Annotated in this window: 80 protein-coding genes, 2 pseudogenes and 2 riboswitches; of the genes and pseudogenes, 53 read left to right on the top strand and 29 right to left on the bottom strand. The window is 73.9% G+C overall.

What is annotated here, in order from left to right; translation table 11 throughout:
* Positions 1–756, top strand: a 756-nt coding sequence (locus ABZ951_RS11620; protein ID WP_361279711.1) for an alpha/beta hydrolase-fold protein, incomplete at its 5' end; no start/stop codon positions are given.
* Positions 757–798: 42 nt separating this feature from the next.
* Positions 799–1,635, top strand: coding sequence for a hypothetical protein (locus tag ABZ951_RS11615; RefSeq protein ID WP_344092116.1), 837 nt, complete (start codon positions 799–801; stop codon positions 1,633–1,635).
* A 69-nt stretch (positions 1,636–1,704) separates the two neighbouring features.
* Here the strand turns inward: ABZ951_RS11615 and ABZ951_RS11610 are convergent, their stop codons facing one another.
* Complete coding sequence (locus ABZ951_RS11610) at positions 1,705–2,670, bottom strand: helix-turn-helix transcriptional regulator (RefSeq protein ID WP_344092119.1); 966 nt, start codon at positions 2,668–2,670, stop codon at positions 1,705–1,707.
* 392 nt (positions 2,671–3,062) lie between these two features.
* Between ABZ951_RS11610 and ABZ951_RS11605 the strand changes: the two genes are divergently transcribed.
* The 10 genes from ABZ951_RS11605 (at position 3,063) to ABZ951_RS11560 (ending at position 27,397) form a co-directional block, all read left to right on the top strand.
* Positions 3,063–3,344, top strand: coding sequence for a hypothetical protein (locus ABZ951_RS11605; RefSeq protein WP_344092121.1), 282 nt, complete (start codon positions 3,063–3,065; stop codon positions 3,342–3,344).
* A gap of 104 nt (positions 3,345–3,448) precedes the next feature.
* A complete protein-coding gene (locus ABZ951_RS11600; protein ID WP_344092123.1) occupies positions 3,449–3,676 on the top strand; it encodes an MbtH family protein in 228 nt (75 codons plus the stop codon).
* A 19-nt stretch (positions 3,677–3,695) separates the two neighbouring features.
* Positions 3,696–3,938, top strand: a complete 243-nt coding sequence (locus ABZ951_RS11595; RefSeq protein WP_344092180.1) for a hypothetical protein — start codon at positions 3,696–3,698, stop codon at positions 3,936–3,938.
* On the top strand, positions 3,935–4,963 hold the full coding sequence (locus tag ABZ951_RS11590) for a TauD/TfdA family dioxygenase (protein ID WP_344092125.1): 1,029 nt from the start codon (positions 3,935–3,937) through the stop codon (positions 4,961–4,963). Before ABZ951_RS11595 ends, ABZ951_RS11590 begins: the two co-directional genes overlap by 4 nt.
* Positions 4,956–6,740 carry a non-ribosomal peptide synthetase gene (locus ABZ951_RS11585; protein WP_344092128.1) on the top strand — a complete coding sequence of 595 codons (1,785 nt, stop codon included), beginning with the start codon at positions 4,956–4,958 and terminating at the stop codon, positions 6,738–6,740. The genes ABZ951_RS11590 and ABZ951_RS11585 overlap by 8 nt, the downstream gene beginning before the upstream one ends.
* On the top strand, positions 6,737–7,558 hold the full coding sequence (locus ABZ951_RS11580) for an alpha/beta fold hydrolase (protein ID WP_344092130.1): 822 nt from the start codon (positions 6,737–6,739) through the stop codon (positions 7,556–7,558). The genes ABZ951_RS11585 and ABZ951_RS11580 overlap by 4 nt, the downstream gene beginning before the upstream one ends.
* Before the next feature lie 270 nt (positions 7,559–7,828).
* Positions 7,829–11,011, top strand: a complete 3,183-nt coding sequence (locus ABZ951_RS11575; protein ID WP_344092132.1) for an amino acid adenylation domain-containing protein — start codon at positions 7,829–7,831, stop codon at positions 11,009–11,011.
* Complete coding sequence (locus ABZ951_RS11570) at positions 11,008–19,047, top strand: amino acid adenylation domain-containing protein (RefSeq protein WP_344092134.1); 8,040 nt, start codon at positions 11,008–11,010, stop codon at positions 19,045–19,047. Before ABZ951_RS11575 ends, ABZ951_RS11570 begins: the two co-directional genes overlap by 4 nt.
* Before the next feature lie 32 nt (positions 19,048–19,079).
* Positions 19,080–26,171 (top strand): amino acid adenylation domain-containing protein, encoded by a 7,092-nt coding sequence (locus ABZ951_RS11565; RefSeq protein WP_344092136.1) that lies wholly within the window; start codon positions 19,080–19,082, stop codon positions 26,169–26,171.
* Complete coding sequence (locus ABZ951_RS11560; RefSeq protein ID WP_344092138.1) at positions 26,168–27,397, top strand: MFS transporter; 1,230 nt, start codon at positions 26,168–26,170, stop codon at positions 27,395–27,397. The genes ABZ951_RS11565 and ABZ951_RS11560 overlap by 4 nt, the downstream gene beginning before the upstream one ends.
* 24 nt (positions 27,398–27,421) lie before the next feature.
* Here the strand turns inward: ABZ951_RS11560 and ABZ951_RS11555 are convergent, their stop codons facing one another.
* The 5 genes from ABZ951_RS11555 to ABZ951_RS11535 form a co-directional block, all read right to left on the bottom strand.
* Positions 27,422–30,439: a BTAD domain-containing putative transcriptional regulator gene (locus tag ABZ951_RS11555; RefSeq protein WP_344092140.1), complete on the bottom strand. Its 3,018-nt coding sequence runs from the start codon at positions 30,437–30,439 to the stop codon at positions 27,422–27,424.
* Positions 30,440–30,578: 139 nt separating this feature from the next.
* Positions 30,579–31,223, bottom strand: a complete 645-nt coding sequence (locus ABZ951_RS11550) for a phosphatase PAP2 family protein (RefSeq protein WP_344092143.1) — start codon at positions 31,221–31,223, stop codon at positions 30,579–30,581.
* Between the two features lie 138 nt (positions 31,224–31,361).
* Entirely contained in the window at positions 31,362–32,300 is a 939-nt protein-coding gene (locus ABZ951_RS11545; protein WP_344092145.1) for a M56 family metallopeptidase, read from the bottom strand.
* A 97-nt stretch (positions 32,301–32,397) separates the two neighbouring features.
* Positions 32,398–32,967 (bottom strand): DUF5134 domain-containing protein, encoded by a 570-nt coding sequence (locus ABZ951_RS11540; RefSeq protein ID WP_344092147.1) that lies wholly within the window; start codon positions 32,965–32,967, stop codon positions 32,398–32,400.
* A gap of 213 nt (positions 32,968–33,180) precedes the next feature.
* Positions 33,181–33,573, bottom strand: coding sequence for a VOC family protein (locus tag ABZ951_RS11535; protein WP_344092149.1), 393 nt, complete (start codon positions 33,571–33,573; stop codon positions 33,181–33,183).
* Positions 33,574–33,677: 104 nt separating this feature from the next.
* Here ABZ951_RS11535 and ABZ951_RS11530 point away from each other — a divergent pair, with 104 nt between their 5' ends.
* Positions 33,678–34,229: a GNAT family N-acetyltransferase gene (locus ABZ951_RS11530; RefSeq protein WP_344092151.1), complete on the top strand. Its 552-nt coding sequence runs from the start codon at positions 33,678–33,680 to the stop codon at positions 34,227–34,229.
* A 70-nt stretch (positions 34,230–34,299) separates the two neighbouring features.
* Here ABZ951_RS11530 and ABZ951_RS11525 read toward each other — a convergent pair whose 3' ends face one another.
* The 3 genes from ABZ951_RS11525 to ABZ951_RS11515 form a co-directional block, all read right to left on the bottom strand.
* Positions 34,300–35,094: an amino acid ABC transporter ATP-binding protein gene (locus tag ABZ951_RS11525; RefSeq protein WP_344092153.1), complete on the bottom strand. Its 795-nt coding sequence runs from the start codon at positions 35,092–35,094 to the stop codon at positions 34,300–34,302.
* Entirely contained in the window at positions 35,091–35,912 is an 822-nt protein-coding gene (locus ABZ951_RS11520) for an amino acid ABC transporter permease (RefSeq protein ID WP_344092177.1), read from the bottom strand. Before ABZ951_RS11520 ends, ABZ951_RS11525 begins: the two co-directional genes overlap by 4 nt.
* Positions 35,913–35,998: 86 nt before the next feature.
* Complete coding sequence (locus ABZ951_RS11515) at positions 35,999–36,997, bottom strand: ABC transporter substrate-binding protein (protein WP_344092155.1); 999 nt, start codon at positions 36,995–36,997, stop codon at positions 35,999–36,001.
* A 354-nt stretch (positions 36,998–37,351) separates the two neighbouring features.
* On the opposite strand from ABZ951_RS11515, the gene ABZ951_RS11510 reads away from it, so the two are divergent.
* From ABZ951_RS11510 to ABZ951_RS11500, 3 genes are read left to right on the top strand one after another with little or no spacing between them, the layout of a single operon-like run.
* Positions 37,352–38,749, top strand: a complete 1,398-nt coding sequence (locus ABZ951_RS11510) for a DUF6421 family protein (RefSeq protein WP_344092157.1) — start codon at positions 37,352–37,354, stop codon at positions 38,747–38,749.
* Positions 38,750–38,775: 26 nt separating this feature from the next.
* A complete protein-coding gene (locus tag ABZ951_RS11505; protein ID WP_344092159.1) occupies positions 38,776–39,537 on the top strand; it encodes an SDR family NAD(P)-dependent oxidoreductase in 762 nt (253 codons plus the stop codon).
* Positions 39,516–40,619: a low specificity L-threonine aldolase gene (locus ABZ951_RS11500; RefSeq protein WP_344092161.1), complete on the top strand. Its 1,104-nt coding sequence runs from the start codon at positions 39,516–39,518 to the stop codon at positions 40,617–40,619. Before ABZ951_RS11505 ends, ABZ951_RS11500 begins: the two co-directional genes overlap by 22 nt.
* A 212-nt stretch (positions 40,620–40,831) precedes the next feature.
* Here ABZ951_RS11500 and ABZ951_RS11495 read toward each other — a convergent pair whose 3' ends face one another.
* Positions 40,832–41,560 carry a lysophospholipid acyltransferase family protein gene (locus ABZ951_RS11495; protein ID WP_344092163.1) on the bottom strand — a complete coding sequence of 243 codons (729 nt, stop codon included), beginning with the start codon at positions 41,558–41,560 and terminating at the stop codon, positions 40,832–40,834.
* 353 nt (positions 41,561–41,913) lie between these two features.
* Here ABZ951_RS11495 and ABZ951_RS11490 point away from each other — a divergent pair, with 353 nt between their 5' ends.
* From ABZ951_RS11490 to ABZ951_RS11470, 5 genes are all read left to right on the top strand, one after another.
* Positions 41,914–42,240, top strand: coding sequence for a thioredoxin family protein (locus ABZ951_RS11490; RefSeq protein ID WP_344092165.1), 327 nt, complete (start codon positions 41,914–41,916; stop codon positions 42,238–42,240).
* Between the two features lie 209 nt (positions 42,241–42,449).
* Positions 42,450–42,956 carry a flavin reductase family protein gene (locus tag ABZ951_RS11485; protein ID WP_344092167.1) on the top strand — a complete coding sequence of 169 codons (507 nt, stop codon included), beginning with the start codon at positions 42,450–42,452 and terminating at the stop codon, positions 42,954–42,956.
* 189 nt (positions 42,957–43,145) lie between these two features.
* A complete protein-coding gene (locus ABZ951_RS11480) occupies positions 43,146–43,931 on the top strand; it encodes an electron transfer flavoprotein subunit beta/FixA family protein (protein ID WP_344092169.1) in 786 nt (261 codons plus the stop codon).
* Positions 43,932–44,048: 117 nt separating this feature from the next.
* On the top strand, positions 44,049–45,011 hold the full coding sequence (locus ABZ951_RS11475) for an electron transfer flavoprotein subunit alpha/FixB family protein (RefSeq protein ID WP_344092171.1): 963 nt from the start codon (positions 44,049–44,051) through the stop codon (positions 45,009–45,011).
* A 153-nt stretch (positions 45,012–45,164) separates the two neighbouring features.
* Positions 45,165–46,439 carry an aldolase gene (locus ABZ951_RS11470; RefSeq protein ID WP_344092173.1) on the top strand — a complete coding sequence of 425 codons (1,275 nt, stop codon included), beginning with the start codon at positions 45,165–45,167 and terminating at the stop codon, positions 46,437–46,439.
* 348 nt (positions 46,440–46,787) lie between these two features.
* On the opposite strand, the gene ABZ951_RS11465 is transcribed toward ABZ951_RS11470, so the two are convergent.
* Complete coding sequence (locus ABZ951_RS11465; RefSeq protein ID WP_344092178.1) at positions 46,788–47,774, bottom strand: LacI family DNA-binding transcriptional regulator; 987 nt, start codon at positions 47,772–47,774, stop codon at positions 46,788–46,790.
* 225 nt (positions 47,775–47,999) lie between these two features.
* Between ABZ951_RS11465 and ABZ951_RS11460 the strand changes: the two genes are divergently transcribed.
* Both ABZ951_RS11460 and ABZ951_RS11455 read left to right on the top strand, forming a co-directional pair.
* Entirely contained in the window at positions 48,000–48,974 is a 975-nt protein-coding gene (locus ABZ951_RS11460) for an ROK family protein (RefSeq protein WP_361279702.1), read from the top strand.
* A 244-nt stretch (positions 48,975–49,218) separates the two neighbouring features.
* Entirely contained in the window at positions 49,219–50,256 is a 1,038-nt protein-coding gene (locus ABZ951_RS11455; RefSeq protein WP_344093807.1) for an NUDIX domain-containing protein, read from the top strand.
* Positions 50,257–50,268: 12 nt separating this feature from the next.
* Here the strand turns inward: ABZ951_RS11455 and ABZ951_RS11450 are convergent, their stop codons facing one another.
* Positions 50,269–51,660, bottom strand: coding sequence for a dipeptidase (locus ABZ951_RS11450; protein WP_344093804.1), 1,392 nt, complete (start codon positions 51,658–51,660; stop codon positions 50,269–50,271).
* A 179-nt stretch (positions 51,661–51,839) separates the two neighbouring features.
* Here ABZ951_RS11450 and ABZ951_RS11445 point away from each other — a divergent pair, with 179 nt between their 5' ends.
* Together ABZ951_RS11445 and ABZ951_RS11440 are read left to right on the top strand one after the other, a co-directional pair.
* Positions 51,840–53,069 (top strand): geranylgeranyl reductase family protein, encoded by a 1,230-nt coding sequence (locus ABZ951_RS11445; protein WP_344093802.1) that lies wholly within the window; start codon positions 51,840–51,842, stop codon positions 53,067–53,069.
* Positions 53,070–53,452: 383 nt separating this feature from the next.
* Positions 53,453–53,992 (top strand): hypothetical protein, encoded by a 540-nt coding sequence (locus tag ABZ951_RS11440; RefSeq protein WP_344093800.1) that lies wholly within the window; start codon positions 53,453–53,455, stop codon positions 53,990–53,992.
* 172 nt (positions 53,993–54,164) lie between these two features.
* Here the strand turns inward: ABZ951_RS11440 and ABZ951_RS11435 are convergent, their stop codons facing one another.
* Positions 54,165–54,689, bottom strand: coding sequence for a DM13 domain-containing protein (locus tag ABZ951_RS11435; RefSeq protein ID WP_344093798.1), 525 nt, complete (start codon positions 54,687–54,689; stop codon positions 54,165–54,167).
* Between the two features lie 345 nt (positions 54,690–55,034).
* On the opposite strand from ABZ951_RS11435, the gene ABZ951_RS11430 reads away from it, so the two are divergent.
* The 5 genes from ABZ951_RS11430 to ABZ951_RS11410 all read left to right on the top strand — a co-directional run bounded on the left by ABZ951_RS11430 (position 55,035) and on the right by ABZ951_RS11410 (position 61,603).
* Positions 55,035–57,098, top strand: a complete 2,064-nt coding sequence (locus ABZ951_RS11430) for a BTAD domain-containing putative transcriptional regulator (RefSeq protein WP_344093796.1) — start codon at positions 55,035–55,037, stop codon at positions 57,096–57,098.
* Positions 57,099–57,310: 212 nt separating this feature from the next.
* Positions 57,311–58,687, top strand: coding sequence for an aspartate aminotransferase family protein (locus ABZ951_RS11425; protein ID WP_344093794.1), 1,377 nt, complete (start codon positions 57,311–57,313; stop codon positions 58,685–58,687).
* Between the two features lie 27 nt (positions 58,688–58,714).
* Positions 58,715–59,359, top strand: coding sequence for a nitroreductase family protein (locus ABZ951_RS11420; RefSeq protein WP_344093792.1), 645 nt, complete (start codon positions 58,715–58,717; stop codon positions 59,357–59,359).
* Between the two features lie 61 nt (positions 59,360–59,420).
* Complete coding sequence (locus ABZ951_RS11415; RefSeq protein ID WP_344093789.1) at positions 59,421–60,425, top strand: aldo/keto reductase; 1,005 nt, start codon at positions 59,421–59,423, stop codon at positions 60,423–60,425.
* A gap of 38 nt (positions 60,426–60,463) precedes the next feature.
* Positions 60,464–61,603 (top strand): acyl-CoA dehydrogenase family protein, encoded by a 1,140-nt coding sequence (locus ABZ951_RS11410; RefSeq protein ID WP_344093787.1) that lies wholly within the window; start codon positions 60,464–60,466, stop codon positions 61,601–61,603.
* A gap of 21 nt (positions 61,604–61,624) precedes the next feature.
* Here ABZ951_RS11410 and argJ read toward each other — a convergent pair whose 3' ends face one another.
* The 5 genes from argJ to ABZ951_RS11385 all read right to left on the bottom strand — a co-directional run bounded on the left by argJ (position 61,625) and on the right by ABZ951_RS11385 (position 68,125).
* Complete coding sequence (gene argJ, locus ABZ951_RS11405; protein ID WP_344093784.1) at positions 61,625–62,806, bottom strand: bifunctional glutamate N-acetyltransferase/amino-acid acetyltransferase ArgJ; 1,182 nt, start codon at positions 62,804–62,806, stop codon at positions 61,625–61,627.
* A 112-nt stretch (positions 62,807–62,918) separates the two neighbouring features.
* A complete protein-coding gene (gene cs1, locus ABZ951_RS11400; RefSeq protein ID WP_344093782.1) occupies positions 62,919–63,893 on the bottom strand; it encodes a clavaminate synthase Cs1 in 975 nt (324 codons plus the stop codon).
* Positions 63,890–64,840 carry an agmatinase gene (gene speB / locus ABZ951_RS11395; RefSeq protein ID WP_344093779.1) on the bottom strand — a complete coding sequence of 317 codons (951 nt, stop codon included), beginning with the start codon at positions 64,838–64,840 and terminating at the stop codon, positions 63,890–63,892. Before speB ends, cs1 begins: the two co-directional genes overlap by 4 nt.
* A gap of 31 nt (positions 64,841–64,871) precedes the next feature.
* Positions 64,872–66,407, bottom strand: a complete 1,536-nt coding sequence (locus tag ABZ951_RS11390; RefSeq protein WP_344093777.1) for an asparagine synthase-related protein — start codon at positions 66,405–66,407, stop codon at positions 64,872–64,874.
* Between the two features lie 2 nt (positions 66,408–66,409).
* On the bottom strand, positions 66,410–68,125 hold the full coding sequence (locus ABZ951_RS11385; RefSeq protein ID WP_344093775.1) for a thiamine pyrophosphate-binding protein: 1,716 nt from the start codon (positions 68,123–68,125) through the stop codon (positions 66,410–66,412).
* A gap of 251 nt (positions 68,126–68,376) precedes the next feature.
* Here ABZ951_RS11385 and ABZ951_RS11380 point away from each other — a divergent pair, with 251 nt between their 5' ends.
* Positions 68,377–68,748, top strand: coding sequence for a MerR family transcriptional regulator (locus ABZ951_RS11380; protein WP_344093773.1), 372 nt, complete (start codon positions 68,377–68,379; stop codon positions 68,746–68,748).
* A 44-nt stretch (positions 68,749–68,792) separates the two neighbouring features.
* On the opposite strand, the gene ABZ951_RS11375 is transcribed toward ABZ951_RS11380, so the two are convergent.
* Entirely contained in the window at positions 68,793–70,628 is a 1,836-nt protein-coding gene (locus tag ABZ951_RS11375) for an ABC transporter ATP-binding protein (protein WP_344093813.1), read from the bottom strand.
* Positions 70,629–71,218: 590 nt separating this feature from the next.
* Between ABZ951_RS11375 and ABZ951_RS11370 the strand changes: the two genes are divergently transcribed.
* The gene (locus ABZ951_RS11370) at positions 71,219–72,619 is read left to right on the top strand and encodes a condensation domain-containing protein (RefSeq protein WP_344093771.1); all 1,401 of its coding nucleotides are present in this window, start codon (positions 71,219–71,221) and stop codon (positions 72,617–72,619) included.
* 29 nt (positions 72,620–72,648) lie between these two features.
* Here ABZ951_RS11370 and ABZ951_RS11365 read toward each other — a convergent pair whose 3' ends face one another.
* The gene (locus tag ABZ951_RS11365; protein WP_344093769.1) at positions 72,649–72,843 is read right to left on the bottom strand and encodes a hypothetical protein; all 195 of its coding nucleotides are present in this window, start codon (positions 72,841–72,843) and stop codon (positions 72,649–72,651) included.
* Positions 72,844–73,845: 1,002 nt separating this feature from the next.
* On the opposite strand from ABZ951_RS11365, the gene ABZ951_RS11360 reads away from it, so the two are divergent.
* Positions 73,846–74,388: a DoxX family protein gene (locus ABZ951_RS11360; protein ID WP_344093811.1), complete on the top strand. Its 543-nt coding sequence runs from the start codon at positions 73,846–73,848 to the stop codon at positions 74,386–74,388.
* A gap of 533 nt (positions 74,389–74,921) precedes the next feature.
* On the opposite strand, the gene ABZ951_RS11355 is transcribed toward ABZ951_RS11360, so the two are convergent.
* Positions 74,922–75,665 (bottom strand): AAA family ATPase, encoded by a 744-nt coding sequence (locus ABZ951_RS11355; protein ID WP_361279694.1) that lies wholly within the window; start codon positions 75,663–75,665, stop codon positions 74,922–74,924.
* 145 nt (positions 75,666–75,810) lie between these two features.
* The gene (locus ABZ951_RS11350) at positions 75,811–77,028 is read right to left on the bottom strand and encodes a hypothetical protein (protein WP_344093765.1); all 1,218 of its coding nucleotides are present in this window, start codon (positions 77,026–77,028) and stop codon (positions 75,811–75,813) included.
* Between the two features lie 538 nt (positions 77,029–77,566).
* Here ABZ951_RS11350 and ABZ951_RS11345 point away from each other — a divergent pair.
* The 4 genes from ABZ951_RS11345 (at position 77,567) to ABZ951_RS11330 (ending at position 79,745) form a co-directional block, all read left to right on the top strand.
* Positions 77,567–77,950, top strand: coding sequence for a hypothetical protein (locus ABZ951_RS11345; RefSeq protein ID WP_344093763.1), 384 nt, complete (start codon positions 77,567–77,569; stop codon positions 77,948–77,950).
* Positions 77,947–78,780, top strand: a complete 834-nt coding sequence (locus tag ABZ951_RS11340; protein WP_344093761.1) for a transcriptional regulator — start codon at positions 77,947–77,949, stop codon at positions 78,778–78,780. The genes ABZ951_RS11345 and ABZ951_RS11340 overlap by 4 nt, the downstream gene beginning before the upstream one ends.
* Positions 78,781–78,874: 94 nt before the next feature.
* A complete protein-coding gene (locus ABZ951_RS11335; protein WP_344093759.1) occupies positions 78,875–79,267 on the top strand; it encodes a roadblock/LC7 domain-containing protein in 393 nt (130 codons plus the stop codon).
* 103 nt (positions 79,268–79,370) lie between these two features.
* Positions 79,371–79,745, top strand: a complete 375-nt coding sequence (locus ABZ951_RS11330; RefSeq protein ID WP_344093757.1) for a hypothetical protein — start codon at positions 79,371–79,373, stop codon at positions 79,743–79,745.
* A 3-nt stretch (positions 79,746–79,748) separates the two neighbouring features.
* On the opposite strand, the gene ABZ951_RS11325 is transcribed toward ABZ951_RS11330, so the two are convergent.
* On the bottom strand, positions 79,749–81,116 hold the full coding sequence (locus ABZ951_RS11325) for a PLP-dependent aminotransferase family protein (RefSeq protein ID WP_361279713.1): 1,368 nt from the start codon (positions 81,114–81,116) through the stop codon (positions 79,749–79,751).
* 137 nt (positions 81,117–81,253) lie between these two features.
* Between ABZ951_RS11325 and ABZ951_RS11320 the strand changes: the two genes are divergently transcribed.
* Together ABZ951_RS11320 and ABZ951_RS11315 are read left to right on the top strand one after the other, a co-directional pair.
* Positions 81,254–81,706: a carboxymuconolactone decarboxylase family protein gene (locus ABZ951_RS11320; RefSeq protein WP_344093755.1), complete on the top strand. Its 453-nt coding sequence runs from the start codon at positions 81,254–81,256 to the stop codon at positions 81,704–81,706.
* A gap of 129 nt (positions 81,707–81,835) precedes the next feature.
* A complete protein-coding gene (locus tag ABZ951_RS11315; RefSeq protein WP_344093753.1) occupies positions 81,836–82,495 on the top strand; it encodes an NAD(P)H-dependent oxidoreductase in 660 nt (219 codons plus the stop codon).
* A 13-nt stretch (positions 82,496–82,508) separates the two neighbouring features.
* Here the strand turns inward: ABZ951_RS11315 and ABZ951_RS11310 are convergent, their stop codons facing one another.
* On the bottom strand, positions 82,509–83,570 hold the full coding sequence (locus ABZ951_RS11310; protein WP_344093750.1) for an ATP-dependent DNA ligase: 1,062 nt from the start codon (positions 83,568–83,570) through the stop codon (positions 82,509–82,511).
* A gap of 84 nt (positions 83,571–83,654) precedes the next feature.
* Between ABZ951_RS11310 and ligD the strand changes: the two genes are divergently transcribed.
* The 10 genes from ligD (at position 83,655) to ABZ951_RS11260 (ending at position 93,665) form a co-directional block, all read left to right on the top strand.
* Complete coding sequence (gene ligD, locus ABZ951_RS11305; protein ID WP_344093748.1) at positions 83,655–84,701, top strand: non-homologous end-joining DNA ligase; 1,047 nt, start codon at positions 83,655–83,657, stop codon at positions 84,699–84,701.
* A 127-nt stretch (positions 84,702–84,828) separates the two neighbouring features.
* Positions 84,829–85,218, top strand: a complete 390-nt coding sequence (locus ABZ951_RS11300) for an SH3 domain-containing protein (protein WP_344093746.1) — start codon at positions 84,829–84,831, stop codon at positions 85,216–85,218.
* A gap of 326 nt (positions 85,219–85,544) precedes the next feature.
* Positions 85,545–86,774 (top strand): hypothetical protein, encoded by a 1,230-nt coding sequence (locus ABZ951_RS11295; RefSeq protein ID WP_361279689.1) that lies wholly within the window; start codon positions 85,545–85,547, stop codon positions 86,772–86,774.
* 114 nt (positions 86,775–86,888) lie between these two features.
* Positions 86,889–87,707, top strand: a complete 819-nt coding sequence (locus tag ABZ951_RS11290) for a DUF1206 domain-containing protein (protein ID WP_344093741.1) — start codon at positions 86,889–86,891, stop codon at positions 87,705–87,707.
* A 287-nt stretch (positions 87,708–87,994) separates the two neighbouring features.
* Positions 87,995–88,246 carry an SCO4226 family nickel-binding protein gene (locus ABZ951_RS11285; RefSeq protein ID WP_344097527.1) on the top strand — a complete coding sequence of 84 codons (252 nt, stop codon included), beginning with the start codon at positions 87,995–87,997 and terminating at the stop codon, positions 88,244–88,246.
* Between the two features lie 415 nt (positions 88,247–88,661).
* The gene (locus ABZ951_RS11280) at positions 88,662–88,817 is read left to right on the top strand and encodes a hypothetical protein (RefSeq protein ID WP_344097525.1); all 156 of its coding nucleotides are present in this window, start codon (positions 88,662–88,664) and stop codon (positions 88,815–88,817) included.
* A gap of 122 nt (positions 88,818–88,939) precedes the next feature.
* Entirely contained in the window at positions 88,940–90,178 is a 1,239-nt protein-coding gene (locus ABZ951_RS11275) for a hypothetical protein (protein ID WP_344097523.1), read from the top strand.
* 17 nt (positions 90,179–90,195) lie between these two features.
* On the top strand, positions 90,196–90,717 hold the full coding sequence (locus ABZ951_RS11270) for a hypothetical protein (RefSeq protein ID WP_344097520.1): 522 nt from the start codon (positions 90,196–90,198) through the stop codon (positions 90,715–90,717).
* A 58-nt stretch (positions 90,718–90,775) separates the two neighbouring features.
* On the top strand, positions 90,776–92,113 hold the full coding sequence (locus ABZ951_RS11265; RefSeq protein WP_344097517.1) for an MFS transporter: 1,338 nt from the start codon (positions 90,776–90,778) through the stop codon (positions 92,111–92,113).
* 244 nt (positions 92,114–92,357) lie between these two features.
* Positions 92,358–93,665: a vanadium-dependent haloperoxidase gene (locus ABZ951_RS11260; protein WP_344097515.1), complete on the top strand. Its 1,308-nt coding sequence runs from the start codon at positions 92,358–92,360 to the stop codon at positions 93,663–93,665.
* Between the two features lie 50 nt (positions 93,666–93,715).
* Here the strand turns inward: ABZ951_RS11260 and ABZ951_RS11255 are convergent, their stop codons facing one another.
* Genes ABZ951_RS11255 through ABZ951_RS11235 form a run of 5 tightly spaced genes read right to left on the bottom strand, consistent with a single transcriptional unit; the run spans position 93,716 to position 99,162 of the window.
* Complete coding sequence (locus ABZ951_RS11255; RefSeq protein ID WP_344097512.1) at positions 93,716–94,507, bottom strand: enoyl-CoA hydratase; 792 nt, start codon at positions 94,505–94,507, stop codon at positions 93,716–93,718.
* The gene (gene mmsB / locus ABZ951_RS11250; RefSeq protein WP_344097510.1) at positions 94,504–95,436 is read right to left on the bottom strand and encodes a 3-hydroxyisobutyrate dehydrogenase; all 933 of its coding nucleotides are present in this window, start codon (positions 95,434–95,436) and stop codon (positions 94,504–94,506) included. Before mmsB ends, ABZ951_RS11255 begins: the two co-directional genes overlap by 4 nt.
* Positions 95,433–96,515, bottom strand: a complete 1,083-nt coding sequence (locus ABZ951_RS11245; protein ID WP_344097507.1) for an enoyl-CoA hydratase/isomerase family protein — start codon at positions 96,513–96,515, stop codon at positions 95,433–95,435. Before ABZ951_RS11245 ends, mmsB begins: the two co-directional genes overlap by 4 nt.
* On the bottom strand, positions 96,512–97,657 hold the full coding sequence (locus ABZ951_RS11240) for an acyl-CoA dehydrogenase family protein (protein WP_344097505.1): 1,146 nt from the start codon (positions 97,655–97,657) through the stop codon (positions 96,512–96,514). Before ABZ951_RS11240 ends, ABZ951_RS11245 begins: the two co-directional genes overlap by 4 nt.
* A gap of 5 nt (positions 97,658–97,662) precedes the next feature.
* Positions 97,663–99,162, bottom strand: a complete 1,500-nt coding sequence (locus ABZ951_RS11235) for a CoA-acylating methylmalonate-semialdehyde dehydrogenase (protein WP_344097503.1) — start codon at positions 99,160–99,162, stop codon at positions 97,663–97,665.
* A gap of 216 nt (positions 99,163–99,378) precedes the next feature.
* Positions 99,379–99,507: riboswitch (cobalamin riboswitch) on the bottom strand.
* A gap of 450 nt (positions 99,508–99,957) precedes the next feature.
* Between ABZ951_RS11235 and aceA the strand changes: the two genes are divergently transcribed.
* From aceA to metE, 4 genes and pseudogenes are all read left to right on the top strand, one after another.
* On the top strand, positions 99,958–101,238 hold the full coding sequence (aceA, locus tag ABZ951_RS11230) for an isocitrate lyase (RefSeq protein ID WP_344097502.1): 1,281 nt from the start codon (positions 99,958–99,960) through the stop codon (positions 101,236–101,238).
* A 375-nt stretch (positions 101,239–101,613) separates the two neighbouring features.
* Positions 101,614–101,769, top strand: a pseudogene (locus ABZ951_RS11225) (hypothetical protein); the annotation flags it as partial.
* A 95-nt stretch (positions 101,770–101,864) separates the two neighbouring features.
* Positions 101,865–102,733: pseudogene (locus ABZ951_RS11220) on the top strand (3-hydroxybutyryl-CoA dehydrogenase).
* A 138-nt stretch (positions 102,734–102,871) separates the two neighbouring features.
* Positions 102,872–103,088: riboswitch (cobalamin riboswitch) on the top strand.
* A gap of 160 nt (positions 103,089–103,248) precedes the next feature.
* Entirely contained in the window at positions 103,249–105,573 is a 2,325-nt protein-coding gene (gene metE, locus ABZ951_RS11215; RefSeq protein WP_344096763.1) for a 5-methyltetrahydropteroyltriglutamate--homocysteine S-methyltransferase, read from the top strand.
* The last annotated feature ends 118 nt before the right edge of the window (positions 105,574–105,691 follow it).

Below are 105,691 nucleotides of genomic sequence, written 5' to 3'. Positions count from 1 at the left end.
CCCGCGCTCACCGCCGCCCAGTCGATGATCACCGTCATCCCGGACGGCGGCCGGAGGGGCTGGTACACCAACTGGCTCGACCAGAAGACCGCCGCAGGCGCGCAGAACTGGGAGAACTTCCACGTCAACCAGGTGATCCCGTTCATCGACGCCAACCTCCGCACCAGGGCGGCCAAGGAGGGGCGGGCCGTCGGCGGCCTCTCGATGGGCGGCTTCGGCGCCCTGCACTACGCCCAGCGCCACCCCGGCCTGTTCAGCCAGGTCGCCTCGCTCTCCGGTGCCAACGAGCTCTCGGTGCGCCACGCCGTCATGCGCGGGGCCGTCGTCGCCACGCTGACGAACGTCGGTGCCCCGCTCTGCGGCACCTCCGGCCCCGCCTGCTCGCTCAACTTCGGCCCCACGGTGTCCAGCGACGCGATCTTCGGCACGCCGTACCCGATCCTGGGCGCAGACCGGCGCTGGAACGAGGCGGACCCCGCCTCCCACATGGATGTCCTGGCCCGGGCCGGCATGGGCGTCACGATCTACACCGGGAACGGCAACGGCAACGCCGCGGAGCCGGAGTTCTGGGTCCAGTCGGCCTCCCTGCACGCCAAGGAAAGCCTGGACGCTCTCGGATACCCCTCCCACTACGTGGACTACGGCGACGGCTCCGGCTGGGGCAGCGCCTGCAAGGGCGGCCACAGCTCCGGCTGCTGGGCCCAGGACCTCGTGGACTTCGTTCCGCGCCTCGAAGCGGCATTCGCCGCCGCCTGACCCTCGTTCCCCGGCAGATCCTCACAGACAGGGTTTCCGTACATGATCAAGCGACTGTGCACGCTGCTGCTGACCCTCGCGGTCGTCTGGACCGTGGGAGCCGGTGCCGCCCGGGCGGAGGAAGGCAAGCGCGTCCACAACGGGATGCAGATCATCTTCAGTCCGTCGCTGCCCGACGCCTTCTGCACCCTCGGGGCGGTAGGGACGGACAAGTACCGCCACTCCATAGCCATTTCGGCAGGTCACTGTCTCAACGACCCGCCCTATGCCGACCGTGAGCTCCCCGACGACATCGCACCCGTCTACGACCGGGCGGACACCGCTTTCGGCCCGATCGGCCACGTGCGCTACTTCAAGGACCCCGAGGGCTCGCAGACGGGTCACGTGACCAAGGACTACATGGTCATTGAGCTGGTCCCGCAGGTGACGCTCTCCTCGCAGGGGCCGTACCTGAAGCAGACGGGAGAGGTGAAGGTCCCCGGCGGCACCGTCAGCCCGAACGCCCCGGAACCCGCACTCGACAACGAGCGGCTGCTCGCCGCCGGGAGCACCGAGCTCATCACGTCGGGTCAGACGGGGGCGTGGTACGGGACGATCATGGAGAACACCGCCGGCATCTACCGCTCGGCGGCCGTCAACATGCGGGGCGACTCGGGCGGACCGGCGATCGCGCGCGTACCCGGCACCCCTCTTCCCTCCCAGGAGAACGGCTTCCAGGCCGAGGGACCTTGGGCCGGCATCACCAAGGGCATCACTCTGGCACTGCCGCCCTTCCTGTACACCAGCTCGGCGAACATCCTGGCCGACCTGCGCGCCCGTGACGCCGCCGCACCCGCGGGCGTCTTCGGAGCGGGCTTCAAGGTGACCGCCAACCCGTAAGGCCGGCCCCGACCCCCATCGGCGGCCCCGGGCCGAGGCGCAGTTTGTGGGGGGCCGCCGGTGCCGTTCTCACAGCCAGCCCAGCCGGGCGGCCTTCAGGCCCGCCTCGAAGCGGCTGCGGGCACCGAGGCGATCCATGAGGGAGGCCATCATGCGGCGCGCGGTGCGCGGTGAGATGTGGAGTTGTTTGGCGGCGGATTCGTCCGTGTGCCCTTGGGCGATGCAGGCGAGCAGGGCGCCTTCGTGGCCCGACAGGGCGGGGCGGGCGCTGCCGAGCGGAGTAGACCGCTCCCAGGTCTGCTCGAAGAGCGCCAGCAGGGGGGCCAGCAGAGCCGGTTCGGACAGGCACAGGGCCCCTCTGCGCGTGTCGTCCGGATCGATGGGGAGCAGCGCCGACGCCCCGTCGACGAGGATCATCCGTGGCGGCAGGCTCGCCGCGGTGCGGAACTCGCCGCGCTGTTCGGTCAGCCACCGCGCGTAGTCCAGGGTCGCGGCGTCCTCGCGGACCCCGTCCAGGCCGATCGTGCGGATCCTCACCCCGCGCCCCAGGACGTGGCCGTCGTTGCGCCGCGCCGCCCGGAGGGCCGCCGCCGACTGGGGTCCTCCGGGCATGAACGTCAGCACCTCGCGGACCGCGTCACGGGCCAATTCCTGGAGCCGTCGCTGCACCGCGTCCATGCCCTCCAGCCGCTCGATGCCACCACCGCGGGAGGAGCGGGCCCCCGTGCCGGCGAGCATGCGGAGGAACGAGGCGTGGCTGTCGGCTATCTGCCGCTGCCGCTCGATCAGTTCGTCGTGCTGCCGCACCAGCAACTGCTGGAGCCCCACGGCCGGCTCCACCGCCAGGAAGCGGCCGGGCGCCTCGAAGGACTCCTGGATCAGCTGGAGCTCGAACAGTTTGTCCAGGCACGCGCGGACGCGGTCCGGGCAGGTCGCCAGGCGGGCCGCGATCTCCTCGACTCCCAGGGCGGGGGACTCCAGCATCTCCCGGTAGACCGCCTCGTCCGTCGTCTCCAGGCCGAGTGCCGTGAACATGAGTTTCCCTTTCCGCGTGGCAGGTGCCCCCGTGCCGGACAGTCTGGGCGTAGGCGGTCAACAGCGGATCAACACGCGTTGACGGCGGTTTCCGCTGCCCGTGGCACAAACCGGCCTGGACGGTTTAGACCCGCCTGAACCGGTTCCCCGGCCGATGGCGGCGGACCAGGATGGTGCCCACCGGGACGGCGTGGAAGAACCGGCCGCCCGATCAGCTCGGGGCAGTGCCACCGAGCCCGATCAGCCCGGTCAGCCCGATCAGAAAAGGTCGTTTCCATGGCAGCCCGTACCCGCGTTCCCGGCCGTCCGGCCAGCCCGGCCACCGCCGCCCGGCCGGCCCCGACCTGTTCAGTGGTGCGGCCGCTGTGATCTGGGACTGATGTACCCCGACCATGCGACTGACCGTCATCACCCTGGCCCCCACCGGCACCAGCGGCCGTCACCTCCTTGACGGAGCCCAGGTAGCCGCCGTGCTGTGGGTCGCGGCGACCCCCGAGGACCGCCTGGAGCACATCAGCACCCGCAGCGCTCCCGGCCGCCTCCACCTGGGGATCTTCACCACGGCACGCTCCGAGGCCGCCGCCGAGGCCGCAGCCCTCGGCATCTGCCGGCGCGCCCTGGCCATGTCCCCGATCCTGCGCGACTGGAGCGTCCGCGCCGTCCGCCCCGCATAGGCCGGCAGCCGCCCGCCCGTCACACCCGCCGGTCACCGGCGCGCCCACCGCGCCGCCGTACCCGAAACCCCCGGCAGCCCCGTCCACGCGAGAGGAACCTCCCCATGACCAACCCCTTCGAAGGCGACGACGGCGAGTACCTGGTCCTGACCAACGAGGAGAACCAGCACTCGCTGTGGCCCGCGGGCCTCGACGTGCCCGCCGGATGGTCCGTCACCCACGGCAAGGACACCAGGGCCGCCTGCCTCGATCACATCGAGCGGACCTGGACCGACATGCGCCCGGCCTCCCTGGCCGCCCTCACCACCCGCGAGTCCCGGCCCCACGCCTAGCCCCACCCGGAGAGCCTCCATGCCCGATCAGCAGCGCTCCACCCGCGCCGCCCGCCCCCGCCACTCCCTCATGTGCCGTCCCCCGCACTTCACCGTCGACTACTCCATCACCCCCTGGACGGCCCCCGCCCTCGCCGGCAAGCTCGCCGACCGCGGCTGCCGGCCCGTCGGGGTGGGCCTGTCCGAAGAACTCAAAGGCGGCGGCAGCGTCAAGTGCAGCACCCTGGAGATCAGCCACCGCACCACCGGCGGCCGGCGATGACCGCCCACTGGACCGTCGAGCCCGGCAGACCCGCCACCCTCCACGCCCCCCGGTCGGCCGGAACCGAGGAGGCGCTCGCCTGGCTGGCGTCCGCGCACACCGAACTGCGCGCCGGACTGCGGGAGCACGGGGCCGTGTACGTACGCGGCCTGCCCGTGCACAGCGTGGACACCTTCGCGCGCGTCCGCGACCTGCTCATCCCCCAGGGCACCCCGTACCGCGAGAAGGCCACGCCCCGCAGCGACTTCGGCGGCGGTGTCTACTCCTCCACGGACCTGCCGGCCGCCCAGGCGATCCGGATGCACAACGAGAACAGCTACACCCTCACCTTTCCCGGGCTGCTGCTCTTCGGCTGCCTCACCGCACCCGAGCAGGGCGGCGCCACCCCCGTCGCCGACTGCCGCAGCGTTCTGCGCGCCCTCCCCGCACACCTGGTGGAGCGGATGCGGACGCACGGCTGGCTGCTCAAGCGCACCTACTCCGACCACCTCTCGGTGGACTGGCGGTCCGCGTTCGCCACCGACTCCCCGGCCGAGGTCGAACGCTACTGCGCCGAGAACCTCATCTCCTGCGACTGGCGCCCGGACGGCAACCTCCGCACCCGCCAGCTGCGCCCCGGCATCATCCGCCACCCGGAGAGCGGCGAGGAGGTGTGGTTCAACCACCTGGCGTTCTGGAACGAGTGGTCGCTGGACGAGGAGGTCCGCGAGACCCTCGTGGACGAGCTCGGCCACGACGCCCTGCCCTTCAACACGGCCTTCGGCGACGGCCCGCCGCCGACCCGCGACGAGCTCGACACCCTCAACGGCGCCTACGAGGCGGCCACCGTCCGCCGGCCGTGGGAGGCGGGCGACCTGCTCCTCGTCGACAACATCCGCAGCGCGCACGGCCGCGACCCCTTCCGCGGCGACCGCCGGATCGTCGTCGCCCTGGGCGCCCCCGTGGCGCTCGCCGACTGCCGGCCCACCACCCCGCCCGCCGCCGACGCGCCGCACGCGACCGAAGTGGTGACCTTCCATGGCTGAGCCCCGCGCGTCCCGCCCCTCTCCCGACCCGGTGGACCGGTTCGCCCGGACCGTACGGGCCCACCCGGACCGTACCGCTGTCATCGGCCCGGACGTCACCCTCACCTTCGCCGAACTGGACGCCCGCACCGCGGACCTCGCCGGCCGCCTCCACGGCCTGGGCATCGGCCCGGGCGACCGGGTCGGCATCGGCCTGGCCCGGGGCGCGGACTGGGTCGTGGCACCGCTCGCCGTGTGGCGCGCGGGCGCCGCGTACGTCCCCCTCGACCCCGCCCACCCCGAAAGCCGGCTCGCCCGCGTCGCCGCCGACGCCGGGCCGCGCGCGCTGGTCACCGACACCGCCGCACCCTCCTGGCTCCCCGGCGTGCCCATCCTCGCCCCCGGTCCCACGGGCGCCACCGCCCCGCCCCGCCCGGCACCGGCCGCCCTCGACCCGGCGTACGTCCTCCACACCTCCGGCTCCACCGGCACCCCCAAGGGCGTCGAAGCCTGCCGCGGCGGCGTCGCCGCCCTCATCGACGCACTGGAGCGGACAGGCGTGTACGCGGACGGCCACCGGGTCGTCGCCTGGAACGCGAGCATCTCCTTCGACGCCTCCGTCCAGCAGTGGGTCCGCGTGTGCCGCGGCGACACCCTCGTCGTCCTCGCCGACGCGGACCGCACCGACCCCCACCGGCTGGCCGCCCTCCTCGCCGAGCACCGGGTGACCGACCTCGACCTCACCCCCTCCCACTGGGCGGCCCTCGCCCCCCACCTGCTGCCGCCGGCACCCCCCGAGCGGGTGCTGCGGCTCCTCATCGGCGGCGAGCCGGTGCCGCCGCGCATGTGGCGCGAGCTCGCGGACGCGTCCGCCGGGCGGCGGATCGAGGCGTTCAACCTCTACGGGCCCACCGAGACCACCGTCGACGCCACCGCCTGCCGCATCGAAGGCCCCGGCCCGCACCTGGGCAGCCCCCTGCCGCGGGTACGGGCGTACATCCTCGACGGCGCCCTGCGCCCCGCCCCGGCCGGCACCGCCGGTGAGCTCTACCTCGCGGGGCCCGGCCTGGCCCACGGCTACACCGGCCGGCCCGCGCTGACCGCCGAACGATTCGTCGCCGACCCCTTCGCCGCGGACGGCACCCGCATGTACCGCACCGGCGACGAGGTCCGCGAACGCGGCGACGGCACGCTGGAGTTCCTCGGCCGCACCGACCGGCAGGTCAAGGTCCGCGGCCACCGGGTGGAGCTCGGCGAGGTCGAGGCCGCGCTGTGCTCGCACCCCGGCGTCACCGCCGCGGTGGCGACCCTGCGCCGGGGCACCGAGCTCCTCGCCCACTACGTGCCGGCCGGCAGCACCGGACCCGCTCCCGAGGAGCTGCGGGCGCACACCGCGGCCGCCCTGCCCGGCTACATGGTCCCGGCCGCGTTCGTCGCCCTGGACGCCCTGCCGACGACCGTCAGCGGCAAGGTCGACGTACACGCCCTGCCGGCGCCCGGACCCGGGACGCGACGCCTCGGGACGCAACTCCCCGGGCACGACGGCCCCGACGGCCTCGACGGTGAGATCGAGGAACTGATCGCCGCCGTGTGGTCGGAGGTCCTCGGCCGCGACGGCATCCGCCCCGACGACGACTTCTTCGCCCTCGGCGGCCACTCCCTCGTGGCGCTGCGCGTCGTCTCCCGGCTCAAGAAACGGATCGGTGTGGTCATGCCGACGAAGGACATCTACCGCCACCCGCGCCTGCGCGACCTCGCCGGGCACGCCGAGTCGCTGCGCACGGGGAGCACGTCATGAGCACCGCACCGGCCACCACGGTGGTCGCCCTGAAGCGGACCGCGGGGGCGGAGCGGACCCTGGTGTGCCTCGGCTTCTGCGGCGGCGGCACCGCGGCCTACCACGAGTGGGCCGCCGCGATGCCGGCCGGCACCGACCTCCTCGCCGTCTGCTACCCCGGCCGCGAGGGCCGCTTCGCCGAGGAATACGCCGACACCTGGGACGCCCTCGCCCAGGACGCCACCGCCGCCGTCCGCGCGGCCACCTCCTCCGGCGGCCCGTACGTCCTGTTCGGGCACAGCATGGGCGGCTGGATGGCGTTCGACGTCACCACCCGGCTCGCCGCGGCGGGCGACCCCCTGCCGGACACCCTCGTCGTGTCCTCGTGCAACGCCCCCGACCGGGGCCTGACCGCGCGCGACCGCTTCCCGGCCCGAGGCGACGCGGACGGCGAGCTCCTGACGTGGATGAGCGTCCACGGGCTGCTGCCCGCGCACGTCCTCGACGACGAGGACCTGACGGAGATGGCCGTCGAACTGATGCGTGCCGACATCCGGGTCCGCGACACCTTCACCTACACCGGGGCCAGGATCACCGTCCCCCTCCAGGTCCTCTCCGGCGCCGAGGATGCGGTCGTCGGGGACGACGCCGGGGACCGCTGGGGCGGCCTCACGACCGCCGCCCACCGGCACGACGTGCTGCCCGGCGGCCACTTCTACACCCCCGGGGTCTGGCGGACCCTCCCGGACCGCATCCCGGCCCTCACGGCCGCGGACGGACAGCCGACCGCCCCGGCCACCGGATGCACCGGCCAGGGGACAGGCGGCCTGAGCGGATGACCGGCGACACCTCCCCGACCCAGGCACTCGTCGTCGCCGCCGTCGCCGCCCTCGGCGCCGCTCCGGCGGAGATCGCCGGTGGGCGCACCGTACACGGCACCGGCCGCGCCCCGGTCCCGCGCACCCCCGCCCTGCCACCCGCCGGCCGCGGAGGAGACCGGCGAAGGCGCCCACCGGCCGGCCGCCCCGGCCGGCCGGCCCGTCGAGCGGCCCGGCGATCCCCGCACCCCCGGCCGACCGGCCGGCTCCAGAAAGTGATGTGACACGCCGATGGACCAGCACGCCGGCACCGACCGCCCCGCACACCACGAGCCCGGCCGCGACCGGGCCGCGACCGGCATCCGCCTCGTCGAGGCGTTCCAGCGTCAGGCCGCCCGCACCCCCCGCGCCACCGCGGTCGTGGCCGGGGACGTCGAGCTGACCTACGCGGACCTCAACGCCCGGGCCAACCGGCTGGCCCATCTGCTCCTCATGCACGGCGCCGCACCGGAACACCTCGTGGCCCTGGCCCTCCCGCGCTCCGCGGACCTGGTGGTGGCGCTGCTGGCCGTGCGGAAGACCGGAGCGGCCTACATGCCGGTCGACCCGGAGTACCCGGCCGCCCGGATCGCCGGCACGCTGGCCGACGCCCGCCCGCACCTGGTGCTGACCACCCGTGCGGCGGCGGACTCCCTCCCGGCCCCCGAGGACGGGTTCCGCAGGATCGTCCTGGACGGGCCGGGGTGCCGGCTCCTGCTCGCGGACTGCCCGGCCTCCGACCCGGCCGAGGCGGATCTCGCGGAGCCGTGCGACCCCCGCCACCCCGCGTACGTCATCCACACCTCGGGCTCCACCGGCCTGCCCAAGGGCGTCGTCGTCCCCGGCTCGGCGCTGGACGCCTTCCTCACCGACATGTCCACCCGCTTCCCCCTGACCTCCGAGGACCGGCTGGTCGCGGTGACGACCCTGTCGTTCGACATCGCGGCCCTGGAGATCTTCCTGCCGCTGGTCTCCGGCGCCACCGTGGTGCTGGCCGACCGGGACACCGTGCGCGACCCGGCGGCGCTCGCCGGCCTGGTGACCTCGGCCGGAGGCACCGTCCTCCAGGCGACCCCGTCGCTGTGGCGGCTCCTGCTCACCCACGCCCCGCAGGCGCTGCGCGGGCTCCGGATGCTCGTCGGCGGCGAGGCACTGCCGCCCGGCCTGGCCGGGATGATGACCGCGACCGGCAGCGAGGTGACCAACCTCTACGGCCCGACCGAGACGACGATCTGGTCCACCGCGGCGCGCCTCGGCGAGCGGCCCGGAACCCCGCCCATCGGCCGTCCGCTGCGCGGCACCCGCGTCCACGTCCTGGACGAGGCCCTGCGCCCGGTCGCCCCCGGGGTCCCCGGCGAGCTCTACATCTCCGGAGCCGGCCTGGCCCGCGGCTATCTGGGCCGGCCGGGGACGACGGCCGAGCGCTTCGTCGCCGACCCGTTCGGCGCGCCCGGCAGCCGGATGTACCGGACCGGCGACCTCGCCCGCCGGGGGACGGACGGTGAACTGGAGTACGTGGGGCGCGTCGACCAGCAGGTGAAGGTGCGCGGTCACCGGATCGAGACCGGGGAGATCGAGGCCGTCCTGGCCGAGCACGACCAGGTCGCCCAAGCCGCCGTGGTGGCCCGCGAGGACACCCCCGGCGAGCCGCGCCTGGTCGCCTACGTCGTGCCCACCGGACGGGCCGGGCGCGACGAGGCCGGTGAACTCCGCCAGGTCGAGGAGTGGTTGAGCGCCTACGAGGACGTCTACCGCGAAGCGGCCGCGGGCGAGTTCGGCGAGGACTTCGCCGTATGGACCAGCGTCTACGACGGCACCCCCATTGCGCTGGAGCAGATGCGCGACTGGCGGGACCACTTCCTGGACCGCGTCCGTTCGCTCGGCCCGCGCCGGGTGCTGGAGCTCGGCGCAGGCAACGGCCTCGTCCTGGCCCATCTGGCGCCGCACTGCGAGGCGTACTGGGCCACCGACTTCTCCGCGGAGGCCGTCGACGGACTCCGCGAGGCACTCGCCGGACAGCCGCACCTGGCAGGGAAGGTCACCCTGCGGGCCCAGGCCGCCCATGTGGTCGACGGTCTGCCGCGGGACTACTTCGACACCGTCGTCCTCAACTCGGTTCTCCAGTACTTCCCGAACGCCGACTACCTCGTGGAGGTCGTCGAGCGGGCGATCGGACTGCTCGTCCCCGGGGGCCGGCTCGTCGTCGGCGACGTCCGCAACCTGCGCCTGCACCGCTGTCTCCTGACCGCCGTCGAGCTGCACCGGCGTGGCGCTGACGCGGATCCGGACGCGGTGCGCCGGGCGGTCGAACAGGCCCTGGTCATGGAGAGGGAACTGCTCGTCGACCCCGACTTCTTCGCGGCGTTCGGCGAGGACTCCCACGAGGTGGCGGCCGTCGACATCCAGCTCAAGCGGGGCCGCTACCACAACGAGCTCTCCCGCCACCGCTACGACGTGGTCCTGCACAAGCACCCCCGGGCGCTGCCCGCCCCGGCCGAGGAGACCGAGCTGCGCTGGGGCGGCGAGCTCGCGTCCGTCGCGGAGCTGGCCGCGTTCCTCGACACCCGCCGCCCGGCCGCCCTGCGGGTGACCGCAGTGCCGCAGCTCGGCCTCGCCGGTGAACTGGGCGCGCTGCGCGCCCTGGACGCCGGCGAGGACCCCGAAGCGGTGTCGGCCGCCCTGCACGGCAAGGGGCCGCTCGACGACGTGACCGCCGGCGTGGACGCCGAAGAGCTGTACCGGCTGGGGGAGCGGCTCGGGTACCGGACCGCCGTCACCTGCGGGCCCGCCGCCCACGCCGGCGCCATGGAGGCGCTGTTCGTCGACGCGGGCGCCTCGGGCCGCACGGACGCGGTGGCCGACCCGGTGCCCGCCTACCGCCGCACCGCACCGGGCGGCGTGCCGCTCGCGGCGCACACCAACGACCCCGTCGCCTCCCGCCAGCTGGGCTCACTGGTCTCCGCGCTTTGGGGGCACCTCCGCGAACGACTGCCGGAACACATGATCCCCGCCGACTTCGTACCGCTGGAATCGCTGCCGCTCACCCCGAACGGGAAGCTCGACCGCAAGGCCCTGCCCGCCCCGCGCCTCCGCGCCGGCGCCGCGGGCCGCCGGCCGGGCACGGTGCGGGAGCGGCAGCTGTGCGCGGTCTTCGCCGAGGTGCTCGGCCTCGCCTCGGTCGGCGTCGACGACTCCTTCGTAGAGCTCGGCGGGGACAGCATCAGCTCCATCCGGCTGGCCGCCGGAGCCCGCGAGACCGGCCTGGTGATCACCCCGCAGGAGATCCTCCGGCACCGGACGGTCGAGGCCCTCGCCAGGATCGCCCGATCTCCCGACGCGGAGGACCCAGGGCCGGGCGAGGGGGCCTTGCCGGTGATCGACCAGGACGAATTCGACGAGATCGTGCGCGGTATCGAAGGGGGCATGCGGGCATGACACATCCGCAGATCGAGGACATCCTGCCGCTGACTCCGCTCCAGGAAGGGCTGCTGTTCCACACGCGGCTCGACCGCGAGCACCGCGGCCTCTACATCGACCAGTACGCCGTCGAGCTGCGCGGCGAACTCGACGCGGCGCGGCTGAAGGCATCGGCCGCCGCCCTGATGGCGCGCCACCCCGCGCTGCGCACCGGCTTCACCCACCGCAGGACCGGCGAGCCCGTTCAGGCCGTCCACCGGGACGCCCCCGTGAACTGGCGCGAGATCGACCTGCGGCCGCTCGGCTCCGGACCCGCCGAGACCCGGGCCGGCGAACTGGCGGACCAGGACCGGGCGCTCGGGGTGGACCCCGGCAACCCGCCCCTGCTGCGCCACACCCTGATCACCTTGGCGCCCCGGCACCACCGGCTCGTCCTGACAGCCCATCACATCGTTGTGGACGGCTGGTCGGTCGCCGTCCTCCTCGACGAGCTGTTCGCCCTGTACGCGCAGGAGTCCTCCGGGCCCGCACCGCGGCCTGAGGCGTCTCTCCTGCCCCCGGCCCGCCCCTACCGCGACCACCTGGCCTGGATGGCCGGGCGGGACCGGCCGGCGGCCGAACACGCCTGGCGCACCACGCTGGCCGGGCTCGCGGAGCCCACCCTCATCGCCCCGCCGGACCGGGTCGCGACGCGCCCCGCGGGGACGACGGCCGAAAGCGTCGCCGTGCGGCTCGCCGAAGCCACCGGCACGGCCCTCAGGGAGCGGGCCCGCCGGAGCGGGATGCTGCTCAACACCGTCTTCCAGGCGTCCTGGGCGGTGGTGCTCGGCGAGGCCACCGGCCGCGACGACGTGGTCTTCGGCTGCACCGTCAGCGGGCGGAGCCCCGAACTCCCCGGGTCCGACACCATGGTGGGCCTGCTCATCAACACTGTTCCGGTCCGCGCCCGGCTCGCTCCCGGCCTCTCCCTGCGCGCCCTGGGCGAGCAGCTCCAGGACCAGCGTGTGGGGCTCATGGAGCACGATCACCACGCCCTGACCGACATCCAGCGCACCACCGGCCTCCAGGGGCCACTGTTCGACACCAACCTCGCCTTCGACAACTTCCCGGTGAACACCTCCCCCGCCCTGCCGGGCCGGGACCTGGAGGTGTCCGTCACGATCCGGGACACTCCGACGCACTTCCCGCTCACCCTGATCGTCGAACCGGGACCCCGGCTCCGGGTGCGCCTGAACTACCGCGGCGAGCTCATCGGCCGGGCCCAGGTGGAGCGGCTCGCCGCACGGCTCGCACGGCTCCTGGAGCAGTGGGCCGCCGACCCCGACCGCCCCCTCGGTGAGCCCGACCCCCTCGACGGGGACGAGCGCGACCGCGTCCTGCGCGCGTGGAACGACACCGCGCGCCCGTTTCCCCGCACCACCCTGCCGGAGCTGTTCGAAGCCCAGGCCGCACGGACCCCGGACGCCACCGCCGTGATCTTCGGGGACGAACGCCTCAGCTACGCCGACCTGGACGCCCGGGCGACCCGCCTGGCCGATCTGCTGACCGCACGGGGCATCGGCCCCGAGAATGTCGTGGCGGTGGCCGTGCCGCGCTCGGCCGACCTCGTCGTCGCCCTGTACGGGGTGATCACATCAGGCGCCGCCTATCTGCCGATCGACCAGGGCCTGCCCGCGCAGCGGATCGCCGGCATGCTGGCCGACGCGGCCCCGGCCCTGCTGATCACCACCGCCGACGCCGGGCGGAGCCTGCCGCCCGGCCCGGTCCCGAGGCTCCTCCTCGACGGACCGGACCCCGCCGCCGACGGCCCACCGCCGACCAGCCCGGCCGTCCCCGCACGGCGGACCCCGCTCACCCCCGGCCACCCGGCCTACGTGATCTTCACCTCCGGGTCGACCGGCCGCCCCAAGGGCGTCCAGATCACCCACGCCGGCATCGTCAACCGCCTGCTGTGGATGCAGGAGGAGTACGCGCTCACCGCCGACGACCGCGTCCTGCAGAAGACACCGTGCGGCTTCGACGTGTCGGTGTGGGAGCTCTTCTGGCCCCTGATCACCGGCGCCGCCCTCGTCGTCGCCGAACCGGACGGCCACAAGGACCCCGCCTACCTCGCCGACCTCATCCGCCGCGAGTCCGTCACCACCGCGCACTTCGTCCCCTCCATGCTGGGCGCCTTCCTCCAGGAACCGGCCGCCCGCGCGACGGCGAGCACGCTGCGCCGGGTGATGTGCAGCGGCGAGGCACTCCCGCCCGAGACACAGGCCGCGTTCTTCGACACCCTCGACGGGGTGGAGCTCCACAACCTCTACGGGCCCACCGAGACCTCCGTCGACGTGACCCTGTGGCCCTGCCGCCCCGACCCCGCGGCGACCACCGTCCCCATCGGCCGCCCCGCCGCCAACACCCGCGCCTACGTCCTCGACGGCCGGCTGCGGCCCGTCGCCCCCGGCGTCACCGGCGAGCTCTACGTGAGCGGCGTCCAGCTGGCCCGCGGCTACCTCGGCCGGCCCGCCCTCACGGCCGAACGGTTCCTCGCCTGCCCCTTCGAGCCCGGCGCCCGCATGTACCGCACGGGCGACCTCGTCCGCTGGACCGCCCACGGCACCCTGGAGTTCCTCGGCCGCGCCGACGACCAGGTCAAGATCCGGGGCTTCCGCGTCGAACTCGGCGAGGTGGAGACCGCGGCCGCCCGCTGCGCCGGCGTCGCACAGAGCGCCGCCGTGGTCCGCGAGGACCGGCCCGGCGACCCGCGCCTGGTCGCCTACGCCGTCCCCGCCCCCGGCGCCGAACTCCGCCCCGCCCGCCTGAGGGCGGAGCTGGCCGAGACGCTGCCGGAGCACATGGTGCCGTCCGCCGTGGTCGTCCTGCCCGCCCTGCCCGTGACCGCCAACGGCAAGCTGGACCGCAAGGCCCTGCCCGCACCCGGCCACACCGCCGCACCCGGCGGCCGCAGGCCGCGCACCGGACGGGAGGAGATCCTCGCGGGCCTCTTCACCGCCGTGCTGGGCCTGCCCGACGTGGGCGCCGACGACGACTTCTTCACCCTGGGCGGCAACTCCCTGCTCGCCATGCGGCTCGTCGCCCGGGCCCGCACCGCCCTCGGCGTGGAGCTCGGCATCCGCGAGGTGTTCGCCACCCCCACCGTCGCGGGTCTGGCGGCCGGCCTGGACCGCTTCGGCCCGGCCCGGCCGGCGCTGCGGACCGCGGAGCGTCCGGCCGAGCTGCCGCTGTCCTTCGCCCAGCGACGTCTGTGGTTCCTGAACCGCACGGGGCAGGGGGCCGACTATCACTGCGCGTTCGCCCTGCGACTGTGCGGCCCCCTGGACCGTGCGGCCCTAGCCGCTGCCCTCACGGACGTCACCGGTCGGCACGAAGCCTTGCGCACGGTGTTCCCCGAGAGCGACGGCGAGCCGTGCCAGCGGGTGCTTCCGGCGGAGGCCGCCGCCGTGGGGCTGGACGTCGTCGACTGCGGGCCGGCCGGCCCGGGCGACACGCTGAAGCGGCTGGCGACCGAGGACTTCGACCTCGCCCGGCGCCCCCCGGTGCGGGCCACGCTCTTCGCATCGGGCGAGGACGAGCACCTGCTCGCCTTGGTGGTGCACCACATCGCGCTCGACGGCTGGTCGTGGGGCCCGCTCTTCCGCGACCTGGCGCGGGCGTACGAGGACCGGCGGCAGGGGATCGCTCCCGGCTGGGAGCCGTTGCCGGTGCAGTACGCCGACTACACCCTCTGGCAGCGGGAGCTGCTGGGGGAGGAATCCGATCCGGGCAGCGTGGTGTCCCGGCAGCTGGACTTCTGGCGGAAGCAGCTCGCCGGAGCGCCTGCCGAGCTGACGCTGCCGTTCGACCGGCCGCGTCCGGCGGTGGCGAGTCATGCCGGTGGATCGGTCCCGGTGGAGCTGGATGCTGAGCTGCACGCCCGGCTGCTGGAGTTGGCGCGGTCGAACGGCTGCACCTTGTTCATGGTGGTGCAGGCGGGCCTTGCGGTGCTGCTGTCCCGGCTCGGGGCGGGCACGGACATTCCGATCGGCACGCCGGTGGCCGGTCGCGCCGACGACGCCTTGGACGACCTGGTGGGTTTCTTCGTCAACACCCTGGTCCTGCGCACCGACGTCTCCGGCGACCCCGGCTTCGTCGAGCTGCTCTCCCGGGTCCGGGAAGCGGATCTGGCGGCGTACGAGCACCAGGACGTGCCGTTCGAGCGGGTCGTGGAGGCCCTCAACCCCGAGCGGTCCCTTGCCCGCCACCCCCTCTTCCAGGTCATGTTCCAGCTCCAGGAACCCGCCGACACCTTGGCCCTCGCGGGACTCGACGTCCGCGACGAGCCCCTGCGCTCCGACGAGGCGCAGTTCGACCTGACCGTCGAGGTCCGGGAACACCGTGACGCCGACGGCACCCCGGCCGGCATCCGCGGGGCGCTCGAATACGCGGCGGAACTCTTCGACCCCGAAACCGCCCGGAGCCTGGCCGCGGGCCTCACCCGGGTGCTGCGGCACCTGGCAGCCGCCCCGCGGCGCCCGGTCGGTGAGGCGGACCCGATGACCGACGAGGAGCGCGAGCGGATCCTGACCGACTGGAACGACACCGCCCTCGCCACTCCCGAGGCGACGTTTCCGCAGGTGTTCGAGGAGCGGGCCGCGCGGACGCCCGACGCCACGGCGCTGGTCCACGGCACCACCGCGCTGACCTTCGCCGAGCTCAACGCCCGGGCCAACCGCCTGGCACGCGCCCTCGTGGAGCGCGGCGCGGGACCCGAGAGCCTGGTCGCCCTGGCGCTGCCCAGGTCCGAGGAGTCGGTGGTGGCCCTGCTCGCCGTGCTCAAGGCCGGTGCCGCGTCCGTGCCCGTCGACCTGGAGTACCCGGCCGAACGGATCGCCCTGCTGCTGGAGGACGCGGCCCCCGCGCTCGTCGTCACCGACTCCGCCACCGCCGGAACCCTGCCCACAGCCGGTGGCACCCCCCAGGTGGTGATCGACGACCCGGCCATGGGGGAACGCCCGCACGGCAACCCCGGATTGGAGGTCGGGCCCGGCCACGCCGCGTACGTCATCCACACCTCCGGCTCCACCGGCCGGCCCAAGGGCGTCGTCATCGACCACGCCGGGCTGCGCAACCTCTACGCCCACCACCGCGCCGGCCTCATAGCCCGCGCCGAGAAGACCTGTGAGGGACGCCCCCTGCGGGTGGCGCTGACGGCCTCGCTGTCCTTCGACACGTCCTGGGAAGGGCTGCTGTGGATGGCCGCGGGCCATGAGCTGCACGTCATCGGTGACGACATCCGCCGCGACGCGGGCGCCATGGCCCGGCACATCACCGAAACCGGCATCGACGTGCTCGACATCACGCCGACCTACGCGGAACAGCTGGTCGAGGCCGGGCTGCTGACCGATCCCCGGCACCGCCCCCGCGTTCTGCAACTCGGCGGCGAGCCCACCGGATCCGCCCTGTGGCAACGGCTGCGGGGGGTGGACGGCCTGATCACCCTCAACATCTACGGCCCGACCGAATACACGATCGACGCCCTGTGGTGGGACCTGGCGGACGGCGACCGGCCCCTGGTCGGCCGCCCGATCGCCAACACTCGGGCCTACGTCCTGGACACGGCGCTGCGACCGGTGTCACCGGGCGTGGCCGGCGAGCTGTACCTCGCCGGCGCCGGGCTGGCTCGGGGCTATCTGGGCAGGCCGGGGCTGACGGCGGAGCGGTTTGTGGCGTGTCCGTTCGCGGTGGGGGAGCGGATGTATCGCACGGGTGACCTGGTGCGGTGGGACCGGGACGGTGTCCTGGAGTTTCTGGGCCGGGCGGACGAGCAGGTGAAGATCCGGGGGTTCCGCGTCGAGCCGGGTGAGATCGAGGCCGCCCTGGCCGGGCTGCCGGAGGTGGCGCAGGCCGTGGTGACGGTTCGTGAGGACGGCCCCGGTGGCAAGCGGCTCGTCGCTCACGTCGTGCCCGCGAGCGGCCGTACGGTCGAAGCCGTCGCCCTGCGCCGGTCCTTGGCGTCAGTGCTGCCGGACCACATGGTCCCGTCGGCGTTCGTGCTGCTGGACGCCTTTCCGGTGACGCCGAACGGGAAGCTGGACCGCAAGGCTCTGCCGAGCCCCGACTACGCGGCGGCTGCCGGGTCCCGTGCGCCGCGTACGCCGCGGGAGGAGATCCTGGCGGGCCTGTTCGCCGAGGTCCTGGGTCTGCCCGGGGTGGGCGCCGAGGACAGCTTCTTCGACCTCGGCGGGCACTCGCTCCTCGCGACCCGGCTCATCTCCCGCGCCCGCACGGCACTCGGCGTCGAGATCGGCATCCGCGACCTCTTCCGGGCGCGGACCCCCGCCGCACTCGCCGAACTGGCCGGCGACGCCGACAGCGCCCGGCCGCCGCTGGCCCGCCGAGCGCACCCGGACACCCCGCCGCTGTCCTTCGCCCAGCACCGCCTGTGGTTCGTCCACCACGCCGAAGAACACGCCGCCACCTACAACATGCCCTTCGCCGTCCGCCTCCACGGCACCCTTGACGGCCCCGCGCTCGCCGCTGCACTGGCCGATGTCACCGCCCGGCACGAGACGCTGCGCACCCTGCTCCCCGACGTGGACGGAAACCCCGCGCTGCGTGTCCTGACCCCGGACGAGGCCCGCCCCGAGCTGCGGGCCGAGGACGTCACGGAGACGGAGCTCGACCGAGCCGTCGAGGCCCTGACGTCCTACCGCTTCGACCTGGCAGCCGACATGCCCCTCCGGGCCCGGCTGCTCCGCCTCCGCGCCGACGAACACGTCCTGCTCCTCGTCATGCACCACATCGCCTCCGACGGCTGGTCCATGGAACCCCTGCTGCGCGACCTGGCACGGGCCTACGCGGACCGCCGGCGGGGGAGCGCCCCGGGCTGGGAGCCGCTGCCGGTGCGGTACACGGACTACTCGGTGTGGCAGCGCGAGCTGCTGGGGGAGGAGTCCGATCCGGGCAGCGTGGTGTCCCGGCAGCTGGACTTCTGGCGGAAGCAGCTCGCCGGGGTTCCCGCCGAGCTTTCCCTCCCCTTCGACCGGCCGCGTCCGGCGATGGCGAGCTATGCGGGCGGCTCGGTCCCGGTGGAGCTGGACGCCGCGCTGCACGCCCGGCTGCTGGAGTTGGCGCGGTCGAACGGCTGCACCTTGTTCATGGTGTTGCAGGCGGGACTTGCGGTGCTGCTGTCGAGACTCGGTGCCGGTACCGACATCCCGATCGGCACACCGGTGGCCGGGCGTGCGGACGAGGCCCTGGACGACCTGGTGGGCTTCTTCGTCAACACCCTCGTGCTGCGCACCGACGTCTCCGGCGACCCCACGTTCGCCGACCTCCTCGCCCGGGTTCGGGAGACGGACCTGGCGGCGTACGAACACCAGGACGTGCCCTTCGAGCGGGTCGTGGAGGCCCTCAACCCCGAGCGGTCCGTCGCCCGCCACGCCCTCTTCCAGGTCATGTTCCAGCTCCACACCACCCCCGCCGACAGCCTGACGCTGCCCGGTCTGACCACCACGCCCCAGCCGGTCCCCTTCGGCATCGCCAAGTTCGACCTCACCCTCGACATGGCGGAACGTCACGGCGCCGACGGAACACCGGACGGCCTCCACGGCGAACTGACCTATGCCACCGAGCTGTTCACCGCCGACACCGCGCGCCGCCTGGCCGAGGACCTCGCAGCGCTCCTCGGCACCCTCGCGGCCGACCCCGGCCGGCCCCTCAGCGCCCTCGCCGGACTGCCGGCCCCCCGCCCCGCCGCCCGTTCGGCCGCCGCGGAGGCGCCCTCCGCACCGGCCGGGGAACACACCGCCGACAGCCCGACGGAACAGGCGCTGTGCGCGCTCTTCGCCGAAGTGCTGGAGGTCGACTCCGTCGCCCCCGACGACAACTTCTTCGCCCTGGGCGGCCACTCCCTCCAGGTGACCAGGCTCATCAGCCGGGTCCGGGCCGTGCTCGGCCTGGAACTCCGCATCCGCCAGGTCTTCCAGCACCCCACCCCGGCCGGCGTCGCCGCCCGTCTGACCGCCGCACCGAAGGCGCGCCCCGCGCTGCGCCGCTCGGCCCTCTGAACCGTCGAGTGCGCGCACACCAAGGAGATCCCGTGTTCCCTGTGTCCTTCGCCCAGCGCCGGCTGTGGTTCCTCAACCGCATGGCCGACACGGGCGCCGCCTACAACTGCCCGCTGGCGGTCCGCCTGCGCGGCCCGCTGGACCGCGCGGCGCTCGCCGCCGCGCTGGAGGACGTCGCCGGCCGCCACGAACTCCTGCGGACGGTCTTCCCCGAGTCCGACGGCGAACCGGTGCAGCACGTCCTCGACCGGCGGCCCCGCCTGACCACCGTGGAGACGACCGAAGAGCGGCTGCCCGGCGCCCTCGCCGAGGCCGCCGGCCACCTCTTCGACCTCGCCGTCGAACTCCCCGTACGCGCCGAGCTCTTCGCCCTCTCGGCCGACGAGCACGTGCTGTCCCTCGTCATCCACCACATCGCCTGTGACGGCTGGTCGTGGGCACCCCTGCTGGGCGACCTCTCGCAGGCGTACGAGGCGCGGCGGACCGGCACCGCCCCGCCGTGGGAGCCGCTGCCCGTCCGCTACGTCGACTACACCCTGTGGCAGCGCGAACTGCTGGGCGCGGAGGACGACCCGGACAGCCTCCTCGCCCAGCAGCTCGGCTTCTGGCGGGAGGAACTCGCCGGCATCCCCGCCGAGCTCTCCCTCCCCTTCGACCGGCCGCGTCCGGCGGTGGCGAGTTACGCGGGCGGCTCGGTCCCGGTGGAGCTGGACACGGCCCTGCACGCCCGCTTGGCGGAACTCGCACAGGCGAACGGCTGCACGCTGTTCATGGTGTTGCAGGCGGGGCTGGCAGTCCTGCTGTCCCGGCTCGGGGCGGGCACGGACATCCCGATCGGCACGCCGGTGGCCGGTCGTGCGGACGAGGCCCTGGACGACCTGGTGGGATTCTTCGTCAACACCCTGGTCCTGCGCACCGACGTCTCCGGCGACCCCAGCTTCGTCGAGCTGCTGTCCCACGTGCGGGAGAACGCTCTGGCGGCGTACGAGCACCAGGACGTGCCGTTCGAGCGGGTCGTGGAGGCCCTCAACCCCGAGCGGTCCCTCGCCCGCCACCCCCTCTTCCAGGTCATGATGACGCTGGAGAACGGCTCCGGCACGGCTCTGCGCCTGCCCGGCATCGCGGCCGGGGAGGAGCCGGTCGGCTGGGACATCGCCAAGTTCGACCTGACCGTCGACTTTCGGGAGCACCAGGCGGCCGACGGCACACCCGCCGGTATCACCGGCTCGCTCGAATACGCGACGGACCTCTTCGACCCGGAGACCGCCGAAAGTCTGGCCGCGGGCCTCACCCGGGTGCTGCGGCAACTGGCGGCCGACCCCGGCCGCCCGGTCGGCGCGACGGAGCCGATGTCCGACGCGGACCGCGAACGCGTCCTGAAGAGCTGGAACGACACCGCCCGGCCCGGCCCTGAGGCGATGCTCCCGCAGGTGTTCGAGGAGCGGGCCGCGCGGACGCCCGATGCCACGGCGCTGGTCCACGGCACCACCGCGCTGACCTTCGCCGAGCTCAACGCCCGGGCCAACCGCCTGGCACGCGCGCTGGTGGAGCGCGGCGCGGGACCCGAGAGCCTGGTCGCGCTGGCGCTGCCCAGGTCCGAGGAGTCGGTGGTGGCGCTGCTCGCCGTGCTCAAGGCCGGTGCCGCGTTCGTCCCCGTCGACCTGGAATACCCGGCCGAGCGCATCGCCCTGCTGCTGGAGGACGCCGCGCCCGCGCTCGTCGTGACGGACACCGCCACCGCCGCCACCCTGCTGGCGGTGGACGGCGCCCACCGGGTACTGGCCGACGACCCGGCGACAGCCCGGTTCGCGCACGGGAACCTCGCGCTGGACATCCTGCCGGCGCATGCCGCGTACGTCATCCACACCTCCGGTTCCACCGGCCGGCCCAAGGGCGTCGTCATCGACCACGCCGGGCTGCGCAACCTCTGCGCCCACCACCGCGCCGGCGTCATCGCCCGGGCCGAGGAGCTCCACGGGCCCCGCCCCCTGCGGGTGGCGCTGACGGCCTCGCTGTCCTTCGACACGTCCTGGGAAGGGCTGCTGTGGATGGTCGCCGGGCACGAGCTGCACGTCATCGGTGACGACATCCGCCGCGACGCGGGCGCCATGGCGAGGCACATCGCCGAAGCCGGCATCGAGGTGCTCGACGTCACGCCGACCTATGCGGAACAGCTCGTCGAGGAGGGCCTCCTGGACGACCCCCGGCACCGCCCCAAGGTGTTCCTGCTCGGCGGCGAGGCAGCCGGAGCCACCCTGTGGACCAGGGTCCGGGAAGCCGACGGCATGCTCTGCTACAACCTCTACGGCCCGACCGAGTGCTCGGTCGACGCCCTGTGGTGGGACCTGGCGGACAGCGACCGTCCCCTGGTCGGCCGCCCGGTCGCCAACACCCGGGCCTACGTCCTGGACGCGGCGCTGCGGCCCGTGCCGCCCGGTGTCGCGGGTGAGCTCTATCTCGCCGGTCCCGGGCTGGCTCGGGGCTATCTGGGCAGGCCGGGGCTGACGGCGGAGCGGTTCGTGGCGTGTCCGTTCGCGGTGGGGGAGCGGATGTATCGCACGGGTGACCTCGTGCGGTGGGATCGCGACGGCGCACTGGAGTTTCTGGGCCGGGCGGACGAGCAGGTGAAGATCCGGGGGTTCCGCGTCGAGCCGGGTGAGATCGAGGCCGCCCTGGCCGGGCTGCCGGAGGTGGCGCAGGCCGCGGTGACGGTCCGCGAGGACGGCCCCGGTGGCAAGCGGCTGGTGGCCTACGTCGTGCCCGCGAGCGGCCGTACGGTCGAAGCCGTCTCTCTGCGCCGGTCCTTGGTGTCAGTGCTGCCGGATCACATGGTCCCGTCGGCGTTCGTGCTGCTGGACGCCTTTCCGGTGACGCCGAACGGGAAGCTGGACCGCAAGGCTCTGCCGAGCCCCGACTACGCGGCGGCTGCTGGTTCCCGTGCGCCGCGTACGCCGCGGGAGGAGATCCTGGCGGGTCTGTTCGCGGAGGTCCTGGGCCTGTCCGGGGTGGGTGCCGAGGACAGCTTCTTCGACCTCGGCGGGCACTCGCTCCTCGCGACCCGGCTGATCTCCCGCGCCCGGACGGCACTCGGCGTCGAGATCGGCATCCGCGACCTCTTCCGCACCCCCACCGTCGCCGGCCTCGCTGACGGACTGGACCGCTCCGGCCCGGCCCGGCCTCCCCTGCGCGCCGCGGACCGCCCCGTCGTGCTGCCCCTGTCGGCCGCCCAGCGACGCCTGTGGTTCCTGAGCCGCACGGGACAGGGGGTCACCTACAACTGCCCGTTCGCCCTGCGGCTGCGCGGCCCGCTGGACCGTGCGGCCCTCGCCGCCGCCCTGACGGACGTCACCGCGCGCCACGAGGCCCTGCGCACGGTGTTCCCCGAGAGCGACGGCGAGCCGTGCCAGCGGGTGCTTCCGGCGGAGGACGCCGCCGTGGAGCTCGATATCGTCGACTGCGGGCCGGCCGGCCCGGGCGGGACGCTGGAGCGTTCGGTGGCGCAGGAGTTCGACCTTGCCCGGCGCCCCCCGGTGCGGGCCACGCTCTTCGCGCTGGGCGAGGACGAGCACGTACTCGCCTTGGTGGTGCACCACATCGCGCTCGACGGCTGGTCGTGGGGCCCGCTCTTCCGCGACCTGGCCCAGGCGTACGAGGACCGCCGGCACGGGAACGCCCCCGCATGGCAGCCCCTGCCGGTGCAGTACGCCGACTACACCCTCTGGCAGCGGGAGCTGCTGGGGGAGGAGAGCGACCCGGACAGCGTCGCGTCCCGGCAGCTGGACTTCTGGCGGAAGCACCTCGCCGGCCTTCCTTCCGAGCTGGCCCTGCCCTTCGACCGGCCGCGCCCGGCGGTGGCCGGTCACGCGGGTGGTGCGGTTCCCGTGGAGCTGGACGCCGCGCTCCACACCCGGCTGTCAGAGCTCGCGCGGTCGAACGCCTGCACCTTGTTCATGGTGTTGCAGGCGGGCCTTGCGGTGCTGCTGTCCCGGCTCGGTGCCGGCACCGACATCCCGATCGGCACACCGGTGGCCGGCCGTGCGGACGAAGCCCTGGACGACCTCGTGGGCTTCTTCGTCAACACCCTGGTCCTGCGCACCGACGTCTCCGGCGACCCCACGTTCGCCGACCTCCTCTCCCGGGTCCGGGAAGCGGACCTGACGGCGTACGAACACCAGGACGTGCCCTTCGAGCAGGTCGTCGAGGCCCTCAACCCCGAGCGGTCCCTTGCCCGGCACCCCCTCTTCCAGGTCATGCTCCAACTCCAGGAGACCGCCGACGACCCCCTGACCCTCGCCGGCCTCGACGTCCGCGACGAACCCCTCCGCTTCGACGCGGCACAGTTCGACCTGATCGTCGACGTCCAGGAACAGCGGGACACCGACGGCGCCCCGGCCGGCATCAGCGGCTCGCTCCACTACGCGGCGCAGCTCCTCGACCCACGGACGGCGGCCGGCCTCGCCGCCGGCCTCGCGCGGGTCCTGGGCGCGCTCGCCGCCGACCCGGCCCGGCCGGTGAGCGCGGCGGACCCCCTCTCACCCGAGGAGCGCGACCGGATGCTGGTGCGGTGGAACGACACCGGACTGCCGGTGCCCCACGCGACCGTCCCCGAGCTGTTCGAGATCCAAGCCGCACGCACCCCGAGGGCCACGGCCGTGGTGCACGAGGACACGGCACTGACCTTCAGCGAGCTCAACGCCCGGGCGAACCGGCTCGCCCGCCACATGGCGCGGGCCGGCGCCGGGCCCGAGCGCGTGGTGGCCGTGGCGCTGCCCCGGTCCCAGGAGTCGGTGGTGGCGCTGCTGGCCGTCCTCAAAGCCGGTGCCGCCTGCCTGCCCGTCGACACCGGCTACCCGGCCGAGCGCATCGCCCTGCTGCTGGAGGACGCCGCCCCCGCGCTCGTCGTCACCGACACGGCGACGGCGGACCGGCTGCCGCTCGGCGACACCCCTCACCTCCTGGCGGACGACCACGCCACCGCCGCCGAGCCCCCGGACAATCTCGGACGCGAGATACACCCCGGCCACGCCGCGTACCTCATCCACACCTCCGGCTCCACCGGCCGGCCCAAGGGCGTCGTCACCGACCACGCTGGGCTGCGCAACCTCTACGCCTTCCACCGCGCGGGCGTCATGGCCCGCGCCGAGGAGGCGTACGGGGCCCGGCCCATGCGCGTGGCCCTGATGACCTCGCTGTCCTTCGACGCCGCCTGGGACGACCTGCTGTGGCTGGTCGCGGGCCATGAGTTGCACGTCATCGGCGACGACATCCGCCGCGACGCGGGCGCCCTGGTGCGCCACATCGCCGACGCCCGGATCGACGTCATCGGTCTCACACCCACCCACGCCGAACAACTCCTTGAAGAGGGCCTGGCCGACCGTCCCCCTCGGGTCTTCCAGATCGGCGGCGAGGCCGCCGGCCCGGCCCTGTGGCAACGGCTGCGGGACGTCGACGACATGCTCTGCTTCAACTTCTACGGCCCGACCGAGTGCACGGTCGACGCCCTGTGGTGGGACCTGGCGGACAGCGACCGTCCCCTGGTCGGCCGCCCGGTCGCCAACACCCGGGCCTACGTCCTGGACGCGGCGCTGCGGCCCGTGCCGCCCGGTGTCGCGGGCGAGCTCTATCTCGCCGGTCCCGGGCTGGCCCGGGGCTATCTGGGCAGGCCGGGGCTGACGGCGGAGCGGTTCGTGGCGTGTCCGTTCGCGGTGGGGGAGCGGATGTACCGCACGGGCGACCTCGTGCGATGGGACCGGGACGGTGTCCTGGAGTTCCTGGGCCGGGCGGACGAGCAGGTGAAGATCCGGGGGTTCCGCGTCGAGCCGGGTGAGATCGAGGCCGCCCTGGCCGGGCTGCCGGGCGTGGCGCAGGCCGCGGTGACCGTCCGTGAGGACGGCCCCGGTGGCAAGCGGCTGGTGGCCTACGTCGTGCCCGCGAGCGGCCGCACGGTTGAAGCCGCCGCCCTGCGCCGCGCCGTGGGCTCGCTGCTGCCGGAGCACATGGTGCCGTCGGCGATCGCCGTCCTGGACGCCTTGCCGCTGACGCCGAACGGCAAGCTGGACCGGGCCGCGCTGCCGCGCCCGGACCGTGCGGCGGGGACGGCCTCCCGCGCGCCCCGCACGCCGGAGGAATCGACGCTGGCGGGCCTGTTCGCCGAGGTCCTGGGCCTGCCCGACGTCGGGGTCGACGACAGCTTCTTCGACCTCGGCGGACACTCGCTCCTCGCCGCCCGGCTCATCTCCCGCGCCCGGACGGCACTCGGGGCCGGGCTCGGTATCCAGGACCTGTTCCAGGCACCCACCGCGGCCGGGCTGGCCGCACGACTCGCGGCGGACGACGCGCACGACTCGCTCACCCCCCTGATCCCCCTCCGGACCGGCGGCGGAAAACCCCCGCTGTTCTGTGTGCACCCCGGGGCCGGCATCGGCTGGGTGTACTCGGGGCTGCCCGGACACCTCGGCCCCGACCGGCCGGTGTACGCCCTCCAGGCACGGGCGCTGCGCGACCCGGCCGCCCGGCCGGCGAGCGTCGAGGCCATGGCCGAGGACTACGCCGACCTGATCCGTACCGTCCAGCCGGCCGGCCCCTACCACCTCCTCGGCTGGTCGTTCGGCGCGGTCGTCGCGCACGCCGTGGCGGTCCACCTCCAGGGGCGCGGAGCGGAGGTCGCCGAACTGGTGATGCTCGACGGCTACCCCGCCGGTACTGACGCCGATGCCGACGCCGGGGAGCGTCCCGAGGGGGACCCACTGGCCGAACTCCTCGCGTCCCTGGGCCACCCGGTGGCGGACACCCCGATCGACGACGCCGCGTTCCGCCGGCTGGCCGGTGCCCCGGACGGGCCGCTGGCCGGCCTCGGAACGGACGTGATCGCGGCGGTCGGCGAGGCGTTCGTCCACCACGGCACGCTCGCCGGCCGCCACCGCCCCGGCCGCTTCCACGGCGACGTCACCCTTTTCACCGCGGCACTCGACGCGGACGCCGGCGCCGTCGGCCCCGAGCCGTGGCTGCCCTACGTGACGGGGCACATCGACCGGCACGACCTCGCCTGCGCCCACGGCGACATGATGGCCGAGCAGCCGCTCGCACGCGTCGGCGCGGTCCTCCGGGACAGGCAGGCCCGGTGAAGGGCTCCCTGCGCCACCGCGACTTCCGGCTGCTGTGGGCGGGGGAGTCGATCAGCCAGGCCGGCAGCGCGGCGACGCGCGTGATGCTGCCGCTGATCGCCGTGGACACCCTGCACGCGAGCTCGATGACCATGAGCGTGCTGAACGCCGCCGCCTGGCTGCCCTGGGTGCTGATCGGCCTGCCCGCCGGGGCCTGGGTCGACCGCGTGCGCCGCCGCCCCGTGATGATCGTCTGCAATGCCGTCTCGGGAGCGCTGCTCCTCACCGTCGGGGCGGCCGCCTGGCTGGACGCCCTCTCCATCGGCCAACTCCTCCTGGTGGCCGTCCTGTCCGGAACCGCCGACGTCTTCTTCCGCGCGGCCTACAGCGCCTACGTCCCCGCCCTGCTGCCGCGTGCGGACCTCGCGGACGGCAACGCCAAGCTGGAGACCAGCGAATCGGCCGCCGACGTCGTCGCGCCGAGCGCGGGCGGCGCGCTCGTCCAGGCCGGGGGAGCGGTCTTCGGGTTCCTCGCGGACGGGCTGAGCTTTCTCGCCTCGGTGCTCCTGCTGACCCGCATCCGGGCGCGGGAGGGCCCGCCGGGCGGTGAGCGGCGCCGGGCCCCCGCCCTCGGCCCGGAGATCCGCGAAGGCTTCGCCTACCTCGTCCGCGATCCCTTCCTGCGGACCATCCTGCTGTGCGACGCCGGCATGAACCTCTTCCTCGCGGGCACCCAGGCGCTCGCGATCGTGTTCCTGAGCCGCACGGTCGGCGTCGACGGCGGCACCATCGGCGTGCTGATCGCCCTCGCCGGCCTCGGCGGGGTGCTGGGCGCCGTCCTCTCGCCCCTGCTGGCCCGCACGTTCGGCACCGCCCGGGCCGTGCTGCTGTGCGCCTTCTGCGGCGGCCCGTTCGGGCTGCTGATCCCGCTCACCACCGACGGCGCGGGGCTGGTGGCTTTCCTCGTCGGAGACTTCTGCCTCACCGCGAGCATCGTCGCCGGAAACGTGATCATCGTCAGCTTCCGGCAGGCGTACTGCCCGCCCGGAATGCTCGGCCGGATCAGCTCCAGCATCCGCTTCCTCATGTACGGAGCGGTCCCGGTCGGCAGCCTCCTGGGCGGCGCCCTCGCCACCGTCCTCAGCGACCGCGGCGCCCTGTGGATCCTCTACACGGGCAACGCCCTGTGCGCCCTGCTCCTCCTCCACGGCCCGGTCCGCAGCCGCAGGGAACTGCCGGTGGGGTGAACGGGCGCAGCACCCGCGGCGTGCTCAGGGCCCGTCCGGGAGCGGCGGCACCGCACCCGGGCGGGGCCCCTCCGTAAGGTCCGCCCCCGCCTCCGCGGCCCTGCGCAGCCCTCGGTACAGCTCCTCGGCCCGGGCCAGGTGCGTGCCGGCCGCCGCTTCCTCGCCCACCGCCCGCAGGGCCCGGCCGAGAGCCCGGCAGCTGTGCGCCGTCAGCAGCGGTTCCTGGGCCAGCCGGGCGCCGGCCAGGGCGCCCCGCGCGGCCTCGACGGCGGGCTCGGCGTCCCCGGTGGCCAGGAGCGCCTCGGAGAGCCGGAACAGACACTCCGTCTCGTTGCGGACCTGGCCGCTGGAGCGGGCACGCTCCAGCGGCCGGCGGTACAGCCGGGCCGCCGCCGCGTGGCCGCCGCCGCGCAGGAGGCTGTCCGCCTCCGTCATCATCACCCTGATGAGCCACTTCTCGTCCTCGCTGCGGGTGAAGACCCCCGTCAGCTCCCGGCACTCCTCCGCGATCCGGGCCAAACCCATCAGCCGGTCCGGGTCCTCGACCTCGATCTGGAGCAGGACGGTGCGCCGCCGCGCGACCAGCTCCCGGTCGCCGCTGACCGCGGCCAGGGCCACCGACCGCTCCGCGAAGGCCCGGGCCGACGCGAAGTCCCCGAACTGAAGGTCCAGTTCGGCCAGCATCGCCAGAGTGAACAGCATCAGCAGGAAGGGCCGGTGGCCGTCGCCCGGCGCGGGAACGTCCTCGAAGATCTCCAGGACCTTCAGCAGATGGGCCCGCGAACGGTGGAGGGACTCGGGAGAGGAGTGCTTCTTGAGGATCACTCCCGCCGCGTAGTGGGCGGTGCCCGCCATGTGCCCGCCGCAGTGCTCCAGGGCGGCCGGGACCAGCGCGGTCGCGCCCTGCGCGAGGGGCGCCAGCGGCACGACGTCCTCGAAGCAGGGCACGAGCGTGACGATGTCCACGGCCAGGGCCACCGCGTCGGGGTCACCACTGGCCGCCGCCTGCTCCACGACCGCGGCCAGCGTGGGCAGCGCGCCCTGCATCCACGCCATCGCGTCGCGCCCGCTCGCCATGTCCGCGCCCGCCGACCGCCGCGGGTGGATCTCCGCGGTCAGCGGCCCGGCCAGGGGCTGGGTGGCCCGTACCGCGGCGACGACGCTGGCACACATGTAGTCGGCCGCGCGGCGCACCACCGCACGGCGCTCTCCCTCGCTCAGCTCGGCCTGTGCCTTCGCCCGCGCGTACGCGCCGACCAGGTCGTGGAAGTGGTAGCGGCCCGGGGCGCCGGCCTCCAGGAGCACGGCGTCCACCAGCGCTTCGAGCACCGCCTCGGCGTCCTGCTCCGGCAGTTCGAGAACGGCGGCCGCGCTCGGGACGTCGAAGGCCGCGCAGTGCGGGACGGACAGCGCCATGAACGCACGGGCCTGCCGTGCGGTCAGCTGGGACGTCGACAGTTCGAAGACCGCCTCGACCGTCAGCTCTCCCATCCGGAGCTCGCCGAGCAGCCTGGCCTGGTCCGACACGCGGGCCAGCAGCGTGGCGACGCTCCACGCGGGCCGGGCCGCGAGGCGGGCCCCGGCCGCGCGCAGCGCCAGCGGCAGGTACCCGCAGACCGCCGCCAGCGCCGCGACGGCATCCGGTTCCTCATCGAGCCGCCGCGCCCCCGCGACCTTGCCGATCAGCTCCACCGCGTCGTCCGGGCCCAGGCCCACCAGGGGCACGGTGAGGACGGCCGGCATCGCCGCCAGGGCCCGGGCCGTGATCAGCGCGGCGCACCGGGCCGCGCCCGGCAGCAGCGGTTCGACCTGCGCCACGCTGGAGGCGTTGTCCAGCACGACCAGCACGGCGCGCTGCGACAGCAGGGTGCGGAACAGGGCCGTGCGGTCGGCGAGCGAGACCGGGAACCGCTCGTGCGGAACGCCCAACGCCGCCAGGAAGCCCGTCAGGATCCCGGCCGGGTCGCACGGGGCTCCGTCCGGCCCGCGCAGATTCGCGTACAGCTGCCCGTCCGGATACGTCCCGGCCACGGCGTGCGCCGTGCGCAGGGCCAGGCTGGTCTTGCCGACTCCGCCCATGCCCGTGATGACCGCGACGGCGTGCTCGGCACCGCCGGTGAGCGCGGAGACCACCGCGGCGATCTGCTCCTGGCGGCCGGTGAAGTCACAGGGCACGGGCGGGAGCTGGGCGGGCGCCCGCGGGCCCGGAGCAGCCGGCCGCCCCCGTCCGCCCGGCGAAGGCGTCCCCCCGTCCGCCGGGGACGGGGCCGCGAGGAGCGCCCGGTCCTCCGCCAGGATGGCCGCGTGCAGCTCCCGCAGGGCGGGACCCGCGTCGACGCCCAGCTCCTCCGCGAGCACCCGGCGGGCATTGTCGTAGGCCAGGAGCGCCTCGGGGCCGCGCCCGGACCGGTAGAGCGCCACCATCAGCGCACCGTGCAACCGCTCCCGGTACGGGTACGCCTCCAGAGCGCGCAGGATGTCCGGCACCAGCTCCGAGCTCTGCCCGCACGCGAGCAGCAGCTCCAGGCGGTGCTCCTCCGCGGACGCGCGCTGCTCGCTCAGCGCACGGCGCTGGTCCTGCGCACCGGGCCCGGGCAACCCCGCCAGAGCGGGCCCCCGCCACATCCCGAGCGCCTCCTCCAGACAGGCCGCCGCGGCCGAGGGGTCGCCACCCCGGGCCAGGTTCCTGGCCCGCGCCGTGAGCAGGCCGAACCGCAGCGCGTCGACATCCCCTTCGGGCAGCCGCAGCACGTATCCGTCGGCCGTGGTGCCGATGACCGAGGACGGGCGCTCGCCACCGCCCGCGTCCACACGGTCGAAGTGCGTCCGCAGCCGGTGCACGTAGTTCACCACCACGCGCCGGGCGGAGGACGGCGGATCGTCGTGGTACAGACCGTCGATCAACTCGTCGATGGTCACCAGGTTCCCCGCGCGCAGCGCCAGGGCCGCCAGTACGGCCTGCGGCCCCGGTGCTCCGGGGCGGGTGGCGGTCCCCTCGGCCGAGACGTACTGGACGGGGCCGAGCAAACGGATGCGAGTCACCTCGTGTAACGCGGCAATGGCGACGACTCCCCCTGTCCGGACGGATCGCTGCTCATCATATGGGGCGTCTTGTCCGGAGCAGCGGGGCGCCGGAGGCGCCGCCCGGTACGGCGGCGGGGCGCGGTGCCACCCGGCGCCGTCAGTCGGACGGGCCCGTGGACACCCCCGCGCCGCGCCGCTGCGTCACCACGCCGTGCAGCCCGGCCGACACGGCCACCAGAGCCGCGCCCAGCAGGCAGCCGCCCACCACGTCCGACAGCCAGTGCACGCCCAGGTAGACCCGGGTGAACCCGACCCCGAGCACCGACACCGCGCCCAGCGCCAGGGCTGTCCGCACCCCGCCCGTCCGGGTGCCGTGCAGCCACAGCAGCCACACCAGCAGGCCGCAGGCCACCGTCGCGGTCAGCGCGTGCCCCGAGGGGAACGCCTGGTAGTGCGCGGTGGCCACCGGGTCCGTCCAGCGCGGCCGGTCACGCCCGACGGCCGCCTTGAGCCCCTGCTGGAGCCCGGTTCCCAGCGCGGAGGTGACGGCGACCCAGGCCACGAGCAGCCACTCCTGCCGCCGGGCGAGCCACAGGGCCGTCACGGCGAGAGCGGCGCGCATCGTCCAGGGGTCCCACAGCCAGTCCGACAGCACGCGCATGGTGTGCGTCCACCCGCGGTGGTCCACCGCGGTCGGGTGCAGACCGTCCGCGACCTGCCGGTCCAGGGAGTCCAGCGGGCCCCAGGCCGCGGCGACCAGGACCAGGAGGACGACGAAGACACCGCACAGAGCGCCCCCCATGCGTATCCACACGGAACGCACCAGAAGGTACGGAACGGAATCCGCGGACGGGGAGCGCGTCGGAACAGGCATGATCAGATCGTCGCCCATGAGGCGCCGGCGAAACCAGTTCCTTCACACCACGGGCGACGGCGGACGTCAGCCCAGCGCACTGAGCCCGGGCACGAACGTCACCAGCAGGGGCACCGCCGGCACCAGCGCGGCCATGGCGGTGAGCCGCAGGCGGCGGCCAGCCGTCAGCCGCGGCGCGGGCGCCAGCAGACGGTCCACCCGGCCCGGCACCTGCGACAGCGGGTTCGGACACGGGCCGAAGACCCCGCGGCCCTCGTTGAGCTCCACCAGGGCGAGCGCCGTCGTCAGACGCCCGAAGCGCCGGGAGGCCGAATCGTCCGCCGCCAGCTCGACCAGGCGGTGCACCTGGTCGCGGAACGCGGCGAACACCGGCACCTGCGGAAATCCGTTGGCCAGCGCCGCCGAGCAGTGCAGCAGCCAGTCGTGCCGGGCCCGCGCGTGCCCCTGCTCGTGCGCCAGCACGGCCTCCAGCTGTGACCCCTTGAGCCGCCGCAGCGCCCCGGTGGTGATCACCAGCTGCGGAGCGGGCCCGCCGCGCAGCCACCAGGCGTCGGGGCGCTCACCCTCCAGGACCACCAGCCCGCCCGCGTCCGGTTCCTCACCGGGCAGCCTCGGGGAGCGTACGACCACCTCCGCGCGCCGCTGCCTGCGCCGGGCGCGCGCCCAGCTGATCTCGCGGGTCAGCATCGCCGCGGTCCAGACGGCGCCGCAGGCCAGCGCGAGGGCCAGGGGCGCGGCCCACGCTCCGTAGGCGGTGAGGGCGTACGCCTCCACCACCCCGTGCGGGGCGGCCGCGAAGACATGGCCGCGCACCGCCGCCCACGCCGCGGCGGCGCTCAGCGACATGGCGAGAGCACAGCACAGCAGCACGGCCGCCACCACGCACTGCCACACCCACAGGGCCACGACGGGTTCACGGTCGGGCCAGTCGGCACGGGTCAGCACGCGCGGCGCCACGGCCGCGAGCAGTCCACCGAGAACCAGCAACGCGAGCGGGACCATCATGGCCGTCAGCCTATGAGGGCGCGCGGCGCCCGGGTACGGACCCGCGCGCGAAGTGACGCATGCCACGGCCGCGGACGGGGCCCGGCCCCGTCCGCGCTCAGAGTGTCAGGAGCATCGCCAGCATGCCGATGCCCATGGACAGTCGGCAGGCGTTGGTGAGGTTGGGCCGCCCCGACCAGGTGGCCTCGCCGGAGGTGACGGCCACCACCGGGACGAGGACGGCCACCGTCCGCACCACGTACACCGCGAAATACACCAGCAGCAGGCCCGTCAGCAGGGGCGTTCCCGCGGGCTCGTGCCCCGTGCCCGGATGGCGGGCGTGCCCGCTCATGGGGGCGGCCGCCATCGCCAGCGCCATGTAGACCATCGCGAAGGCGCCCACGGCATGGTGCAGATGATGGGATTCGGTGCGGCCGCGCGCCACCACGACCAGCGCGTGCAGCCCGGCGGCACCGAAGATCACGGCGAACAGCGGCGCGCCCCACGGCCGGGTGTCCAGCACGGCCGTCGGCACGGCCATCGCCGCCATGCCCAGGCCCATCAGGGCGTCGCCGCCCGTCGCCCGGTGCTCGGTCGCCGCGCCGGCCCTTATCCGTGCGAGGCAGTACACGCCCGTCGCGGCGCAGAGCGCCACCAGCAACCAGCCGACCAGCGGCGGTCCGTGCACGGTACACCTCCCGGAGGCGCAGGCTACCCACGGAGGATTCCCCCTCCGGCGACTTCACATGGGAGCGCACGGGCGCAGAGGGGGAGCACATGCCTTACCCGAGCGCGCCCGCGCATGCGCGGTGGCAGGGGGCGGGGGCGCGAACCACGACTGCGAGGCCCCACGATCGGCGCCTGCGCCGCTACGCCCGCCCCACAGACGACCCGCGCGGCGTCAGATGCCCGGGCGGTACCGCAGGGGGTGCCCTTCCGGCACCTCCACCACCGCGATGCGCACCCCGTCCGGATCCGCGATCCACATCTCGTCCAGTCCCCACGGCTTGCGCTCCGGTGGCTCCAGGATCTCCACCCCGCGCCGCCGGAACTCCTCGTGTGCCGCCGCCACATCGGCGACCTGGAACCAGAGTTCGAGACCGGGGTCCCGCGGGGTGTCGGACCGCCCCGAGACCTCCAGGAAGCCGCCGCCCAGGAAGTAGACCGTCCCGCGCTCGGGACCGGTACCGAACTCGCGGTGGACCGCGAGCCCCAGCGCCCCGCCGTAGAAGGCCCGTGACCGCTCCGGGTCGGTGGGCCGCAATAGCACCCTGCTGCTCAGTACGTGGACCATGACGGCGACTGTACGCACTCACGCCCGCGTTAGTGTTCGTATGCATCGCATTTCGTATGCATCGCACGGAGTCGACAACGTACAGAGAGGACTTCACGGAAACCATGGAGACCGCCGCCAGCAGCCGTACCGCGGAGCCGACCTTCCGGGCCGCAACCCTCGCCGACGTGCCGGGGCTCGTCGCCCTCGTGGAATCCGCCTACCGGGGCGACGACAGCCGCGCGGGCTGGACGACCGAAGCGGACCTGCTGGACGGCCAGCGGACCGACCCCGACGGCGTCAAGGCCGTGGTGACGGACGAGAACAGCCATCTGCTGCTGGTGGAACTCGGCGGTGAGACGGTCGCCTGCTGTCAGCTCGAACACCGGGGTGAGCACGCCTACTTCGGGATGTTCGCGGTCCGTCCGGACATGCAGGGCGCCGGGCTCGGCAAGAAGATCATCGCGGAGGCCGAGCGGATCGTCCGCGCGCGGTGGGGCGCCCGCGAGATGCACATGACCGTCATCCGCCAGCGCGACGAGCTGATCGCCTGGTACGAGCGCCGCGGCTACCGGCGCACCGGGCGGATGAGCCCGTTCCCCTACGGGGACGAGCGCTTCGGCATTCCGCAGCGCGACGATCTGGAGTTCGAGCTGCTGGTCAAGGACCTGCCGTAGGCCACTGTCCCGCGACCAGCGGGCTGGTAAGGGGCGTCGTCCTTGGTCCGCGCCCCTTACCAGCCCCGCCCTACAGCCGGCCCGCGTCGACGAGCCGGCGGAGGAAGCGCCGGGTGCGCTCCTGCCGCGGGGCACCGAAGACCTCGGCGGGGGTGCCGCGCTCCAGCACCACCCCGCCGTCCAGGAAGCACACCTGGTCGGCGACGTCCCGGGCGAAGCCCATCTCGTGGGTGGCCAGGACCATGGTCATGCCCTCCTCCTTGAGGTCGCGCACGACGCTCAGCACCTCGCCGACCAGCTCCGGGTCCAGCGCCGCGGTGATCTCGTCGAGGAGCAGCAGCCGGGGCCGGCCGGCGAGGGCCCGGACGATCGCCACGCGCTGCTGCTGGCCGCCGCTGAGCCGGTCCGGGTACTCGCCGGCCTTGCCGGCCAGGCCGAGCCGCTCCAGCAGCTCCCGGGCCCGCTCCTCCGCCTCCGCGCGCGGCACACCGTGCACCCGGCGCGGGGCGAGGGTGATGTTGTCGAGCACGGACATGTGCGGGAAGAGGTTGTACGCCTGGAACACCACGCCGATGCGGCGGCGCACCGTGTCGGGGTCCACGCGGGGGTCGGTGATGTCCTCCCCGTCCAGGAAGATCGCCCCGTCGTCGATCTCCTCCAGCAGATTCGCGCACCGCAGCAGCGTGGACTTGCCCGAACCGGACGCGCCGATGAGCGCGGTCACCGTGTGCGGGGCGACGTCCAGGTCGACGTCGCGCAGCACCACCGTGCTCCCGAAGGTCTTGCGCACGGCCTCCAGCCGCAGCACCGGGCCGCCGTCCGCGGGCGCGGCGGCGGTCGGTCCGGTGTCCTTGATCATGCTCATACGAGCCCTCCCTGGGCCCGGCGGCGGTCGGTCCGCCGGGTGATCCAGTCGGTGAACCGGGTCATGGGGATGGTCAGCGTGATGAAGATGAGCCCGGCGACGACGTACGGCGTGTAGTTGAAGCTCTTGCTCGCGACGATCTGTGCCGCGTAGACGGCGTCGACCGCACCCGCGATGGAGACGAGGCCGGTGTCCTTCTGCAGCGAGACCAGGTCGTTCAGCAGCGGAGGGACGACCCTGCGCACCGCCTGCGGCAGGACGACGAAGCGCAGCGTCTGCCGGCCGGTGAGTCCCAGGGAGCGGGCGGCGGCGCGCTGGCTGGGGTGCACGGACTCGATGCCCGCGCGGAACACCTCGGCGACGTACGCCGAGTACGTGAGCACCAGGGCCGTCCCGCCCAGCAGCACCGGGTCCGTCGTCACCCCCTGGAGCCGCAGCGCCGGTACGCCGAAGACGACCATCAGCAGGCAGATGACGAGCGGCAGGCCGCGGAAGAAGTCGGTGTAGGCGGTGGCGAGGGCGCGCAGGGGGAAGAACACCGGGCCGCGCAGGGTGCGCGCCACGGCGATCAGCATGCCGAGGACCAGGACGATCGCCCCGCAGACGAGCAGCAGCCGCAGGTTGAGCCAGAGGCCGTCGAGCACCTTCGGCAGCGCCTCGCGCGCGTAGTGGGCGCTGAAGAAGGTCTCCCTGGTGCGCGGCCAGCCGGGGGAGTTGACGACGGCGACGAACAGCACGGCGCCGGTGACCAGCGTGCTGAGGGCGGCGACGGCCGTGGCGCGCCGGGTGCGGGCGCGGCGGAAGCGCTCCCTTTCCAGGCGCCGGGCCGACGGCTGGTAGGTGTCGACGGGGGGAGGGGCGTCCGGGGTGTCCCGGGGCGCCCCCGCCGCCGTCTCCTGGGCCGTCACTCGATCACCGGGGCCGCGGCGGCGTCGGAGAGCCACCGCTTCTCCAGCGCGGCGAGCGTGCCGTCCCGGCGCAGCGAGTCGACGGCGCCGCTGACGCAGCCGGTGAGGCGGCTGCCCCTGTCCAGGACGAGCCCGAACTGTTCGCCTTTGCCGCCGGTGGCGGCGAGCTGGCCGACGATCTTCGCGTCCCGCACCTCGGCGGAGGTGATGTAAAAGGCTGTGGGCAGGTCGACGACGATCGCGTCGACCTGCCCGTTCTTGAGCGCCGTCTTGGCGAAGTCGTTCTTCTGGAAGACGGCCGGCTTCCGTCCCGGCTTGATGATGTCGTTGACCACGTCGAGGCTGGTGGTGCCGACCTGGGCGCCGAGCTTGGCGTCCTTGAGGCCGGCGACCGTCGTGGCCCCGGCGGCCGCGGAGCCCTTCAGCGCGACGACGGCCTGCCGTACGTCGTAGTAGCCGGAGGAGAAGTCGACGGCCCGGCGGCGCTCGTCGCTGACGGAGATCTGGTTGATGTCGAAATCGAACTTCTTCGCCCCGGGGGCGACGGCGGTGTTGAAGGGCACGGTCTGCCAGACGACGTCGGACCGGCCGTATCCGAGGCGGTCGGCGACGGCGTAGGCGACGGCCGCCTCGAAGCCCTTGCCGCTCGTCGGGTCGTCGTCCTGGAACCACGGGGCGTAGGCGGGCTTGTCGGTGCCCACGGTCAGTTTCCCGGCGGTCTCGGTGGCCAGCCGGCCCTTCGCGCAGGCGGCCCCGGCGGACGGCCCGGCGGGGCCCCGGGCGGCGCCGGTGTCCTCCTGCGGGGCGCAGCCGGCGGCCGCGGCCAGCAGGACGGCCAGGGCCGCGCCGAGGGGCGCGGTGCGGCGTGCGGCCCGGGTGCGGCGCGTGGCGGCGAAGAGGCCGGGGACGCCGGGGACGCCGGGGACGCCGGGGACGTCCGGAAGGGGTGCGCGCCGGGAAGCGGCGCGGGGCGGGGGCTCGCTGACGACGGGCATGGCGGGAGACTGGCAGCGCCCGATGTGATCTGTCCAGGTCAGGCCACGAACCGTCCGAATAGCGGAAGACTGTTGCCAGTTCATGAATTCCGCGCCCGCGCCGGGGTAGGTACGCGGGGGAGCCCCGTCGACTTTGGCCGGAATGCGACTAGGCCAGCGCTAGGGCAGTGACTGGGGCAGCTGGGGCGGGTGGGAATCGATGGATGCCTGAGGCGCCCGGTTCGCCGAGATCGCAGGAAAAACGGCGGCGAACCCGGGGGGTCGGCAGGATAATTTATGGCCCACCCCCTTGAGCAGAAGAACCGCGCACAGATACGGTGTCTTAACGCCAAGTTCTCCTGAGGAGGGGTAGCCATGACGGAAATCCTTGCGTCGACGGCGATAGCGACCGCTGATTCGGCCGCGGGCCGAGTAATCGATCACCCGGCCTGGGCGGTGCTCAAGGATGCCGTGGAGGCTATCCGGCCGTGGCAGTCCCCGGACGGGTCCATCGACTTCACGGCTGAAGGAGCACCGCCGGGCGAGATCGTCCGCGCCGAGCTGGAGCGCATGGCCTCGGCCGTCGAGGAGCTCTCGCCGCTCGTGCCCCACGACGCCGCCTACCACACCGCGCTCGCCGCCGACCTGCGCCGCTGGGCCGACGACGGCTTCGGGGTCCCGGACTTCCTCGACTCCCTGCTGGCCTTCCAGCCGGCCGCCCAGCGCGCCGACGGCCTCCAGCACCTCGTCGTCTTCCCGATGTACACCCAGAACGGCAACCCCGACCGCAACTTCGAAGCGGTCGTGCTGCGCGTCGTCTGGCCGGAGTGGCTCGCCGAGCTGGAGCGCACCCGCTACGACAACCCCCTCTTCCTCGGCATCACCTTCGAGGACTTCACCGCCGGATACGACACCAACTCCGCGGTCCTCTTCCCGGAGACCATCGCCGTCCGCGAGGCCCCCGAGCGCTTCACCTGGGGCGGCATCTTCTGCGACCGCGAGGCCGCCCGCTTCCGCCGCGTCACCGAGGCGGCCGTGGCCACCCTCGGCCTGGAGCTGCCCGCCGACATCCAGGAGATGGTCGGCGACCAGGCCCGCTGCGAGCAGGCGTTCGTCCTGTGGGACATGGTCCACGACCGCACCCACAGCCACGGCGACCTGCCCTTCGACCCCTTCATGATCAAACAGCGCCAGCCGTTCTGGATGTACGGGCTGGAGGAGCTGCGCTGCGACCTCACCGCCTTCAAGGAGGCCGTGAAGCTCGAGGGCGACGGCTACCCCCAGGGCCGTGACGTGCAGTACGCCGTGCTCTTCGACCGGATGTTCCGCTTCCCGCTCTCCGGCGACCGCGTCCGCAACTACGACGGCCTCGGGGGACAGCTGCTCTTCGCCTACCTCCACAAGCACGACGTCGTACGCTGGACGGACAACACCTTGCACATCGACTGGGACCGCGCTCCGCAGGTCACCAACCAGCTGTGCGGCGAGATCGAGAAGCTCTACCGCGACGGCATCGACCGCCCCAAGCTCGTCCACTGGTTCGCCGCCTACGAGCTCGTCTCGACCTACCTCGCCCCGCACCCCGGCTCGGTGTGGGCCAAGGGCCCCGAGGCCCTCGACCTCACCCAGCCGCCGCGCAAGCTCGTCGACGACGTGCTTCCGGACGAGTTCCCGCTCAGCATGTTCTACGAGGCCCTTGCCAAGAAGCTGCGCAGCGTGATCGCCTCGACCAAGGGGATCACCGCGAAGAGCGACGAGCGGGTAGCCGCGTGAGCAAGCGTGAGAAAGAGGCGACGATCATGAGCACTCCGACGAACGGCGACTGCCGGCTGGACGGCGCCGTCGTGGCGGTGGCCGGAGCCGCCGGCCCGGCCGGCCGGGCGACCCTGCTGCGCCTGGCCGAGGCCGGCGCCACGGTCGTCGCCTCCGACGCGGACGCGGCCCGCCTGGCCGAGGCCGTCGACGCCGCCCGCTACGCCCACGGCGGCGCCACCGTCACCGGTGACACCGTGGACCTGCTGGACCTCGACGCCACCCGCGCCTGGGTGGACCGCACCGAGAAGGAATTCGGCCGCATCGACGGCCTGGTGCACCTCGTCGGCGGCTGGCGCGGCTCGGCCACCTTCGCCGAGACCGACCTGGCCGACTGGGAGCTGCTGGAGAAGCTGCTCATCCGCACCGTCCAGCACACCTCGCTCGCCTTCGAGGCGCCCCTGCAGCGCAGCGGCAACGGCCGCTTCCTGCTGATCAGCGCCGCCGGTGCCAGCAAGCCCACCGCGGGCAACGCCGCGTACTCCGCCTCCAAGGCCGCGGCCGAGGCGTGGACGCTCGCCCTCGCCGACTCCTTCCGCAAGGCGGGGGGCGAGGACGGCCCGCAGGCGGCCGCTGCCATCCTGGTGGTCAAGGCCCTCGTGCACGACGCCATGCGCGCCGAACGCCCGAACGCGAAATTCGCGGGCTTCACGGACGTCAAGGACCTGGCCGAGGCCATCGTCAACGTCTGGGAGAAGCCCGCCCAGGAAGTGAACGGAACCCGTCAGTGGCTGACCCCGCAACCGTGACCCCCCTCTCCGCGCCCGCACCGACCGACGCGATACGCCGGCACGACCCCGAGCTGCGCGGCTTCGCCAGTGACAACTACGCGGGCGTGCACCCCGAGATTCTCACGGCGCTCGCCCTCGCCAACGGCGGCCACCAGGTCGCCTACGGCGAGGACGACTACACCACCCACCTCCAGGACGTGATGCGCGCCCACTTCGGGCCGACCGCCGAGGCCTTCCCGGTCTTCAACGGAACGGGCGCCAACGTCGTCGCCCTCCAGGCGGCCACCGAGCGGTGGGGCGCGGTCATCTGCGCCGCCTCCGCGCACATCAACGTCGACGAGTGCGGGGCGCCCGAGCGGGTCGGCGGGCTGAAGCTGCTGACGGTCCCCACCGAGCACGGCAAGCTCACCCCCGAGCTCATCGACCGGGAAGCCTTCGGCTGGGACGACGAGCACCGGGCACAGCCGCAGATCGTCTCCATCACGCAGACCACCGAGCTGGGCACCTGCTACACGCCCGAAGAGGTCCGGGAGATCTGCGACCACGCCCACGAGCGGGGCATGAAGGTCCACATGGACGGCTCGCGGATCGCCAACGCGGCGGCCACGCTCGGCGTCCCGCTGCGGGCCTTCACCACCGACGCCGGGGTGGACCTGCTCTCCTTCGGCGGCACCAAGAACGGGCTGCTCTTCGGCGAGTGCGTCGTCGTCCTCAACCCGGACGCGGTGCGCGCGATGAAGCACCTGCGCAAGATGTCGATGCAGCTCGCCTCCAAGATGCGCTTCGTCTCCGTGCAGTTCGAGGCGCTGCTCAGCGGCGACCTGTGGCTGCGCAGCGCCTCGCACGCCAACGCCATGGCCGCGCGGCTGGCGGAGGCCGTACGGCCCGTGGAGGGCGTCGAGATCCTGCACCCGGTGCAGTCCAACGGCGTCTTCGCCCGGCTGCCGCACGATGTGAGCGAGCGGCTGCAGAAGAGCTACCGCTTCTACTTCTGGGACGAGACGGCGGGCGACGTCCGCTGGATGTGCTCCTTCGACACCACCGAGGCCGACGTGGACGCGTTCGCCGCGGCGCTCGCGGAGGAGATGAACAAGCGGTAGCGCGGTAGCGCGCGCGAAAACGCGCCCGGCCGCGAAGTCAGGCGACTTCGCGGCCGGGCGCGGCGTTGTGTTCTCCGCGGGAGCCGGGGGCTGCCGGCCCGTGGCCCCCCCCTTGAGTCCTGTGCGGTTCAGCCGCGCCCCGAAGGGGCGCGGGGAACTGCGCGACCGGCCACGACGCACCCGCAGATGATGCGCCCGCCCGCCGGCGGAGCTCAGCGGCGATCCAGAACCGCCGCCTCAGCAGGGGTAGGGGCCGTGCCCCCCAGGTGCGCCGGGATCCACCAGCTGTCGTCCGGGCCCTTGGAACGGACCGGATAGGCGCGCTGCGCGGACTCCAGCAGCTCCTGGACGCGCCCGCGCACCCGCTCGGTGACGGTCTCCGCGCTCTCCTCCGGATCGGCCGCCATCGGCTCGCCCACCCGCATCGCGATCGGGATGTGGTGGCGGCCCAGGTCACGCTTGTGACCCTTGGTCCACAGCCGCTGGGTGCCCCACAGCGCCATGGGCAGCAGCGGAACGCCCGCCTCCTGCGCCAGCCGCGCCGCGCCCGACTTGAAGTTCTTCAGCGTGAACGACTGGGAGATCGTCGCCTCGGGGAAGACGCCGATGATCTCGCCCGACCGCAGTGCCGTGAGCGCGTGCTTGTACGCACCCATCCCGGCCGCCCGGTCCACGGGGATGTGCTTCATCGCGCGCATCAGCGGCCCCGACATCTTGTGCCGGAAGACGGATTCCTTCGCCATGAAGCGCACGAGCCGCTTGGCCGGGCGGGTGGCCAGCCCGCAGAAGACGAAGTCGAGATAGCCGATGTGGTTGCTCACCAGAACCGCCCCGCCACGCTGCGGAACGTGCTCGGTGCCTTGGATGTCGAAGCGCAGATCGAGCGCCTTGAACATGGTGCGGGCGACACCGATCACCGGGGGGTAGACGAGTTCTGCCATATCGGGGAGTCCTTCTGGGCCTGGGGAGGGTTCTCCCGGCTGAAGTTACGCGGCCGTAGGTTCTCGGCACCCGGCCGATCGTGCCTGATCGCCCGGCCCACGGACCAGCGAGGACGCCCCGCTGACCGGGAGATTCTCATCACGTCGGCCAGGCGGTGACCGCCTGCCCGACACTGCCGAAGGTACACCTCGCACGCCCGGCTGACCCCGTGCGCACCGGAGCGGGTCCGCGGCCGGACCCCCGGCGGGAAATTTCCCGGGGCCCGCGGGCGCTGCAACCGAGCGGAACGTACGGGGATCCGCCCCGGTGCGGGCATCGGGCCCGGAACCGGGGCGGCGGCGGAAGGACGAGCGTGCGCGGGCAGGACGGGGAGCAGCGGCTGGGAGCCGGCGACATCGGCGCGGAGCTGGGGGAGCGGGCGACGCTGGTGCAGTTCTCCAGCGCCTTCTGCCAGCCCTGCAGGGCGACGCGGCGCGTCCTGGCGGAGGTCGCGGCCATGGTGGAGGGCGTCGCGCACGTCGAGATCGACGCGGAGGCACGGCTGGCGCTCGTGCGCGCCCTGCGCGTCGACGCCACCCCCACGGTCCTGGTCCTGGACCGGGCGGGCCGCGTCGTGCGCCGCGCCGCAGGGCAGCCGCGGAAGGCCGACGTCATCGCGGCCCTCGGCGCGGCCGTGTGAGCCGGCCGTGATCCGTCTCCCATCTCCCCGGCCGCACTTGACGCTGTGTGGCCCGAATCGTCACTGTGACGTGATGTGGCCTGGATCGCTTCTTCTCCACGGGCGGGCGTCCGCCGGTCCGCCGCGGACCGCCGGCGCGCGCTGTCCGAGTCCCTGAGCGCCCGCGACCGTACAGCTCCTGGTTCGACCTCCAGCAGAAGGACAGCTCCATGACGGCCCTGCCCGGTCTCGGCACTTCCCGCCTCGCCACCCCCGAACTGCTGCGCTCCGTCTTCCGCCGGCACGCCGCCGGCGTCGCCGTGATCACCGCCCGGGGCGCCGGCCCGGTCGGCTTCACCGCCACCTCGCTCACCTCCGTCGCCGCCGAGCCCCCGCTGATCTCCTTCGGTATCGGCACCGGCTCCTCCAGCTGGCCCGTGCTCGCCGAGGCCGAGCACGTCGGGGTGCACATACTCGGCGAGCACCAGCAGGAGCTCGCCGGCACTTTCGCGCGCAGCGGCGCGGACCGCTTCGCCCCGCCCACGCGCTGGAGCACCGGCCCCGAGGGCGTGCCGCTCCTCGACGGCGTCCTGGCGTGGCTGGTGTGCCGGGTGGTGGCCCGGGTACCCGCCGGGGACCACCGGCTGGTGCTCGCCGAAGTCGTCGCGGGCGACCCCGCCGGCGCGGGCCGCCCGCTGGTCTACCACCAGGGGCGCTTCAACGGTCTGCGGGACTGAGACGTCCCGGTTTCCCTGCGTTGGGCAGATCACAGCTGACCGGCCTTGCAATCGGGTAACGCGCTGGGTGTACTGACGAGTAACATTCCGTTCGGGGCATAGCACCCGGGACACGGGATCCGCCCCACAAGGCGCCTATGCTGCCTGCACAAGGCAGCTACGAAGAGACGATGCAGTAGGAGAGCCGGCGTGAGCTTGAGGATCGTTGTCTGTGTGAAGTACGTGCCCGACGCCACCGGCGACCGGCACTTCGCCGAGGACCTGACCGTCGACCGCGACGACGTGGACGGCCTGCTCTCGGAGCTCGACGAGTACGCGGTCGAGCAGGCGCTGCAGATCGCCGACGAGGCGGATGACGCGGAGATCACCGTCCTGACCATCGGCCCCGAGGACGCCAAGGACGCGCTGCGCAAGGCGCTGTCCATGGGCGCCCACAAGGCCGTCCACGTCGAGGACGACGACCTGCACGGCACCGACGCGCTCGGCACCTCGCTGGTGCTCGCCAAGGCCGTGGAGCACGTCGGCTACGACCTGATCATCAGCGGCATGGCCTCCACCGACGGTGGCATGGGCGTCGTTCCCGCGATGCTCGCCGAGCGCCTGGGCGTCCCGCAGGTGACCCTGCTCTCCGAGGTCGCCGTCGCCGACGGCAAGGTGACCGGCCGCCGTGACGGCGACGCCGCGAGCGAGCAGCTGGAGGCCGCCCTCCCGGCCGTCGTCTCCGTCACCGACCAGTCCGGTGAGGCCCGTTACCCGTCCTTCAAGGGCATCATGGCGGCCAAGAAGAAGCCGGTGGAGTCCCTGGACCTCTCCGACCTCGGCATCGAGTCCGAAGAGGTCGGCCTGGAGGGCTCCTGGACCACGGTCGACGAGGCCAACGAGCGCCCGGCCCGCACGGCCGGCACCGTCGTCAAGAACGAGGGCGAGGGCGGCAAGCAGCTCGCCGAGTTCCTCGCGGGCCAGAAGTTCATCTAGTCGCGGCCTCCACCGGGGCCCGCGGCGCGCCCGCGCCGGCCCCGGCGGACCGCGGCGAGCTTCCGCCGCCCGTACGAACCGTCACCCGCCCCCCTTTCTCCGCAGGAGTGCATTCCCATGGCTGAAGTCCTCGTCTACGTCGACCACGTGGACGGTGCCGTCCGCAAGCCCACGCTCGAGCTGCTCACCCTCGCCCGCCGCCTCGGCGAGCCCGTCGCCGTGCACCTCGGCGCCGGTGCCGAGGGCGCCGCGAAGACCCTCGGCGAGTACGGCGCGGTCAAGGTCCTCGCGGCCGACGCGCCGGAGTTCGCCGACTACCTCGTCGCGCCCAAGGTGGACGCGCTGGAGGCGGCGTTCAAGGCCGTCTCCCCGGTCGCCGTGCTCGTCCCCTCCTCCGCCGAGGGCAAGGAGATCGCGGCCCGCCTCGCGGTCCGCACCGGCTCCGGCATCATCACCGACGCCGTCGACCTGGAGGCCGGCGACGAGGGCCCGGTGGCCACGCAGTCCGTCTTCGCGGCCTCGTACTCCACCAAGTCCCGCGTCACCAAGGGCACCCCGGTCATCACCGTCAAGCCCAACTCCGCCGCTCCCGAGGCCGCCCCGGCCGCCGGCGCGGTCGAGCAGCTGGCCGTCTCCTTCGGCGAGCTGTCCACCGGCACCAAGGTCGTCTCCCGCACGCCGCGCGAGTCGACCGGCCGTCCCGAGCTGACCGAGGCCGCGATCGTGGTCTCCGGCGGCCGCGGCGTCAACGGCGCCGAGAACTTCTCCCTCATCGAGGGCCTGGCCGACTCGCTCGGCGCGGCCGTCGGCGCCTCCCGCGCCGCCGTCGACGCCGGCTGGTACCCGCACACCAACCAGGTCGGCCAGACCGGCAAGTCGGTCTCCCCGCAGCTGTACATCGCGGCGGGCATCTCCGGTGCCATCCAGCACCGGGCCGGCATGCAGACCTCGAAGACGATCGTCGCCATCAACAAGGACGCCGAGGCCCCGATCTTCGACCTGGTCGACTACGGCGTGGTCGGCGACCTCTTCGAGGTCGTCCCGCAGCTCACCGAGGAGGTCAAGTCCCGCAAGGGCTGACCCGCACCACCTCTCGGCCGGAGCCCCCGTGCGCGGACGCGCACGGGGGCTCCGGCACGAGGGGATCTCCGCCTGTTGACCTTCCGCCGGGCCGCCCGATAACTTCGCCGCACGGACAGTGAATTCCGCTCAGCGGAAATCGGAGGGTGTGGAATGGGGCAGCACCGAACCGTCGCGACCACCTTCGCGAGCGCGCTGACGGAAGGCATCGGCGCCTCGCTCGCCGGCGTCGACGCCGAGCTCGCGCGCCGCTACCCGGGCGACCCCGGCACCCGCCAGCCCGTCCACACCGTCTATGTCCCCGGTGACGTCGTCACCGCCGGCACCGTCCGCTCCTGGGGCGACCAGGCGCTCGCGGCCCTCGACGAGCACGCACCCGACGCCGCCGCGTTCGCCGCCGTCCTCGGCCTGCCCGGCGCGCTCGCCGGGCCGGTGTACGAGCGCGTACGGGCCAAGCTGGAGCGTGAGCCGGTGGAAGACCTGCGCATCGACTTCGAGGACGGGTACGGGCCGCGCCCCGACGCCGAGGAGGACGCCGCGGCGGCCCGAGCCGCGCGCCTGGTGGCCGACGCGTTCGCGGACGGCACGGCCGCCCCGTCCATGGGCATCCGCATGAAGTGCCTGGAGGCCGCCGTGCGCGACCGCGGCATCCGCACGCTCGACATCTTCCTCACCGCTCTGATGGCGGCGGGCGGCCTGCCCGACGGGCTCGTCCTCACCCTCCCCAAGGTCACCTACGCCGAGCAGGTCACCGCGATGGCCCGGCTGGCCGGGGAGTTCGAGAGGGCCCACGGCCTTCCGGCCGGGCGGATCCGCTTCGAGATCCAGATCGAGACCACCCAGGCGATCCTCGGCCCCGACGGGCGCGCCACCGTCGCCGGCATGATCGACGCCGCCGGGGGCCGCGCCACGTCACTGCACTACGGCACCTTCGACTACAGCGCCGCCTGCGGAATCAGCGCCGCCCACCAGTCGCCGGACCACCCGGTGGCCGACCACGCCAAGGCCGTCATGCAGGTCGCGACCGCCGGCACCGGGGTGCGGCTCTCCGACGGCTCGACGAACGTCCTGCCCGTCGGCCCGACCCCGCAGGTCCACGACGCCTGGCGGCTGCACCACCGGCTCGTCCGCCGCTCGCTGGCCCGCGGCTACCACCAGGGCTGGGACATGCACCCCGGCCACCTGCCGACGCGATACGCCGCGGTGTACGCCTTCTACCGCGAAGGGCTGGACGCGGCGACGGCCCGGCTGGCGGCCTACGTGCGGCGGTCCGGGGGCGACGTGCTGGACGAGCCCGCCACGGCCCGGGCGCTGAGCGGCTACCTGCTGCGGGGCCTGGACTGCGGTGCCGTCGACAGCGCGGAGGTGACCGGGGCGACGGGCCTGTCCCGCCCGGACCTCGACCGGCTGGCGGGCCGCACGCCGTAGGGGGTGTGCGCGGGGTTGCGTCCGACCCGCCGTACGCGCGTACGCGCCGGGGGCCGCCCTCTTTGGGCGTGCGAGGTGACGTTGCGGTCCCTTGCTGGCGGCCCGCCGCCGGGTGTGCGCGGGGGTCGGGTCCGGTCCGGGATGTCCGGTGCGCGGGGGCGGCCCTCCGCCGTGCGCTCGCACGCGCCGGACACCGTGAGCCATCCCCTTCGGGCGTATGACGCGACGTCGCGTCCGGTAAGAGGGCAGCCCTCCGTCGTGCGCCCGCCCGTGCCGGACGTCGGCGGTCCACCCCCGCCAGGCGTACGACGCAACACCGCGGGCACCCCCTGGCGGCCCGCGCCGCGGTCAGGCCGCGGGCGGGAGTTCGCCCGAGCCGCGGGCGATCAGGCGCGTCGGCAGTTCCACGCGCCGCGGCGGCTCCGCGACCCCGTCCAGCCGCCGGAACAGCCGCTCGGCCGCCGTGCGGCCCAGCCGCGCGGCGTCCTGGGCGACGACCGTGACGGCGGGGGAGAGCAGATCGGCCAGTTCCAAATCGTCGAAGCCGACGAGCGCGACCGGACGCGGCGCGGCGGCGATGACCCGCACGGCCGTGACCGTCACCCGGTTGTTGCCCGTGAACAGGGCCGTCACCGGCTCCGGCCCGGCCAGCATGCGGGCCGCCTCCTCGCGGACCCGCCCGGCGGCGGTGGTACCGAGCGACACCCAGGCGTCGTCCACGGGCAGCCCCGCCTCCGCCATGGCCGCGCGGTAGCCCCGCAGCCGCTCGGTGGCGGTGTGGATGCGCGGCTGGTCGCCGATGAAGCCGATGCGGCGGTGGCCGTGCGCGATGAGGTGGGCGACGCCGTCCCGGGCGCCGCCGAAGCTGTCCGAGAGCACCACGTCGGCGTCTATCAGCCCGGCCGGCCGGTCCACGAAGACGGTGGCGATCCCGGCGGCCATCTCCGGTTCGAGGTAGCGGTGGTCACTGCCCGCCGGAATGACGATCAGCCCGTCGACCCGGCGGGCGCAGAAGGCCAGCGCCAGTTCGCGCTCGCGGTCGGCGTCCTCGGCGCTGGAGCCGTTGATGAGCAGGGCGCCGTGCGCGCGGGCCACCTCCTCCACGGCCCGGTTGAGCGGCGCGTAGAACGGGTCGGCGAGATCCTCCAGGACGAGCCCGATCGACGCGGTGCGGCCCTTGCGCAGCACGCGGGCGCTGTCGTTGCGGCGGAAGCCGAGCGCCGCGATGGCGTCCTTGACCCGCTGCTCGGTGTCCGCGGTGACCCCCGCCTCGCCGTTGACCACGCGCGAGACGGTCTTGAGGCCCACCCCGGCGCGCGCGGCCACGTCCTTCATCGTCGGGCGGGCGCCGTAACGGTGCTGCGGCCTCGGGAAGGCGGCGTCGGAGTCGTCGCTCTTGGCGCTCGTGTTCACGCGGTGGCTCATCCTTTGCGCTGCGGGTGGCGTCGGGTGCTCGGTGGTGACGTCGAGCATAGAGCCTGGACAACGTTGTCAACTCTGGGGAGACTGACGTCCGCAGCCCCCTCGCACCACCCCCGGACCAGGAGAGATCGCCCTTTCATGCCTCGTGAGCACACCGACCCCGCCGGCCTCGTCGCGGCTCTCGACATCGGCGGCACCAAGATCGCCGGTGCGCTGGTGGACGGCAGCGGCCGCCTGCTCGTCCGCGCGCAGCGGCCGACCCCCGCCCAGGAGGACGGCGCGACGGTGCTGGGCGCGGTCGCCGGCGTCCTGGCGGAGCTCGCCCGCGCGGCCGACTGGCCGCGGGTGCGGGCAGTGGGCATCGGCAGCGCGGGGCCCGTGGACGCCTCCCGGGGGACGGTCAGCCCGGTCAACGTCCCCGGCTGGCGGGACTTCCCGCTGGTCGCCGAGGTGGCGGAGCGGGCCGGCGGCCGGCCGGTGGTCCTGGTCGGCGACGGGGTCGCGATGACCGCGGCCGAGCACTGGCAGGGCGCCGCGCGGGGGCACGCCGACGCCCTGTGCATGGTGGTGTCCACAGGCGTCGGCGGCGGCCTGGTCCTGGGCGGCCGCCTGCACACCGGCCCCACGGGCAACGCCGGACACATCGGGCACATCAGCGTGGATCTGGACGGCGACCCCTGCCCGTGCGGGGCGCGCGGCTGCGTCGAACGCATCGCCAGCGGCCCCAACATCGCGCGCCGCGCGCTGGACTCCGGCTGGCGGCCGGGCCCGGACGGCGACCGCAGCGCGGCGGCCGTCGCCGCCGCGGCCCGCGCCGGGGACCCGGTGGCCCGCGCCTCGTTCGAACGGGCCGCGCAGGCCCTGGCCGCCGGCATCGCCGCGACGGCGACGCTCGTCGAGATCGAGGTGGCGGTCATAGGCGGGGGCGTGGCGGGTGCCGGGGAGGTCCTCTTCGCGCCGTTGCGCGCCCGCCTGCGGGAGTACGCGACGCTGTCGTTCGCCGCGGGCGTCGAGGTCCTCCCGGCGCGGCTCGGCCCCGACGCGGGCCTCGTGGGCGCCGCGGCCGCGGCGGCGCAGCGACTCGGCCTGTGGGCGGCGGCTCCGGCGCGGTGACCCTCCCCGGCGGCGCGCCGCGGCCGACCGGGCACCCTCCCCGGACGTAGGCGGCACCGGACACCGGCGGTAGGGCCCCCTGGACGCCGCCGACCTGTCCGGCCACGCGCCCGCGCCGGGCGAGGGACGGGATCCGGCCTTCAGGGGCCGTCCGGGGGCCGGGTGGCGCCCCATGCCCCTCGCACGCGTTTCCGTGGCAAGGTGTTCCGGGCACTTCACAGGGGTCTACGGAGAAGGGGGAACCGTGATCGTCTGGCTGAACGGCGCGTTCAGTGCGGGGAAGACCAGCACGGCGAAGGAGCTGACCGAGCTGATCCCGGGCAGCACTCTCTACGACCCCGAGGTGATGGGCGGGCTGCTGCGCCACCTCCTGCCGCCCAAGAGAATGGGCGAGGTCGGTGACTTCCAGGACCTGCCAATCTGGCGGCGGCTGGTCGTGGACGCCGCGGTCGCGCTGCTCGCGGAGGTCGGCGGGGTGCTGGTGGTGCCCATGACGCTGCTGCGGCAGGAGTATCGGGACGAGATCTTCGGAGGGCTGGCCGCGCGCCGCATCCCGGTCCACCATGTGCTGCTGACGGCAGACGAAACGATCCTGCGCGCGCGCATCGCGGGCCGTGAGGAGTTCGAGGACGACCCGGAGCGCAGCGAGGCCGTCCGGCGGTGGGCGTTCGACCACCTCGCCCCCTACCGCGAGGCCCTGCCCTGGCTGTGCGCCGACGCCTTCGTCGTCGACACCGGGGCCCTGACGCCGCGGGAGGCCGCCGGGCGGATCGCCGAGGCCGTGCGCACCGGCGCGGCGGGCGCCTGCGAGATCGTCCAGACGCCCGAGCCCACGGCCGAGACGCTCGCGGCGGGCGTGCTGCTCTTCGACGAGGAGGATCGCTTCCTGCTCGTCGACCCGACCTACAAGCCCGGCTGGGAGTTCCCCGGCGGGGTCGTCGAGCCCGGCGAGGCGCCCGCCCGCGCCGGCATGCGCGAGGTGGCCGAGGAGATAGGGATCGAACTGCCCGCGGTGCCCCGGCTGCTCGTCGTCGACTGGGAACCCCCCAGTCCGCCGGGGTACGGGGGGCTCCGCCTCCTCTTCGACGGCGGGCGGCTGACGGGCGCCGAGGCCCGCCGGCTCCTGCTGCCCGGCTCGGAGCTGCGCGGCTGGCGCTTCGTCACCGAGGACGAGGCCGCGTCGCTGCTGCCGCCCGTGCGGCTGAGCCGGCTGCGGTGGGCGCTGCGCGCCCGGGAGCGGGGACGCCCGATCAATCTCGAGGCGGGCGTCCCCGTGGAGTGACGGCGCGCCGGATCAGCGCTCGGCCGCCGCGTAGTTGAGCAGGAACAGCGCCTCGGCCAGGGAGAGCCGCTCAAGCTCCTGCGGGGAGACGCTCTCGTTCACCGCGTGGATCTGGGCCTCCGGCTCGCTCAGCCCGATCAGCAGGATCTCCGTCGCGGGGTAGAGGGCGGCCAGGGTGTTGCACAGCGGGATCGAGCCGCCCATGCCGGAGACCTGCATCTCCTCACCCGGGTACGCGACGCGCATCGCCTCGGCCATCGACGCGTACGCCGGGCTGGAGGTGTCGGCGCGGAACGGCTGCCCCTCGCCGACCTGTTCCACCGCCACCCGCGCGCCCCACGGCGTGGCCGCCTGCAGGTGCGCCGTCAGCAGCTTCGTCGCCTCGGCCGCGTCCGCGCCCGGGGGCACCCGCAGGCTGATCAGCGCCCGCGCGCCCGCGTGCACGGAAGGGGTGGCGCCGACGACCGGCGGGCAGTCGATGCCCAGAACCGTCACGGCCGGGCGGGCCCAGAGCCGGTCGGCCACCGTCCCGGAACCGATCAGCTCCACACCGTCGAGGACCCTGGCGTCCTTGCGGAAGTCCTCCTCCGGATACTGCAGCCCCTCCCAGCGCGCGTCCGCCGCGAGGCCGTCGACCGTCGTCGAACCGTCCTCGGCGCGCAGCGAGTCGAGGACGCGGATCAGCGCGGCCAGCGCGTCCGGCGCGGCCCCGCCGAACTGCCCGGAGTGCAGACCGCCCTCCAGGGTGTCCACCCGCACCTGGACGAGCGTCATGCCGCGCAGCGTCGCGGTGACGGTCGGCAGGCCCACCCGGAAGTTCCCGGCGTCACCGATGAGGATGGCGTCGGACGCCAGCAGTTCAGGGTGCGCTTCCGCGTACCGCTGCAGGCCACCGGTGCCCTGCTCCTCGGAGCCCTCGACGATCACCTTCACGTTGACGGGGACACCGCCGTGCGCCTTGAGCGCCCGCAGCGCGGTGAGGTGCATGACCACCCCGCCCTTGCAGTCGGCCGCGCCGCGCCCGTACCAGCGCCCGTCGCGCTCGGTCAGCTCGAACGGCGGCGAGATCCAGGCGGCCTCGTCCAAGGTCGGCTGCACGTCGTAGTGCGCGTACAGCAGCACCGTGGGCGCGCCCGCCGGGCCCGGCAGGTAGCCGTAGACGGACTGGGTGCCGTCGGGGGTGTCGAGGAGGGCCACGTCCTCGAAGCCCTCGGCGCGCAGCGCGCCGGCCACCCAGCCGGCCGCCGCCTCGCACTCGCTCTTGGGGAACTGGGCCTCGTCCGCGACCGACATGAAGGCCACCAGCTCGGTCAGTTCGGCCTTGGCGCGGGACTGCAGCGCGGCGACGGTGGCCGCCAGCGCGGCGTGGTCCGGCCGGGGCGGGGTGGTCGGGGACGCTTCCATGGAACGCTCCTCGTGGATGCGGCGTTATCCGTACGTATGGGCGAGTGTGGCTGCCAAATCCTCGCACGGCGCCCCTCCGGGCCCGCTCCCGGGCCTTCCCACGGCTGGGCGGCGGGGCGGCGGGCCGTAGGATGCGGGCGGTAGCCGTAGCCGGTGATCGAGCGGGAGTAGAAGCACAGGTGAGCAGCGACAACGCAGCCCAGGACGCGGAGCGGGACACGGCCGGGGGCCGGGGTCCGGTGTGGGACGTCGTGGTGGTGGGAGCGGGGCCCGCCGGGGCCTCGGCCGCCCATGCCGCGGCCTCCGCGGGCCGCCGGGTCCTGCTTCTGGAGAAGGCCGAACTGCCGCGCTACAAGACGTGCGGCGGCGGCATCATCGGCCCGTCGCGCGACGCCCTGCCGCCCGGCTTCGAACTGCCGCTGCGCGACCGCGTGTACGCCGTCACCTTCTCCCTCAACGGCAAGCTGACGCGCACCCGCCGCTCCAAGCGGATGCTCTTCGGGCTCATCAACCGCCCCGAGTTCGACGCGGCCCTGGTGGAGTCCGCGAAGGCCGCCGGTGCCGAGGTGCGCACGGGGGTGACCGTCTCCCGCGTGGAGCAGCACGGTCCGGCCGTACCCGACCGGCGCACCGTCGCCGTCGTCCTCGCTGACGGTGAGACCGTCCTCGCCCGGGCGGTCGTCGGCGCCGACGGCAGCGCGGGGCGCATAGGAGCCCACGTCGGCGTCAAGCTCGACCAGGTCGACCTCGGCCTGGAGGCGGAGATCCCGGTGCCCCCGACGGTCGCGGAGGACTGGGCGGGCCGGGTGCTCATCGACTGGGGCCCGATCCCGGGCAGTTACGGCTGGGTCTTCCCCAAGGGCGACACCCTGACCGTGGGCGTGATCGCGGAGCGGGGCGACGGGACGGCCACCAAACGCTACCTGGAGGACTTCATCGCCCGCCTCGGCCTCGCGGGCTTCGAGCCGAGCATCTCCTCCGGCCACCTGACCCGCTGCCGCTCCGACGACTCCCCGCTCTCCCGCGGCCGTGTGATCGTCTGCGGCGACGCGGCGGGGCTGCTGGAGCCGTGGACCCGGGAGGGCATCTCCTTCGCCCTGCGCTCGGGCCGGCTGGCGGGGGAGTGGGCCGTGCGCATCGGCGAGGCGCAGGACGCCGTCGACGCGCGCCGGCAGGCGCTGAACTACGCGTTCGCCGTCAAGGCCGGGCTGGGTGTGGAGATGGGCGTCGGGCGGCGGATGCTGGCCTTCTTCAAGCGCCGCCCCGGCGTGATACACGCCGCGATCACCGGCTTCCGGCCGGCGTGGCACGCCTTCGCGCGGATCACCCGCGGGACGACGACGATCGCGGAGATCGTCCGGACGCACCCGATGGCACGGCGGGTCCTCTCCGCGGCCGACCGGCCGTAACGGGCGGCTGGTACCCGTCCCGGTTCGCTAGGCCTGACGCCGGTTCGCTGTGCCCGGCGCGGTGGGCGCTCTCCCGTGGCGGATCGGCCGGCTGTCACGGCGGTCAGGCTGTCATGGCGGTCCGGCCGGTTGCGGCTGAGGCGGGGGCCGCCTCGCGCCCGCGGGCGGCCGGGGTTCGCCGCCGGTCGATTCCCCCCCCCGCCTCGATGAGCGCTCTGCGCGGAGCGGCCCGCCCCGGCGCCCTCGCGGCGGGGCGGGCCGCTGACTCACCGCCGGGTCTGTGTTGACTTCTGCGATCCCCCATGGCATTGATGACGTGTCCACGTCACCCCCTGCTTTTCGTCCGGCCGGTGACCCCGGGCCGGACGCGAAGGGAGCGCGCGATGCGTAAGCCCCTGAGCCCCCACCGCAAGCGGATCGTGACCGGCGCGGCCTGTGCCGCCGCCCTGGCGGGCGGAAGCCTCGGACTGAGCGCCCCGACGGCCGTGGCCGACACCGTCTCCGTCGGCTACACCTGTACCGGCCCCGGCGCGCCCGGCGGCGTCCAGCCCCTGAAAGTCTCCGTGACGGCCCCCGCCGATGTCCCCCGGGGTGGCACCGCCGACCTCACCGTCGAGGTCACCACGAGCCTGACGGCGCCCCTCGACCTCTCCGCCCGGAGCGTCACCGGAGAGATGCGCATCGACCTCGGCGGCACGGCCACCGGCAGCGTCACGGCCACCGGGTTCACCAACCCCGCCCGGATCCCGAGCGGCACGCCCGTCAGCCTGACCGGCGGCAAGGCATCGGTCACGCTCGACAGCGAGGGCACCGCGACCTTCGCGCCCGGCGAGGCCGCGGTGCACGTCTTCGGCGTCACGGTCACCTGCACGGTCTCCGGCACCGCGCCGGTGGCCGCGACGACCCGGGTCACGTCCGCCTGACGCGTGTCCGCAACGTCGCGCCGTACGCCCCCGGGGGTGCGGCCCGCGGCGTCCGGTGCGTGTGACCGCACGGCAAAGGGTCGCCCTCGTACCGGGCACACCCGGGCACGCCCGGCAACGCGAGGCCCCGGGGCACGGCCGCCTGGCGCGGCGGACGGGCCGGGCACCGGTGTCAGACGCGGCGGAGACCGGCGGCGCCGAAGGAGACGTCGAAGCGGTCGCACCAGATGCTGACGCTGGTGTACCGGCCCAGATCCACCTCCGCGGGCAGGGCGTAGTTCTGGTCGCCCTTGTTGCCCTTGAGCGAACCCAGGCTCTTGTGGGCCCCGTCGTCGAAGACGTGCCAGCCGGCCCGGCCCTCCTTCACCGGGGCGTCGGTGATCAGGACCCGCAGGTCCGGGCCGTTGCTGGTGTCGAGGTTCTCCAGCCGCAGGGTGCGGCTCCCGTCGGGCAGCTCCAGGATCCGCACCGTTCCGCTCGTGCTGTGCTCGTGGCTGATCAGCTCGCCGACCGCCAGGGTCCGCGGCGCGCCACCGCCCGGACCGGCGGCCGCCGCGGGCGCCGCCTCGCGCACCGTGTCGTCCACCCACAGCTTCCACGGCTGGAACCAGAACACCCCCGCACCGACCGCCACCAGCCCCACCAGCAACACCCCGATCACGACCGGCCTGCTCACCATGCGCCGTACGCGTCCCATCCCAGCCTCCTGAAGCCCTCGGCCTCCGCGCCGCGCGCCTTGTGCCTCGGTGTCGTCGTTTCCTTCACCCCTTCAACGGGGAACGGTGCCGCGGATGCTCCGGAAAACCCATGACGAAAGTCTTACGCGGCCCACCGCACCGGCGCCCTCTCCCGCCGGTGACCGGGGAGGGGCGGACGAGACAATGTGCGGCAGCCATCGATCCCCGCCCCCGCCGCATGAGTCAGGAAGGGCGACCGCCCGTACCTCCCACCAGAGCGGGTGTTTCCGTCCTCGGCACGGGGGAGCGGCGGGCACCCGGCTCTTCGTCGCCCGGTTCCATGACTCGCACGGGGAGGAGAGGGGATGGGCAAGTCAGCCCGATCCGGTCAGCTCGGCAGGGGAGAACCGCACCGCACCCGCACCACCGGCGCCGCCGCCGTATCCGCGTTCGGCAGAGTGACCGTACGGCTGCCGGGAGGACCGCTGGAGCTGGGGCCGCCTCGCCGGCGCGCCGTGTTCGCCCTGCTGCTGATCAACGCCGGCAAGGTCGTGTCGACCTCATCGATGATCTCCAGCATCTGGGACACCGGACCCCCCGACCAGGCGGTCGCCACCCTGCGGTCGTACGTGTCCCGATTACGCGGACTGATCGCCACCCGGCCGCTGCACGGCGGAGCGGCGCTCCGGCTCGTGTACCGCTCGCCCGGGTACGTGCTCGACGCCGCCCCCGACGACGTCGACGTCATGAGATTCGAGCAGCTCGTCGACCGGGGGCTCGCCGCCCGGCGCCGCGGCGCGCCGCCCGAGACGTTCGCGCTGCTCTCCGAGGCGCTGCGGCTGTGGACCGCACCGCCCTTCGAAGACCTCCTCGGCTACACCTTCGCCGACCACGAGGCGGCGCGCCTGGACCACCTCCGGCTGACCGCCGTGGAGGCGCGCGCCGAAGCGGCCTTCGCACTGGGCCGCAGCGAGGAGGTCCTGCCGGAACTGGAGAGCGAGGCGACCCGCCACCCGACGCGCGAACGGCTGGTGTACCAGCTGATGCGCGCTCAGTACCGCGACGGCCGGCAGGCCGACGCGTTGCGCCGCTTCGAGCACACCCGGCAGTACCTCGCGGACGAGCTCGGCGCGGACGTCGGACCGGAACTGCGGCGGGTCCACGGGGAGATCCTCCGCCACGACCCCGCGCTGACGTCCCTCACGTCCCCGCGCGAGACCGCCGGGTCACCGGTCCGGGCCGCGCACACCGCCGGACCGCCCGTCCCCCCGCCTCTCGTCGGCCGGCGCCGCGCACTGCGGCGCCTGCTGGCCGCCGAGGAGACCGCACGGCGCGGAGACGGCCGCACCGTGCTGGTCGTCGGGGAAGCCGGCACGGGCAAGACCAGACTCCTCCAGGAGTTCGGGCGCCGGTGCCAGGAGGCCGGCACCGACGTGGTCACCGTCCACTGCCCGCAGTGCGACGGCATGCCCCCGTACTGGCCGTGGACCCAGGCGCTGCGCCTGGTGACGGCCCGTCGGCCCGACGCGGTGGACGCCCTGCCGGACAGCCTCCGGCGCGTGCTCGCGCCCCTCGTGCCCGAGCTGTACGAGGACCGGGGCGCGGGCGAGCGTCCCCCGCTGTCCGGGCCGGGCCGGTTCACGGTCCACGACGCCCTGAGCCGGGCCCTGCTCGGGCCGGCCCGCCGCCCCCTGGTGCTCGTACTGGAGGACTTCCAGTGGGCCGACGCCGCCTCGCTCGCCCTGCTGCCCTTCCTGACCCGGCAGTCGGCCGAATCGCGGTTCCTGCTCGTCGTCACGTCACGGACCTTCCGCATCGCCGACGACCCCGCCTTCCGGGCGACACGGGCGGCCGTGCTCCAGTCGCTCAACGCCGAGGAGGTACCGCTCGGCCCGCTCGCCCCGCAGGACACCGCGCAGATCGTCACGGCCGCCCTCGGTGACGGCGTCCCCCCGGACCTGCGCGCCGCACTCCACGCGCGCTCCGGCGGCAACCCGTACTTCCTGCTCGGCCTGATGGAGGCGCTCCCGGTCGGGGCGACGCCGGAGCACGTGCGCGCCCTGCTCCCGGCGGTGATACGGGAGGTGGTCATCCAACGGCTGTCCGGGCTCCCGGCGGACATCCTCGCGGTGCTCAGCGCCTGCGCCGCCCCCGACCCGGACAGCGCCCCCGGCGACTGCCCGTCACCCGAGGCCACCCGCAGGGCGGCACGGGGCGGCCTGCTGACGGTGGACGAGTCGACTCCGCAGCGCATCGGCTTCGTGCACCCGCTCGTACGGGACGTCGTGCGCCAGGAGCTCGTCCCCGCGGAACCGCCCTGCCGCAGCGTCTGTTCGCTCGCCCGACGGGTCGTGGCACCGGAAGGGGCCGGCGAGAAGACACCGCGGCACGAGCACCAGGCGGCCCTGCGGGCGGTGCCGACGACGTGAGCGGGCCGGATCGTCCCTCGCCGGCCCGGGCGCCCTTGCGGACCGTTTGACGTTCCGCTCGCCTTCCGCGCAGGCGGAACACAACTCCCGCTCGGCAGACTGCCTGCCATCCGGAAGCCGCCCGCTCGCCACGCACCCCCGGCAGGGGGTGCCCCTCCCCTCGTCCCCTCGGTACCGACGTGCCGGAGGACCGTCCGCGAAGGAGTGTGCCCATGCCTGTGTTCCCAGCGGGAGCGATTCCCGGACCGGAGCAGACGGACCGGTGGATCCGGGCCGACCGCGCCCGGCTGATCCACCCCAACCTGCCGGACAGCCGCACCGACCGCACCGTCATGGTCGAGGGCCGGGGCTGCCACGTCCGTGACAGCTCGGGGAAGCGGTACCTGGACGCCGCCGCGGTGCTCGGCATGGTGCAGGTCGGCCACGGGCGGGACGAGATCGTGGCGGCCGCCGCCGCCCAGATGGCCAGGCTGGAGTGCTTCCACCTCTGGGAGAACATGAGCAATGACCAGGCGATCGAGCTGGCCGTACGGCTGACCGATCTCGCACCGCCCGGGCTGGAGCGCGCGTTCTTCACCAGCGGCGGAGCGGAGGGCAACGAGATCGCCCTGCGCATGGCGCGGTACTTCCACCACCGCCGGGGCCGGCCCGAACGCACGTGGATCCTGTCCCGGACGTCGGCCTACCACGGCATCGGCTACGGCAGCGGCAGCGTGTCGGGGCTGCCGGTCTACCACGAGGGCTTCGGTCCCCCCATGCCGCACGTGCACCACCTCACGGCCCCCGACCCGTACCACCGCGAGGCCTACGGCGGCGAGGACGTCACCGGGTTCTGTCTGCGCGAGCTGCGGGAGACCATCGAACGGATCGGGCCGGACCGCATCGCGGCGATGATCGGCGAGCCGGTCATGAGCGTCGGGGGCGCCGTGGCGCCGCCGACGGACTACTGGCCGCGCGTCGCGGAGCTGCTCCGGTCCCAGGGCATCCTGCTGATCTTCGACGAAGTGGTGACGGCCTACGGCCGGACCGGACACTGGTTCGCCGCCGAACACGTCGCGGTGACGCCCGACATCCTGGTCACCGCGAAAGGCATCACGTCCGGCTACATCCCGCACGGCGCGGTCCTCACCACCGAGGAACTGGCGGCCACCGTCACCGGCTCCACCGGCTTCCCCATCGGATTCACCTACACCGGGCACCCCACCGCCTGCGCGGTCGCGCTCACCAACCTCGCCATCATCGAACGCGAGAACCTGCTGGACAACGCCATGAAAACCGGCGGATACCTCGCCGACCGGCTGGCACCGCTCCGTGACCTGCCCGCCGTGGGAGACATCCGCCAGGCCGGCTTGATGCTGGGCATCGAGCTGGTCGCGGACAAGGCGACCCGCACCCCCCTGCCCACCGGAACGGCCCCGGTGGCCCAGGCGCTCCGGGAGGACAAGGGCATCATCCTGCGCGGCAACCCCCGGTCCCTGCTGATCAACCCGCCCCTGGTGATGGACCGCGGCACGGCCGACGAGCTGGCCGACGGGCTGTTCTCGGTCCTCGCACGCGTCGAGCCCGACGGCCGGATCCGCCGCTCCTGAGACAGGAAGACCGAAGGGAATCGCCTCATGTCACTCGTGGACCTCACCCCGGACGAACTGCTGACGACCACCCGCTCCGTGCGCAAAAGGCTGGACCTGAGCCGCCCGGTGCCGTTGGAACTCGTCAAGGACTGCATCAGCATCGCCCTGCAGGCTCCGTCCGGCAGCAACCGCCAGACCTGGCACTGGGTCGTCGTCACGGACGCGCGGCAGCGGGCCGCGATCGGCCGCTACTACCAGCGCGCGGTACGGACGTACTTGCGGTCCGAAGGGGCGTGCGGCTCCCTGTTCCCCGAGGACCCGCGACGCCACGCGATACAGCGGCGCGTGGGCAGCAGCGTCGCCCACCTCGGGGACCGGATGGGTGACGTGCCCGTCCTCGTCCTCCCCTGCCTGGACGCGAGCGCCGCCCCCGAGTACAACGAGGCCGGTAGGTGGGGATCGATCATCCAGGCCGGGTGGAGCTACATGCTCGCCGCCCGGGCCCGCCGGCTGGGGACCGCCTGGACCACCCTGCACCTGATGTACGAGAAGGAGATCGCCGACCTGCTCGGGCTGCCCGGAGGCATCGTCCAGGCCGCGCTGATCCCGACGGCGTTCACCCTCGGTACCGACTTCAGGCCCGCCGCGCGGCAACCCCTCGAAGACGTGCTGCACATCGACTCGTGGTGATCCGGCCGTGCACCCACCCACCCCGACCGGCCGCCCGCCCGCCCGCCCGAGGAGCAGACCCATGACGATCGACGCGTCGCCACTGCCGACCCGCAGGCTCGGCGCGCTGGAGGTCCCCGCCCAGGGGCTCGGCTGCCTGAGCATGACGTCCTTCTACGCGCGGGCCGACCCCGCCGAGGCCCTCGCCACCGTGCGCCACGCGATCGACCGCGGCGTCACCCTCCTGGACACCGCGGACGTCCAGGGGCTCGGGGAGGGGGAACGGCTGCTCGGCAAGGCCGTCGCGGGCCGCCGGGATCACGTGCTGCTCTCCACCAAGGTCGGCCTGGAACGGGACCGCGACGGGGAGTTCCTCGGGGTCCGCGGTGACCGGGCCTACATCCGCCGGCGCTGTCACGCCTCGCTGCGCCGCCTCGGCGTCGACCACCTCGACCTCTACGTCAAACACTGGGCGGCCCCGGGGGAGCGGATCGAGGAGGCGGCCGGCGCCCTGGCAGAACTCGTCACCGAGGGCAAGGTACGCCACCTGTGCCTGTCCGAGGTCTGTGCCGACACCGTCCGCCGTGCCCACGCGGTCCACCCGATCACCGCCGTCCAGAGCGAGTGGTCACTCTGGAGCCGGGGCATCGAGGACGAAGTCGTGCCCGTCTGCCGCGAACTGGGCATCGGCATCATCGCCTCCTGCCCCCTGGGCCGCGGCTTCCTCACCGGCCGGATCGGCTCCCTCGCCGACCTCGGTCCCCCGGAGGACTTCCGGCGCGCCCTCCCACGGTTCTCCGCGGCCAACCTCCCGCGCAACCTGGCGGTCGTGGCCGCGCTACGGCCGTGGGCGGCGGAGCACGGCCTCACCCTCGCGCAGCTCGCCCTGGCCTGGCTCCACCACCAGGGCGACGACGTCGTGCCTATCCCCGGCACCGCCCGCCGCGACCACCTGGACGAGAACCTCGGCGCCGTTTCCACCGCCCTGTCCGCCGGGGAACGGGCGGCCGTGGAGGCCGCGGTGGAGGCCGCGGCCGTCCGGGGCGAGCGGTACCCGCCTTTCCTGATGCAGCTCGTCGACAACTGATGCCGCGCCCCGGCATCCATGGAGGGACGTGAAGGCCCGTGAAATTCCAGCAACTCGACCGCGACGCCTGCGAACGGCTCCTGCCGGGCCTCGCCGACCGCCTCGCCGCCGTGCCCTTCGACCGGCTGGAGTCCCCGCGGAGCCCCGCCATCGCCCTGTTCAGGGACCACGGCGGCACCAATCTCCTGGTGCCCCGCGCCTACGGCGGAATCGGCGCGTCCGCCCTCGAAGCCGTCAGGGTCGTCCGCGCCCTGGCCTCCCTCGCACCGTCGCTGGCCGTCGCGACCGCGATGCACCACTTCTCCGTCGGCATGCTCTTCTCCATCGGCCCGCTGTACGCACACAACAGCACGTTCCGCACCGCCGTGCTCGACGTGATCGCCAAGAACCGCTCGCTCATCGCCTCGGGCTTCGCGGAGGGCCGCTCCGGCCGCGGCATCCTCAGCCCGACGGCCGAGGCGCGGGAAGCCCCCGGCGGCTACCTCGTCACCGGCTCCAAGAAGCCCTGCAGCCTCTCCCGGTCGATGGACCTCCTCACCGCCAGCGTCGCCCTGCGCGCGGACGGCGGCGGCACCGAGATGGGCCTGCTGGTCCTCCCCGCCGACCGGCCCGGCGTCTCCGTCCACGACTTCTGGTCGACGTTCCCCCTGGTCGCCGCGGAGAGCCACGAGGTGCGCCTCGACGGCGTGTTCGTCGAGACGGAGCACGTGCTGCGCACCCCGCCGAACGCCGCCGAGAAGCTGGACGAACTCAACGAAGCCGGCGTCATCTGGTTCCAGATGATCATTGCTGCCTCGTACGCCGGGGTCGCGGGCGCACTGGTCGACCTGGTGCTGCGCGAGCGGCGCGGTTCGGCGGCCGACCGCGCGCGACTGTGCCTCCTCATCGACACGGCGGCGTTCCTGGTGGAGGGGATCGCCCGCAGGATCATGGACGGCGACCTCGGCAACGACTGTGCCGCGGCGTCCCTCTTCACCCGGTTCTCCGTGCAGGACGTCATCACCAGGGCCGTCGCGCAGGCGGTGGAGATGCTGGGCGGCATGGCCTACATCGCCTCCCCGAAGATCGCCTACCTGGCCGCCGCCGCGCAGGCCGTCGTCTTCCACCCCCCGTCCCGGCTGAGCATGAGCGAGGCGGTCGACGACTACTACGCGGGCAAGCCGCTCTTCTTCTCCTGATCCCTGCTTCCCCCGGCCGGGTCACGTCGAGTAGTCGGCGTTGATGCGGATGTACCCGTCCGTCAGGTCGCAGCCGTACACGGTGAACGCGCCGCCCGCGATGCCGAGTTCGACGCCGATGACGACCTCACTGCCGCGCATCCGCTCGGCGACGGCGGCGCGCACCTCGTCCTCGTCGCCCGTGCCGTGCGCTCCGGGCGGGTAGACGGCCACGTCGCCGAAGCGGATGACGACCTTCTCCTGGTCGATGTCGGTGTCGTCGGAGCACTTGCCGACCGCCATGGCCACGCGCCCCCAGTTGGGATCGCCGCCGTGCACCGCCGTCTTCACCAGGGGAGAGTTGACGACGGCCTTGCCGACGCGCTTGGCCTGGGCCGCATCACGCGCCCCGCTCACCCGCACTTCGATGAGCTTGCCCGCGCCTTCGCCGTCGCTCGCGATGTCCTTCACGAGCGACAGCGCCACGTCGTACAGGGCCGCCTCGAACTCCGCGGGGTGCACGGCACCGGCCAGACCGTTGGCGAACAGGGCCGCCGTGTCGCTCGTGGAGGTGTCGGTGTCGATGCTGACCGCGTTGAAGGTGCGGTCCATGACCCGGCGGAAGATGTGGTCCAGTTCCCCGGGGTCCAGCTGGGCGTCGGTCGCGAAGAAGGTCAGCAGCGTCGCCATGTCGGGCTCCAGCATGCCGACTCCCTTGGCGATGCCGGTGATCACCGCCCGGCCGGCCCGGGCGGACGCCGCTTTGGGCCGGGTGTCGGTGGTCATGATGGCGCGTGCCGCCCGGTCGAAGCCGCCTTCGGGAAGCGGTGTGGACAGGGACGCGATGTGCTCCCGCAGCGCCGCCATCGGGTATTGCCGGCCGATCACTCCGGTGGAGGCGATGAGCAGTTCGTCCTCGGGCAGGCCCAGCGCCCGGGCGACCCCGGCGCGTACCTCGCGCGCATTGCCCTCGCCTTCCGCGCCGGTGGCGACGTTCGCGTTGCGGGCGAGGACGACGACACCCCGGGCCGTGCGGTCGGCCGCCGCCGCGCGGCTCAGCGTCACGCTGGGGCCCGCGAAGCGGGAGCGGGTGAAGACCGCGCTCACCACGGCCGGCACGGTGGAGAGCAGGACGGTGAAGTCGTCCCGCCCGTCGGGCACCAGCCCGGCCGGCGCGGTGTGCACCGCGAACCCCTGCGGCTCGTGAACTGCGCCATCTGCCATATCTATCCGCCTTTCCGCATAAACATGCCGGCTTTCAGCTTGGCAGACCGGCCGCCGGACGCGCCAGTGGGCCGCCTCCCGGCGGCCCGTGCGCCCCGCGCCTCCCGGCGGCTCAGCGGCGCGGCACGAAGTCCACGACGTCGCCGGCCCGCTCCCCTCCGGACAGCTGCCCCTCGCGGTCGGTGCGGATATAGACCCGGTGCAGCCACCGGTCCCTGCCGTCCCAGCGCGGGGTGAAGGGGGTGCGGGCGTGGGTGGTGCGGAAGTTGTCCACGACCAGGAGGTCACCGGGGACCAGGCGGACCGCCTCGCGCACCTCGTCCAGCGCCTTCGAGAGCACGGCGAGGGCTGCGGCGTCGGCAGGGTCCCGCGGAGCGAGCAGCTCACGGTCGTACCCGAGGAACGGGTCCTCCGGGTCGCCGTAGAGGGGCTTGACGCCGGCGACGGCCCCGGGAACCTCGACGCCGCCGCGGAAGGCGACGTCCACGCGGCAGGGCACGGGCCGGTCGAAGAGGTGCGCGCGGACGTCGCCGGGTACGAGGGGCAGCGCCTTGCGGACCGACGCCACCAGGGTGGCCGCCCTGCGCTCGTGGTCCGCCCGGGAGCAGGCGAGCAGCACGTAGTTCGGCTGGCGCACGTGGTACGCCATCTCCGTGTGGAACTCCAGCAGGGTCTCCGAGGTCTCGGAGGAGAGGTGGTGGGCGCCGGGCGAGGGGTAGACGTCCTGGAACACGGAGGCGGAGCGCAGTTCGCGGTAGCCGGTGTGCAGGCCCAGGCGGCGGCCCACGATCGCGAGCGCGGCCTCCAGCCTCAGCAGCGGGCGGTCCGCCGGGGCGGGGGTGCGCTCGGGGGTGGGCGGCAGGTCGCCGTCCTCCTCCACCGGCAGACCGCGCAGCAGCAGGTACCCGTCGGGGCTGCCACCGGCGCGGAACGCGTCCAGCGCCCCCGCCAGGGGCTCCGGGAGTTCCGCGGCGGCCGCGTGCGCCGCGTCGAAGAAGCCGTACAGGTCCTCGCGGGGGGTCCGGGGCAGTCGCGCGGCCAGCGCGAGCAGGTCCGCGGCGTGTGCGGAGCAGTGCAGAACGGTCACGGGTACTTCCTTTCCCGGGTGTGTGCGCGGGCGTACTGGTGGAGGAGTTCGGCGCCGATCTCGGCGGCCAGCACGGCGGTGATGCCGCCGTGGTCGTAGAGCGGTGAGACCTCCATGACGTCGAAGCCCACCGGGCGCAGATCGCCGGTGCCGCGCAGCAGGGCGAGCACCTCGCGCGAGGTGGGTCCGCCCGGGGCGGGGGTGCCGGTGCCCGGGGCGAACGCCGGGTCCACGACGTCGATGTCCACCGACACGTAGACCGGCCCGTCGCCGAGGTGTTCGCGCGCCAGCTGTCCGGCGGCCCCGGGGCCGAGCGCGCAGAACTCGTCGGAGGTGACGATCCGCACCCCGTGCCCGCGGGCGTAGTCCAGCGAGTCGGGCCGCGGGTTGTGGCCCCGGATCCCGATCTGCACCATGCGCCGCGGATCGACGAGCTTCTCGTCGATGGCGTGCCGGAAGGGGGTGCCGTGGTGGTATTCGCCGCCGTAGAAGGCGGGGTTGGTGTCGGAGTGCGCGTCCAGGTGCAGGACGGCGACCGGCCCGTGCTTGCCCGCGACGGCGCGCAGCGCGGCCAGGGTCAGCGAGTGGTCGCCGCCGATCATGAGGAAGGCGGCGTTTTCGGCGAGCAGGCCGCCGAGCCGCTCCTGGGCGGTGGTCATCGCGATGTGCATGTTGAACGGGGTCAGGTCGATGTCCCCGGCGTCGGCGCAGTCGATCAGGTCGAAGGTGCCGGGCCCGCGGTCGATGCCCACCCCGTGGATGAGCCCGGACTCGTTCCGCACGGCGCGCGGGCCGAAGCGCGCCCCGGGCCGGTAGCTGGTGCCGCCGTCGTAGGGAGCGCCGATGACCACGACGTCCTTGCCCCGGGGCGACGGGTCGTGGGGCAGGCGCATGAACGTGGAGATCTGTGCGTAGCGGGGCGAAACGGCGGTGTCGACGCGTTCCACGGTGAGGTCCCTCCTTGCGGTGCGGTCCGGTCTACGGCAGTCGCGTCGGCGCGGGGCGGGTGCCGGAGGCCAGCCGGGCGGTGACCAGCTCCACCACGGCGCCGGTCACCACCTCGTCCGGGTGCCGGCCGCCGGCGACGACGAGGTCGAACAGTTCCCGGACGACCAGCGCCTTGGCGTGCCGCACCCGGTCACCCGGGACGCCGGCGTCCGTCAGCAGCCGGGTGAAGGACGAGGCGGTGCCCGACCCCTCGTGCACGCCGAGCTTGGGGCGGACGACGACCTCGTGCGGCAGGACGCCGGCCAGGGCGGCGCGCAGCACCCACTTGTCCCTCCCGTGCCGGCGCTTCAGCCCGGCCTCCAGCGACACCAGCAGGTCGAGGACGTCGCGGTCCCAGTAGGGGTGGGTGGACCAGTGGCCGCCGACCGCGGAGAGGACCGGCGTCATCTCGTTCAGCCCGTCGAAGGTGTCCATGTCGCGGCAGACGGCCGTGTCCAGCTCCGGCAGCCGGTCCTCGCGGTGCATGCCGCCGAGGGGGATGTCGGCCCCGTAGCCGGTGAGGACGCGCCGGCCCGGGTCCCCCAGCCGCAGGTACAGCGCGGTCAGCGGCAGCAGGTACTCGACGATGTCCGCGTCGGGGCACTCGGCCGCCCAGACCGTGTGCGGGAGCCGGCGCAGCAGCTCGGCGGCCGGGATGGTGACCTCCCGGTGCGCTGAGCCGATGTGCGCGGCGACGACGCGCGCCTGCGCGAACTCGTGGGCCTCCTCGGTGCCCATCGAGACGGTGTCGATCCGCCCGGCCGCCCGTCGGGCGGCCAGCGCCGCGACGCCGGAGGAGTCGATGCCACCGGAGAGCACCACCAGGGGCGTGCCCTCGCCCGCGCGGACCCGCACCGCCCGTTCCAGGGCCCGGCGGACGGCCCCGGCCGCCTCCTCCTCCGGCATGGTCCGGCGGGCCGGCGACGGCGCCCACGTGCGGTGGGCGCCGCACGTCCCGGTGGCCACGTCGACGTCCAGCACCGTGCCGGCCGGGACCTGGTGGGTGCCGGGCAGCCCGCGCACCGGCCGGGCGGCGACGGGCCGCCCCCCGGGGGCATCCCGCAGCGCCTTCGCCTCCGTCGCCGCCAGCACCCTGCCCGGGGCGGCGGAGACGTAGAGGGGCACCGAGCCCGCGTGATCAGTGGCGAGAACGGCCCGCCCGGGGGCGGCGACCAGCGCGGCGAAGCGCCCGTTGAGCAGCCGGAAGGCGTGCACGTCGTAGAGGTCGAAGAGGGCGAGGACGACAGCGGCGTCGCTGCCCGGCAGGGCGCGGCCGGGCAGCAGCCGGAGCAGCTCGGCCCGGTTGTACAGCTCCCCGGCGAGCACCAGCGTCCTGCCCCGGGCGTGGGCATGTGCCCCGTCGGGGGCCCCGGAGTGCAGCAGAACGGTGCGCAGGCTCTGGTCGCCCGTCCGCTTCCGCAGCGTGGCCCGGCGGCCGAGGGAGGCGAAGACCGGTGCCAGGGGCCGGCCGCCGTCCTGGCGGATCTCGGCCAGGAAGCCGGTGGCGGGGGGAAGGTTCGCCACCATGATCAGACGCTCAGGGCGCCGAAGCCGCCGGCCGGGAAGTCGTAGGCCACCGGCACCTCGATCAGGAACGGCCGCCCGAGCCCCGTGCCCTTGCGCAGCGCGGCCAGTAACTCCTCCCGCGTCCCGGCCCGGACCGCCTCGACGCCGTTGGCGCGGGCGAGCGCCGTGAAGTCGACGCCGGTGAACTTCACCGCCGGGTCGTAACTGCGGCGGTGCCCGAGGTTCTGGTACAGCTCGATCAGGCCGTTGGCGTCGTTGTTGACGACGACCGTGACGATGGGCAGGTCGAGCCGGGCGATCGTCTCCAGATCGGCGCTGTTGGAGTGGAAGCCGCCGTCGCCCGCGATGAGGAAGGTCGGCTGCCCGGGCCGCGCGAGCTGGGCCCCTATGGCCGCCGGGATGCCGTAGCCGAAGCTGGAGCAGCCGGCGGAGGTGAGGAAGCCGAACGGCTGGTCGGCCCGGGCGAAGAGCACTCCGTAGTGGCGGAAGAATCCGATGTCGGAGACGATCGTGCCCTCGCCGGCCTCGGCGGTCTCCGCCATCACGGTGTTCATGGAGTCGATCACCTGGTGCACCCGCATGCCGTCGTCGTACGTCCGGGGGTCGGCCAGGAACTCGGCGATCCGTTCCCGCAGCGGCGCGATGTCGTGCGCGTTCTTCGGCGCGACGCCGGCGGTGTGCCGGTCGAGGTGCTCCACGAAGGCCAGCACGTCGGTGACGACGTCGACGTCCGGGCGGTAGACCCGGGGCACCGGGTTGGCCGTGGGCGACACGCGGATCGTCGTCTTGGCCCCGCCGCGCCGCCACATCGACGGCCGCAGGTCCTCGGCGTAGTCGTAGCCGAGGGTGAGGACCACGTCCGCCGGCCCGAACAGGCTCTCCAGGGCGGGAAAGGACAGGATGCCGTCCATGTAGCCGGTGACCGCGCCGTAGTTCAGCTCGTGCCCGTGCGGCAGCACGCCCTTGGCGTTGTACGTGGTGATGACCGGCAGGTTCAGCCGCTCGGCCAGCGCGCGGACGGCGGGCACCGCACCGGAGCGGATCGCGGCCGCGCCGACGACCAGCACGGGGTGCCGCGCCGCCCCGACCAGCTCCGCGGCCCTGTGCGCGGCCTCTTGCCAGCCGTCCTCGGCCGCGCCGAGGGGCTTGGCCGGGGTTCTGGCCGCGGGACGCGGCAGCGAGGTGTCGATCGCGCCGCCGAGGAGATCGACGGGCAGGGAGAGGAAACCGGGCCCGACCGGCTCGGTCATCGCCGCCGCCACCGCCGAGTCCACCAGGTCGGTGATGTCGTCGGGGCGCCGGAGCTCCGCCGCGTACTTGGTCAGCGGCCGCATGACCGCCACCGAGTCCAGGCACTGGTGGGTGTCGTTGGGGAAGATGTCGTGCGACTCGGACTGGGCGGCGAGCGCGATGACCGGCGACCGGTCGAGTACGGAGGTGGCGACCCCCGTGGACAGATTGGTCATCCCGGGGCCCAGCGTGGCCCAGCACGCCTGCGGCCGGCCGCTGATGCGGGCCAGCACATCGGCCGCGACCCCGGCGGTGAACTCGTGCCGGGTCAGGACGAACTCGATGCCGTCCGCCTCGTCGAAGAGGATCGACGCGGCCTCCCGGCCGACCACCCCGAACACGGTGCGCACCCCGTGGTCGTGGAGCCGTCGCAGCAGCGCGTGGGCGGCGGTCGGGCCGGTCGTCCGGCCGGTGGAGACACGGGACATGACAGCTCCTCTGCGGAAGAACGGTCCACGGCTGTGCCGGGCGTGTGCCCGCATGCAGGACAGCAGGGAACCGACGGGCTGTTCGGTGAGCACTGACCACTGTGCCGACCGCGCCTTGCGGGGGAATGGACGGTTTCCTTGCACGGTTCATGAGCGTGCACGGTTCATGAGGGCGAAAGACGGCCGGAGCCGGCGCGCTAAACTCCGACACCTGTGTCAGGGTCGCGTCACACGGCGAGGAGGGGCAGCACATGCGTATGAAGGACATGGTCCGGCGCACCGGAGTCCATGAACGGCTGCTGCGCTACTACGAGCAGCAAGGGCTGCTCACCCCCCAGCGCCTGCCCAGCGGGTACCGGGTCTACAGCGAGTCCGACGTGGAGACGGTCCGCCGCATCCGCTGCCTGCTCACCGCCGGGCTCCCGACCGCCCTGATCGCCCAGGTCCTGCCCTGCATCCGCACCGACGAGGACCGTCTCGTGGCCACGTGCCCGGACCTCGTCGCCCAGCTGGCACGGGAGCGGGAACGGATCACCGAGGCGATCCGTGAGCTCCAGAGCTCGGCCTCGCTCCTCGACACCGTCATCACCGCGGGACCGCGGCCGCTGCCTCAAGCGTCCTGAGCCCGGCTCCTGACCCGGCGGCCCGACCGCGCGCCGCCCCCGGGTCAGGGCGCGGGGGAGTGCGGGGCGGCTGCGGCCCGGTCGTTCTGCAGCTGCCACAGCTCACGGAAGAGGCCGGGCGCGCGGACCAGTTCGCCGTACGTGCCCTGCTGGATGATCCGGCCGTGGTCCAGCACCACGATGCGGTCCGCGACGGCGACATTCGCCAGCCGGTGGGTGACCAGCACGACCGCCCGGTCCTCGGCGATCTTCCGCAGACCGGTGAAGATGCGGTGCTCCGCCCGGGCGTCGAGGGCGCTCGTCGGCTCGTCCATCACCAGGAGCCCCGCGGGGCGGTAGAAGGCCCGGGCGATGGCGATGCGCTGCCACTGCCCTCCCGAGAGGTCCACCCCGCCGAACCACTCGCGGGCCAGCAGGGTGTCGAGCCCGCTGCGCAGCCCGCCGACGACCTCGTCGGCGCCCGCGTACGCGGCGGCCCGCAGCACGGCGTCGTCACCGCTGTGGGGCTGGCCGAGGGTGATGTTCTCGCGGGCCGACATGGGCCAGTGCGCGAAGTCCTGCGGGACCACCCCCGTCTGCTTCCACATCGCGTGGGGTTCGAGGTCGGCGGTGTCCAGGCCGTCCCAGGTCACCGCCCCGTCCGTGGGGAGGTAGAGCCCCGCCAGCAGCTTGCTGAGCGTGGTCTTGCCCGAGCCGTTCTCCCCGACGAGGGCCAGGACCTCGCCGCGCCGCACCTCCAGGCTGACCTTCTCCAGGGCCGGCCGGTCCGTGCCGGGATAGCAGTAGGTGAGCGCTTCGGCCCGCACGCTCAGCGGGGCCCCGGGGACCTTGGAGCCGCGCGCGATCCGGTGGCCGCCGGCCTCCTCGATGAACTCCGCCCAGTCGTCCAGGTACAGCCCGGTCCGGAACAGGCGCGTGCCGTAGGCGACCATGCCCCGCAGGGACGCCCCGACCGTGCGCAGGGCGAAGACGGCCGTCCCCGCCGACGCGACGGACATCCGCCCCGAGCCCAGCAGCAGCGCCAGCGCCACCCACACCAGCCCGGAGGCGAGCCCGCCCGCCGTCGCGCCCAGGAGGGCGTAGCGCGCGCCCTGGTGCACGGCCCGGTCGGTCGCGCTGTCGATGCGGTCGCCGATCGCGCGGTACCGGCCGAGGAGGAACGCGGCCATGGTGCCCGAGCGCAGCTGGTCCGCGAAGCTCTTGTCGGTCGCGTACCACCGCAGGTGGCTCAGGACGCGGCGGTCGGCGCTCAGGGCGCGCGAGGTCAGGTAGTGGACGCGGGCGCCCTTCACGCTCGTCACGCCCTGGGGGAGGGTGGCCAGCACGAGCAGCGGCAGCAGGAGGGGGTGCAGGAGCGTCACCACTCCGGCGGCGGCGACCAGCGACGCCAGGCAGGCCATCAGGTCCTGGGACTCCGTCAGCAGGTCCTGGGCCACGTTGGCGCCGCGGTCCGCCGCCTCGCGCTTGTCGTTGAACCCGGGGTGGTCGTAGGCCGCGAGCTCGGTGTGGATCGCCGCGTCGAGCATCCGCATCTCGGCCTCGCGCGAGATCCGCGGCGAGAGGCGGCCGGAGATGCTGGTGACGGCGATGCCGAGCAGCGCGCGCACCCCCGCCGCCCCGGCGAGCGCCGCCAGGGAGGGCAGCGCGCCCAGCAGCCGGTCCTCGACGGGCCCCGAGGGGGTGATCAGCGCGGTGATCGTACGGGTGGTGGCCAGCAGTCCGAACGCTTCGAACGCGCCGGAGAGCACCTGACAGGTGAGCAGCATCACCACGGCCCGCCGGTCCACCCGCCAGGCCAGCGCCAGGGCCTTCCGTACCAGCTGGGGCAGGCGCCTGCCCATCGACCGGGTGGTGAGGGGGCTCTTGTCGAAGGCGGCCAGGGTGGGGGAGCGGAAGTGTAATTGCTCGTCAGGTTTGCCGCCGGTGCCCCCGGCGGCCCGGTCGGCGGTGCTGTCGGCGGCCTCGGCGGTCAACTCGATTCTCCCGTGGGGTACTTGGGGTGCGGCGGTGGCGAGCGGTTGCACGATGCCGCAGCGTCTCCCCGTGCCGCTGACGAACAATGGCAAACCACTCGGACGTGGGAAACCGGAAAGAACAGTGACATCAATGGACATCAGGTGCTGTCAGTGCGTATCAATGGCCTCAACAGACACTCGGCAATACACAGAAACCTTGCGGATCACCAGAATTGGCGGCAGAAGGGTCGCGGTGGAAACCCCGAGGAAGTTCTCGGTCATGGCCGTCACCCGTTCGACCCGGCGTCGTTGTTGAGATGTCGGCCGCGAGGGCGGCGGGGCTGAACGGTCCGTAGCTCCGGCCGGGCGGGTCGTTCGGCCACCTCCCGAGCGGCTGATCACCGGGCGTGAACCGCAGGTGTTCCCCTCGCCGAGCCGGGGTGGAGCGGATCGCTCGCCCGATGGAATCCGAAGAGCACCGGCTCGCGCTGCAGTCGTCGTAAGTGAGAGTGAACATGCTGCAGATTCCTTTGGCACGGCTCGACATCGAGCCCGGGCACCTCGTGGAGTGGAACCTGCGGTCCAGCAGGAGAAGGCTCCCCGCCCCCCGCGAGGAGCCCGGCAGAAGCGCGTCGTTCAACCAGGACAAGCACTTCGCCGTGGCCCAGGAGGCAAGGGAGGTGAACGACCCCCTCTCCAGCTGGATCGCCATCACCTGTGAGCTCCCCGGCAAGCTCGACCGGCCCGCCCTGGAAGCGGCCCTGCTGCTGTTCGTGCGGCGGCACGAGGTGCTGCGCTGCGAGTTCCGCCGACTGGCCGGCGACCTGGGGTGCGAGGTCCTCGGGCCCGACGACATCGCGCTGGAGTGCGCCGACGTGGGCATCTCCGGCTCCACCGCCGAGCTCCGCTCCTACCTGGCCGACCGTTTCGAGAAGGGCATCGACACCCTCTCCTGGCCCCTGCTCGTGATGGGCGCCGTGGTGCGGGAGCACTCCTCGACGGTCTACCTCTGCTTCGACCACATCGTCTCCGACGGCATGTCGATGCCGAACGCCGTGAACGACATCGAGACCGCCTACGCGGCGCTCAGCCGGAACGGCGAGGCGGGGCTCCCCGCGGCGGGCAGCTACCTCGACTTCGGCCACGAGCAGCGCCGCCGCTACCTGACGCTCGGCGCCGACGACGACCGGCTCGCGTACTGGAAGGCGTTCATCGCGCGCAACGGCGGGTTCTTCCCGAAGTTCCCGCTGGAGCTGGGCGTCGAGCCGGGCCGCACCTACCCGACCGTGAACGAGTCCGAGAAGCTGCTGGACGACCACGAGGTGGGGGTGCTGGAGACCCGCTGCCGCGACGCCGGCGGCAGGCTGTTCATGGGCCTTCTGGCAGCCCTGGCCGTCTCCTTGCGGCGGTCGGGCGGGCCCGGCGACTACCGGTGCCTCATGCCGGTCAGCGAGCGGGGCCGCGGCTCCTGGACGCACTCCATGGGCTGGTTCGTCAATACGATGCCCCTGGAGTTCTCCGTCGCGGAGGACAAGGACTTCCCGGAGGTCCTGGCGGGGGTGCGGGCCGGCTTCACGGAGATGATGCGCAACATCGACATCCCCTTCGTCAAGGCGTGGGAGCTCCTGGCCCCGCACCACTTCAAGCTGCGGTCCTGGCCGTTTCCCGTCAACTTCTTCTCCTACATGGACTTCCGCAAGTGTCCCGGCGGGGAGCACCACCCGCAGTGGCGGCCCACGATGCACGTGTGGGCGTCACGCTCCAACGGCATCAACTTCTGGTTCCACCGCAATGCCACGGGCCTGTACGTGAACTCCATTTACGTCGACACCGAGGAGGCCCGCCGTACCACCACCGCCTTCCGGCGGACCCTCACGGGCACGGTGACGGCCATGGCGCGCTCCGGGACGCTCTGACCTGCTGCCCCGGCTCACCCGCCCCGGCCTCAGTGCCGGTGCGGGTGGCCGCCGCCCTGCTCCGGCCAGTCGCGGGGCTCGACGTCCTCGTCGGCCATCCGCCGCACGTCATCGAGCCGCTCCTCGTCCGTCCGCCGGTGTTCCCGGGCCCGGCCGGCCGCCTCGTCGACCGTCCGGTCGTGATGGCTCTTGATCACACTCTTGATCCTGTCCCGGATCGACATGGCTCGCCCTTCCTGGTGAAGCGCCGGACGCTTTCAGAATCGCCGTGCCCCGGGCTTCGCGCATCCGCAACCGCCGCACCGGTGACCAGGCGATTCCCCTCGGTCACCGGGTCGCGCGACGGCACGCCGACCGCCCGGCCGACCGGGCGCGCCCTCGGGGCGGGCCGGGCCGGCCGGGCGGGTGCCGGATCCCCTGCCGCGTCGGAATGACGGTGCGCTGTGCTGGTGTCACACGCTTTCGGGCGGCCCTGTCCGCTGCGGCTCCACCGTGTGGAAACACTGACCGCAGACATAGCCTCCGGCCGGCCCCTCCTGGACGGACCAGCCGCAGTGCGCGCAGTGCATCAGCCCGGCATCCGTGGGCGGAAAATCATCGGCGTCAGTCATCCAGTACCTCCACAATTGGCGCAAGCCCAGTCACCGTTCGGCCCTTGGCGCATCTGCGCACCGCAGTTGGAGCAGTTCATCACACACCGCCTCTGACGGAAATTCTGCACCCGGGAACGCGGTGAAAACAGTCAGGAAATGCCCGCTCAGCGGGGCATCATCCTTCCGGGTTCCCTCGGCGCACGGAGTTCGGAACGTTGTGAGCAACCGGCCGCACTCCCATGGGATACCCCGCCCGGGGCCGTTCCTAGCCCCGCAGGCGCACGCGGACCGGGGCTCCCGGACCGGCCGGCCGTCAAGATTGGACGCCAGGGGCTCCAGGGGCTTCAGCGCGGCATTGGTACGGGCCTATCATCGAGCGGACGTGGCCGGGCGGGAGCGCCGGTCCCACGGCGGCGCGCCGGGCCCGTCCGCCGGACCGCGCCCCCTTCCGGTGGCGACACGCCGGGCGAGCCCGGCTCCTCGTGCCCTGCCGTGGCCCGCGTCGACCTGTACCGATGGCGGTTTTCCGCACGGAGAACGGGATCTTCGTACCGCAAATTGTCCGGAAAGCGCAGTATGCATAGGAGACCCGGAAAGCAGGAGAGATCCCCCATGTCGTATTCCGACCGTTCCATGCGTTCTTACACCGCGCCCTTGCTCGCCCCGGCGTCCGCCGCCTCCTCGTCACAGCACGGCTATGACGTCGGCCTCCTGTTGCTGCGCTGCATGGTCGGTCTCACGATGGCCGCGCACGGCGCCCAGAAACTGTTCGGGTGGTTCGGCGGCCAGGGCCTTGACGCCACGGGTCACGGCTTCGCGGAGAGCGGTTACTCGGCCCCCAAGGCCATGGCCGTGGTCGCGGGCCTCACCGAGGTCGTGGGCGGCGCGGGCCTCTTCCTCGGCCTGCTCACCCCGCTCTCGGCGGCGGCCGTCGTGGGCATCATGATCAACGCGATGGCCGTCAAGGCGGGCGGCGGGTTCTTCGCCCCGGCCGGCATCGAATACGACCTGGTCCTGCTCGCCGCCGCCGTGTGCCTCGCCTTCGCCGGTCCGGGCCGCTACGCCGTGGACCACCTGCTGCCCGTCCTGCGGGCGCACCGCCTCTTCCACGGCGTCGCCGCCGTGGCCTTCGGTGCCGTGGCGGCGGGTCTCGTGCTGCTGATCGCCCGTAACTAGCCGCGTGCCGCGGCCGGTTGGCCGGGGATCTCTCACGCTGCTCGAAGACGCCCGGGTCGGTGGCGCGGTGGGTGCCGCCCTCGATGCGCACCCCGTACTCCAGGGCCCGCCCGGCCAGTGCCGGGGCGACGGGCCCGCCCGGGCCGACCCACAGGGGCAGCCCTCCCGGCGGCAGCCGCCAGGCCCACCGGGGGTGCCCGGCCACGGCCGCCGCCACGGTGGTGGGTCTTGCTCATCGAGCCGACGGTGATCACCTGGCCGACACCGCCGGGCGGGGTGCGAGATGCCAAGGGCGGCGGCGCGGGGACGTCGAGGGCCGGGCCGGCCGGGGGTCTCGTCGACGACACCCTGATCGAGGTGACCGTGCCGGCCCCGGGACGGCTGCCCGGCGGGCCGGCCGGCGCCGGCACGGTGCCGTACGCGCTCACCGTCGGGCCGGTCGCCCGGTTCCTGATGCCCGCTGGCTCACCTACGAAGGGACGAGGCCCGGCAAATGGCCGCACACCACCGGCGGCTGACGGGCCGACGGGTGTTCAGGCCACCCGCGCACCCGAGGGCGGGGCCTCCCGGGACGGCAGCGGCAGGTGACGGCACGAGCCGAACTCCACCGCCGCCACGCGCTCCCGCGACACCCGGTCCAGCAGCACCACCGACGCGGCCTCCGCCACCAGGGCCGGGACCGGAACCGTGCCGGAGCCCGTTCGCGCGCCCGCGGCGAGCGCGTGCAGCAGCCGGTCCAGGCCGCGCCGGTGCCGGGCGAAGACGCGCCGGGGGGCCCAGCGGCCCCGGGCGTCCTGGCCGGCGAGGGCCTCGGCCGCCCCGACGTCCAGCAGCACCAGGTGCAGCTCCCGCCCCTGCCGGCCCGCCTCCCGGGCGAGCCAGCGGCGCAGCCACGCCCGGCTGCCGCAGTCATGGACCAGGAACGGGCCACCGCGGCGCACCTCCGCCCGCAGCCGGCGGAAGTGCTCGAACCGGGCCCAGGGCCGGTACACCGCGTACGGCAGGGCGGCCGGCATCACCGCTTCGCACGCGACGTGCACGTCCCGCGGGTCGACGGCGGGCGCCGCCTGCGACCAGCGACGCAACAAGGTGCTCTTGCCGCTGCCGGGCAGACCGGAGACGACCACCACGGCCCCCGCCGGATAGCCCAGTGCTAGGGGAGCGCCGTGCTCCGCGCGCAGGTCCACCAGCCCCCGCGGGCGGAGGACCGACCGCGTCCCCCCGTACGGAACGGCCCGCGCGTCCGTCCCGTCGCACCTGCTGCCTATCTCGCCCACCGTCGTCCCCTGTCCGCGTCGTCCGCCCACAGCCTCGCACGAGCCGTCCGGCGGCCCCGGCGGTCCCCGCTCGGGCAGGAGTGGGGACAGGGTGGGAGACGTCACCGCAACCCGGCCGGTTCTCGGGCACACCGGACGGGCGGGCCTACCGGGCCGGTCGCGTCAGGGTGAGGCGGAGGAACCGGGGCCGGTAGATGTCCGCGCGGCGGACGACGTCGTCCGGCACGAGGCTGTTGACGTTGTAGGAGAGGACGAGCTCTCCGGCGCGGGCGAGCTCCGGGTGCTCGTGGGGGTTGTAGGCGAACACGTTCGCGTTGCGGTAGGTGCCCCGGGGCCCGGCCTCCGGCGCCGTGAAGACCGTCCGCGGCCGGGTGTACGGGCCACCGGGCGCGCGGGACCACGCGATCTGCGTCTCCGCGCTGAACGGTTCGTCCACCCGCTGGGTGACCAGGGCGTACCAGGAGCCGTGGCGGACGACGCTGAGTTCGTCGGAGGTGAGCAGCGCCGCGCCGCCCGGCCCGGTCAGGCGGGCGGCGCGCCTCTCGTCGGGGGACCAGGTCCCCTCCGCGGTCCGAAACCGCCAGGGCCGGCGCAGGTCCCCTCCGGCGACGCGGGCCAGGTGGAGGTGGTTGCCGGGGCCCGCGGCCTTCTCGGTGCCGTAGACGTAGGTGTAGTGGCTCTGCCGGTCCAGCCAGGCGCCCCAGGAGATCCGGGCGGAGGACGGCAGCGGGGTCAGCGACCGCGGCCGGGAGAGCCGGCCGGGGGCGAACCTGGCCAGGACGTTCCCGCGCCAGGCGATGTCCAGCGGGCCGGTGCCCGTGCGGGCGTAGCGGGCGTAGACGACCGCCACCCCGGGCCCGTCGGGGAGGCCGGCCCGCGCCCAGTACCAGTGGTCGTCGCGGGTGTCGGACACCAGCGACGCGGGGCGGCCGGCGCCGTCGCGCCCGGTGACCGTGTGCGGGCCGCCGCGGTCGCGGAGCACGAAGCTGTTGCGGACGAACGGTGTGGTCCCGCCGTCGCCGCTGACGGGGGAGCGGGAGCCGTCGGGACGCACCGTGCCGAGGAAGGTGTCGGAGAAGATCCACAGCTGTCCGCGGGGCGTCGGCACGGAGTAGGTGCTGTCGCCGCCCGTCCAGTGGCTGGGCAGGGCGGGGTCGTCGGCGTACCGGGTGAACGCCTCGTTCAGCGCCGTCGCGGGACGCACCGACACGACGCGGGGCGGGCCGGTGGCGGGCTGCGGCGCGGGCGGCAGGAAGGCGCAGGTCGTGGCGAGGGCGACGGCGACCAGCGCGCGGGCCGGCCGGGACCGGGCCGCCCGGGAGTGCCGGGCCGGCCGGCGCCACGGAGGAAGGGGTGTTCTCATGACGGACGGACCAACGAGTCGGCCGGCGGAACGGTTTCCCCCGACGGCCCCGGCAGCTGCCGGGGCAAAAGGGCGGGCATCGCGCTGACGTGGCACCTCCGGCCTCGTGGACGTGCGTCGCGGGATCGCTCTCCGTCCGGCCCGGGCGGCAAACCGGAATCGGTGTCACGGGCGGGACGGCCCGCCCTCCGCGACGGGAACGCGCCTGACGCGCCCGGCCGGATCCCTGCGGTCCCGGGCCCCGACCCGGCCGGGACCTGACCGCTTCGTGCCGGAACGTCCGCGCGGGCGCGCCGGGTGGGGCCCGGGGGATCCGGGCGGCGGGCCCCGGGCGCGGTGGCGAGGGATCGTCCGGCCATGACCGACCGTCCGTATCCGGCCATAGCCACCCGTAGATGTGCCGGATGAAAATGCCAAAACTCATACCCCGGCTTCCCGGCATCGATTACCTTCCGTCGCAGGAGACACGCCACTGGTAATCGCCACTCGAACGGATTCGCGACGGCTCGGCTGTCGTCGCGTGGCTGGAGAGGATCGTGTGACCGGTATAGACGGGTGCCTGGCCGAGGCCATGGCCATCCCGGGGGCACGGGGCGTCAGCCTCGTCGACTGGACCAGTGGACTGACCCTGGGCACCGCCGGCAGCGGGCCGGAGCACGACCACGAGGGCGCCGCCGCCGCAGCCGCCGAACTGGCCCGGCTCGCCTTCGAGAACGGCGCGTTCACCCACGCCGCCCCCGAAGCCGGCCCGGTCGAGGAGCTGATCGTCACCGCGCGGGGCAGCTACCACCTGATCCGCTTCGTGGCGACGTCCTTCGACAGCAGCGTCTTCCTCTACCTCTGGCTCGACCGCGCCGAGGCCAATCTCGCGGTGGCCCTCTTCCGCCTCAAGGACCTGGCCTCCCGGCTGGTGCCGGCGTGACCGCCCCGCCGGGCCCCCCGGACGCGGCGCCGGACCCGGCAGCCGCGGACACCACCCTGGACCGGCTCGCCGCCGCGAGAGCCACCGGCGCGCTCCACGGCCGGGCCGGCGCGCTCTACCTCGCCGACGGCGCCGTCGTGCACGCCGAGAGCCCGGCCGTCCCCGACGTCGGATGGCGGCTGACGGCGAGCGGAAGGCTGCCGGCCGCGGCGTGGGACGAGGCGGTGGAACAGGGCGGCCCCGACTACCGGGCCGGTGCCCTCCTCGTCGAGCGCGGCCGGCTGAGCCGCGGCGAGCTGGAACTGTGCCACCTCAGCGCCCTGTTCGACGCCGCCTACTTCATCCTCTCCCCGCTCGACCGCGACCAGCCCGCCCCGGACCGGTTCCTCGCCCACGCCCGGCACTGGTTCGGCCCGGTCCGCCCGGTCCCCGTGCCGCTCCTCCAGCGGGAGATGCGCCGGCGCAGGCAGCTGCTGGAGCGGGCCTGGCCGCGCCCGGAGGTCGACGCCGCCCCGGTCGTCCCCGTCCCCGGCACCGCCGCGTGCGGGCCCGGGCAGGCCGGGCCGACGTGCGGCCGCCGCGCCGTCCTGGACGCCGCCGACGGGATACGGACCCCGGTGCAGATCGCCCGGGCGCTCGGCCGCCCCGCCTTCACCACCCTCTTCGACGTCCGGCGGCTCGCGGCGGCGGGCCTGGTCCGGACCCCCGAAACCGGCGCGGCCCGCGGGGCCGGCACCCCGGCACGGGCGCGCGGGACGCCGCCGGGCGCCGGCGCCGTCCCGGAGATCTCCCTGCTGTACCGGATCCGCGACGCCCTGGAGGCCCTGTGACCCGTCCTGTGACCGTGCCGCACCGCACGAGCCGGGCCCGACCGATCCCATGATGAGGCGCGCTCTGAGGCAGTTCGCCGGAAGGAGGCAGTCGATGACCGCCGCACCCGAGGTGCTCGCCGAGCTCCAGGGACTACGGGTCCGCGTACCGCACCTGACGGGTGCGATGGTGGCGAGCACGGACGGGCTGGTGATCGCCCACCTCGTCACCGACACGGAACCCGACGGGCTGGCCGCCCTGACCGCCGCCGCGCTGGGCGTGGGCTCGCGCCTGACGACGGCCGCCGGCCAGGGCGGGTTCCGCGAGCTGCTCGTCACCGGCGAGGGCGGCTACGTGGCGACCTACGCGGCCGGCACGTCGAGCGTGCTGACCCTCCTGGCCGCCGCCGACGCCAACGTCGGCCGGCTGAACCTGGAGGCCCGCCGCGCCGGACCGCGCATCGCCGCGCTGGTCGACGGCGCCCTGGAGCGCCAGCGACAGGAATGACCCGGCGGCACCGCGCGCCCACGCATCCCCGTAGGCCCGTTGCCCTCACGTCCCGCACGACTCCGGCAAGAAGCACGTCCCCGACAAGGAAAGCGAAGACACTGTGGCGAACACCGAAATGGCCCTGAAGGACGCGATGGGCTCGATCGAGGGGGCCATCGGCGTGGCGCTCGTCGACTACGGCAGCGGCATGGCCCTGGGCACCCTGGGCGGTTCCCAGTCGCTGGACCTCAACGTCGCCGCCGCGGGCAACACCGACGTCGTGCGGGCCAAGCTGCGCACGATGGAGATGCTCAACATCCAGGACAGCATCGAGGACATCCTCATCACCCTGGGCGGCCAGTACCACCTGATCAGGCTCCTCACCGGCCGCGGCGGCAGCGGCCTCTTCCTCTACCTGGTCCTCGACTCCAAGCGCGCCAACCTGGCGATGGCCCGCCACCAGCTCAAGCGCATCGAGGCGGAGCTGGAGGTCTGACGTTCACGGCGCCTCCGGCAGCGCGAGGCACAGCGCGCGCAGCGCCGGGGCGAACGCGTGGTCGGGCGGCGTGCCGTACCCGATGACCAGCCCGTCGCGGGCCGGCATCGCGCTGTCCGGGTGGCGGTAGGGGCCGAGCCCGTCGAGGGCCAGGCACTGCCGCCCGGCCGCGCGCAGCGTCCGCTCCTCCGTGCCCGGGGGCAGCCGCAGGACGGCGTGCAGGCCGGCGGCGATGCCGCCGGCCTCGATGTGCGGGGCCTGCTCGGCGAGGGCGGCCACCAGGCGGTCCCGGCGCCGCCGGTAGCTCTGCCGCATCCGGCGCAGGTGGCGGTCGTAGGCGCCGCAGGTGAGGAAGTCCGCGAGCGTCAGCTGGTCCAGGGCCCCCGACCACAGCTCGCGCGGCCCCTTCACCGCGAGGACCTCTTCGACGAGCCGGTCCGGCAGGACCATCCAGCCCAGCCGCAGGGCGGGGGAGAGGCTCTTGCTGACCGACCCGAGGTACACCACCCGGTCGGGGTCCAGGCCCTGGAGCGCGCCGACCGGCTGCCGGTCGTAGCGGAACTCCCCGTCGTAGTCGTCCTCCAGCACCAAGGTGCCCGCGGCGCGCGCCCAGTCGACGACCGCCGCCCGGCGGGCGGGGTGCAGCGGCCCGCCGGTGGGGAACTGGTGGGCCGGGGTCAGCAGCACGGCCCCGGCACCGCTGCCGGGCAACTCCTCGACGCGCGCCCCGTCCCCGTCCACCCACAGGGGCACGGTGCCCAGCCCGGCCCCGGCCAGGACCGAGCGGTGGAAGTCCAGGCCGTAGGACTCGACCGCGACCGTGCTGCCCGCGCCCAGCACCTCGGCCAGCAACCGCAGCGCGTGGGCGAAGCCGGCGCAGATCACGATCCGGTGCGGCGCGGTCCGCACCCCCCGGGCCCGCGCGAGGTACGCGGCCAGGGCGGTGCGCAGTTCGGGGCGCCCCCGTGGGTCGCCCACGCCGAAGACCTCGTGGGGCGCGGCGGCCAGTGCCCGGCGGGAGGAGGCCAGCCAGGCGGCCCGGGGGAACGCGGAGGCGTCCGGGGAGCTGGGCATCAGGTCGTGGGCCGGGCGGCGCGGGGCCGGCGGGGAGCGGCGCGGCCGGGGGGCGGCCGCGAGGGGGGCCGAGCGCGGGGCGACCCGGGTACCCGAGCCTTGACGGGCCGTCAGCCAGCCTTCGGCGGCCAGCTCGGCGTAGGCGTCGCCCACGGCGTTGCGGGCGACGCCCAGGTCGGTCGCGAGCGTCCGGTACGGCGGCAGCCGGGTGCCCGGCACCAGCCTGCCCGAGCCGATGGCCTCCCGCAGGGCGTCCATCACCTGTTCCCGCCGGGTGCCCGCGCCGGAGAGCTCCAGGTGGAGGTCCGCCCCCGCCCCGGTGTCCGGCGGCGGCTCCGGTGCCGGCCCGCCCGGACGATCTGCTGAATTGACCCCTCGATCCGACACGGGAATGCACCCTAACGCAGGTCTATGGGAGACCTAGGGTTCCTGACATGACAACTTTTCAGGTACCGCAGCGCATGAACCTCGCCACCGTCGCCCCCAAGGTCTTCAAGGCCGTCCTGGCCCTCGACGCCGCCGCCCGCGAGGGACTGGACCCCGTCCTCCTCGAACTGGTGCAGATCCGCGCCTCCCAGATCAACCGGTGCGCCTACTGCATCGACTACCACACCGGTGACGCCCGGAAGGCGGGCGAGAGCGAGGAGCGGATCTATCAGCTCAGCGCCTGGGAGGACGCCGGTGTCTACACCGAGCGGGAGCGGGCCGCCCTCGCCCTGACCGAGGCCGTCACCCGGCTGCCCGACGGCGTCCCGGACGCGGTCTACGACGAGGCCGCCCGGCACTTCGGCGAGGAGGAACTGGCCCATCTCATCGCGCTGATCTTCACCGTCAACGCCTGGAACCGGATGAACGTCACCACCCGCAAGACCCCCGGCACCGCGTAGCGGCAGCGCGCCGGCTCGCCCGCTCCCGGCCTGCACGCCATCATGGGCCGGGAGGGGCGGGCGCGGCCGGAGCCGTGGCATCACCGACGGCCCGCGCGGCGCGGGCGCCGAGCCGAGGAGGGCCCCACCATGGCCGCTGACACCCCGCCCCCACCGACGCGCGTCCTGGTCTTCGGCGCCTCGCTGCGCGGCGACTCCCTCAACGGCCGCCTGGCGTCGCTGGTGGCCCGTCTGATCGAGCGGACGGGCGCCACCGTCGACCTCGCCCGGATGGGGGAGTTCGCGATGCCGGTCTACGACGCCGACACCGAGGAGTCGGAAGGGCTGCCGCGAGGGGCCCTCGCGCTGCGCGACCGGCTCGCCGCGTGCGACGCGCTCGTGATCTCCTCACCCGAGTACAACGCCTCCGTGCCCGGCGGGCTGAAGAACGCCATCGACTGGGTGTCGCGGGTGCGGCCGCAGCCGTTCAAGGACAAGCAGGCGCTGCTGGTCTCCGCCTCCCCCTCCCTGGTCGGCGGCAACCGCGGGCTGTGGGCCCTGCGCATCCCGCTCGAACACCTCGGTACCCGCGTCTATCCGGACATGTTCAGCCTCGCCCAGGCCCACGAGGGCTTCACCGACAGCGGCGACCTGGCCGACAGCGGGCTCGGGCAACGGCTGACGGAGACGGTGGAGTCCTTTCTCCGCCTGGTCGAGGCGGACACCCGGTACGCATGCCTCCAGCACCGTTGGTACGAGTTCCTCGGCGACCGCACGGACGCGCCGGTCACCCAGCGCGCCCAGGACTGACGGCGCCGGCCGCTCAGCTGCCGAGGATGTCCGCGAGGTCGTAGTGAGCGGTCTCCTCCAGCTGCGCGTAGGTGCACTGGGCGGGCTCCCGGTCGGGACGCCAGCGGCGGAACCGGGTGGTGTGGCGGAAGCGGTCGCCCTGGAGATGGTCGTAGGCCACCTCGCACACCCGCTCGGGGCGCAGCGGGATCCAGGACAGGTCCTTGGTGCCCGTCCAGCGGCTGGGCCCGCCGGGCAGCCGGCCGGCGGCCTGGGCCTGCGGGTCGGCCCACTGCTCCCAGGGGTGGCCCTGCGCGTCGGTCATGCGCAGCGGCTCCAGCTCGCTCATGAGCTCCTTGCGGCGCCGCATGGGAAAGGACGCGCAGACCCCGACGTGCTGCAACCGCCCGGACGCGTCGTACAGGCCCAGGAGCAGGGAGCCGACGACGGGGCCGCTCTTGTGCAGGCGCAGGCCCGCGAGCACGCAGTCGGCGGTCCGCTCGTGCTTGACCTTGACCATGGCGCGCTCGCCGGGCCGGTAGGGGAGGTTCAGCGGTTTGGCGACGACACCGTCCAGGCCGGCGCCCTCGAACTGCTCGAACCAGGTCTGCGCGAGCGCCGGGTCGTCGGTGACCGGAGCGAGGTGGAGGGGCGCGCTCACCCCGCGCAGCGCGGCCGTCAGGGCCCCGCGGCGGGCGTGCTGGGGGGTGTCCAGCAGGGATTCCTCGCCCAGTGCGAGGAGGTCGAAGGCGATGAAGCTCGCCGGGGTGGTCCCGGCCAGCAGCGCGACCCGGGAGGCGGCGGGGTGGATGCGTTCCAGCAGCGCGTCGAAGTCCAGCCGCCCCTCCCGGATGACGACGATCTCACCGTCCACCACGCAGCGCTCCGGCAGCTGCCGCAGCAGCGCCTCGGCGAGCTCGGGGAAGTAGCGGGTCAGCGGTTTGGTGGAACGGCTGCCCAGTTCGATGCTGTCGCCGTCGCGGAAGACGACGGACCGGAATCCGTCCCACTTCGCCTCGTACTGCATCCCCGGCGGAATGGCGGACGCCGATTTCGCCAGCATCGGTGTGAGCGGGGGCATCACCGGTAGGTCCATGACCGCGATTGTGCGGCTTGCCGGGCCGCCGCGCCCACCGGTGCGCGTGTTGTGGGGCACGAGGGCCGCCCTTAGCGTGGGTGCATGGGCGACGCGGTGGAACTTTCGGTCGGCGAGCGGGTGGTGCGGCTGTCCCACCCGGAGAAGGTGTATTTCCCGGAGCGCGGTTTCACCAAGTACGACGTGGCCCGTTACTACCTGAGCGTCGGTGACGGCATCGTCCGCGCCCTGAGGGACCGGCCCACGATGCTGCAGCGCTTTCCGGACGGCGTCGGCGGGGAGTCGTTCTTCCAGAAACGGGCCCCCAAGAACCTCCCCGACTGGATTCCGACCGGCCGCATCTCCTTTCCCAGCGGCCGGTACGCGGACGAGATCTGCCCCCGGGAGGTCGCGGCGGTGGTGTGGGCGGCCAACCTCGGCTGCCTGACGTTCCACCCCTGGCCGGTGCGCCGCGACGACACCGACCACCCCGACGAGCTGCGGATCGACCTCGACCCGCAGCCCGGCACGGGCTACGCGGACGCGGTGCGGGCCGCGCTGGAGCTGCGGGGCGTGCTGGAGGAGCTCGGGCTCACGGGCTGGCCGAAGACCTCCGGCGGCCGCGGCCTGCACGTGTTCGTGCCGATCGCCCCCCGGTGGACGTTCACCCAGGTGCGGCGCTCGGCGATCGCCGTGGCCCGGGAGCTGGAGCGGCGCATGCCGCGGGAGGTGACGACGGCGTGGTGGAAGGAGGAGCGGGGCACGAAGGTGTTCGTCGACTACAACCAGACCGCCCGCGACCGCACCATCGCCAGCGCCTACTCCGTGCGCCCCCGCCCGCACGCCCCGGTGTCGGCACCCCTGCGGTGGGAGGAGGTGCCGGGCGCGGAGCCGGAGGACTTCGACCTGGGCAGCATGCCCGCCCGTTACGCGGAGGTCGGGGACGTGCACGCGGGCATGGAGGACGCCCCCGGCGGCCTGGAGGCGGCCCTGGAGCTGGCCGACCGCGACGAACGCGAGCACGGCCTGGGCGACCTGCCCTACCCCCCGGAACACCCGAAGATGAAGGGCGAGCCCAAGCGGGTCCAGCCCAGCCGCGCCCGCAAGGAGACCCCGCCCTCGTCGCCGCCCCCGTCCCCGTCCCCGGAGTGACCCCCGGGCGGCGCGCCACGGGAGGTCGTACGGCTATCCGAGTGCGTTGTTCTTGTCCTAGTTTATCCCGTTTTTCGGGGTGGAACGTGGGCAGTGCGTCCTTCACTTCGCACAGCAGGGAGCCGTTATGGCCCAGTCATTCGCAGCTCGCAGCGCGGCCGTCTCGATCGCCCTCCTGACCGGGGGCATCCTGGCGGCCGGACCCGCCCAGGCGGCTCCTCCGCCGCCGGTCCAGCCGTTCGGGACGGTCCTCAGCCCCTCGGGCGTCAACGAGCGCGCGTACCCCAGCACGGACTCCTCGGTGCGCGGCACGCTCGCCCGCGGTACCAAGGTCGGGCTGCGCTGCAAGGTCCACGCCCAGACCATCGGCAAGTCCAGCGTGTGGTACCTCATGCGCAGCCGCGGCACCTGGGTGAGCTCGCAGTACATCACCAACAGCGGACAGGTCCCGCTCTGCAAGGACCTCCACCGCAGCGTGCTGGACGACGGCCCCCTTGCCCGGGCGGCCATGGGCTGACCTGCCCATCCGTCACGCCCCGCCGTGCTGACGGCCCGTCACTACAGTCCCGCGCGGCCGTCCGTGCGGGACGGCGGTCCGGTGGCGGGGGGCTTCCCGGGAGGTATCCGAGCCCCGTGACACCGCCGTGGACCCTAGAGTTGTGATTGTCTTCTCGCGCCGCTGTCGGTGACAGGGTCGCGGTCGCTGGTCCGGGTTGTGAGGGGTTGCGGTTGTTGTCTGGGGCGCGGGTTGTCGAACCGGCCGGGAGGGCGGACGCTGTGAGTGGTGCTGTCCGGGGGCGCGTGCTGTTACTGGACGGAACGCCCGACCGGTGCCGGGGAGCGGTGCCGAGTCTGACGGTGCACGCCCTGGCGGGAGCGGACCCGTGCCGATTCCTCGCCGCGGACTCCGTCGACGTCGTCCAACTGCCCTCGGTGGCCAGCCCGCAGAGCGTGCTGGCCTACGTGCAGCACGCCGCCGCCGCCCCGGGGCCGCTCCTGGTGTGGGTCACCGGCCGGCTGATGGTCCCCGCCCGCCGCGGCGGCGAACCGCACCTGGCCCTGCGGGAGAGCACCCCCGGCACCGTCCGCTACACCGGGCTGCCCTGGTCCTGGCTCACCCGCACCCTGCGCGGCCGCACCGGCCCCACCCTGCTCCTGACCGACACCGAGGCCGACGCCGCCGCCTGGCCCCACGTGACGGCCGCGGTCCGCGCCGGCCACTTCGACGGCGGAGTGCCCGTCCACGGCGTGATCGCCCCCGCCGCCACCGCACCGCAGACCGAAGCCGGCGGCTACACCAGCGCGTTCCTCGCCGCCCTGCGGGCCGGTGAGCCCGGCGCCGGCCCCGCCGTCGACGCCACCCTGATGCACGAACGGGCCCTCGCGCAGGCGGGCCTGGGCGGCGACGTCATCGCTGTGTGCCACGGCGCGCCCGGGCCGGTGCTGGCCAACCAGGCCCGGCACACCCGGCCCGCCCTCGTGGTGACGACCGGGCCCGTCCCGGTCGCCGCCGCACCCCTGCCCGTCACCGTCCCCACAGTGCCCGTCACAGCGCCCGCCCCGCCGCGCGCCACCGCCCCCACCACCGTGCCCGCCCCGGCCACCGCCACGGCGCCCGCGCCCGCCGCGCCCGTCGTGCCCTCCCAGGGCGACGTCCTGGAGGACGTCCTGGCCGCCGCCCGCGCCGGCCGGCACAACGAAGCGGCGGCGATGGCCGCCGCCTGGGAACAGCAGGCGCTGCGCCGGCACGGCCCCGCCAGCCCCGAGGCGGGCCTGTGGACCGAGGTCCGGGCCGACCTCGCCCGGCTGGCCGGCGACCACGCCCGGGCGGCGGAGCTGTGGATGACCGCCGCGCACGCGCGCCTCGCGCGCAGCGGGCCGGCGGACGAGGAGACCCTCGCCGCGGTGAAGCGGGCCCACTACTGCTGGCAGCACAGCCAGGACCAGGCACCGCGCCTGGCACCCGCCCTGCTGGACCTCTGGGAGCAGGTCCCCGGCGGAGCGGGCGCCGCCGACCACATCCGCGCCCGCCTGAACTCCTGTCAGGACGCCCCGCCCGCCGCCACCCGGTAGCGCGGCCCGCACCGGCCCGCGCCGCCGGGGCGGTGCCCGGCCCTGCCGGGGCGAGACCGGGGTATACGCGGCCCAGGCGACACCGCAGGGGTGCGCACCGGCAGGAGGCGGCAGATGGTGACAGCGGGGAACGACACCGAGGCGGTGGGCGCGGGGGTGGCCGCGGCGGCACGGGCGGGGCTCGTGGCACGCGGCGTGATCTACATCCTCGTCGGGGCACTGGCCCTGCGGATCGCCCTCGGGGACGGCGGCGAGCAGGCCGACCGGGGCGGCGCAGTGCAGGAGCTGGCGCAGAGACCGTTCGGCCAGGCACTGGTCTGGGCGCTGGGCATCGGCCTGGTCGGCATGGCCCTGTGGCGGCTGTCCGAGGTGGTGTTCGGCGCCGCCGGACCGAAGGGCCGGGAACCGGGCAAGCGGCTGCTGTCCGCCGGGCGCTTCGTGTTCTACTCGGCCGTCGCGGCCTCCGTGATCGCCTTCGCGGCCGGTGAGCGGAGCAGCGGCTCCGGGTCCACCGACGAGCAGTCGCGGGACGTCACCGCCCGGGTGCTGGACTGGCCCGCCGGACAGTGGCTGGTGGCCGCGGCGGGGGTGGGCGTGGGCATCGCCGGCGTCTGGATCGCGGTACAGGCCGTCCGGCGCAAGTACCGCAAGAACCTGGACCCCGCCAAGCGGGTGCCGCCGGCCGCCCGGCGGACCGTCGACGTGCTGGGCGTCGGGGGCGGGGTGAGCCGGGGACTGCTCTTCGCCGCCGCCGGAGGGTTCGCCGTCCGCGCGGCCGTCGCGTACGACCCGGAACAGGCCAAGGGGCTGGACGACACGCTGCGCTCGTTCACCAGCACACCGGTCGGGCCCTGGCTGCTGGGCGCGGTGGCGGTGGGGCTGGTGCTGTTCGGCCTGTTCTCCTTCACGATGGCCTGGTGGCGCCGGGTCTGACCGGCGGCAGGCGCCCGCCCCGCGCACCGCCCGACGCGGGCGGCGTGCGGGGCGGTGGCGGATCCGGCCAACCTGGGGCGCGGCCGCCGGGCCCGGCCCCGCGCGGCCGGCCCCGCCGGGGCGGCGCCGGTCACGGCGGGCGAGCACCCGGAACCCTTCCGTGAGCGCGGCGGACGCCCGCCGCCCAGGGAGTGCAGCGGGGCGGCGGGAAGCGCACGATGGGTGTACAAGGGGGCCTTCGCGGGAGCAGGGTTCCGGAGTCGAGGAAGGACCGGAGGTGCCGGACCATGGCCACGTTCATGGACGTCCACCACGGCATGAAGGGCATCACCGCCGAGCAGTTGTCGGCGGCCCACAAGGCGGATCTGGCGATCGAGCGCGAGGAAGGCGTGCATTTCCAGCAGGCGTGGGCGGACCCCGAGTCGGGAACCGTCTACTGCCTGTCGGAGGCGCCGTCGGCGGACGCGGTCAAGCGCATCCACGCGCGGGCCGGTCACCCGGTCACCGAAGTGCACCCGGTGCCGCTGGCCATCTCCTGACCGGCCGCAGGGCGGAGCAGGGCCCGGCCGCCGGGGCACAACCACCCCGGCGGCAGGGCCCTGCCCGCGCTGCTCCCGCGAAAGATGCCGGGCCGGCCAACTGCCGGTGTCCGGCAGTCGTCCGGAACGCGTGCGGCCCGGGAACGACTCCTGTCCCCGCCGCGCCGCCCGGCCCGGGCCGCCGCCGGTGAGCACGTCAACTCGGGGCCTCGGCGCGGGAGTCGGCGCATCTGCGGGACCGGCCCGCGTGTTGTGCGCGCCGAAGGGGTGAGCCTTCCGAACCCACCCTGTACGGCCCTCTTTTGGCCAAGAGTGACATTGCTCATCGTTGACATGCGCTTGATCATGGCTTTACTGTCTGACCGCGTAACACCTGCATGATCAACGCCGTATCCACCACCATTCGGAGGTCGAAATGGAAAAGCTGATCAAGAAGATGGCCCAGGACAGCGTCTGGCAGAACTGGGTCGGTGCCAATTCGGCGCAGACCGCGGCGAAGGACGGCTGCATCAGCGCCGCTCCCAAGTCCGGTTGCATCAGCGCCGCGCCGAAGTCGGGCTGTATTTCCTAACAGTCACCGACTGATTCACCCGAGTGGGCCGCGGCGCGCTGTGCGTTCCGCGGCCCACTTCCCGGCCCGCCCCACAGGTCTTCCGCGGGGCTCCCGTTCTTCGAGTACACCAGGGGTGGCAATTGGACGGTCAGCCGACCTCCGACGTCGTCGACGAGATCAGGGACATTCCGCTTTACCGCGAGTCGGTCGAAAAGGGCTACTTCCCCATACTGGAGAAGCCCGAGATAGCCCGCGGATTCCCCGACAACTGGATGACGCCCCGGCTCGCCGCGGCACTCGAGGCCGGCGAGGCGGAGTACGTGCTCTCCACGGGCACCAACCACGCCCGCATGCAGATCATCCGCCCCCCGTACTTCCTGCTCAACTCCTACTACCGGCTGTGGAGCGAGCACCCCGACATCGCCGCCACCTGGGAGCAGGGCGCCCTGCGGGTCTCCCTCACCACGGTACTGGCGACCGAGCACGTCGCCCGCGTCAACGCCAAGAAGCGCGGCGCGGACCCGGACCCGGTGCCGTCCCTCGACGAGCGGCGGCTCGACGCCCGCACGCTCTACCTCAACCTCCGGCTGGACCCCGCCCTCTGGGAGCGGGAGGAGGTCGAGCGCATGCTCGACGAGATCGGGACGGCCCGGCAGGCCCACCCGCAAGGGTGGTACCACCTCGACTGCTCCAGCTACCACCTGGCCCACCTCGTGCGGAAGGTCCAGGAGTGGGGCCTGTGGGACCGCTTCCCCCAGCCCGCCAGCATCATCCACGCCTACGAGTACACCCCGCTGAACGTACGGCGTTTCCTGGAGCAGCACTTCACCTGCCCGATCATCGACCTGTTCGGCAGCACGGAGCTCGGCTACCTCTACTACAGCGACCGCCAGGGCCGGTACCGGCCCCACCTGGACAAGATGAGCGTCGAACTGATCCCGGTCGCCCCCGGCAGCCGGATCTACAGCCTCATCGTCACCAGTGTGCGGAACCCCTACATGCCGCTGATCCGCTACCGGTCGGGGGACTGCGCCCGCACCCTGGACGGCACACCGGACCCGGCGAAGATCTCCCGGTTCTGCGGCCGCGAGAAGGAACTGCTCACCGCGCCCCAGGGCCCCGTCGCCCAGGGCGACCTGGACGACCGCATCAGCGGGACCACCCCGCAGATCTTCCTCCACCAACTGCGGGTCACGGGCGGCACCGAGGCCGAGCTGCGCTACACGACCTTCGACGGCCGCCCCGCCGACGCGCGGGAGACCGCCGCCCTGGAAGCCGGAATCCAGGACCTGACCGGCCTGCCCTGCCGCCTGGAGCACCGCTCGCACATCCCCATCGGCAAGTCCGGGAAATACGCCTGGCTCGCGAAGGACCACTGACCCCGGACGGGAGCACCATGACCACCCAGTCACCCATGACCGCCGACGACCTCAAGGCTCTGCTCGGGGAGTCCCTCCACACCGAAGTGACGCGGTACTTCACCGCCACGACCGGCGCGGCACCGGACTTCGTGGAGCGGCAGGTCACCGAATGCCTGCGCTACCTCTACCTCGTCTCCCGCTACCGCGAGCAGCTCAGCGGGCTCTTCCTGCCCGTCGAGCAGGCCATCGACGAGATCTGGCACTACCTCATCCTGCAGACCCGCGAGTACCGCGCGCTGTGCGAGGAGCGGCTGCCGGGGAAGTTCTTCATCCACCACCGCAGCATCGCGTACGAGGACTACCAGCAGGAGCCCGGCCGGGAACAGGCCATCGAGGAGGCGCTGCGCTGGATCCCCCTGTACTGCCGGGAGTTCGGCCCCTTCGACGAGGGCGTCCTGCCACACTGGACGATCGTCCGCTTCCTCCACGAGCAGATGAACATGTCGCTGGAGGACATCTCGGCGCTGGAGCCGCTGGAGACACCCGCGGCCCCGTAGTCGCGGGCGGCGCACGTCGGGGGACGCACACCACCCGGGAACACAGGGAAGAGAGAGCATGAGTACTCGGTCCGGCGAACCGTCCCCCCAGAGCACCCCCGAGCCCCCCGCGACACCTGCGATACCCGGGGCCCCCGAGGCCCCCGAGCAAAAGCGGATCCTGGCCGTCCTGGTCCTTTCCCAGACCCTCAGCGGCGCCGGTCTCGCCGCCGGGATCACCGTGGGAGCCCTACTCGCCGAGGAGATGCTCGGCTCGACCAACTTCGCGGGCGTGCCCAGCGCGCTGTTCACCGGCGGCTCCGCGCTCGGCGCCGTGGGCATCGGGCGCGTCTGCCAGCGCTGGGGCCGCCGGCCGGGCCTGGCCCTGGGGTACGCGGCCGGCTCGCTCGGCAGCATCGGCGTCGTCGCGGCGGCCGCGTTCGGCAGCGTGCCGCTGCTGTTCCTCTCCCTCGTCGTCTACGGCGCCGGGACCGCGACCAACCTCATGGCCCGCTACGCCGGCGCGGACCTGGCCTCGCCCGCGCGCCGCGGCCGCGCCGTGAGCACCGTGATCCTCGCCATGACGCTGGGCGCCGTCATCGGCCCCAACATGGTCGGCGTCACCGGCGACCTGGCCCACGCCTGGGACATCCCCCGGCTCGCCGGGCCCTTCCTGCTCGCCGCGGTCGCCTTCGCGGCCGCCGCGCTCGCCCTGGGCCTCCTGCTGCGCCCCGACCCCCTGCTGCTCGCCCGCGCGCGGGCCGCGGCGGACACGGCGGCGGAGGACCCCGGCGGGCCCGAGGAGGGCGCGGCCGCGCGGACCGACACCCGGCGGCTCGTCACCGGCACCACCGTCATGATCGTCACCCAGCTCGTGATGATCGCGATCATGACGATGACGCCCGTCCACATGCGGGCCCACGGCCACGACACCCAGGCGGCCGGATTCGTCATCGCCCTCCACGTGGCGGCGATGTTCCTGCCCTCACCGCTCACCGGCATGCTCGTCGACCGGCTCGGCCCGCCGCGGGTCGCGGCCGCCTCCGGCCTCGTCCTCCTCGCCGCCGGCCTCCTCGCGGCCGTCGCGCCGTCGGACTCCGTGCCCGCGCTCACCGTGGCGCTCGTCCTGCTCGGCCTCGGCTGGAACTTCGGGCTCCTCAGCGGCACCGCCCTCGTCACCGACGCGGTGCCGCTCGCCACCCGGGCCGCGACGCAGGGCCTCGTCGACGTCGGCATCTCGGTCTCCGGCGCGACCGGGGGCCTGGCCTCGGGCATGGTGGTCGCGGTCGCGGGCTTCCCGTTCCTGGGCGCCGCCGGAGGCGTGCTCGCCCTGGCCATCGTGCCCGTCGTCGCCCTGACCTCCCGGCCGCCGCGCCCCGCCCCCGCCGGGGCCGCTCCCCGCAAGGAACGCGTCTGAGCCCACCGGCAGGGGCCGGCGACCCCGGCGGGGGCGGGACCGAGCGAGGCATAAACGCGGCGGCCCCCGGCTTCACCGGTTCGTGCGTACCGGAGCAGGTGCGCACGGGCACGGCCCCCGCTCCGTGCTTGGCTGGCTGCCGTCCTTCGGGGCCGCAGCGGCGGCGCGTGTGATGCCCGGTCATATCCCCGTGCAGCCAGCCTCATTGGCGGCCCCTCGTACCGGTGCGTGAGGGAGTTCCCCGATGGGTGAGAAGAAGTCCGTGCCCTTCTCCGTGTCCCGTGTCGCGGCGCGAGCCGGCGCCGCCGCGCTGGTGGTGCTCGCGCTCGCCGCCGCACCCGCCGCGGCACCGGCCGGCGCGACGGGCAACTCCGCCTCGTCCGGCGCGGCCCGCAATGCCGTCGAGGAGTGGAGTGCCGTCGCGGTCGACACCGTCGAGACCGACGCCCGGCGTCCCGTGCCCGAGACCTTCATCTGGTACGCGTTCGTCTCCACGGCCATGTACAACGCCGTGGTGGGCGTCGAAGGCCGCTACGCCCCCTACCGCTGGGACGGCCACGGGCCCCGCACCGCCTCTCCCGCCGCGGCCGCCGCGGCGGCCGCGCACCGCGTGCTGCTGACCTACTTCCCCGCCTCGAAGAACCGGCTGGACGCCGCTTACGCCGCCTCCCTGAAGGCCGTCCCGGACGGGCGGGCGGAGGACGAGGGCGTGGCCTTCGGGGAGCGTGCCGCCGCACACACCGTCAGATCCCGGAAGGACGACGGACGGTACGCGCCCGTCGGCTTCCCCGCCGAGCCGGCGCCCGGCGTCTGGCGGCCCACCCCGCCCGCCTACGAGCGCTTCGACAGCGCCTGGATGGGCAGGCTGCGGCCGATGACCCTCAGGTCGCCCGGCCAGCTCCGCCCGGGCCGGCCGCCCGCCCTCACCTCGGCCCGCTACGCCAAGGACCTCGCTGAGTTGAAGGCGCTCGGCGCCAAGCACGGGTCACGCCGCACCCCGCGGCAGACCGACACCGCGCGGTTCTTCTCCGGCAACCTGCACTTCCAGGAAGCCCTGCGCGACCGCGCCGCCCGCTACGGCCTCGACCTCACCGAGACCGTCCGCCTGCTGGCCGTCGCGAACTCCGCGATGGCCGACGCGATCGTCACCGCCTGGGACTCCAAGCTGCACTACGGCACCTGGCGCCCGGTCACCGCGATCCACCAGGCCCGCACCGACGGCAACCCCGCGACCACGCCCGACCCGGCCTGGGAGCCTTTCATCCCCACCCCGAACCACCCGGACTACCTCAGCGGGCACGCGACCGTCGGCGGCGCCCTGACGCGGTCGCTGACCCTCCTCTTCGGCACCCCACGCGTCGACCTCACCTTCCGGTCGCAGGCCACCGGCACCACCCGTCACTACGCGCACGCCGACGACTACAACCGTGATGTCGTCGACGCGCGCGTCTGGGAAGGCGTTCACACCAGGACCGCCGACGTGGTCGGCAACCGCACGGGAGCCAAGATCGCGGAGTGGGGGTTCGCCCACTACTTCCGGCCGGTGCGCTGAGCCGGCCGCCGGCCCGGCCGCCCCCGCCCGCCGGGCGGAGCGGCCGTCGGCTACCGGTGAGTGAACTCCGGCGGGCGCTTGTCGATGAAGGCCGTCATGCCTTCCTTCTGGTCCGCCACCGCGAACACCGCGTGGAAAACGCGCCGTTCGAAGCGCACGCCCTCCGCGAGCGTCGTCTCGAAGGACCGGTTCACCGCCTCCTTCGCCATCATGGCGACGGGCGCGGACATGCCCGCCACCGTCTCGGCCACGGCCAGCGCCTCGGCGAGGAGCTCGTCGGCCGGGACGATCCGCGAGACCAGGCCGGCGCGTTCGGCCTCCACGGCGTCCATGGTGCGGCCGGTCAGGCACAGCTCCATCGCCTTGGCCTTGCCGACCGCGCGCGTCAGCCGCTGGGAGCCGCCGATGCCCGGGATCACCCCGAGCTTGATCTCCGGCTGGCCGAAGACGGCGGTGTCGGAGGCGAGGAGGATGTCGCAGAGCATGGCGAGCTCGCAGCCGCCGCCGAGGGCGTAGCCGGAGACCGCCGCGACCGTCGGCGTGCGGAGCTCACCGAGCCGGTCCCAGGCGGAGAACCAGTCACTGAGGTACATGTCCATGTAACTCTGCGGCCGCATCTCCTTGATGTCGGCCCCGGCCGCGAACGCCTTCTGCGACCCGGTCAGGACGATGCAGCCGACCTCCGGGTCCCGGTCGAGTGCCGTCGCGGCCTCGACGACCTCGTTCATGACCTGGAGGTTGAGGGCGTTGAGCGCCTTCGGCCGGTTGAGGGTGATCAGGGCGGTGCGGCCCTTGCGCTCGACGAGGATCGTCTCGTACGGCGCCGCTGCGGTGTCGGTCATGTCGTCGTTCCGTTCTGTGCGGTGTCCTGCTCCGCGGTCCGCGCGGACCGTTCCCTGATCGTCCGGATGATCCCGGAGAAGTCCTCGGCGGCCCCCGGGCCGCGGGCGAAGTCCTCGTAGAGTGCGGCGGCGCGCAGGCCGAGCTCGGCGTCCACCCCGGCGGCGCGCAGCGCGTTGGCGGCCAGGCCCAGGTCCTTGGCCATCAGCGGGGCCGCGAAGCCCGGGCGGTAGTCCTGGTTAGCAGGGCTGCCGGGCACGGGCCCGGGCACCGGGCAGTTGACGCTCAGGGCCCAGCACTGGCCGGACGCGGTGGAGGCCACGTCGAACAGCGCCTGGTGGGACAGGCCCAGGCTCTCGCCGAGGACGAACGCCTCACTGACGGCGATCATCGAGATGCCCAGGATCATGTTGTTGCAGATCTTGGCCGCCTGGCCGGCGCCCGCGCCACCGCAGTGGACGGCCTTCTTGCCCATCACCGCGAGCAGCGGCTCGGCCCGGGCGAACTCCGCCTCGCCGCCCCCGGCCATGAACGTCAAGGTCGCGGCCTCGGCGCCCGTCACGCCGCCGGAGACCGGCGCGTCCAGGGCACGGTGGCCGGCCGCGGTGACGGCCTCGTGGGCGGCGCGGGCGTCGGCCACGTCGATGGTGGAGCAGTCGACGAACAGCGTGCCGGGCTTCGCCGCCGCCAGCAGCCCGTCCCGGTAGAGGGCGAGGACGTGCCGCCCGGCGGGCAGCATGGTGAAGACCACGTCCGCGCCGTCGACGGCCTCGACCGCCGACGCGGCCGGCTCGACGCCCGACCCCGCGGCCGCCTCCAGGGACGCGGCCACCAGGTCGAAGCCGCGCACCCGGTGTCCCGCCGCGGCGAGATTGGCGGCCATCGGGCCGCCCATGTGGCCGAGGCCTATGAACGCGATGACCGTGCTCACCGGGGCACCTCCTGCGGGGAGCCGGCGGCGAGGGAGAGCTCCCGGTCGCCGAGCGGCGCGAAGTAACGGGCCACGTCCGCCTCGCCGACCTCGGCGAGCGTCGCGGGGGACCAGCGCGGGTTCCGGTCCTTGTCGATCACCTGGGCGCGAATGCCCTCCACCAGGTCCGCGGAGGACAGGGCCGCGCACGAGAGGCGGTACTCCTGCTCCAGGACGAGCTCCAGCGAGCCGAGCTCCCGGGCGCCGCGCAGCGCCGCGAGGGTGACCTTGAGCGCGGTGGGCGACTTGGTGAGGATCGTCGCCGCGGCCTCCTTGGCGGCCGGCGCGTCCGCGTCCAGCAGCCGGTCCAGGATCTCCTCGACGGTGCCGGCCGCGTAGCAGTGGTCGATCCACTCGCGGTGGTCCGCGAGCCCGGCCGCCGGGGCCTTTGCGGCGTGCCGCGCCAGGACCTCGGGCACGGCCGTCCCGGCGAGGTCCGCCACGAGCGCGGGGAGCCGCTCCGCGGGGACGAAGTGGTCGGCGAGCCCGCACAGCAGGGCGTCACCGGCGCCCACCGCCGCGCCGGTGAGCGCCAGGTGCGTGCCCAGCTCGCCGGGCGCGCGGGAGAGCAGGTAGGTGCCGCCGACGTCCGGGACGAAGCCGATGCCGGTCTCGGGCATGGCGACCCGGGAGCGCTCGGTGACGATCCGCACGCTGCCGTGGGCGGAGATCCCGACGCCCCCGCCCATCACGATGCCGTCCATGACGGCCACGTACGGCTTGGGGTAGCGGGCGATCCGGGCGTTCATCCGGTACTCGTCGCGCCAGAACGCCGCCGAGGCCACGCCGCCGCCCGCGCGCGCGTCCTCGTGGATGGTGCGGATGTCGCCACCCGCGCACAGCCCGCGCTCCCCGGCACCGGTGATCACCACCGTCTCGACGGCGGGGTCGCGCTCCCAGGCGGTGAGGGCCTCCCCGACGCGGTGCACCATGGCGTGGTCGATGGCGTTGAGGGCCTTGGGCCGGTTGAGGGTGAGGTACCCGGCACGGCCCTCGGTGCGCACCAGGACGGAGTCCCCGCCGGGGTTCGCCGGGCTCATCGGGTGGCTCCGGTCAGTCCCCGGGCCACGATCAGTCGCATGATCTCGTTGGTTCCTTCCAGGATCTGGTGCACCCGAAGATCGCGGACGATCTTCTCGATGCCGTACTCGCTCAGGTAGCCGTAGCCGCCGTGCAGCTGCAGGGCGCGGTCCGCGACGGAGTAGCCGGTGTCGGTGGCGAACCGCTTGGCCATGGCGCACAGCTGGGGCGCCTGCGGGTCGCCGCGGTCCAGGGCCTCGGCCGCCTGCCGCACCAGGGCGCGCGCGGCGGTCAGTTCGGTCGCCATGTCGGCGAGGCGGAACTGCAGGGCCTGCGCGTCGAGGAGCGGGGAACCGAAGGCCTCCCGGTCGGCGAGGTAGGCGAGACTGCGCCGCAGGGCGTCCTGCCCGCCGCCCAGGGAGCAGGCGGCGATGCCGAGGCGGCCGCCGTTGAGGCCGCTCATGGCGATGCGGAAGCCCTCGCCCTCGGCCCCGAGCCGGCGGCTCGCCGGGACCCGGACGCCGTCGAGGATCACCTGCCGGGTGGGCTGGGCGTTCCAGCCCATCTTCTTCTCGTTGGCGCCGAAGGACAGGCCGGGGTCGTCCTTCTCGACGACGAACGCGGAGACGCCGCCCGGGCCGTCCTCGCCGGTGCGGGCCATCACGATGTACAGGTGCGAGGCGCCGGCGCCGGAGATGAACTGCTTCACGCCCGTCAGGACGTAGGAGTCCCCGTCGCGCTCGGCCCGGGTGCGCAGGGCGGCGGCGTCGGAGCCGGCGCTCGCCTCGGTGAGGCAGTAGCTGCCCAGGGCGTCCATCGAGCACAGGGCGGACAGCCAGCGGGCGCGCTGGGAGGCGTCGCCGTAGCGGTCGATCATCCAGCCGACCATGTTGTGGATGGAGAGGTAGCCGGCGATGGAGGGGCAGCCGGTGGCCAGCGCCTCGAAGATCAGGACGCCGTCGGCCCGGGTGAGGCCGGCGCCGCCCTCCTCCTCCCGCACGTACACGCCGCCGAGGCCGAGGCCGGCGGCCTTGCGCAGCACGTCGACGGGGAAGTGCTTGTCCCGGTCCCAGTCGACGGCGTGCGGGGCGAGGTGCTCGTGGGTGAAGTCCAGCGTCGTCTCGACGATCGCGAGCTGGTCCTCGGTGAGGGTCGTGGTCATCGCCGTCAGCCCATCGTCGGGATGGTGAAGCTCGCGCCCTCCTTGACCCCGGAGGGCCAGCGCGAGGTGACGGTCTTGGTGCGGGTGTAGAAGCGGATCGAGTCCGGGCCGTGCTGGTTGAGGTCGCCGAAACCGGACCGCTTCCAGCCACCGAAGGTGTGGTAGGCGACCGGCACCGGGATCGGTACGTTGACCCCGATCATCCCGGTGTCCACCCGGCGGGTGAAGTCACGGGCGGTGTCGCCGTCCCGGGTGAAGATCGCCACGCCGTTGCCGAAGGGGTGCTCGGAGGGCAGCCGCAGCGCCTCCTCGTAGTCCGCGGCGCGGACCACCGACAGGACCGGGCCGAAGATCTCCTCCTGGTAGATCCGCATGTCCGGGGTGACCTTGTCGAACAGCGAGGCACCGGCGAAGAAGCCGTTCTCGTGCCCGGCGAGGGTGAAGTCGCGCCCGTCCACGACGAGCTCGGCACCCTCCTCGACGCCGAGGTCCACATAGCCGCGGACCCGGTCGACGGCGTCGCGGCCGACCAGCGGGCCGAAGTCGGCCTGCGGGTCGTCGGAGCGGCCGATGCGCAGGGCCGCGATGCGCTCCTTGAGCCGGGCGACCAGCGCGTCGGCGGTCTCCTCGCCCACCGGCACGGCCACCGAGATCGCCATGCAGCGCTCGCCCGCCGAGCCGTAGCCCGCGCCGATCAGCGCGTCGGCGGCCAGGTCGAGGTCCGCGTCCGGCATCACGATCATGTGGTTCTTCGCCCCGCCGAAGCACTGCGCGCGCTTGCCGTGCGCGGCGGCGGTGGCGTAGATGTGCGCGGCGATCGGGGTCGACCCGACGAAGCCGAGGGCCTGCACCCGCGGGTCCTCCAGCAGGGTGTCCACCGACTCCTTGCCGCCGTTGACGACGTTGAGGACGCCCGGCGGCAGACCCGCCTCCAGGAACAGCTCGGCCAGGCGCAGCGGCACGGAGGGGTCACGCTCGGACGGCTTGAGGATGAAGGAATTGCCGCAGGCTATCGCGGGTGCGGCCTTCCACAGCGGGATCATCGCCGGGAAGTTGAACGGCGTGATGCCCGCGGTGACGCCGATCGGGCGGCGCAGGGAGTGGACGTCGATGCCGCTGCCGGCGTTGTCGGTGAACTCGCCCTTGAGCAGGTGGGGGATGCCCGCCGCGAACTCCACCACGTCCAGGCCGCGCTGGATGTCGCCCTTCGCGTCGGCGACGGTCTTGCCGTGCTCGGCGGACAGCAGCCGGGCCAGCGAGTCCATCTCGCCCTCGACGAGCCGCAGGAAGCGCAGCAGGACCCGGGCCCGGCGCTGCGGGTTCCACTCGCCCCACTCGCGCTGGGCCGCCGCCGCGTCGGCGATGGCCGCCTCGGTGTCGGCCCGGTTCGCCAGCGGGACCCGGGCCTGCACGGCGCCGGTGTTGGGGTCGTACACATCGCCGTAGGCCCCCGAGGTGCCCGGGGTGTGCTTGCCGCCGATGAAATGGGTGAGTTCACGGACCATGGGAAAGCCTGCTCTCGTCAGGGTGGGACCCGGGGATGGGGCGCGCGAAGGCCGCCGCAGGAACGGGGAGGACGCGAGGCGACGGGGCGTCAGGGAGCGGGTGGTGCCGCTCGCCGGGCCGGACCGCCGGGGCGGGGGCCGCGGGGCGGGACGTGACGAACCGGTGCCATGCGTGTCTGCTCCATCCTCGTGGAAAACACGGACCATCCCGCGGTCGGTGACCTGGCTCCCGGGGCGCCGCGCACCGCCCGCCGCACCGGCATGCCGCTCGTCGGTGGGTGGCTGCCGGCGGCAGGACTCCCCGGTCACAGTGGCGGGACCGCGCCGGATTCGCACCGGCTTCCCCGCACCGCGGGCCTTCCCCCCGAACATATAGTTGGACGTCCTAGTAAGTCCAGGTCTCCCGGCCACGGGTTGTCGGCGGCACCCCGGCGAGCCCCCTCCGCCCCGCCCCGGGCATGGCGGAAACCAGCCTTTGTGCCGTTGGCAAAGTTGGCAAAAGGCGCCGCGTGGATGAGCGGAAATTGGCAGAGATCCATGCTTGATGGCACTCAGTGCCACTGTCACAGTCGTAGTGCGGCCCACCGGACCCGGTCGGCCGAGGCCGGACACCGGACGCGATCTCAGCCCTGACGTCGCCGCCCCGGACCGTCCGGCCGCACCACCGGTCACCCCGCCCCACCCCTCGCGCACCGGCGAGCGGCACGGCGGGCCACGCACCACAGGGGAGCCACTTCCCCTTCGCACTCTTGACAGACGCTCAAAGCCGATTCGACGCGACACCGGGAGACGGTCATGGCGCAGACAGGGACGACAGCCGACGAACTGGCACGGCGGTGGGCGACCGACCCGCGCTGGCAGGGCACACAGCGCACCTACGGCGCCGAGGACGTGATCCGGCTGTCGGGCAGCGTGCGCGAGGAGCACACGCTCGCCCGGCGCGGCGCCGAACGCCTGTGGCGGCAGCTGCGGGAGAACGACTACATCCACGCCCTCGGCGCGCTCACCGGCGGACAGGCCGTCCAGATGGTCAAGGCCGGCCTCCAGGCGATCTACCTCTCCGGCTGGCAGGTCGCCGCGGACGCCAACCAGGCCGGGCACACCTACCCCGACCAGAGCCTCTACCCCGTCAACTCGGTGCCCACCGTGGTCCGCCGCATCAACAACGCCCTGCTGCGCGCCGACCAGATAGCCACCGCCGAGGGCACCGGGGACACCACCGACTGGCTCGCGCCGATCGTCGCCGACGCCGAAGCCGGCTTCGGCGGCCCGCTCAACGCCTTCGAGCTCACCAAGGCGATGATCGCCGCGGGCGCCGCCGGCATCCACTACGAGGACCAGCTCGCCTCCGAGAAGAAGTGCGGCCACCTCGGCGGCAAGGTCCTCGTCCCCACCTCGCAGCACATCCGCACCCTCAACGCCGCCCGCCTCGCCGCGGACATCGCCGACGTGCCCACGGTGCTCGTCGCCCGCACCGACGCCCTCGCCGCCAACCTGCTCACCAGCGACGTCGACGAGACCGACGCCCGGTTCTGCACCGGCGAGCGCACCCCCGAGGGCTTCTACCGGGTCGAGCCCGGCATGGCCCCCGTCATCGCCCGCGGCCTGGCCTACGCCCCGTACGCGGACCTGTTGTGGATGGAGACCGGCACCCCGGACCTCGCCCAGGCCAAGGAGTTCGCCGAGGCGATCCACGCCCGGTACCCCGGCCAGCTGCTCGCCTACAACTGCTCGCCGTCCTTCAACTGGCGCGCCGCGCTCGACGACGACCAGATCGCCAAGTTCCAGCGGGAGCTCGGCGCGATGGGCTACCGCTTCCAGTTCATCACCCTCGCGGGCTTCCACTCCCTCAACCACGGCATGTTCGACCTGGCCCGCGGCTACGCCGAGCACGGCATGACCGCCTATGTCGACCTCCAGGAGCGGGAGTTCGCCGCCCAGGCGCAGGGGTTCACCGCCGTCAAGCACCAGCGCGAGGTCGGCACCGGCTACTTCGACCTCGTCAGCACGGCGGTCAACCCCGCCGCCGCGACCCTCGCCCTGCGCGGCTCCACCGAGGAAGAGCAGTTCCACTAGGGCGTGTCTTACGGGTCAGCCCGGATCAGGCCGCGGCGTCCGGTGCGGTACCTCGCAAGGCGGAGCATCTCCCGCGTACTGGGCGTACTCGGGTGATGCGACAACGCGGCGAGGTGCCGTGCCGGGCGTCGCGGCCCCGGGCTGACCCGTAAGACACGCCCTAGCCCCTCGGAGCCCGGCACCCGCCGCCGGCCCGGCCGGGTGCCGGGCCGGCACGCCCTCAGGTGAGGGCCGGAGCCCGGCGCCGCCCGGCCCTCACCGCCCCCGTCAGGAGACCGCATGTCCCTCACCACCGTGACCGGCCGCGCCCAGGTGCTCGGCGCACCGGGCGCCCGCTTCGACGAGATCCTCACCCCCGCCGCCCTGGACGCCGCCCTGCCCGACCGCGCCAAGGTCACCCCGACCGCCCCGTTCCCGCGCGCCTCCACCGAACTGCCGGTCCGCACCTGCCACCGGCGCGGCGCCCACGCCATCGGCGGCACGGCCGCCCGCCTTCCCGGCCGCGACGCCCGGGTGAACGAGGCGGCCCTCTTCGCACCCACCGCCCTCGCGGACCACCTGCCCGCGTTCTCCACCACCGACGCCCACGCCCGCCACCTCGTCCGCCGCCGCCCGGCGGTGACCTCGTGAACCCCGCCGTGCGGCGCGTGGGCGTCGTCGGCGGCGGCCGGATGGGCGCCGGCATCACCGAGGTGTGCGCCCGCGCCGGGCTCGACACCCTCGTCTGCGAGACCGACACCGCCGCCGCCCACCGGTCCCGCGACCGCGTCGCCCGCTCCCTCGAACGCGCCGTCGAGCGCGGCAAGACCGACCGCCCCACCGCCGAGGACGCGCTCACCCGCCTCACCTTCACCGTGACCTCGACGACCTCGCCGACCGGCAGCTCGTCATCGAGGCCGTCGTCGAGGACGCCGAGGTCAAGACCGCGATCTTCACCGCCCTCGACAAGATCGTCGAAGATCCGGCGGCGATCCTGGCCACCAACACCTCCTCCCTCCCCGTGATGCGCCTGGGCATGGCCACCCGCCGCGCCGACCGCGTCCTCGGCCTGCACTTCTTCAACCCCGTGCCCGTGATGCCGCTCGTGGAGATCGTCACCTCGCTGCACACCACCGCCGAAGCGGCCGCCACGATCGAGGAGTTCGCCACCGTCACCCTCGGCAAGAGGACCGTCCGCTCCCGGGACCGGGCCGGCTTCGTCGTCAACGCCCTCCTCGTCCCCTACCTCCTCGCCGCGATCCGCATGGCGGAGTCCGGCTACGCGACGGCCGACGACGTCGACACCGGCATGGAGCTGGGCTGCGCCCACCCCATGGGACCGCTGAGACTGGCCGACCTGATCGGCCTGGACACCGTGGCCGCCATCGCCCGGTCCCTCTACGAGGAGTTCAAGGAGCCCCTCTACGCCCCGCCGCCGCTGCTGCTGCGCATGGTCGAGGCGGGGCTGCTCGGGCGCAAGACGGGCCGGGGCTTCCACTCCTACGATCGGGGCTGAGGGGCCCCGGCCCGTGGGGCACGGGCGCGGAGCGGCGAAGGGGGCCGCTCCGCGCCCGCCCGGTGCCACCGCCCGGACCGGCGTCTCAGGCCGCCGTCCGGAATGTGAACGGCCCTATCCGGGACGTGATCCAGCGCCTAGGCTGCTCACGCAGCTGGTTCGCCCTGCCCGCCAGGCAGGCGCGTCGCAAGAGGGAACCCGGTGGGAATCCGGGACTGCCCCGCAGCGGTGAGCGGGAACGACCGCCGTCATACGCACTGGACCCCAGGAGTCCGGGAAGCGACGGCCAGTAGGTGTCTGCCCCCGGCAGACGTGCCCGTGAGTCCGAAGACCTGCCACTGCCCGTGGGCGACCGTTCGCCCGCGGAGATCCCGGTGACCTCGAGGGCGGGTCGGCGTACGCACCAGGCGGGCACCCGCGCGACGACCTCGCGCCGTGGGCCGCCCGGTCCGTCACCCTTCGCGCCCTCCCCCGTCCCGGGGTCGACAGGACGAAAACTCGCGAAGGAGAGTTCCGTGACCACCAAGTCCGCAGCCGCGGCAGCACGCGCCACCGTCCACGGCTACCCCCGCCAGGGCCGGAACCGGGAACTGAAGAAAGCCGTCGAGGGCTACTGGAAGGGCCGCGTCACCGCCGACGCCCTCCGGGACACCGCCGCCGGACTGCGCCGCACCCACTGGCGGGACCTGGCCGGCGCCGGGATCCACGAAGTGCCCACCGGCGACTTCTCGTACTACGATCACGTCCTCGACACCAGCGTCATGGTCGGCGCGATCCCGGCCCGGCACCGCGCGGCCGTCGCCGCCGACCCCCTCGACGGCTACTTCGCCATGGCCCGCGGCACCCAGGACGTGGCCCCGCTGGAGATGACCAAGTGGTTCGACACCAACTACCACTACCTCGTCCCCGAACTGCGCCCCGACACCGTCTTCACCGCCGACTCCGCCAAGCAGGTCACCGAATGCGAGGAAGCCCGCGCCCTCGGCCTCGACCCCCGCCCGGTCCTAGTCGGTCCCGTCACCTACCTCCTGCTCGCCAAGCCTGCCCCCGGCGTCCCCGCGGACTTCGAGCCGCTCACCCTCCTCGACCGGCTCCTGCCCGTCTACGCCGAGGTCCTCGCCGACCTCCGCGCCGCCGGAGCCGCCTGGGTCCAGCTCGACGAACCGGCCCTCGCCCAGGACCGCACCCCCGCCGACCTGAACGCCGCCGCCCGCGCCTACCGCGACCTCGGCGGCCTCACCGCACGCCCGCGGCTGCTCGTCGCCTCCTACTTCGACCGGCTCGGCGAGGCCCTCCCCGTCCTCGCCAAGGCGCCCGTCGATGGACTCGCCCTCGACTTCACCGGCCCCGCCGCCGCCAACCTCGGCGACCTCGCCGCCGCCGGGGGACTGCCCGGCAAGCGCCTGGTCGCGGGCGTCGTCAACGGCCGCAACGTCTGGATCAACGACCTCGAGAAGTCCCTGGCCACCCTCGGCACCCTCCTCGGCCTCGCCGACCGCGTCGACGTCGCCTCCTCCTGCTCCCTGCTGCACGTCCCCCTGGACGCCACCGCCGAACGCGACATCGACCCGCAGATCGCCCGCTGGCTCGCCTTCGCCCGCCAGAAGACCACCGAGATCGTCACCCTGGCCCGCGGCCTGGCCCACGGCACCGACACCATCGCCGCCGACCTCGCCGCCAACCGCGCCGATCTCGCCTCCCGCGCAGGCTCCGCCCTCACCCGCGTCCCGGCCGTACGGGCCCGCGCCGCGGCCGTCACCGCCGCCGACACCCGCCGCTCCCTGCCCTACCCCGAGCGGGCCGCCGCCCAGCGCGCCCGGCTGCGCCTGCCGCTCCTGCCGACGACCACCATCGGCTCCTTCCCCCAGACCACCGAACTGCGCACCGCCCGCGCCGGCCTGCGCGCCGGCCGCGTCACCGCCGCCGCCTACGAGGAGCGCATCGAGGCCGAGATCCGCGAGGTCCTCTCCTTCCAGGAGAAGGCCGGGATCGACGTCCTGGTCCACGGCGAGCCCGAACGCAACGACATGGTCCAGTACTTCGCCGAACAGCTCACGGGCTATCTCGCCACCCAGCACGGCTGGGTCCAGTCCTACGGCACCCGCTACGTCCGCCCGCCGATCCTCGCCGGCGACATCTCCCGCCCCGAGCCGATGACGGTCCGCTGGACGTCCTACGCGCAGTCCCTCACCGACCGCCCGGTCAAGGGCATGCTGACCGGCCCGGTCACCATGCTCGCCTGGTCCTTCGTCCGCGACGACCAGCCGCTGGGCGAGACCGCCCGTCAGGTCGCCCTCGCCCTGCGCGACGAGGTGAACGACCTGGAGGCCGCGGGCAGTTCCGTGATCCAGGTCGACGAGCCCGCCCTGCGCGAGACGCTGCCCCTGCGCGCGGCCGGCCACGCCGGCTACCTCGCCTGGGCGACCGAGGCGTTCCGCCTCACCACCGGCGGCGTCCGCCCGGACACCCAGATCCACACCCACATGTGCTACGCCGAGTTCGGTGACATCCTCCAGGCCATCGACGACCTGGACGCCGATGTCATCAGCCTGGAGGCCGCCCGCTCGCACATGCAGGTCGCGGGGGAACTCGCCACCGCCGGCTACCCCCGGGAGGTGGGCCCCGGGGTGTACGACATCCACTCGCCGCGCGTCCCCGGCGCCGAGGAGGCCGCGGCCCTGCTGCGCAAGGGACTGGAGGCCATTCCCGCCGAACGGCTGTGGGTCAACCCCGACTGCGGCCTGAAGACCCGCGGCTGGCCCGAGGTCCGGGCCTCGCTGGAGAACCTGGTCGCCGCGGCCCGCGAGGTGCGCGACGGCCTGCCCGCCAGGGGCGCCTGACCGCGGGCCGGGCGCCGGGCCGGGCGGGTTGACGGCGGTACTGGAGATGCTGACAGCCTGGGAATCAAGCTCGGCATGGTCCTCGACAACACCCGACGCAGAGCCCACAAACTCACCG

The sequence above is a fragment of the Streptomyces sp. NPDC046215 genome (assembly GCF_040646215.1).
Taxonomy (GTDB): domain Bacteria; phylum Actinomycetota; class Actinomycetes; order Streptomycetales; family Streptomycetaceae; genus Streptomyces; species Streptomyces stramineus.
The sequence above is the reverse complement of the archived record's forward strand: the minus strand, read 5'-3'. Positions and strand labels throughout refer to the sequence as shown.

Bases quoted from the DNA above. Each gene is read 5' to 3' on its own strand.
- ABZ951_RS11535 (WP_344092149.1), bottom strand. From the start codon at position 33,573: ATGGTCCACGTACTGAGCAGCAGGGTGCTATTGCGGCCCACCGACCCG.
- ABZ951_RS11530 (WP_344092151.1), top strand. From the start codon at position 33,678: ATGGAGACCGCCGCCAGCAGCCGTACCGCGGAGCCGACCTTCCGGGCC.
- ABZ951_RS11350 (WP_344093765.1), bottom strand. From the start codon at position 77,028: ATGAGAACACCCCTTCCTCCGTGGCGCCGGCCGGCCCGGCACTCCCGG.
- ABZ951_RS11545 (WP_344092145.1), bottom strand. From the start codon at position 32,300: ATGATGGTCCCGCTCGCGTTGCTGGTTCTCGGTGGACTGCTCGCGGCC.
- ABZ951_RS11265 (WP_344097517.1), top strand. From the start codon at position 90,776: ATGAGTACTCGGTCCGGCGAACCGTCCCCCCAGAGCACCCCCGAGCCC.
- ABZ951_RS11300 (WP_344093746.1), top strand. From the start codon at position 84,829: ATGGCCCAGTCATTCGCAGCTCGCAGCGCGGCCGTCTCGATCGCCCTC.
- ABZ951_RS11475 (WP_344092171.1), top strand. From the start codon at position 44,049: ATGGCTGAAGTCCTCGTCTACGTCGACCACGTGGACGGTGCCGTCCGC.
- ABZ951_RS11590 (WP_344092125.1), top strand. From the start codon at position 3,935: ATGACCGCCCACTGGACCGTCGAGCCCGGCAGACCCGCCACCCTCCAC.
- ABZ951_RS11615 (WP_344092116.1), top strand. From the start codon at position 799: ATGATCAAGCGACTGTGCACGCTGCTGCTGACCCTCGCGGTCGTCTGG.
- ABZ951_RS11505 (WP_344092159.1), top strand. From the start codon at position 38,776: ATGAGCACTCCGACGAACGGCGACTGCCGGCTGGACGGCGCCGTCGTG.
- ABZ951_RS11385 (WP_344093775.1), bottom strand. From the start codon at position 68,125: ATGTCCCGTGTCTCCACCGGCCGGACGACCGGCCCGACCGCCGCCCAC.
- ABZ951_RS11365 (WP_344093769.1), bottom strand. From the start codon at position 72,843: ATGTCGATCCGGGACAGGATCAAGAGTGTGATCAAGAGCCATCACGAC.
- ABZ951_RS11605 (WP_344092121.1), top strand. From the start codon at position 3,063: ATGCGACTGACCGTCATCACCCTGGCCCCCACCGGCACCAGCGGCCGT.
- ABZ951_RS11485 (WP_344092167.1), top strand. From the start codon at position 42,450: ATGACGGCCCTGCCCGGTCTCGGCACTTCCCGCCTCGCCACCCCCGAA.
- ABZ951_RS11435 (WP_344093798.1), bottom strand. From the start codon at position 54,689: ATGGGACGCGTACGGCGCATGGTGAGCAGGCCGGTCGTGATCGGGGTG.
- ABZ951_RS11470 (WP_344092173.1), top strand. From the start codon at position 45,165: ATGGGGCAGCACCGAACCGTCGCGACCACCTTCGCGAGCGCGCTGACG.
- ABZ951_RS11280 (WP_344097525.1), top strand. From the start codon at position 88,662: ATGGAAAAGCTGATCAAGAAGATGGCCCAGGACAGCGTCTGGCAGAAC.
- ABZ951_RS11255 (WP_344097512.1), bottom strand. From the start codon at position 94,507: ATGACCGACACCGCAGCGGCGCCGTACGAGACGATCCTCGTCGAGCGC.
- aceA (WP_344097502.1), top strand. From the start codon at position 99,958: ATGGCGCAGACAGGGACGACAGCCGACGAACTGGCACGGCGGTGGGCG.
- ABZ951_RS11315 (WP_344093753.1), top strand. From the start codon at position 81,836: ATGGCCGCTGACACCCCGCCCCCACCGACGCGCGTCCTGGTCTTCGGC.
- ABZ951_RS11360 (WP_344093811.1), top strand. From the start codon at position 73,846: ATGCGTTCTTACACCGCGCCCTTGCTCGCCCCGGCGTCCGCCGCCTCC.
- ABZ951_RS11465 (WP_344092178.1), bottom strand. From the start codon at position 47,774: ATGAAGGACGTGGCCGCGCGCGCCGGGGTGGGCCTCAAGACCGTCTCG.
- ABZ951_RS11525 (WP_344092153.1), bottom strand. From the start codon at position 35,094: ATGAGCATGATCAAGGACACCGGACCGACCGCCGCCGCGCCCGCGGAC.
- ABZ951_RS11430 (WP_344093796.1), top strand. From the start codon at position 55,035: ATGGGCAAGTCAGCCCGATCCGGTCAGCTCGGCAGGGGAGAACCGCAC.
- ABZ951_RS11450 (WP_344093804.1), bottom strand. From the start codon at position 51,660: ATGGAAGCGTCCCCGACCACCCCGCCCCGGCCGGACCACGCCGCGCTG.
- ABZ951_RS11310 (WP_344093750.1), bottom strand. From the start codon at position 83,570: ATGGACCTACCGGTGATGCCCCCGCTCACACCGATGCTGGCGAAATCG.
- ABZ951_RS11495 (WP_344092163.1), bottom strand. From the start codon at position 41,560: ATGGCAGAACTCGTCTACCCCCCGGTGATCGGTGTCGCCCGCACCATG.
- ABZ951_RS11380 (WP_344093773.1), top strand. From the start codon at position 68,377: ATGCGTATGAAGGACATGGTCCGGCGCACCGGAGTCCATGAACGGCTG.
- ABZ951_RS11460 (WP_361279702.1), top strand. From the start codon at position 48,000: ATGCCTCGTGAGCACACCGACCCCGCCGGCCTCGTCGCGGCTCTCGAC.
- ABZ951_RS11600 (WP_344092123.1), top strand. From the start codon at position 3,449: ATGACCAACCCCTTCGAAGGCGACGACGGCGAGTACCTGGTCCTGACC.
- ABZ951_RS11595 (WP_344092180.1), top strand. From the start codon at position 3,696: ATGCCCGATCAGCAGCGCTCCACCCGCGCCGCCCGCCCCCGCCACTCC.
- ABZ951_RS11285 (WP_344097527.1), top strand. From the start codon at position 87,995: ATGGCCACGTTCATGGACGTCCACCACGGCATGAAGGGCATCACCGCC.
- ABZ951_RS11420 (WP_344093792.1), top strand. From the start codon at position 58,715: ATGTCACTCGTGGACCTCACCCCGGACGAACTGCTGACGACCACCCGC.
- ABZ951_RS11335 (WP_344093759.1), top strand. From the start codon at position 78,875: ATGACCGCCGCACCCGAGGTGCTCGCCGAGCTCCAGGGACTACGGGTC.
- ABZ951_RS11320 (WP_344093755.1), top strand. From the start codon at position 81,254: ATGACAACTTTTCAGGTACCGCAGCGCATGAACCTCGCCACCGTCGCC.
- ABZ951_RS11290 (WP_344093741.1), top strand. From the start codon at position 86,889: ATGGTGACAGCGGGGAACGACACCGAGGCGGTGGGCGCGGGGGTGGCC.
- ABZ951_RS11570 (WP_344092134.1), top strand. From the start codon at position 11,008: ATGACACATCCGCAGATCGAGGACATCCTGCCGCTGACTCCGCTCCAG.
- ABZ951_RS11440 (WP_344093800.1), top strand. From the start codon at position 53,453: ATGCGTAAGCCCCTGAGCCCCCACCGCAAGCGGATCGTGACCGGCGCG.
- ABZ951_RS11240 (WP_344097505.1), bottom strand. From the start codon at position 97,657: ATGACCACGACCCTCACCGAGGACCAGCTCGCGATCGTCGAGACGACG.
- ABZ951_RS11390 (WP_344093777.1), bottom strand. From the start codon at position 66,407: ATGGTGGCGAACCTTCCCCCCGCCACCGGCTTCCTGGCCGAGATCCGC.
- ABZ951_RS11550 (WP_344092143.1), bottom strand. From the start codon at position 31,223: ATGGGGGGCGCTCTGTGCGGTGTCTTCGTCGTCCTCCTGGTCCTGGTC.
- ligD (WP_344093748.1), top strand. From the start codon at position 83,655: ATGGGCGACGCGGTGGAACTTTCGGTCGGCGAGCGGGTGGTGCGGCTG.
- ABZ951_RS11370 (WP_344093771.1), top strand. From the start codon at position 71,219: ATGCTGCAGATTCCTTTGGCACGGCTCGACATCGAGCCCGGGCACCTC.
- ABZ951_RS11235 (WP_344097503.1), bottom strand. From the start codon at position 99,162: ATGGTCCGTGAACTCACCCATTTCATCGGCGGCAAGCACACCCCGGGC.
- ABZ951_RS11585 (WP_344092128.1), top strand. From the start codon at position 4,956: ATGGCTGAGCCCCGCGCGTCCCGCCCCTCTCCCGACCCGGTGGACCGG.
- ABZ951_RS11425 (WP_344093794.1), top strand. From the start codon at position 57,311: ATGCCTGTGTTCCCAGCGGGAGCGATTCCCGGACCGGAGCAGACGGAC.
- ABZ951_RS11270 (WP_344097520.1), top strand. From the start codon at position 90,196: ATGACCACCCAGTCACCCATGACCGCCGACGACCTCAAGGCTCTGCTC.
- ABZ951_RS11515 (WP_344092155.1), bottom strand. From the start codon at position 36,997: ATGCCCGTCGTCAGCGAGCCCCCGCCCCGCGCCGCTTCCCGGCGCGCA.
- ABZ951_RS11245 (WP_344097507.1), bottom strand. From the start codon at position 96,515: ATGAGCCCGGCGAACCCCGGCGGGGACTCCGTCCTGGTGCGCACCGAG.
- ABZ951_RS11580 (WP_344092130.1), top strand. From the start codon at position 6,737: ATGAGCACCGCACCGGCCACCACGGTGGTCGCCCTGAAGCGGACCGCG.
- ABZ951_RS11415 (WP_344093789.1), top strand. From the start codon at position 59,421: ATGACGATCGACGCGTCGCCACTGCCGACCCGCAGGCTCGGCGCGCTG.
- ABZ951_RS11510 (WP_344092157.1), top strand. From the start codon at position 37,352: ATGACGGAAATCCTTGCGTCGACGGCGATAGCGACCGCTGATTCGGCC.
- ABZ951_RS11575 (WP_344092132.1), top strand. From the start codon at position 7,829: ATGGACCAGCACGCCGGCACCGACCGCCCCGCACACCACGAGCCCGGC.
- argJ (WP_344093784.1), bottom strand. From the start codon at position 62,806: ATGGCAGATGGCGCAGTTCACGAGCCGCAGGGGTTCGCGGTGCACACC.
- ABZ951_RS11260 (WP_344097515.1), top strand. From the start codon at position 92,358: ATGGGTGAGAAGAAGTCCGTGCCCTTCTCCGTGTCCCGTGTCGCGGCG.
- ABZ951_RS11610 (WP_344092119.1), bottom strand. From the start codon at position 2,670: ATGTTCACGGCACTCGGCCTGGAGACGACGGACGAGGCGGTCTACCGG.